This window comes from Acrocarpospora sp. B8E8 (assembly GCF_039871605.1).
Lineage (GTDB): Bacteria > Actinomycetota > Actinomycetes > Streptosporangiales > Streptosporangiaceae > Acrocarpospora > Acrocarpospora macrocephala.
This window is the reverse complement of sequence record NZ_JBDPLV010000007.1, coordinates 57,517-172,859: the sequence shown is the minus strand read 5'-3', so window position 1 is coordinate 172,859 and position 115,343 is coordinate 57,517. Positions and strand designations below refer to the sequence as shown.

97 protein-coding genes and 1 tRNA gene (1 of these 98 running past the window's edge) are annotated in these 115,343 nt (G+C 68.7%); 42 read left to right on the top strand and 56 right to left on the bottom strand.

Annotated features, from left to right (window positions below):
* Window positions 1-22, top strand: the 3' portion of a protein-coding gene (locus ABGB08_RS09275; protein WP_347588405.1) for a nucleotidyltransferase domain-containing protein. Its footprint begins 731 nt before the window's first position; only the last 22 of its 753 coding nucleotides appear in the window; the start codon falls outside the window, past its left edge; its stop codon occupies window positions 20-22.
* A 478-nt stretch (window positions 23-500) separates the two neighbouring features.
* Here ABGB08_RS09275 and ABGB08_RS09270 read toward each other — a convergent pair whose 3' ends face one another.
* Complete coding sequence (locus ABGB08_RS09270) at window positions 501-1,058, bottom strand: thioredoxin family protein (RefSeq protein ID WP_347588403.1); 558 nt, start codon at window positions 1,056-1,058, stop codon at window positions 501-503.
* Window positions 1,059-1,198: 140 nt separating this feature from the next.
* Between ABGB08_RS09270 and ABGB08_RS09265 the strand changes: the two genes are divergently transcribed.
* Complete coding sequence (locus ABGB08_RS09265; RefSeq protein WP_347588401.1) at window positions 1,199-1,564, top strand: VOC family protein; 366 nt, start codon at window positions 1,199-1,201, stop codon at window positions 1,562-1,564.
* Window positions 1,565-1,846: 282 nt separating this feature from the next.
* Here the strand turns inward: ABGB08_RS09265 and ABGB08_RS09260 are convergent, their stop codons facing one another.
* The 8 genes from ABGB08_RS09260 to ABGB08_RS09225 form a co-directional block, all read right to left on the bottom strand.
* Entirely contained in the window at window positions 1,847-3,187 is a 1,341-nt protein-coding gene (locus ABGB08_RS09260; protein ID WP_347588399.1) for a M14 family zinc carboxypeptidase, read from the bottom strand.
* A gap of 112 nt (window positions 3,188-3,299) precedes the next feature.
* Window positions 3,300-4,868, bottom strand: a complete 1,569-nt coding sequence (gene cimA / locus ABGB08_RS09255; RefSeq protein WP_347588397.1) for a citramalate synthase — start codon at window positions 4,866-4,868, stop codon at window positions 3,300-3,302.
* Between the two features lie 30 nt (window positions 4,869-4,898).
* Window positions 4,899-6,476: an MFS transporter gene (locus ABGB08_RS09250; RefSeq protein ID WP_347588395.1), complete on the bottom strand. Its 1,578-nt coding sequence runs from the start codon at window positions 6,474-6,476 to the stop codon at window positions 4,899-4,901.
* Between the two features lie 29 nt (window positions 6,477-6,505).
* A complete protein-coding gene (locus ABGB08_RS09245; RefSeq protein WP_347588393.1) occupies window positions 6,506-7,705 on the bottom strand; it encodes a cytochrome P450 in 1,200 nt (399 codons plus the stop codon).
* A 64-nt stretch (window positions 7,706-7,769) separates the two neighbouring features.
* Window positions 7,770-7,982: an MbtH family protein gene (locus ABGB08_RS09240; protein WP_347588391.1), complete on the bottom strand. Its 213-nt coding sequence runs from the start codon at window positions 7,980-7,982 to the stop codon at window positions 7,770-7,772.
* A 19-nt stretch (window positions 7,983-8,001) separates the two neighbouring features.
* Complete coding sequence (locus ABGB08_RS09235) at window positions 8,002-20,427, bottom strand: amino acid adenylation domain-containing protein (RefSeq protein WP_347588389.1); 12,426 nt, start codon at window positions 20,425-20,427, stop codon at window positions 8,002-8,004.
* Window positions 20,428-21,184: 757 nt separating this feature from the next.
* Window positions 21,185-24,031: a BTAD domain-containing putative transcriptional regulator gene (locus ABGB08_RS09230; protein WP_347588387.1), complete on the bottom strand. Its 2,847-nt coding sequence runs from the start codon at window positions 24,029-24,031 to the stop codon at window positions 21,185-21,187.
* Window positions 24,032-24,246: 215 nt separating this feature from the next.
* Window positions 24,247-26,733: a DNA topoisomerase IV subunit A gene (locus ABGB08_RS09225; protein ID WP_218041682.1), complete on the bottom strand. Its 2,487-nt coding sequence runs from the start codon at window positions 26,731-26,733 to the stop codon at window positions 24,247-24,249.
* A gap of 128 nt (window positions 26,734-26,861) precedes the next feature.
* Between ABGB08_RS09225 and ABGB08_RS09220 the strand changes: the two genes are divergently transcribed.
* Entirely contained in the window at window positions 26,862-29,231 is a 2,370-nt protein-coding gene (locus ABGB08_RS09220; protein WP_347588384.1) for an Hsp70 family protein, read from the top strand.
* Here the strand turns inward: ABGB08_RS09220 and ABGB08_RS09215 are convergent.
* Genes ABGB08_RS09215 through ABGB08_RS09200 form a run of 4 tightly spaced genes read right to left on the bottom strand, consistent with a single transcriptional unit; the run spans window position 29,228 to window position 33,890 of the window.
* Window positions 29,228-29,956, bottom strand: a complete 729-nt coding sequence (locus ABGB08_RS09215; RefSeq protein WP_347588382.1) for a dienelactone hydrolase family protein — start codon at window positions 29,954-29,956, stop codon at window positions 29,228-29,230. The two genes, ABGB08_RS09220 and ABGB08_RS09215, sit on opposite strands and share 4 nt — an antisense overlap.
* 40 nt (window positions 29,957-29,996) lie before the next feature.
* A complete protein-coding gene (locus ABGB08_RS09210) occupies window positions 29,997-31,865 on the bottom strand; it encodes a dynamin family protein (protein ID WP_347588380.1) in 1,869 nt (622 codons plus the stop codon).
* Window positions 31,855-33,645, bottom strand: coding sequence for a dynamin family protein (locus ABGB08_RS09205; RefSeq protein WP_347588378.1), 1,791 nt, complete (start codon window positions 33,643-33,645; stop codon window positions 31,855-31,857). Before ABGB08_RS09205 ends, ABGB08_RS09210 begins: the two co-directional genes overlap by 11 nt.
* Entirely contained in the window at window positions 33,642-33,890 is a 249-nt protein-coding gene (locus ABGB08_RS09200) for a hypothetical protein (RefSeq protein WP_347588376.1), read from the bottom strand. Before ABGB08_RS09200 ends, ABGB08_RS09205 begins: the two co-directional genes overlap by 4 nt.
* A gap of 108 nt (window positions 33,891-33,998) precedes the next feature.
* Here ABGB08_RS09200 and ABGB08_RS09195 point away from each other — a divergent pair, with 108 nt between their 5' ends.
* Window positions 33,999-34,553 carry an RNA polymerase sigma factor gene (locus ABGB08_RS09195; protein ID WP_347588374.1) on the top strand — a complete coding sequence of 185 codons (555 nt, stop codon included), beginning with the start codon at window positions 33,999-34,001 and terminating at the stop codon, window positions 34,551-34,553.
* A gap of 1 nt (window position 34,554) precedes the next feature.
* Here ABGB08_RS09195 and grpE read toward each other — a convergent pair whose 3' ends face one another.
* The 3 genes from grpE to ABGB08_RS09180 are packed head-to-tail and all read right to left on the bottom strand — an operon-like array spanning window position 34,555 to window position 35,875.
* Window positions 34,555-34,995 (bottom strand): nucleotide exchange factor GrpE, encoded by a 441-nt coding sequence (gene grpE / locus ABGB08_RS09190; protein WP_347588372.1) that lies wholly within the window; start codon window positions 34,993-34,995, stop codon window positions 34,555-34,557.
* A gap of 40 nt (window positions 34,996-35,035) precedes the next feature.
* Entirely contained in the window at window positions 35,036-35,434 is a 399-nt protein-coding gene (locus ABGB08_RS09185) for a hypothetical protein (protein ID WP_218041683.1), read from the bottom strand.
* 33 nt (window positions 35,435-35,467) lie between these two features.
* Window positions 35,468-35,875, bottom strand: coding sequence for a hypothetical protein (locus ABGB08_RS09180; RefSeq protein ID WP_347588369.1), 408 nt, complete (start codon window positions 35,873-35,875; stop codon window positions 35,468-35,470).
* A gap of 143 nt (window positions 35,876-36,018) precedes the next feature.
* Between ABGB08_RS09180 and ABGB08_RS09175 the strand changes: the two genes are divergently transcribed.
* Both ABGB08_RS09175 and ABGB08_RS09170 read left to right on the top strand, forming a co-directional pair.
* On the top strand, window positions 36,019-38,100 hold the full coding sequence (locus ABGB08_RS09175) for a RecQ family ATP-dependent DNA helicase (protein WP_347588367.1): 2,082 nt from the start codon (window positions 36,019-36,021) through the stop codon (window positions 38,098-38,100).
* A 106-nt stretch (window positions 38,101-38,206) separates the two neighbouring features.
* Complete coding sequence (locus tag ABGB08_RS09170) at window positions 38,207-40,231, top strand: cellulose binding domain-containing protein (protein WP_347588365.1); 2,025 nt, start codon at window positions 38,207-38,209, stop codon at window positions 40,229-40,231.
* Window positions 40,232-40,494: 263 nt separating this feature from the next.
* On the opposite strand, the gene ABGB08_RS09165 is transcribed toward ABGB08_RS09170, so the two are convergent.
* A complete protein-coding gene (locus ABGB08_RS09165) occupies window positions 40,495-41,388 on the bottom strand; it encodes a sugar kinase (RefSeq protein WP_347588363.1) in 894 nt (297 codons plus the stop codon).
* 204 nt (window positions 41,389-41,592) lie between these two features.
* Between ABGB08_RS09165 and ABGB08_RS09160 the strand changes: the two genes are divergently transcribed.
* The 4 genes from ABGB08_RS09160 (at window position 41,593) to ABGB08_RS09145 (ending at window position 46,691) form a co-directional block, all read left to right on the top strand.
* Window positions 41,593-43,992 (top strand): GNAT family N-acetyltransferase, encoded by a 2,400-nt coding sequence (locus ABGB08_RS09160; protein ID WP_347588359.1) that lies wholly within the window; start codon window positions 41,593-41,595, stop codon window positions 43,990-43,992.
* Between the two features lie 157 nt (window positions 43,993-44,149).
* Window positions 44,150-44,734 (top strand): DUF5998 family protein, encoded by a 585-nt coding sequence (locus tag ABGB08_RS09155; RefSeq protein WP_155360742.1) that lies wholly within the window; start codon window positions 44,150-44,152, stop codon window positions 44,732-44,734.
* A gap of 2 nt (window positions 44,735-44,736) precedes the next feature.
* Window positions 44,737-45,852 carry a nucleotide pyrophosphatase/phosphodiesterase family protein gene (locus tag ABGB08_RS09150; protein ID WP_347588353.1) on the top strand — a complete coding sequence of 372 codons (1,116 nt, stop codon included), beginning with the start codon at window positions 44,737-44,739 and terminating at the stop codon, window positions 45,850-45,852.
* Between the two features lie 29 nt (window positions 45,853-45,881).
* Window positions 45,882-46,691 (top strand): sulfurtransferase, encoded by an 810-nt coding sequence (locus tag ABGB08_RS09145; RefSeq protein ID WP_347588349.1) that lies wholly within the window; start codon window positions 45,882-45,884, stop codon window positions 46,689-46,691.
* Between the two features lie 796 nt (window positions 46,692-47,487).
* Here the strand turns inward: ABGB08_RS09145 and ABGB08_RS09140 are convergent.
* The 4 genes from ABGB08_RS09140 to ABGB08_RS09125 all read right to left on the bottom strand — a co-directional run bounded on the left by ABGB08_RS09140 (window position 47,488) and on the right by ABGB08_RS09125 (window position 54,110).
* The gene (locus ABGB08_RS09140) at window positions 47,488-50,073 is read right to left on the bottom strand and encodes a CHAT domain-containing protein (protein WP_347588347.1); all 2,586 of its coding nucleotides are present in this window, start codon (window positions 50,071-50,073) and stop codon (window positions 47,488-47,490) included.
* Window positions 50,074-50,747: 674 nt separating this feature from the next.
* Window positions 50,748-51,164: a hypothetical protein gene (locus ABGB08_RS09135; RefSeq protein WP_155360747.1), complete on the bottom strand. Its 417-nt coding sequence runs from the start codon at window positions 51,162-51,164 to the stop codon at window positions 50,748-50,750.
* Window positions 51,165-51,385: 221 nt separating this feature from the next.
* Window positions 51,386-51,892: a sigma-70 family RNA polymerase sigma factor gene (locus tag ABGB08_RS09130; protein ID WP_246269132.1), complete on the bottom strand. Its 507-nt coding sequence runs from the start codon at window positions 51,890-51,892 to the stop codon at window positions 51,386-51,388.
* 616 nt (window positions 51,893-52,508) lie between these two features.
* On the bottom strand, window positions 52,509-54,110 hold the full coding sequence (locus ABGB08_RS09125) for a DUF222 domain-containing protein (protein ID WP_347588345.1): 1,602 nt from the start codon (window positions 54,108-54,110) through the stop codon (window positions 52,509-52,511).
* A gap of 6 nt (window positions 54,111-54,116) precedes the next feature.
* Here ABGB08_RS09125 and ABGB08_RS09120 point away from each other — a divergent pair, with 6 nt between their 5' ends.
* The 4 genes from ABGB08_RS09120 (at window position 54,117) to rnhA (ending at window position 58,844) form a co-directional block, all read left to right on the top strand.
* The gene (locus tag ABGB08_RS09120) at window positions 54,117-54,887 is read left to right on the top strand and encodes a hypothetical protein (protein WP_347588343.1); all 771 of its coding nucleotides are present in this window, start codon (window positions 54,117-54,119) and stop codon (window positions 54,885-54,887) included.
* A 924-nt stretch (window positions 54,888-55,811) separates the two neighbouring features.
* Window positions 55,812-56,309, top strand: a complete 498-nt coding sequence (locus tag ABGB08_RS09115) for a DUF3145 domain-containing protein (RefSeq protein ID WP_174900330.1) — start codon at window positions 55,812-55,814, stop codon at window positions 56,307-56,309.
* Between the two features lie 533 nt (window positions 56,310-56,842).
* Window positions 56,843-58,330 (top strand): nitronate monooxygenase, encoded by a 1,488-nt coding sequence (locus tag ABGB08_RS09110; RefSeq protein WP_347588340.1) that lies wholly within the window; start codon window positions 56,843-56,845, stop codon window positions 58,328-58,330.
* Between the two features lie 52 nt (window positions 58,331-58,382).
* The gene (rnhA, locus tag ABGB08_RS09105; protein WP_347588338.1) at window positions 58,383-58,844 is read left to right on the top strand and encodes a ribonuclease HI; all 462 of its coding nucleotides are present in this window, start codon (window positions 58,383-58,385) and stop codon (window positions 58,842-58,844) included.
* A 76-nt stretch (window positions 58,845-58,920) separates the two neighbouring features.
* On the opposite strand, the gene ABGB08_RS09100 is transcribed toward rnhA, so the two are convergent.
* The 6 genes from ABGB08_RS09100 to ABGB08_RS09075 form a co-directional block, all read right to left on the bottom strand.
* Window positions 58,921-60,339, bottom strand: coding sequence for a carboxyl transferase domain-containing protein (locus ABGB08_RS09100; RefSeq protein WP_347588336.1), 1,419 nt, complete (start codon window positions 60,337-60,339; stop codon window positions 58,921-58,923).
* 11 nt (window positions 60,340-60,350) lie between these two features.
* Window positions 60,351-61,583 carry a beta-ketoacyl-ACP synthase II gene (gene fabF / locus ABGB08_RS09095; RefSeq protein WP_347588333.1) on the bottom strand — a complete coding sequence of 411 codons (1,233 nt, stop codon included), beginning with the start codon at window positions 61,581-61,583 and terminating at the stop codon, window positions 60,351-60,353.
* Between the two features lie 62 nt (window positions 61,584-61,645).
* Window positions 61,646-61,885: an acyl carrier protein gene (locus tag ABGB08_RS09090; protein ID WP_155343959.1), complete on the bottom strand. Its 240-nt coding sequence runs from the start codon at window positions 61,883-61,885 to the stop codon at window positions 61,646-61,648.
* Window positions 61,886-61,946: 61 nt separating this feature from the next.
* Window positions 61,947-62,903: a beta-ketoacyl-ACP synthase III gene (locus ABGB08_RS09085; RefSeq protein WP_347588331.1), complete on the bottom strand. Its 957-nt coding sequence runs from the start codon at window positions 62,901-62,903 to the stop codon at window positions 61,947-61,949.
* Window positions 62,900-63,802 (bottom strand): ACP S-malonyltransferase, encoded by a 903-nt coding sequence (locus ABGB08_RS09080; protein ID WP_347588329.1) that lies wholly within the window; start codon window positions 63,800-63,802, stop codon window positions 62,900-62,902. The genes ABGB08_RS09085 and ABGB08_RS09080 overlap by 4 nt, the downstream gene beginning before the upstream one ends.
* A 116-nt stretch (window positions 63,803-63,918) precedes the next feature.
* A complete protein-coding gene (locus ABGB08_RS09075; protein ID WP_155344139.1) occupies window positions 63,919-65,019 on the bottom strand; it encodes a helix-turn-helix domain-containing protein in 1,101 nt (366 codons plus the stop codon).
* A gap of 111 nt (window positions 65,020-65,130) precedes the next feature.
* Between ABGB08_RS09075 and ABGB08_RS09070 the strand changes: the two genes are divergently transcribed.
* A complete protein-coding gene (locus ABGB08_RS09070; protein WP_347588327.1) occupies window positions 65,131-65,805 on the top strand; it encodes a DUF6597 domain-containing transcriptional factor in 675 nt (224 codons plus the stop codon).
* A gap of 27 nt (window positions 65,806-65,832) precedes the next feature.
* Here ABGB08_RS09070 and ABGB08_RS09065 read toward each other — a convergent pair whose 3' ends face one another.
* The 5 genes from ABGB08_RS09065 to ABGB08_RS09045 form a co-directional block, all read right to left on the bottom strand.
* Entirely contained in the window at window positions 65,833-66,225 is a 393-nt protein-coding gene (locus tag ABGB08_RS09065; protein ID WP_347588325.1) for a VOC family protein, read from the bottom strand.
* A gap of 57 nt (window positions 66,226-66,282) precedes the next feature.
* Window positions 66,283-66,855 (bottom strand): ATP-dependent Clp protease proteolytic subunit, encoded by a 573-nt coding sequence (locus ABGB08_RS09060; protein WP_347588323.1) that lies wholly within the window; start codon window positions 66,853-66,855, stop codon window positions 66,283-66,285.
* Between the two features lie 111 nt (window positions 66,856-66,966).
* Window positions 66,967-67,413 (bottom strand): DUF350 domain-containing protein, encoded by a 447-nt coding sequence (locus tag ABGB08_RS09055; protein ID WP_155361739.1) that lies wholly within the window; start codon window positions 67,411-67,413, stop codon window positions 66,967-66,969.
* A gap of 21 nt (window positions 67,414-67,434) precedes the next feature.
* A complete protein-coding gene (locus ABGB08_RS09050) occupies window positions 67,435-68,595 on the bottom strand; it encodes a glutathionylspermidine synthase family protein (RefSeq protein ID WP_347588320.1) in 1,161 nt (386 codons plus the stop codon).
* Window positions 68,596-68,602: 7 nt separating this feature from the next.
* Complete coding sequence (locus ABGB08_RS09045; RefSeq protein ID WP_347588318.1) at window positions 68,603-69,070, bottom strand: hypothetical protein; 468 nt, start codon at window positions 69,068-69,070, stop codon at window positions 68,603-68,605.
* Window positions 69,071-69,199: 129 nt separating this feature from the next.
* On the opposite strand from ABGB08_RS09045, the gene ABGB08_RS09040 reads away from it, so the two are divergent.
* The 4 genes from ABGB08_RS09040 (at window position 69,200) to tnpB (ending at window position 73,304) form a co-directional block, all read left to right on the top strand.
* A complete protein-coding gene (locus tag ABGB08_RS09040; protein WP_347588316.1) occupies window positions 69,200-70,204 on the top strand; it encodes a PHP domain-containing protein in 1,005 nt (334 codons plus the stop codon).
* A 47-nt stretch (window positions 70,205-70,251) separates the two neighbouring features.
* Complete coding sequence (locus ABGB08_RS09035) at window positions 70,252-70,707, top strand: WYL domain-containing protein (protein ID WP_347588314.1); 456 nt, start codon at window positions 70,252-70,254, stop codon at window positions 70,705-70,707.
* 146 nt (window positions 70,708-70,853) lie between these two features.
* The gene (locus tag ABGB08_RS09030) at window positions 70,854-71,624 is read left to right on the top strand and encodes a WYL domain-containing protein (protein ID WP_347588312.1); all 771 of its coding nucleotides are present in this window, start codon (window positions 70,854-70,856) and stop codon (window positions 71,622-71,624) included.
* A gap of 297 nt (window positions 71,625-71,921) precedes the next feature.
* Window positions 71,922-73,304 (top strand): IS607 family element RNA-guided endonuclease TnpB, encoded by a 1,383-nt coding sequence (gene tnpB / locus ABGB08_RS09025; RefSeq protein WP_347588310.1) that lies wholly within the window; start codon window positions 71,922-71,924, stop codon window positions 73,302-73,304.
* On the opposite strand, the gene ABGB08_RS09020 is transcribed toward tnpB, so the two are convergent.
* The 7 genes from ABGB08_RS09020 to ABGB08_RS08990 form a co-directional block, all read right to left on the bottom strand.
* Entirely contained in the window at window positions 73,298-74,428 is a 1,131-nt protein-coding gene (locus ABGB08_RS09020) for a HAMP domain-containing sensor histidine kinase (protein ID WP_347588308.1), read from the bottom strand. The genes tnpB and ABGB08_RS09020 overlap by 7 nt on opposite strands.
* A complete protein-coding gene (locus ABGB08_RS09015; protein WP_347588306.1) occupies window positions 74,425-75,078 on the bottom strand; it encodes a response regulator transcription factor in 654 nt (217 codons plus the stop codon). Before ABGB08_RS09015 ends, ABGB08_RS09020 begins: the two co-directional genes overlap by 4 nt.
* Window positions 75,079-75,304: 226 nt before the next feature.
* Window positions 75,305-76,495, bottom strand: a complete 1,191-nt coding sequence (locus tag ABGB08_RS09010; RefSeq protein WP_347588304.1) for an ABC transporter permease — start codon at window positions 76,493-76,495, stop codon at window positions 75,305-75,307.
* A complete protein-coding gene (locus tag ABGB08_RS09005) occupies window positions 76,488-77,285 on the bottom strand; it encodes an ABC transporter ATP-binding protein (RefSeq protein ID WP_347588302.1) in 798 nt (265 codons plus the stop codon). The genes ABGB08_RS09010 and ABGB08_RS09005 overlap by 8 nt, the downstream gene beginning before the upstream one ends.
* The gene (locus ABGB08_RS09000; RefSeq protein ID WP_347588300.1) at window positions 77,282-78,316 is read right to left on the bottom strand and encodes a peptidoglycan-binding protein; all 1,035 of its coding nucleotides are present in this window, start codon (window positions 78,314-78,316) and stop codon (window positions 77,282-77,284) included. Before ABGB08_RS09000 ends, ABGB08_RS09005 begins: the two co-directional genes overlap by 4 nt.
* Window positions 78,313-78,852 (bottom strand): hypothetical protein, encoded by a 540-nt coding sequence (locus ABGB08_RS08995; protein ID WP_347588297.1) that lies wholly within the window; start codon window positions 78,850-78,852, stop codon window positions 78,313-78,315. Before ABGB08_RS08995 ends, ABGB08_RS09000 begins: the two co-directional genes overlap by 4 nt.
* Window positions 78,853-78,971: 119 nt before the next feature.
* Window positions 78,972-79,265 (bottom strand): hypothetical protein, encoded by a 294-nt coding sequence (locus ABGB08_RS08990; protein WP_347588295.1) that lies wholly within the window; start codon window positions 79,263-79,265, stop codon window positions 78,972-78,974.
* A gap of 180 nt (window positions 79,266-79,445) precedes the next feature.
* Between ABGB08_RS08990 and ABGB08_RS08985 the strand changes: the two genes are divergently transcribed.
* Together ABGB08_RS08985 and ABGB08_RS08980 are read left to right on the top strand one after the other, a co-directional pair.
* Complete coding sequence (locus ABGB08_RS08985) at window positions 79,446-79,973, top strand: RNA polymerase sigma factor (protein WP_347588293.1); 528 nt, start codon at window positions 79,446-79,448, stop codon at window positions 79,971-79,973.
* Window positions 79,973-81,061: a hypothetical protein gene (locus tag ABGB08_RS08980; protein ID WP_347588291.1), complete on the top strand. Its 1,089-nt coding sequence runs from the start codon at window positions 79,973-79,975 to the stop codon at window positions 81,059-81,061. Before ABGB08_RS08985 ends, ABGB08_RS08980 begins: the two co-directional genes overlap by 1 nt.
* Before the next feature lie 52 nt (window positions 81,062-81,113).
* On the opposite strand, the gene aceE is transcribed toward ABGB08_RS08980, so the two are convergent.
* Complete coding sequence (gene aceE / locus ABGB08_RS08975) at window positions 81,114-83,861, bottom strand: pyruvate dehydrogenase (acetyl-transferring), homodimeric type (RefSeq protein WP_347588289.1); 2,748 nt, start codon at window positions 83,859-83,861, stop codon at window positions 81,114-81,116.
* Window positions 83,862-84,286: 425 nt separating this feature from the next.
* On the opposite strand from aceE, the gene ABGB08_RS08970 reads away from it, so the two are divergent.
* From ABGB08_RS08970 to ABGB08_RS08950, 5 genes are all read left to right on the top strand, one after another.
* Window positions 84,287-84,697, top strand: a complete 411-nt coding sequence (locus tag ABGB08_RS08970; protein WP_347588287.1) for a YjbQ family protein — start codon at window positions 84,287-84,289, stop codon at window positions 84,695-84,697.
* Between the two features lie 121 nt (window positions 84,698-84,818).
* Window positions 84,819-85,244: a DUF3052 domain-containing protein gene (locus ABGB08_RS08965; protein ID WP_218041766.1), complete on the top strand. Its 426-nt coding sequence runs from the start codon at window positions 84,819-84,821 to the stop codon at window positions 85,242-85,244.
* A gap of 51 nt (window positions 85,245-85,295) precedes the next feature.
* Window positions 85,296-85,748, top strand: a complete 453-nt coding sequence (locus ABGB08_RS08960) for a peroxiredoxin (protein WP_347588282.1) — start codon at window positions 85,296-85,298, stop codon at window positions 85,746-85,748.
* A 108-nt stretch (window positions 85,749-85,856) separates the two neighbouring features.
* A complete protein-coding gene (locus ABGB08_RS08955; RefSeq protein WP_347588280.1) occupies window positions 85,857-86,162 on the top strand; it encodes a hypothetical protein in 306 nt (101 codons plus the stop codon).
* Window positions 86,163-86,180: 18 nt separating this feature from the next.
* On the top strand, window positions 86,181-87,113 hold the full coding sequence (locus ABGB08_RS08950; protein WP_347588278.1) for an ROK family protein: 933 nt from the start codon (window positions 86,181-86,183) through the stop codon (window positions 87,111-87,113).
* On the opposite strand, the gene ABGB08_RS08945 is transcribed toward ABGB08_RS08950, so the two are convergent.
* Complete coding sequence (locus tag ABGB08_RS08945; protein ID WP_347588274.1) at window positions 87,096-88,541, bottom strand: amidohydrolase family protein; 1,446 nt, start codon at window positions 88,539-88,541, stop codon at window positions 87,096-87,098. The two genes, ABGB08_RS08950 and ABGB08_RS08945, sit on opposite strands and share 18 nt — an antisense overlap.
* 108 nt (window positions 88,542-88,649) lie before the next feature.
* On the opposite strand from ABGB08_RS08945, the gene ABGB08_RS08940 reads away from it, so the two are divergent.
* From ABGB08_RS08940 to ABGB08_RS08905, 8 genes are all read left to right on the top strand, one after another.
* A complete protein-coding gene (locus tag ABGB08_RS08940; protein ID WP_347588271.1) occupies window positions 88,650-89,459 on the top strand; it encodes an IclR family transcriptional regulator C-terminal domain-containing protein in 810 nt (269 codons plus the stop codon).
* A 77-nt stretch (window positions 89,460-89,536) separates the two neighbouring features.
* Complete coding sequence (locus ABGB08_RS08935; protein ID WP_347588269.1) at window positions 89,537-90,676, top strand: CoA transferase; 1,140 nt, start codon at window positions 89,537-89,539, stop codon at window positions 90,674-90,676.
* Complete coding sequence (locus ABGB08_RS08930; protein WP_347588267.1) at window positions 90,673-91,461, top strand: citryl-CoA lyase; 789 nt, start codon at window positions 90,673-90,675, stop codon at window positions 91,459-91,461. Before ABGB08_RS08935 ends, ABGB08_RS08930 begins: the two co-directional genes overlap by 4 nt.
* A gap of 272 nt (window positions 91,462-91,733) precedes the next feature.
* Window positions 91,734-92,597: an extradiol ring-cleavage dioxygenase gene (locus tag ABGB08_RS08925; protein ID WP_347588265.1), complete on the top strand. Its 864-nt coding sequence runs from the start codon at window positions 91,734-91,736 to the stop codon at window positions 92,595-92,597.
* The gene (locus ABGB08_RS08920; protein WP_347588263.1) at window positions 92,594-92,956 is read left to right on the top strand and encodes a hypothetical protein; all 363 of its coding nucleotides are present in this window, start codon (window positions 92,594-92,596) and stop codon (window positions 92,954-92,956) included. Before ABGB08_RS08925 ends, ABGB08_RS08920 begins: the two co-directional genes overlap by 4 nt.
* A 408-nt stretch (window positions 92,957-93,364) precedes the next feature.
* On the top strand, window positions 93,365-94,354 hold the full coding sequence (locus ABGB08_RS08915) for a zinc-binding alcohol dehydrogenase family protein (protein ID WP_347588261.1): 990 nt from the start codon (window positions 93,365-93,367) through the stop codon (window positions 94,352-94,354).
* Window positions 94,355-94,370: 16 nt separating this feature from the next.
* Window positions 94,371-94,442 (top strand) — tRNA-Val (locus ABGB08_RS08910).
* A 222-nt stretch (window positions 94,443-94,664) separates the two neighbouring features.
* Window positions 94,665-95,129, top strand: coding sequence for a hypothetical protein (locus tag ABGB08_RS08905; RefSeq protein ID WP_347588259.1), 465 nt, complete (start codon window positions 94,665-94,667; stop codon window positions 95,127-95,129).
* A gap of 223 nt (window positions 95,130-95,352) precedes the next feature.
* On the opposite strand, the gene ABGB08_RS08900 is transcribed toward ABGB08_RS08905, so the two are convergent.
* The 4 genes from ABGB08_RS08900 to ABGB08_RS08885 all read right to left on the bottom strand — a co-directional run bounded on the left by ABGB08_RS08900 (window position 95,353) and on the right by ABGB08_RS08885 (window position 97,271).
* Window positions 95,353-95,598, bottom strand: coding sequence for a DUF4240 domain-containing protein (locus ABGB08_RS08900; protein ID WP_347588257.1), 246 nt, complete (start codon window positions 95,596-95,598; stop codon window positions 95,353-95,355).
* Window positions 95,599-95,720: 122 nt separating this feature from the next.
* On the bottom strand, window positions 95,721-96,122 hold the full coding sequence (locus ABGB08_RS08895) for a hypothetical protein (RefSeq protein WP_347588255.1): 402 nt from the start codon (window positions 96,120-96,122) through the stop codon (window positions 95,721-95,723).
* A complete protein-coding gene (locus ABGB08_RS08890; protein WP_347588253.1) occupies window positions 96,119-96,385 on the bottom strand; it encodes a hypothetical protein in 267 nt (88 codons plus the stop codon). Before ABGB08_RS08890 ends, ABGB08_RS08895 begins: the two co-directional genes overlap by 4 nt.
* 73 nt (window positions 96,386-96,458) lie before the next feature.
* Window positions 96,459-97,271 carry an SDR family NAD(P)-dependent oxidoreductase gene (locus ABGB08_RS08885; RefSeq protein WP_347588251.1) on the bottom strand — a complete coding sequence of 271 codons (813 nt, stop codon included), beginning with the start codon at window positions 97,269-97,271 and terminating at the stop codon, window positions 96,459-96,461.
* Between the two features lie 131 nt (window positions 97,272-97,402).
* Here ABGB08_RS08885 and ABGB08_RS08880 point away from each other — a divergent pair, with 131 nt between their 5' ends.
* Window positions 97,403-98,002 (top strand): TetR/AcrR family transcriptional regulator, encoded by a 600-nt coding sequence (locus tag ABGB08_RS08880; protein WP_347588249.1) that lies wholly within the window; start codon window positions 97,403-97,405, stop codon window positions 98,000-98,002.
* A 77-nt stretch (window positions 98,003-98,079) separates the two neighbouring features.
* Here ABGB08_RS08880 and ABGB08_RS08875 read toward each other — a convergent pair whose 3' ends face one another.
* Both ABGB08_RS08875 and ABGB08_RS08870 read right to left on the bottom strand, forming a co-directional pair.
* The gene (locus tag ABGB08_RS08875; protein ID WP_347588247.1) at window positions 98,080-98,715 is read right to left on the bottom strand and encodes a response regulator transcription factor; all 636 of its coding nucleotides are present in this window, start codon (window positions 98,713-98,715) and stop codon (window positions 98,080-98,082) included.
* Window positions 98,712-100,676, bottom strand: coding sequence for a sensor histidine kinase (locus tag ABGB08_RS08870; RefSeq protein WP_347588245.1), 1,965 nt, complete (start codon window positions 100,674-100,676; stop codon window positions 98,712-98,714). Before ABGB08_RS08870 ends, ABGB08_RS08875 begins: the two co-directional genes overlap by 4 nt.
* Window positions 100,677-100,877: 201 nt before the next feature.
* On the opposite strand from ABGB08_RS08870, the gene ABGB08_RS08865 reads away from it, so the two are divergent.
* Both ABGB08_RS08865 and ABGB08_RS08860 read left to right on the top strand, forming a co-directional pair.
* A complete protein-coding gene (locus ABGB08_RS08865; RefSeq protein ID WP_347588243.1) occupies window positions 100,878-101,324 on the top strand; it encodes a hypothetical protein in 447 nt (148 codons plus the stop codon).
* A 31-nt stretch (window positions 101,325-101,355) separates the two neighbouring features.
* The gene (locus tag ABGB08_RS08860) at window positions 101,356-103,386 is read left to right on the top strand and encodes a BTAD domain-containing putative transcriptional regulator (protein ID WP_347588241.1); all 2,031 of its coding nucleotides are present in this window, start codon (window positions 101,356-101,358) and stop codon (window positions 103,384-103,386) included.
* Window positions 103,387-103,815: 429 nt separating this feature from the next.
* Here ABGB08_RS08860 and ABGB08_RS08855 read toward each other — a convergent pair whose 3' ends face one another.
* Window positions 103,816-104,910: a glycoside hydrolase family 43 protein gene (locus tag ABGB08_RS08855; RefSeq protein WP_347588239.1), complete on the bottom strand. Its 1,095-nt coding sequence runs from the start codon at window positions 104,908-104,910 to the stop codon at window positions 103,816-103,818.
* A 1,250-nt stretch (window positions 104,911-106,160) separates the two neighbouring features.
* On the opposite strand from ABGB08_RS08855, the gene ABGB08_RS08850 reads away from it, so the two are divergent.
* From ABGB08_RS08850 to ABGB08_RS08840, 3 genes are all read left to right on the top strand, one after another.
* Window positions 106,161-106,352, top strand: a complete 192-nt coding sequence (locus tag ABGB08_RS08850) for a hypothetical protein (protein WP_347588237.1) — start codon at window positions 106,161-106,163, stop codon at window positions 106,350-106,352.
* 270 nt (window positions 106,353-106,622) lie between these two features.
* Complete coding sequence (locus tag ABGB08_RS08845) at window positions 106,623-107,093, top strand: hypothetical protein (protein ID WP_347588235.1); 471 nt, start codon at window positions 106,623-106,625, stop codon at window positions 107,091-107,093.
* Window positions 107,074-107,448: a hypothetical protein gene (locus tag ABGB08_RS08840; RefSeq protein WP_347588233.1), complete on the top strand. Its 375-nt coding sequence runs from the start codon at window positions 107,074-107,076 to the stop codon at window positions 107,446-107,448. The genes ABGB08_RS08845 and ABGB08_RS08840 overlap by 20 nt, the downstream gene beginning before the upstream one ends.
* Before the next feature lie 221 nt (window positions 107,449-107,669).
* On the opposite strand, the gene ABGB08_RS08835 is transcribed toward ABGB08_RS08840, so the two are convergent.
* From ABGB08_RS08835 to ABGB08_RS08805, 7 genes are all read right to left on the bottom strand, one after another.
* Window positions 107,670-108,581, bottom strand: a complete 912-nt coding sequence (locus tag ABGB08_RS08835; protein ID WP_347588231.1) for a hypothetical protein — start codon at window positions 108,579-108,581, stop codon at window positions 107,670-107,672.
* A gap of 75 nt (window positions 108,582-108,656) precedes the next feature.
* Window positions 108,657-111,206, bottom strand: coding sequence for a hypothetical protein (locus ABGB08_RS08830; RefSeq protein WP_347588229.1), 2,550 nt, complete (start codon window positions 111,204-111,206; stop codon window positions 108,657-108,659).
* A 79-nt stretch (window positions 111,207-111,285) separates the two neighbouring features.
* Entirely contained in the window at window positions 111,286-112,041 is a 756-nt protein-coding gene (locus tag ABGB08_RS08825; protein ID WP_347588227.1) for an alanyl-tRNA editing protein, read from the bottom strand.
* A 14-nt stretch (window positions 112,042-112,055) separates the two neighbouring features.
* Complete coding sequence (locus ABGB08_RS08820; RefSeq protein WP_347588224.1) at window positions 112,056-112,265, bottom strand: hypothetical protein; 210 nt, start codon at window positions 112,263-112,265, stop codon at window positions 112,056-112,058.
* Window positions 112,266-112,575: 310 nt separating this feature from the next.
* On the bottom strand, window positions 112,576-112,968 hold the full coding sequence (locus ABGB08_RS08815) for a hypothetical protein (RefSeq protein ID WP_347588221.1): 393 nt from the start codon (window positions 112,966-112,968) through the stop codon (window positions 112,576-112,578).
* A gap of 105 nt (window positions 112,969-113,073) precedes the next feature.
* The gene (locus ABGB08_RS08810) at window positions 113,074-113,655 is read right to left on the bottom strand and encodes a hypothetical protein (RefSeq protein ID WP_347588219.1); all 582 of its coding nucleotides are present in this window, start codon (window positions 113,653-113,655) and stop codon (window positions 113,074-113,076) included.
* 104 nt (window positions 113,656-113,759) lie between these two features.
* Window positions 113,760-113,954 carry a hypothetical protein gene (locus ABGB08_RS08805; RefSeq protein WP_155344011.1) on the bottom strand — a complete coding sequence of 65 codons (195 nt, stop codon included), beginning with the start codon at window positions 113,952-113,954 and terminating at the stop codon, window positions 113,760-113,762.
* Window positions 113,955-114,078: 124 nt separating this feature from the next.
* On the opposite strand from ABGB08_RS08805, the gene rpmG reads away from it, so the two are divergent.
* Together rpmG and ABGB08_RS08795 are read left to right on the top strand one after the other, a co-directional pair.
* A complete protein-coding gene (gene rpmG / locus ABGB08_RS08800; protein ID WP_155361794.1) occupies window positions 114,079-114,243 on the top strand; it encodes a 50S ribosomal protein L33 in 165 nt (54 codons plus the stop codon).
* Window positions 114,244-114,245: 2 nt separating this feature from the next.
* Window positions 114,246-114,488: a type B 50S ribosomal protein L31 gene (locus ABGB08_RS08795; RefSeq protein WP_347588215.1), complete on the top strand. Its 243-nt coding sequence runs from the start codon at window positions 114,246-114,248 to the stop codon at window positions 114,486-114,488.
* Window positions 114,489-114,551: 63 nt separating this feature from the next.
* Here ABGB08_RS08795 and ABGB08_RS08790 read toward each other — a convergent pair whose 3' ends face one another.
* The gene (locus ABGB08_RS08790; RefSeq protein WP_347588212.1) at window positions 114,552-115,301 is read right to left on the bottom strand and encodes a polysaccharide deacetylase family protein; all 750 of its coding nucleotides are present in this window, start codon (window positions 115,299-115,301) and stop codon (window positions 114,552-114,554) included.
* Window positions 115,302-115,343: the final 42 nt, after the last annotated feature.

Below are 115,343 nucleotides of genomic sequence, written 5' to 3'. Positions count from 1 at the left end.
GACGATAAAGAGACGGTTCTGAGGTGGTACCGATTACCGCTAGATGTGCGGGAAACGTGCGACTCGACCTGAAAGGAAATCATGCCGTGTGGTTGTAGAAGGGCAATCATCCATCGCTAGGTTTCGCCCACCAGGCGGAAGATAGTCGCTGAGCAGACCCATGTTCTCCGGAGTGTGGGTGGCTGCTCAACCGTCACTCTGGCGACCCAATCAGCCGTATCAGCATGGAACGCTGCCTCTCCCGGGTGGAACGTCCGCGGCGCCGTGGTTCTCCCACCCCTTTTCGTTCTGCCGAGGGTCCGTCCTCGCGTGGCCGTGGTGTAGGAGGCCGAGCGTGAGCGTCCCAAGAGGTGGGTGGGCGGGAGAACCCACGATGCCGTGGCTGTTTGTACGTCCGGGCAGCCACGGCGCTGGCGGGGGCGGGCGGAGCCCGCGGGAAACAAAGGGAGGGTGGGTGGGGGAACCCCCGGTTCGGGTTCATCCGCGAGCACGCCTGACTGTTACTCGGGCTCGTTGCCGGGCTTCCATTTGATGCCGCAGCCGAGGCTGGGGTTCTGGTTGGGGATGGTTTGGCCGGAGAGCATGGCGTCGGTGGCGGTGCGGAGGGAGGCGCCGGTGACGGGTTCGTCGTTGCGGGGGCGGGCGCTGTCGAATTCGCCTCGGTAGGCCAGGCGGTGGTCGGCGTCGTACAGGAAGAAGTCGGGGGTGCAGGCCGCTCGGTAGGCGCGGGCCACGTCCTGGGTTTCGTCGATCAGGTACGGGAAGCCGAAGCCGGCCCGCTTGGCCTGCTCGATCAGGTGTTCCGTGTCGTCGTCGGGGTAGTTGACGACGTCGTTGCTGGAGATCGCCACGGTGGTCACGCGGCCGAGGTAGTCGGTGGCGTACGGGCCGAGGCCGCTCTCGATGCGGCGGACGTAGGGGCAGTGGTTGGACAGGAACACCACCAGGACGGGGGAGCCCTTCAGGCTGCTGAGGGCGAGGCGGCCGCCGCTGATCGTGGGGAGGTCGAAATCGGGTGCGGCGGATCCGAGCGGAACCATGAACGAGTTGACGGCCACGTTTTCCCTATCTGTTTTAACGGGATCTGGGTCAGGAAAGAGTGCTTCCCGCTTCCGTCTAATTCAATACCGATGAGCACTGGCGGGCGTCAACGACACCGGTATACGCTCTTCGATGGTTACACACTGAGGAGGGAATCATGGCCATCGGAACACTCAGCGAGGTCGTGCTCGACTGTCCGGACCCGGTCGCGCTGGGCGACTTCTACGCCCAGATCCTGGGTTGGAAGGTCGTGCACGAGGCTGACGACTGGGTGGCGATCAACGGCGACGACGGAGAGATCAAGCTGGCCTTCCAGCTCGCCCCCGACTACAAGCCCCCGGTCTGGCCGGACGCCGAGCACCCGCAGCAGTTTCATCTCGACATCCGGGTCCCCGACCTGGCTAAGGGCACGGCCGACGTGCTCGCCCTGGGCGCGGTCAAGCACCACCACCAGCCAGGCCAGGAAGATGGTTTCATCGTCTTCCTCGACCCGGTCGGCCACCCGTTCTGCCTCGTCGACTAAAGAGCGACTGGAATTGCCGAGTTGCTCGCCGTTGTCCGGCGCCGTTTACGGCCCGTGTGGTTCTCGCCGCACCGGCGCCAAGGATCGGGGGGACCGGCTTGCCGACGGCGGAGACCGCGCGGGCGGGGTAGACGAAGCCGAACCAGATCACGCGGGCTCCGGTTCCGGCCTGGAGCCCGCCATTCCTCCACGGTGGGAAAATGGCCGCGAGTGCCGCGATCAAGCAGGTCCTTGGTCGCGGTCCCGTTCAGGCCGTACCGGCCGAGGCTCACGATTGTGAGGCTATGTGCCGCGAGCGGCGGTGAGTATGGCGCCGAGCTGGGCGCCGACCAATCGCGGGAGGGGGACCGGCGTGCCCTTCGCGTCGGCCTCGGCTTCGTCGGCCCAAGAATCGAACACGTCGTTGAGCGCCCGACAGGCCGTTCGGATGGCGGGGGAGTGGTTGCCGACGGCGAGTTCTCCTTCGACAAGCCGCAAGGCGGTGCCGCAGGTGCGCAGGCGCAATGTGTGGGCGGTCTGGCAGGCCGCGAATCGCTCAGCGACGGTTGCCCCTACCTCGCCAGCCCGTTCCGCCTGATTCCGGTAGGCGGCGCTCAACCCAGCCGTAGTCCGCCGAAGGTCGTTCAGGGAGCGGACGAATGGCGAATCGGGCACATAGAGCGTGTCCAGGGCCGGGTCGATGAATGCGCCGACGCGCGGGGAGATGTCGCCAAGCATCGTCGCCGTGTCGCGGAGCAGTTCGGCCTTGCGCTGACCGCAGTCGGTGTCCTCCCCGCTGCGGGGGTCGGACCACATCGGGACCTCGATGATGAGGGAATAGGTGCCATGGCGGCCGGCGTAGTGCACGCTTGACGCGCCGATCACGGCACCTTCTTCGCCTTCCTCGGCCACGGCCTGGGCGATGACGTCCGCCGGCGGCACAACGAACACTCCTGGCCCGCTCCGCCTCGCACCGGGGATGTCCGGATCACCGGTGTGCACAGGGATCCCGGTATGGTGGGACAGGTCAGCGAGCGCCTCCGCCATGCCGGCCCGTTCCTCGCTGACGTAGTAGTAAACGCCGCCGAACTCGGCGTTGTGCAGTGAGCACATCAGGGCTGGACGCACCGTGTCGATCACGTCCGCGAGAGCCCTCGTCTCGGGCATGCTCGGGTGAGACTCCCGCCAGTCGCCGTGGCGTGGAAAGGTCCACTCCACCTGCTCGCCGAACGGTGGCCGGTAGTGCCAGCGCGTGTAGTTCCGCCGCGTCAGCGGACCTGAGAACCAGCTTTCGTTGAGGCGCGCACCGTCCGGATCCACGCATCCGATGAAATGCCAGGTGTAGCCGAGTCGGTCGCGCAACTCGTCATCGTTGCTGAGCAATTCGGCCAAGTAGGACACCGTGAGGAAGCCAACGGGCTCATTGGGGTGCGGCCCAGCGAACACGAGCGCGTCCCTGTGACCGGAGCCGATGCTGACCAGGTGAATGGGCTCGCCCAGCCGGGAGGACCCGACGCGTTGGCGGCGCGCCAGACCTGGATTGCGGGCAACGAGCGCGGCCAGGCGTTTCTCCACCTCGTCGGGTCCTGGGAAGTAGTCCTCGCTCGGAATTCTGCGCAGTATCGTGGCGATCTCCGGCACCATGGACACGACCCTATTCGAGGAGTTCACCAGCTACTGCGCAATACCCTCCTTTTCCTGGAGTCACCATTGCCGCCCGGAAATGTAAGGCGGAATTGAGCTGGCCGATCAAAGGTTACTGATATTCGTAACACCCGCGTACAAGAGCATAGGAAACTGCCTGTTCCAGTGCATACCATGAGGCCTCAATAATGTTCTCGGCCACGCCGACCGTAGCCCATTCACCGGAATCGTCCCTGGACGTGATCAGGACCCGGGTGATCGCGTCCGTGCCGTGCTCACCTTCCAGAATGCGGACTCTGTAATCCATCAACTCCAGCTTCGCAAGCTCCGGGTAGAGCTTCTCCAGGCCGAGCCGTACCGCCTTGTCCAGGGCGTTGACCGGGCCGTTGCCTTCTCCGGTGGCGACGATGCGCTCGCCCTTGGCCTCCAGCTTGACGGTGGCCTCGCTGACCACCTCGCCGTAACGCGTTCGCTCGACGGTCACCCGCCAGGACTCGACGTCGAAGTGGCGGCGCTCACCGTGGATCGTGTCGCGCAGCAGCAGCTCGAAGGAGGCGTCGGCCGCCTCGAAGGTGAAGCCCTTGGCCTCCAGGTCCTTGACGCGGTCAACGAGCGTCCTGGCGTGCTCGGGGCCGAGGTCATAGCCCAGCTCGCGGCCCTTCAGTTCGACCGAGGCGCGGCCGGCCATGTCGGAGACCAGCATCCGCATGCCGTTGCCGACCTGGGCCGGGTCGATGTGCTGGTACAGGTTGGGATCCACCTTGATGGCCGAGGCGTGCAGGCCGGCCTTGTGCGCGAAGGCCGACATGCCGACGTACGGCGCGTGGGAGTCCGGGGTGACGCTGGTGACCTCGGTGATCGCGTGCGCGATCCGGGTCAGCTCCGCCAGCGACGGCACCAGGTCGAAGCCCCGCTTGAGCTGCAGGTTGGCCACCACGGTGAACAGGTTGGCGTTGCCGGACCGCTCGCCGTACCCATTGGCGCAGCCCTGCACGTGGGTGCTGCCGGCGCGGACGGCGGCGAGGGTGTTGGCGACGGCGCAGCCGGTGTCGTCGTGGCAGTGGATGCCGATCCGCGCGCCCAGCGACACCGCGTGGTGCACCACGTCGGCGAGTTCGTCGGGGAGCATGCCCCCGTTGGTGTCGCACAACGCGATCACCGAGGCGCCCGCCTCGGCGGCCACCCGGATGACCTCCAGCGCGTACGCCGGGTTGGATTTGTAGCCGTCGAAGAAGTGCTCGGCGTCCAGGAAGACGCGCTGGCCCTCCGCGCGCAGGTGCGAGACCGTGTCGCGGATCATCGCGAGGTTCTCCGCCAGGGTCGTGCGGAGGGCCAGTTCCACATGCCGGTCGTGACTCTTGGCGACCAGGGTCACGACGGGCGCCCCGGATTCGCGCAGCGCGGCCACCAACGGGTCGTCGGCCGCCTGCACACCCGCCCGGCGGGTCGCGCCGAACGCTGCGAGCTGCGCATGCTTCAGGTCGAGCTCTGTTCGAGCCCTTCTGAAGAATTCGGTGTCCTTGGGGATGGCTCCCGGCCAGCCGCCCTCGATGAAGCCGACGCCCAGTCCGTCCAGGTGCCGCGCGATGGCCAGCTTGTCGGCCACCGTCAGGTTGAGGCCCTCCTGCTGGGCTCCGTCGCGGAGCGTCGTGTCGTACACATGGAACCGGTCGCTGGCCATGCAAACTCCTCACCGTGTGTCCGGCACGTCCTAGACGAGTTCTTCGCCACGGGCGAGATTGCCTTTGGGGAGCGAGGTGAACACCACCGCCGCGCTCAGTACGGCCAGCACGCCACCGACGAGCATGGAGGTGTGCATCCCGTTCACGAACGCGTCACGGCCGATCTCCAGGAACCTGTCGGCCTGATCTCGATCCAGCAGCGCGGCGGCTTCGGTCAGTGAGTTCACCGATTCCGATGCCTTGTCGACCACGTCGGCGGGGAAGGCGGACAGCAGGGTGCCGGTCAGGTTGCCGGCATATACGGAGGCCAGCACGCTGCCCAGGACGGCCACGCCCAGCGCGCCGCCGATCTGCCTGGCCGAGTTGCCGACGGCGCTACCGACGCCGGCCAGGGCCGGGGGGACCTGGCTGAGGCTGGTGGCGATCGCCTGGCCCACGGTGAGCCCCGCCCCGAGCCCCGTGAAGCCCAGGCTCACGCCGACGAGCGAGTAGGTGGTGTCCGTGCCGGCGGCGACCAGGATGAACATGCCCACGCCGATCAGCAGCAGCCCGGTCGCGATGACGCCCCGGCTGCCGATCTTGGCCGCCATCGGCCCGGCGATGATGCTGGCCAGGGTGAAGAGCAGCGCGAGCGGCACCAGGCCGAGGCCCGCGTTGAGGGGTTCGTACCGCAGCACGCCCTGCAGGTACTGGGTGAGCACGAACATGATGCCGGTGAAGACGAAGAAGCTGAGCGACGCCGCCATGGATCCCACCACGAAGGTGCGCACGCGCAGGAGCCCGAGGTCCAGGACGGGCGCGGACGCCCTGCGCTGCCAGGCCAGGAACACGGTCAGGAGGATGACGCCGGCCAGCGCGGAGCCGATGGTGCCCGGCGTGGCCCAGCCCAGGCGGGGCCCTTCGATGATGGCGAAGAGCAAGGTTCCGGTGCCGAGCGCGGACAGCAGCACGCCCGGCACGTCCAGCCCCCGCCCGCCGGCGCCCGCAGGCGGCTTGATCAGTAGCTGCGCGCTGACCATCGTCACCAGGACCAGCGGAATGTTGATCAGGAAGACCGACCCCCACCAGAAGTGGTTGAGCAGCCAGCCGCCCAGCACCGGGCCGAGGGGGAGGCCCAGCACGGTCATGGCGCTCCAGATGCCGAACGCCTTGGGCCGCTCCTCCTTGGGAAAGCTGATCGTGACCAGGGCCAGCGAGGCCGGGAGGATCCCGGCCCCGCCCACGCCGAGGAGCGCTCGCCAGGCGAGCAGCTGCCCCGTCGAGGTGGCCAGCACACACAGGAGCGACGCGACCCCGAAGATCATCAAGCTGGCTTGGAGGAGCCGCTTGTGCCCGTACTGGTCACCGAGGCGGCCGCCGATGAGCATGAAGGCCGCGAAGGTGAGGATGTACGCGTCGCTGATCCAGGCGAGGTCGCTGCTGGAAGCCGAGAGGTCTGCCGCCATCGACGGCAGGGCGACATTGACGACGGTGGCGTCGACCTCCACCACGGTGACCACCAGGCACAGGACGGCCAGCACCCACCACCGTTGCGGATTCGGCGGTTCGGACGTTACCCGCTCGTCCGTGCCCAACTGCGTCGTCTCCTCGGACTTCTTTTCGGACACCGATTACTCCTGTTTTCTCGGGTGGAATCTCACCAGGTGACGGGCAGGTCCCAGACCCCGTAGAGACCGGCATCGTGTTTGAACGCGATCTCGTCGAAAGGTACGGCGGGCCGCAGGCTGGGCAGCCGATCGATCAGCGTCCCGAAAGCGACTTCGAGCTCAATCGTGACGAGGTGCTGCCCCAGGCACTGATGAATGCCATGGCCGAAGGTGAGATGGTTGCGGGGATTTCTTGTGACGTCGAACTTCGTGGCTTCGGGATAGGCGGAATCATCGTGGTTGGCCGCCGCGATGAGGGTCATCACGCCCTCTCCCGCCTTGATGAGCGCACCACCCAGCTCGACATCCTCGTCGGCCACTCTGGCGACGCCGATATCGGAAATGGACAGGTAGCGCAGCATCTCGGCGACCGCGCTGGGCACGAGCTTCGGGTTGGCCTGCAGTTCCGCCATCTGGTCGGGGTATTGGAACAACATGAGCACGCCGAGCGTGATCATGTTCGAGGTGGTCTCGTAGCCGTCCACGAGCAACACGACGACCGTGGCGACCAGCTCGTCGTGGGTCAGCGCCTGCGTTTCCGCGTTGTTGGCGACGAGCTTGCCCAGCAGGCCGTCGCCAGGGCTGCGCTCCTCCTCGAGCAGGCGCCTGTCGACGTAGTCGAACAACGCGTCAAGCGCGCCCTTCACCTCGTCGACCTGGGTGGTGCGGTTGGTGAGCACCTGGCTGAACTTCTGCAGGAAACCCTGGTCGTCGTACGGCACGCCCAGCATGTCGCAGATGACCCGCGCGGGCACCGGGAGCGAGAAATTCGTGACCAGGTCCAACGGCGGAGCCTGCTTCACCAAGTCGTCAAGAAGCGCGTCGACATGCCGCTGGATGGCGGGCCGCATGTTCTCGATCGACCGCGAGGTGAACGGCTTGACGAACAGCCGCCGGTAGGCGGTGTGCTCTGGCAGGTCGAGCCGGTTCATCATGCGCACCTTCTGCATCAGGTGCCGGTGCGGCATGAGAATGGGGAATCCGGGCTTCCTGCTGTCCGCGCTGAAACGCTTGTCGGTCAGTACGGTACGGGCGTCGTCGAAGCGGGTGACGATCCAGCAGGTGCTCCCGTCGGGCAGGCGTACCTTGGAGACCGGTTCGTTTTCGCGGAGCCGCGCATACTCGCTGGGGGGATCCAGCGGGTTCTCGCGCCGCAGCGGGAAATTCATTAAGGTCTGCTCAATCGACATGATTTGTCCTCTCCAGGGTTCTCTTGGTATTGACCGATAGCCCGTTCGAAGCTGATCCCGGCCATTAGTTCTGGCCCATTCGCCCGACCAGGGTTCGTGGCCTCAGGTCGGTCCAGTGCTCATTGATGTAGTCGACGCAGGCGGCGCGGCTGGCTCTTTCTTTGACTACCTCCCAGCCGTTCGGCACGTCCACGAAGATCGGCCACAGTGAGTGTTGCCCCTCGTTGTTGCGAAGAACCAAGAATTCAGCGGTCTCGTCGTCAAACGGATTCGCCATGGAAAGCCCCCTTTCCGGATTAGTTGCGCTCTCGGATCTTGTTGATTTCCTGGGACACGGCCCGGCCGATCTCGGCCGCTGGGCCGGGGCTCATCATTTCTCCGTGCGTGCAGGCGACCTGCACGTCTTTGATTTCCCCGGCTACATGTGGTGCCCAGCCGTCCAATGTCGGTGAATCGGCGGTTCGTCCTTCGGTGGCCACGAAGAAGAGCAGGTCACCGTCGAACCGAGCCGGGTCGAACGTCCGGACCAGCTCGATGTTGTTGATCCAGGTGTCGATGAGATTCGAGACCTGCTCGGGCGTGAGGAAGCGCAGGGAGTCCACTTTCTCGTCGACGATCCGCATGAATTCCTCGCGGTTCATCGTCGGCCGGTCTCCTTCGGCGACCGAGCAGCCGAGGTCGCCCAGGATCAGCGTGAGCGCTTCGTTCTCCGGCACCTGTTCTTCGTCTATGTGGTACTCGCTGCCCGGGTAGGAGTCGAGGATCGCGAGCAGCGCGATCTCCTCGTTCTGGCGACGCAACTCCGTCGCCATCGCGTAAGCGACAAGCCCACCGAAGGACCAGCCCAGCAGGTGGTACGGGCCGGTTGGCTGGACCGCCCGAATTCGCGCGACGTAGTCGCGGGCCATCGCGTCCACGCTCGGCGGGCACAGTTTGGGGTTGGTCAGGCTGCGCGCTTGCAAGGCGTACAGCGGTCGCCCGCTCTCGACGGAGCCGAGCAGATTCACATACGACCAGGCGAATCCCATGCCCGGGTGAATGCAGAACAGCGGCGGCAGCTCTCCGGAGGTGCGGAGGGGAAGCAGCACATCGAGGGGATTCCGGTCGCTTCCCGCAGTCGTGACGGCCTTGGCCAGAGCCGCCACTGTGGGGCTTTCGAACAGGTCGCGAACGGTCAGGTCCGCACGCAGCACGTCGCGGACGCGGCTGATCAGTCGGGTGGCCAGCAGTGAGTGTCCGCCCAGGTCGAAGAAGTTGTCATGCATCCCCACAGCGGAGAGTTGGAGCACTTCGGCGAACAGGCCGGCGAGGATTTCTTCGGTGGGGGTACGGCTGGCGGTGTGTTCGGGTGAGGTTTGGTAGGTGGGTGCGGGGAGGGCTGCCCGGTCGATCTTGCCGTTGCCGGTCAGCGGGAACGCATCGAGCGTCACGATCGCTGCGGGGATCATGAAGGCGGGTAGGTGAGCGGATAGTTCGGCGCGTAGTTGAGCGCCGTCTGTCTGATGTCCTGATGCCGGGATCACGTAGCCGACCAGTTGTTTGCCGGTGTGGTCCTCGCGGGTGACGACCACCGATTGGGCGATGTCTGGCAGCCGGTCCAGGGCTGCTTCGATTTCGCCGAGTTCGATTCGGAATCCGCGGATTTTGACTTGGTCGTCGGTGCGGCCGATGAATTCGAGTTCGCCGTTGGTGGTCCATCGCACGAGGTCGCCGGTGCGGTACATGCGTTCGCCGGGTCGGCCGAAGGTGTCGGCGACGAATCGTTCGGCGGTCAGGTCGGGGCGGGCGTAGTAGCCGCGTGCCAGCCCGGTCCCGGCCAGATACAGCTCGCCGGGCACGCCGGGCGGCAGGAGCCTCAGTCGCTGGTCTAGGACATAGGCACGCATGCCGTCCATAGGTCGGCCGATGGGGATCGTGGCCGCCTCAGCCGGGATGGGCCGAGACACGGGGGTGTAGGAGGCGAAGGTAGTGGTCTCGGTGGGGCCGTAAACGTGCACGATCTGGGTGTCTGGGAAGGCATTGGAGACGGTGCGCATGGCCGAGGGGGAGACGAATTCGCCTCCGGTCCAGATCTCCGCCAGGCCTTCCAGTCCGGGCGGGCGCTCGTCGGCCAGGTGGTTGAACAGGGCGGTGGTCAGGAATACCGCAGTGACGTCGTGCTGGGAGATGATCTCGGCCAGCCGGGTGGGCTCAAGTATTCCGGGGGGTGCGACGACGATGCGTCCGCCGTTGAGCAGGGGGACCCAGATTTCGTAGGTGGAGGCGTCGAAGGCGTGCGGGGAGTGCATGAGCACGCGGGTGTGCGCGTTGGTGTGCCAGGCGCGGTCGGTGGCCAGCGCGACTACGTCCGCGTGGGTTACCGCCACGCCTTTGGGTAGTCCGGTCGATCCGGAGGTGAACATCACATACGCGAGCCGATCCCCTCGGCCACCAACTGTGGCGTCGCCTTCTGCGGTCCGTGCGTCTGCCTGACCGGCTGTGGCGCCGCTTTGTGCGGTCCGTGCGTCTATCTGACCGGCTGTGGTCTGACCGTCCCGTCCGTCCGCATCCGAAGCGTCCCTGACCTGATCCTCACTGTCCTGGTCGTCGTCGACCACCAGGAGCGGGAGATCCAGCTCCGCGGCTCGTTCTCGCATCGCCGTGTCGGTTAGGAGGATGGGTGTGTTGGTGTGCTCGGCGACCCAGCGCATTCGTTCAGTCGGGAAGCTTGGATGCAACGGCACGTACGCGCCGCCGGCTTTCAGCACCGCGAGGGAGGCCGCGATCACCTGAGGTGAGCGTTCCAGCAGCATCGCCACCGGTGTCTCCGCGCTTACCCCGGCGGCCGTCAGCCGACCCGCCAGCGCCTCGGCTCGTGCGTTCAGTTCGGTGTAGGTCCAGGTCATCCCGTCGCCGCTGACCGCCACCGCGTCCGGCGACTCTCGTACCCACTCGTCGAACACCTCCACAACGGAGCGATCGGTGTGAATGTTGGATGGCTGTGCTATCGCTGCCTGGAGGATGTCTTGCTGTTCGCCGGGCGTGAGGATGTCGAGGTCGGCGATGAGCAGGTCGGGGTCGGCGATGACTGTTTCGACGATCTGGCACAGCCGCTGCGTCGTTGTGGTGGCGGTGTGCTGGGTGAACAGGTCGGTGTTGAACTCCAGGGATCCTTGGATGCCGTCGGCCTGGCGATCGGAGTTGAAATGCTCGACTACTTCGAAGGTGAGGTCGAACTTGGCCGTACCTGAATGGACTGGGCGAACCCGCGTCTCCAGCCCGTTCAACCGCATATCGGCTTCGAACGCGGTTCGGTAGGTCAGCATCACATGCGCCAGGGGATGTATGCCCAGGGCGCGGGCGGGGTTGAGGTCTTCGACCAGGCGGTCGAAGGGGAGGTCCTGATTGCTGTAGGCGGCCAGGTCGGTTCCCCGAACTCGACTGAGGATCTCGCGGAAGGAAGGGCTGCCGGAGACGTCCACGCGCAGGACGAGGGTGTTGACGAAGAAGCCGACGAGGTCGTCGAGCGACTCATCGACCCGGCCGGCGACCACGCTGCCCACGGGGATGTCGGTTCCGGCGCCGAGCCGGTGGAGCAGGGTGACCAGCGCGGCGTGGATGACCATGAAGACGCTCACGTCGTGCTGGCGGGCGAGTTGCTGGATGTGGGCGTGCGTCTTAGGGTCGATCCGGAACTCGACCGTGTCGCCCCGCCCGGTCGGATGTGCGGGTCGGGGGCGGTCGAAGGGCAGGTCGAGCTGTTCGGGGGCACCGCGCAGCGTCTCCCGCCAGAAGGTCAGCTGCTGATCCAGCAAAGCGCCTTTCAGCAGCTCACGCTGCCAAAGCACGTAGTCCCCATAAGAGACTGGCAACGGCTCCCACTTCGGTGCCTCTCCTCGGCACCGAGCCGTATAGGCCTCACCCAGGTCCCGCGCCAGAGGCCCCAGCGACCAACCGTCGGCGGCAATATGGTGGATCACCAGCAACAACGTCCACCGCTGCGAGCCCGAGGCGAACAACCACGCCCGCACCGGCAGATCCTGATCCAACACAAATGGCGTGGAGGCCGCCTCGATTAGCCTCTGTCGCAAATCTTCAGAAGCAGGATCGCTGAGCTGAAGAGCTATCCGCACTTGATCGACACCCAGTACTCGCTGGTAGGGGTGTCCCTGGCGAGACTCGAACACGGTGCGAAGCGGCTCGTGCCGGGCGACCACATCCCCGAGCGCCTGCTCCAAGGCGGTCACGTTCAGCGGGCCGGAGATGTCCACGGCAAGGGGGATGTTGTAGGCCGCGCCCGTTTCCTGCATCTGATCGAGGAACCAGAGCCGCTGCTGCGCGAACGACAGTGGCAGTTCCGGGGACTGGTGTTCGCGGGCGTGGACGGCTGGTCTTACTGGGCCGTCATCCAGTCGAGCTGCCAGCGTCTCCACCGTTGGTGCTTCGAACAGATCTCGTACCGACAACTCGGACCGCAATACGCTGCGCACCCGGCTGATCAGTCGGGTGGCCAGCAGTGAATGCCCGCCCAGATCGAAGAAGTTGTCATGCACCCCCACGGCGGGGAGTTGGAGCACTTCGGCGAACAGCCCGGCGAGGATCTCCTGCATGACGGTGCGAGCCAGGGTGTGGTCACCGTCGGAGTAGGTTGGGGCGGGAAGCGCACTGCGGTCGATCTTCCCATTTGGGGTTAGAGGCAACGTCTTAAGCGTCACGATCGCTGCGGGAACCATGAACGCGGGCAGGTGAGCGGACAGTTCGGCGCGTAGTTGAGCGCCGTCTATTCGATGTCCTGATGCCGGGATCACGTAGCCGACCAGTTGTTTGCCGGTGCGGTCTTCGCGGGCGACGACCGTCGACTGGGCTATGTGCGGCAGCCGATCGAGTGCTGCTTCGATTTCGCCGAGTTCGATTCGGAATCCGCGGATTTTGACTTGGTCGTCGGTGCGGCCGATGAATTCGAGTTCGCCGTTGGTGGTCCATCGCACGAGGTCGCCGGTGCGGTACATGCGTTCGCCGGGTCGGCCGAAGGTGTCGGCGATGAATCGTTCGGCGGTTTGGTCGGGGCGGGCGTAGTAGCCGCGTGCCAGTCCGGTCCCGGCCAGGTACAGCTCGCCGGGCACGCCGGGAGGCAGGAGCCGCAATCGTTGGTCCAGGACGTAGGCGCGCATGCCGTCCATGGGTCGGCCGATGGGGATGGTGGCCGCCTCAGCCGGGATCGGTCGAGGTATGGGGGTGTAGGTGGCGAAAGTGGTCGTCTCGGTGGGGCCGTAAACGTGCACGATCCGCGTGTGCGGGAGGGCGTCGGAGGCGGTGCGCATGGCCGAGGGGGAGACGAATTCGCCTCCGGTCCAGATCTCGGCCAGGTCTTCCAGTCCAGGTGGGTGTTCCTCGGCGAGGTGGTTGAACAGGGCGGTGGTCAGGAATACCGCAGTGACTTTCTGCTGGGAGACGATCTCAGCCAGCCGGGCGGGCTCGAGTATTCCGGGAGGTGCCACGATGACGCGTCCGCCGTTGAGCAGGGGGACCCAGATTTCGTAGGTGGAGGCGTCGAAGGCGTGGGGGGAGTGCATGAGCACGCGGGTGTGCGCGTTGGTGTCCCAGGCTCGATCAATGGCCAGCGCGACCACGTCGGCGTGGGTTACCGCCACGCCTTTGGGCAGTCCGGTCGATCCGGAGGTGAACATCACATACGCGAGCCGATCCCCCCGGCCACCAGCCGAGTTTTCTGCGGTCCGTGCGTCTACGCGAGCAGCTGTGGTGCCGCTTTCTGCGGTCCGTGCGTCTACGCGAGCAGCTGTGGTGCCGCTTTCTGCGGTCCGTGCGTCTACGCGAGCAGCTGTGGTGCCGCTTTCTGCGGTCCGTGCGTCTACCTGACCAGCTGTGGTCTGACCGTCCCGTCCGTGCGCATCCCAAGCGTCCCTGACCTGACCATCACGGACCTGATCCTCGCCGGGCTGGTCGTCATCGACCACCAGGAGCGGGAGATCCAGCTCCGCGGCTCGTTCTCGCATCGCCGTGTCGGTTAGGAGGATGGGCGTGTTGGTGTGCTCGGCGACCCAGCGCATTCGCTCGGTCGGGAAGCTTGGATGCAACGGCACGTACGCGCCGCCGGCTTTCAGCACCGCGAGGGAGGCCGCGATCACCTGAGGTGAGCGTTCCAGCAGCATCGCCACCGGCGTTTCCGCGCCCACCCCGGCGGCCGTCAGCCGACCCGCCAGCACTTCCGCCCGCGCGTCCAGCTCCGCGTACGTCCACGTCACTCCCGCACCGGACACCGCCACCGCATCCGGCGACACCCGCACCCACTCATCGAACACCTCGACCACCGAGGTGTCGGCCTTCGCGGCGCTCGGTTCTGCTGTCGCTGCCGCCACGAGCTGCTGCTTCTCGCTCGGCGTGAGAATGTCAAGGTCGTCGACCGGCAGGTCAGGATCGGCGACGACTGTTTCGACGATCTGGCACAGCCGCTGCGTCAGCGCGGTGGCGGTGTGCTGGGTGAACAGGTCGGTGTTGAACTCGAGGCTTCCCTGAATGCCGTCAGCCCGCTTGTCCTCGTCGAAGTGCTCGATGACCTCGAAGGTGAGGTCGAACTTAGCCGTACCTGAATGAACCGGCCGCACGCGTGTCTCTAGGCCGTTCAACCGCATATCCGCTTCGAACGCGGTTCGGTAGGCCAGCATCACATGCGCCAGCGGATGTATGCCCAGAGCGCGGGCGGGGTTGAGTTCTTCGACCAGGCGGTCGAAGGGGAGGTCCTGGTTGCTGTAGGCGGCGAGGTCGGTTTCGCGGACGCGGTGGAGGAGTTCGCGGAAGGAGGGGTTGCCGGAGATGTCCACGCGCAGGACGAGGGTGTTGACGAAGAAGCCGACGAGGTCGTCGAGTGCTTCATCGACGCGGCCGGCGACGACGCTGCCCAGGGGGATGTCGGTCCCGGCGCCGAGCCGGTGCAGGAGGGTGACCAATGCGGCGTGGATGACCATGAAGGTGCTCACGCCATGGTCACGTGCCACCTTTTGGATGTGGGTGTGCGTTTGCGGGTCGATCCGGAACTCAACCGTGTCGCCCCGTCCGCTCGGGTGCGCGGGTCGGGGGCGGTCGAAGGGCAGGTCGAGCTGTTCGGGGGCACCGCGCAGCGTCTCCCGCCAGAAGGCCAGTTGTTTGTCCAGCAGCTCACCTTCGAGCAGATCGTGCTGCCACCGCACGTAGTCCCGGAACGAGACCGGCAACGGCTCCCACTTCGGTGCCTCTCCTCGGCATCGGGCCGTGTACGCATCAGCCAGGTCTCGCGCTAGCGGTCCCAGCGACCACCCGTCGGCGGCGATGTGGTGGATCACCAGCAGCAACGTCCACTGCTGCGCACCGGTGGCGAACAGCCACGCTCGCACCGGCACTTCTCCGTCCAGCAGGAACGGTGCGCCGGCAGCGTCAGCGAGCGCTAACTCCAATCCATCGAAGCCTGGGTCGATCACCTGCATGAGCACTTGGTCGACTTCCAGCACTCGCTGGTAGGGCCGCCCCTCACGCGCCAGAAACACGGTGCGAAGCGGGTCATGCCGGGCGACCACGTCTCCGAGCGCTTGTTCCAGGGCGGTCACGTTGAGCGGGCCGGAGATGTCGACGGCAAGGGGGATGTTGTAGGCCGCGCCCGTTTCCTGCATCTGATCGAGGAACCAGAGCCGCTGCTGCGCGAACGACAGTGGCAATTCTGGGGGCGCGTGCTCGTGGGCGCGGATGGCGGGTCTTACTGGGCCGTCTCCCAGTCGCGCTGCCAGCGTCTCCACCGTTGGTGCTTCGAACAGATCTCGTACCGACAACTCAGATCGCAATACGCTGCGCACCCGGCTGATCAGTCGGGTGGCCAGCAGTGAGTGTCCGCCCAGATCGAAGAAGCTGTCGCGCATGCCGACAGCGGGGAGTTGCAGCACTTCCGCGAACAGCCCGGCGAGAATTTCCTGCATGACGGTGCGAGCCAGGGTGCGACCGCTGTCGGAGTACGTTGGGGCGGGAAGCGCACCGCGGTCGATCTTCCCGTTCGGGGTCAGCGGCAACGCCTCCAGTACAACGACCGCTGCGGGAACCATGAACGCGGGCAGGTGAGCGGACAGTTCGGCGCGCAGTTGAACGCCGTCCACCTGAAGTCCTGACGCCGGGACCACGTAGCCGACCAGCTGCTTGCCCGCATGGTCTTCGCGGGCGACCACCACCGACTGGGCCACGTGCGGCAGCCGGTCCAGCGCTGCTTCGACCTCGCCGAGTTCGATCCGGAATCCGCGGATCTTGACTTGGTCGTCGGAGCGGCCGACGAACTTCAGCTCGCCCTCGGCGGTCCACCGCACCACGTCACCGGTGCGATACATCCGCTCACCCGGTTCGCCGAACACATCAGCGACGAACCGCTCCGCGGTCAGGTCGGGGCGACCGGAATAGCCACGGGCCAGGCCCACACCCGCGATGTACAGTTCGCCGGGCACGCTGGGCGGTACAGGCTGAAGCCGTTCATCCAGCACGTAGGTCCGCATCCCATTGATGGGCCCGCCGATGCCCGGGCTAGCCGCCGAAGACAGCGGCGCGCTCATCGTGGCGCACACCGTTGTCTCCGTCGGGCCGTACGCGTTGATCATCTGGCGGCCGGTGGACCAGGCGGCGACCACCTCGGCGGGGCAGGATTCACCGGCGACCACGAGGGTCGTGACGCTGGGAAGGTCGTACTCCGTGAGCTGGGTCAGCGCCGATGGCGGCAGCGTGACGTGCGTAACCGCGTGCTTGGCGACCAGCCCGGCGAGCGTTTCGCCCGGCAGTAACTCCTCGGTCCGGGCGACCACGAGGGTGGCACCCGTCAGCAGGGACATGCAGAATTCCCAGAACATCGCGTCAAAGCTCGGCGAAGCGAACTGCAACACTCGGCATCCCGAGCCGAGGGCGAATGCCTTGGCCTGTGAACGCGTCAGGTTCGCGATGCCCGCGTGGGTCACCACCACGCCCTTGGGCTGGCCCGTTGAGCCGGAGGTGTAGATGACGTAGGCGGGGTTGGCCGGGTGCGGGGCCGCCCATCGGCTCTCGTCGGTCACCCTGGAGCAGATATCGGGGCTGTCGAGAAGCATCATCCGGTGTTGGCCAGGCAGTTCCGCGGCCGTTTCCGACGTGGTCAGCACGAGTGCGGGTTCGGCGTCGGCCAGCATGTACGAGATGCGCTCGGCAGGGTAGGCCAAGTCGATCGGGAGGTAAGCCCCACCCGCCTTGAGCGTCGCGACAATGGCGACCACCATCTCGACGGATCTGGGCAACGCCATGGCGACGACCTGCTCCGGCCCGATGCCGTTGGCGATGAGGTGGCGAGCGAGTTGGTCCGTACGAGCGTCGAGTTGGGCGTAGCTCAGCTGCTCATCCCCGCAGATGACGGCCGTATCGGTGGGGACACGAGCCACCTGCTGCTGGAAAAGCTCGACGAACGTGCTCTGCTCATCAACGGATTCGGTCTCGCCCCAGGATTCGAGGATCACCAGGCGCTCGTCCGCCGAGAGGACGTCGAGATTTCCCACCGGCGTGTCCACATCGCGGATCGCCGACTGGAGAACACGCAGCAGCCGATCGACCATCTCCTGAGCGGTCCGGCGCTCGAACAAGTCCACGTTGTATTCGAGACGACCGGTGAACTCGCCGGGGTGTCGATTCTCAGTCATCTCGAAGGTGAGATCGAACCGAGAAACCCCTACGTGAGGCTGTCTCAGCTCGGTCTTCAGACTCGGCAGTTCGAGCGAGGGCTGCCCTTGGCTGTGGTACACCAGCATGGTCTGGGTCAGCGGGTGTACGCCCATGGTGCGGGTGGGGTTGAGTTCTTGGACCAGGCGGTCGAAGGGGAGGTCCTGGTTGCTGTAGGCGGCGAGGTCGGTTTCGCGGACGCGGTGGAGGAGTTCGCGGAAGGAGGGGTTGCCGGAGATGTCCACACGTAGGACGAGGGTGTTGACGAAGAAGCCGACGAGGTCGTCGAGGGCTTCATCGACGCGGCCGGCGACGGCGCTGCCCAGGGGGATGTCGGTTCCGGCGCCGAGTCGGTGCAGGAGGGTGACCAGTGCGGCGTGGATGACCATGAAGGCACTGACGCCATGCTCACGTGCCACGCTTTGGATGCGGGTGTGCGTCTGGGGGTCGATCCGGAACTCGACCGTGCCGCCCTTTCCGCTCAGGTGCGCGGGTCGGGGGCGGTCGAAGGGCAGGTCGAGCTGTTCGGGGGTGCCGCGCAGCGTCTCCCGCCAGAAAGCCAGCTGCTGATCGAGCAACTCACCCTGCAGCAGCTCACGCTGCCACAGCAGATAGTCCCCATAGGAGACCGGCAACGGCTCCCATTCCGCAGCCTCTCCTCGGCATCGGGCCGTGTAAGCATCAGCCAGGTCTCGCGCCAGCGGCCCCAGCGACCACCCGTCGGCGGCGATGTGGTGGATCACCAGCAGCAACGTCCACCGCTGCGAGCCCGAGGCGAATAACCACGCCCGCACCGGGAGATCCGCACCCAGCACGAATGGCGCGGCGGCAGCGTCAGCAAGAGCCGACTCCAACCTATCGGGGCCTGTCTCGATCATCCGCAACGCCACCAGCGCCTGGCCCAGCACTCGCTGGTAGGGGTGTCCCTGGCGAGACCCGAACACGGTGCGGAGCGGCTCATGCCGGGCGATCACGTCCCCGAGCGCCTGCTCCAAGGCGGTCACGTTGAGCGGGCCGGAGATGTCCACGGCAAGGGGGATGTTGTAGGCCGCACTCGCTTCCTGCGCCTGATCGAGGAACCAGAGCCGCTGCTGCGCGAACGACAGTGGTAGCTCTGGGGATTTGTGTTCGCGGGCGTGGACGGCTGGTCTCACCGGGCTGTCACTCAGTCGAGCTGCCAGCGTCTCCACCGTTGGTGCTTCGAACAGATCTCGTACCGACAATTCAGATCGCAATACGCTGCGCACCCGGCTGATCAGTCGGGTGGCCAGCAGTGAATGCCCGCCCAGATCGAAGAAGCTGTCGCGCATGCCGACAGTGGGAAGTTGCAGCACTTCCGCGAACAGGCCGGCGAGGATCTCTTCAGTGGGGGTACGGCTGGCGGCATGCTCGGGCGAGGTCTCGTAAATGGGTGCGGGAAGCGCACTGCGGTCGATCTTCCCGTTGCCGGTCAGCGGCAACGTCTTCAGCGTCACGATCGCTGCGGGGATCATGAAGGCGGGCAGGTGAGCGGACAGTTCGGCGCGTAGTTGAACGCCGTCCACCTGAAGTCCTGACGCTGGGACCACGTAGCCGACCAGTTGCTTGCCCGCGTGGTCTTCGCGGGCGACGACCACCGACTGGGCTACCTGCGGCAGCCGGTCCAGCGCTGCTTCGACCTCACCGAGTTCGATTCGGAACCCGCGGATCTTGACCTGGTCGTCGGAGCGGCCGATGAATTCCAGTTCGCCGTCGCTGGTCCATCGCACCAGGTCGCCGGTGCGATACATACGTTCACCCGGAGGGCCGAAAGTGTCAGCGATGAATCGTTCGGCGGTCAGGTCGGGGCGGGCGTAGTAGCCGCGTGCCAGTCCGGCGCCGGCCAGATACAGCTCGCCGGGCACGCCGGGAGGCAGAAGCCGGAATTGCTGGTCCAGGACGTAAGCACGCATGCCGTCCATGGGCCGGCCGATGGAGATGGTGGCCGCCTCGGCAGGGACAGGTCGGGGTACGGGGGTATAGGTGGCGAAGGTCGTGGTCTCGGTCGGGCCGTAGACGTGCACGATTCGCGTGTGCGGGAAGGAGTCGGAGGCGGCGCGCATGGCCGAGGGGGAGACGAATTCGCCTCCGGTCCAGATCTCCGCCAAACCTTCCAGTCCGGGCGGGCGTTCCTCGACGAGATGATTGAACAGGGCGGTGGTCAGGAATACCGCGGTGACGTCGTGCTGGGAGACGACCTCGGCCAGCCGGGCGGGCTCCAGCGCTCCGGCGGGTGCCACGATGACGCGTCCGCCGTTGAGCAGGGGGACCCATATCTCGTAGGTGGAGGCGTCAAAGGCGTGCGGCGAGTGCATGAGCACACGGGTGTGTGCGTTGGAGTGCCAGGCGCGGTCGGTGGTCAGAGCGACCACGTCGGCATGGGTTACCGCCACGCCTTTGGGCTGTCCGGTCGATCCGGAGGTGAACATCACATACGCGAGCCGATCCCCCCGGCCACCAGCCGAGTTTTCTGCGATCCGCGCGATTACGCGACCAGCCGTGGCGTTGCCTTCTGCGGTTCGTGCGTCTGGCTGGCCAGCTGTGGCGCCGATTTCTGCGGCCCGCGTGTCTATCTGACCAGCTGTGGCCTGATCGTCCCGTCCGTCCGCATCCCAAGCGTCCCTGACCTGACCATCACGGATCTGATCCTCAGCGGGCTGGTCGTCGACCATCAGGAGCGGGAGACCCAGCTCTGCGGCTCGTTCTCGCATCGCCGTGTCGGTTAGGAGGATGGGTGTGTTGGTGTGCTCGGCGACCCAGCGCATTCGCTCGGTCGGGAAGCTTGGATGCAACGGCACGTACGCTCCACCGGCTTTCAGCACCGCCAGGGAGGCCACGATCACCTGAGGTGAGCGTTCCAGCAGCATCGCCACCGGCGTCTCTGAGCCCACCCCGGCGGCCGTCAGCCGACTAGCCAGCGCCTCGGCTTGTACGTTCAGTTCGGCGTATGTCCAGGTCACCCCGTCGCCGCAGACCGCCACCGCATCCGGCGACACCCGCACCCACTCACCGAACACCTCCACAACAGAGGCATTCAGCTCAAGTCCGGCTACCCGCGCGCCGCGCGTCAACCGCCGAACGAATTCGGGCAGATCACCGAGGTCAGCATCGGAATGAATGGAGATGCGTTGACTGTCCAACGCCTCGAAGGCATCGGTCCCCGTCGTGGCACGCCACGCGTCGGCCACGCGCTCTGCCAGAACGTCCAGGGTCTCCTCACCGTGAACCCGTACGCTGAACGGCAAGGACCTTTTCGCGTCCGCGGACTCCGCTCGGAAGAAGATCTCCGTCCTCGCCGTCGTACGGTGCAGATATGCGGCGATAATCGCAAGCGCTGCGCATCGACGCGAGGCAGGCGGATTCACAAAGATTTCCGCGATCCCCCGATCGGCTTCCAGGAACGCGACGTCAAGCTCGATTCCTTTTTCGAAGGCCATCCCCGTTTGCCCTCCTCATCAATGAAACCGAGATAAGGCTACGAGGATGGTCCTAACGCGGATGCTAGCGGCTACATAGCAGCGCAGGTAAAACGCAGGATTGGCCGAATTGTGGTCGCCTCTCGATGGCTGGATGGCGCATCTGGTCGGTTACTCTCCGTGATACGATGAGCCCGCAGTGGACCTGCTGAACAACAATCACGCTCCGCTACTTTTCAAAAATGCACCGCGACCGGGCCGTGAAGACTCCGTATTGTGGAACCAGATCGGGGGTTAACAGAAAAGAAAAAGCTGCCAAGACCGAATGGGGTCCGGGCAGCCGGAATTTCTCACCTGGTTGTCTTTATTGAACGGCGTGCGACCGTTTCTCGCTGGAAATCCGTATCAACAGCTCAGCGGCGACCGAGATGCCGGGCCGGCTGAGATCTCTCGCGAAGATCTTCTGTGCTCGCTCGGCCTCCGCCTCCGCCTCGTCGAGGTGCCCCTGATCGAGCCGTACTCGTGCGAGCTGGACGCGCATCCACGCCGACGCCTGCATCTCCCCGATGGTGTCCGCCAGCGCCAGCCCGCGTTCCGCCGCCCACAGCGCCCATTCCAGGTCACCGACATTCCGGGCGGCGCTCGAGAGCCCGTTGAGCGCGATCCACTGGTACGTGAGATCTCCGAACCGCTCGGCCTCCTCCCACGCCCGCTGGAACTTCGGCAGGAACTCGGGCCGGTGCCGATCGGTGGCCAGCGCCGAGATCAGATCCGGCATGGGCAGCGTCCGTGCCGCGTCCTTGCCGAGATCGTCGATGACGGCCAGCGCCCGGGCCGCGAACTGCCGGGCCTGCGACACCTGGCCGCGTACGGCATAGCAGATCGACAGCCACACCAGCGTGTGCCGCACGGCGTACGGCGCGCTGAGCCGCTGGAACGCCTCCAGGCACCTGGTCAGCCGATCCACGGCCTCCTCCGAGGGCTGGTGGATGAGCCGGCGGGTCAGCGCGAGCTCCGCCTGCCACCACACCAGCTCGTCCCCGGAGGCGCGGGCGGCGGTCTTCACGGCGTGGCAGATGCGCTCCAGATCGGCATCGGTTCCGATGCAGATCAGCCCCGAAAGATAGTCGGCGTCGCCGTGCCAGCCATATTCGCAGGCCCGCTCGATCAGCGGAACCACGAGCTGCCGTACGGACTCGTCCCAGGCGAGCGGTTCGGAGACCAGCCGGTTCAGGCGTTCGTCGGGCAGCGCGAGCGCGCCCGTGGGCGGTGGACCGACGGGCGCGCGCCCCCAGAGGATCCGCGGATGCCGGTGCCAGGCCGTCACGGCCACCTGCATGAGCGTGTCCAGGAGCCGCCGGAGCGCGACGCGTCTGACGTGCTCGGGTTCCTCGGCCGCCAGTTCCGCCGCGTAGACGAAGAGCAGGTCGTGCATCCGGTAACGGGGCTCCCCGGTACGATCCCGGCCCACCGGCGCGATGAGACTCGCCACCACGAACTCCTCCACCAGGTGATCGACATCCTCGCGGTCGAGCAGCGCGGCGAGCACCCACTCGGGGAAGTCCGAGCCGTCAAGCAGTCCAAGCATCCGGAACGCCGACCGGGCGCCGTCCGAGAGCGCGACATAGCTGAGCTCGATACTGGCGCGCAGCTCCATCGACCCGGTGTGAAGTTCGTCCAGCCGTCGACGCGTGTCCCCCAATCGCTGGGCGAAGTCGGCCAGGCGGATGCCCGGCCTGGTGGCCAGGCGGGCCCCGGCGATGCGCAGGGCGAGCGGCAGCCTCCCGCACAAGGATGCGATGTCACGCGCCGCGTCCGGCTCCTCCGCTACCCGGCCCCCGACCAGCTCTTCCAGCAGCTCCTCCGCCTGGGCGGACGGCAACGGCTCCAGACTGACCTGCACGGCCCCCGGCAGCCCGACCAGCAGTCGCGTGCTGGTGACGATCACCGCGCAGCCCGGGCTGCTGGGCAGCAGGGCCAGCACCTGGTCGAGGTTCTTGGCCTGGTCCAGGATCAGCAGGACCCGCCTGTCGGTCAGCCGCGCGCGCAAGGCGGCGCTCCGGGCGAGCTGCCCGCCGGGGACGCTGTGCGGATCGACGCCGGACAGCTGCAGCAGGTCGGTCAGCGTGGTGTCCTCGACCCCCTCGCCGGCCTTGGTCTCGGGGAAACGCGCGTACCACTGCCCGTCCGGGAACGCGTGTCGCATCCGATGCGCGACCCGGGCGGCGAGTGCGCTCTTCCCGACTCCCGGGGGGCCGGAGATCAGCACGATCGGAGCCGCGGCACCCGCCGTCAGGACGTCCTCGATGCGATCGATCTCTTCGTCCCGTCCGACGAAGTCCGGCGTGTCCGGGGGAAGCTGGCATTGCGAAACCCAGGCCGCGGGTGCCCGTGGCGGTTCGAGAGGTGCGATCGGTACTGCCTGGTCCAGGATCTGCTGATGCAGGCGCCGCAGCTCGTCGCCCGGCTCCAAGCCGAACTCGTCCATCAGCAGCTCGCGCGCCTGGCGGTAACACTCCAGCGCTTCCACCTGGCGATTGTCGCGATAGAGGGCGATCATGAGCTGCGCCCAGAAGCGCTCCCGCGAGGGATAGCGAGCGGTGAGCGTGCGCAGCTCGCCGATGAGCACGCCGGGGTGGCCCATGCCGAGTTCCAGGTCGATCCGGCGTTCCACCGCGCGACCCCACTCTTCGGTCAGGCGGGCGGCCTCGTCCCGCCTGAGCGCGTCGGATGGCACGTCGGCCAGGGCAGGGCCGCGCCACAACTCCTCGGCCTCGCGGAGAAGATCGATCGCGGCTTTCGGGTCGTCCCGCCGCTCGGCGACCAGCGCCTCCTCCACGAGCCGCTGGAACACCAGGACGTCAACCGCGTCCCTGTTCAGGCTCAGCCGGTAGCCCCCGCCGGCCGTGTGAATCCGGATCCCGCCGCCGACCCCCTTGGCGAGCTCTTTTCTCAGCCGCATCAGGTAGACGTACAACGTCTCCTTGGCGGTGGCGGGCGGGAGGTCGTCCCACAGCCATGTGATCAAATCGGTGACCGGGACAATAGTGTCGGCCCGTAACATGAGCCCGGCCAGCAACACCCGGTGCTTGCCCGCGTTGGGCTGCAGCGTGCCCAAAGGCCCGGAAAGTTCGAGTGGCCCGAGAATTCGGCCGCGCACCGAGTAGCCCTTATCCGCGTCCGTTGGTCGTAGGCGTGTGGTTGCACTCACGTGTACCAGCTCCTAGACACGAGCGGGGCTCGCCTCCTTCCTCAGCATGGATAATCGCTGGTTTTCAAGTAGGGCTTGCGAGATAGAGCCTACTCGGCGAAGGTTCGTCCAGACTTGGCCGATCGCGGGCGTCTCGGTCCAGGTGAGGTGACCGTTGCGTTACCTCGCGAAGACCCCTGGCCTTCTCCCGAAAACGGGGGAGAAGGCCAGGTCGATCAGACATCCTCGGGGGGAGCCTCCTGGAAGTCCGCGAAGAGGGAGCCGCCGACGGCGGCCACCGTGTGGGTGAGGCGCACCCCCGAACCGTCCCGGCGGCCGAGCTCGGTCGGCAGCGGGACCGGCTTCCCGACGGCCGAGACCGCCTTGGCGGGCGCGGGCCCCGCCCACGCCAGCAGCAGCATGTCCTCCCCCTTCAGGAACCGCTGCGCCCGGACTCCGCCGGTGGCCCGGCCCTTCGGCGGGAACTCGGCGTAGTCCGCCATCTTGCCGCCGCCGATCTGGGTGCCCGGCAGGGCGGTGGAAGAACCGGCGATCGTGATCACTCGGGACTCGCGGGCAGGATCGACGGAACCGAACCAGATCACCCGGGCCCCGGGCTCCAGCCTGATCCCGGCCATGCCTCCGGCCGGGCGGCCCTGCGGCCGTACGTTATTGGCCGGGAAGCGGAGCAGCTGCGCGTCCGAGGTGATGAAGACCAGGTCGTGCTCCTCGGAGGTCAGCTCGGCGACCCCCACCACGGTGTCACCGTCGCGCAGGCCGATGACCTCGAACTCGTCACGGTTGGCCGGATATTCGGGGACCACCCGTTTCACCACGCCCTGCGCGGTGCCGAGGGCGAGGCCGGGGCTGTTCGGGTCGAGCGAACCCAGGCCGACCACCACCTCGTCGGGATTGAGCGACACATACTCCGCCACCGGATGGCCGCCCGCCAGCGACGGCGGGTTGGCCGAGGGCGGCAGGGCGGGCAGGTCCACCACCGACACCCGGATCATGCGCCCGTGCGAGGTGACCACGCCGGTCTCGCCCCGGACCGTCGACCGCACCACCGACACCAGCACGTCGTGCACGGTCCGTTCCCCGTCCTCGGCCAGCGGCGACGCGTCGCTCGTCCGGGCCAGCAGCCCGGTCGAGGACAGCAGCACCAGGCACGGATCGTCGGCCACCTCCAGCGGCACCGCGGCCGTCCTGGACACCCCGGAGGACTCCAGCAGCACCGTACGGCGCGGCGTGCCGTAGGTCTTGGCCACCTCGGCCAGCTCGTCCGAGACGACCTTGTTCAGCTTGTCCTCGGAGGACAGGATGGCGGTCAGCTCGGCGATCTCCCGGGTCAGCGTCTCCTTCTCCTTGTCCAGCTCCAGCTTGTCGTAGCGGGTCAGCCGGCGCAGCGGCGTGTCCAGGATGTAGTTGGCCTGGATCTCGCTCAGCTCGAAGATCTCCATCAACCGGGCGCGGGCGGCGGCCGAGTCGTCGGAGGAGCGGATGACCTGGATGACCTCGTCGATGTTGAGCAGCGCGACGATCAGGCCGTCCACCAGGTGCAGGCGCTCTTCCCGCTTGCGCCGCCGGTGCTGCGAGCGCCGCCGCACCACGTCGATCCGGTGATCCACGTACACCCGGAGCAGCTCGCGCAGCCCGAGCGTGCGGGGCTGGCCGTCGACCAGAGCCACGTTGTTGATGCCGAAGGTCTCCTCCATCGGCGTCAGCCGGTAGAGCTCCTCCAGCACCGCCTCGGGGATGAAGCCGTTCTTGATCTCGATGACCAGGCGGAGGCCCTTGTGCCGGTCGGTGAGGTCCTTCAGGTCGGCGATCCCGGACAGCTTCTTGGCGTTCACCAGCTCCTTGATCTTGGTGATCACCCGCTCGGGCCCCACGTTGTACGGCAACTCGGTGACGATCAGCCCCTTGCGCCGCGGCGTCACGTTGTCGACGGTGGCCTTGGCCCGCATCCGGAACGTGCCACGCCCGGTCTCGTACGCATCCCTGACCCCCGCAAGCCCGATGATCGAGCCCCCGGTCGGCAGGTCGGGGCCGGGCACGAAGCGCATCAGGTCTTCCAGCGTCGCGTCCGGCTTCTTGATCAGGTGCCGGGCGGCGGCGATGACCTCGCCGAGATTGTGCGGGGCCATGTTGGTGGCCATCCCGACCGCGATCCCGGTCGAGCCGTTGACCAGCAGGTTCGGGAACGCCGACGGCAGGACCGTGGGCTCGGTCTCCTGGCCGTCGTAGTTGGGCTTGAAGTCGACGGTGTCCTCGTCGATGGACTGCGTCATCAGCATGGCGGCGGCGGACAGCCGGGCCTCGGTGTACCGCATGGCGGCCGGCAGGTCGTCCGTCGAGCCGAAGTTGCCGTGACCGTCCACCAGCGGCAGCCGCATCGAGAACGGCTGGGCCATCCGGACCAGCGCGTCGTAGATGGCGCTGTCGCCGTGCGGATGCAGCTTGCCCATCACGTCGCCGACGACCCGGGAGGACTTCACGTGCCCCCGGTCGGGCCGCAGCCCCATCTCGTTCATCGAGTAGAGGATGCGCCGCTGCACGGGTTTGAGCCCGTCCCTGGCATCTGGGAGGGCGCGCTGGTAGATCACCGAGTACGCGTATTCCAGGAAGCTGGTGCGCATCTCCGCGGACACGTCGATATCGACGATCCGCTCCTCGAAATCCTCGGGTGGGGGGCTGGTCGTTCGTCGGGCCATGTCGAACATTTTGCCGGTCCTCCGCGCATGCCGCGACACAGACGCGCCTTCGGCCCCCGACGGTGACACAGTCGCGCTCCGCGCGGACCACTATCGTGGTCGCCTGCGGGAGGCCGCAAAAGCGGGAGGAGGCCGAGATGGCGCAGTGGTGCCTCGGCGTGGACCTGGGGACGAGTTTCTCCGCCGGGGCGATCGCGACCGACCGGCGGGTGGACATCCTGGAGGTCGGCGGCGAACGCCGGGTGCCGTCCACGATCCTGCTGAACGACCAGGGCGTGCTGGTGGCCGGGCGGGTCGCGCAGCGTTCGATGGTCCGCTATCCCGAACGGGTGGAGCGCAACCCCAAACGTTACGTGGGCCGGGCCGCCATGCTCCTCGGCGGGGTCCCGGTGGACGTCAAGGACGCGATGGCGGCCATTCTCGCGCTGTTCGTGGCCGAGGGGCGCACCCGCTTCGACGGCGCCGACCCGGCCACCGTGGTGCTGACCTGCCCGGTCGCCTGGCGGCCTGACCGGCGGGAGATCCTCAAGGCGGCCGGGACCGCGGTGGTGCCGGGGGCGCGGATCGTCATCGTGGAGGAGCCGGTCGCCTCGGCGCTGCACTACACCTCGATCCACAGCGTCTCCGGCGGGCGGCAGGTGGCCGTTTACGACCTCGGCGGCGGCACCTTCGACACGGCGGTGCTGGCCGCCGACGGCGCCGACTTCAACGTGATCGGCGAGCCGGGCGGGGACGACATGATCGGCGGCGAGGTGTTCGACGAGCGCGTCTTCGCCTTCCTGGGGGCCCAGCTGGAGCGCTCCGCGGCCGACTGGTGGGCCGAGGTGAGCGCCAACCCCGACCGCCGCTACCGGGCCGCCGCCGCCGATCTGCTGGACGAGGCGCGGGCCGCCAAGGAGACCCTCTCGGCGTACGACACCGCCAGCCAGTATGTGGCGGGCGCGGACGTGGACGTGCAGATCTCCCGGGCCGACCTGCACGCGCTGGTGGGCGCGGACATCATCAGGACGGCCGACATCCTGGACGAGACGATCGCGGCCGCCCGGGTGGATCTGCGGCAGCTGTCCGGGATCTTTCTGACCGGGGGCGCCAGCCGGATGCCGCTGGTGCACGAGACGATCAAGGCCAGGCACGGCGACCTGGTCCGCACCTACGACGACCCGAAGATCGTCGTGGCGCTGGGCGCGGCCCGGCTGGCCTGGACGATCCTGGAGGCCGAGCGGGCCAAGACCGCGGCCAAGAACGCCGCCAAGAGCGCGGCCCTGGACACGATCGCGACCACGGCCAGACCGGCGGGCAGGCCCGCGGAGGGCGGGTCGCTCAAAACGGTGATGGAGGGCGTGTTCTCGGTCCGGGTGACCGCGAACGGGACCTACTGCCTGTGCGTGGACGGCGGGCGGCAGCTGCTGCGGCGGGTGGACGTGCCCTCGGGCCGTACCGACCGGGAACTGGCCTTCGGTCCCGTCCTCGACTGGGCGGCCACCGACGAGGGGATCCTGCTGGCCGAGCGCGGCCCGAACGGCGCGGTGCTCCGCACGCTCACGCCGGAGCTGGTGATCCAGTCCACCCAGGTGCTGCCCGGCGTGCCCGACGTGCGGACGCTGGCCAAGGGCGGGATCGGCTGGGCGTTCTTCCACCCGGGCCCGGTGCTGCCGGTCGACAACTCGCGCGGGCTGCCGTGGGGGGAGACCGGCGAGCTGACCATGCTGGAGTTCCGGCTGGGCGGGTTCTTCCAGGAGCCCGCCCGCATCCCGCTCGGCCCGTCAGCCCAGTGGTTCGTGAACGAGGACGGGACCCGGCGGCGGCTGCTCGATCAGGACAGCCCCACCGGCGTCGGACCGGCCCTGGCGATCGGCTCGCCGGGGTGCACGGTCGTGCTCGGGCAGTACGCGTTCCAGAACGGCTTCCTGCCCTGGCAGGTGTTCCTGATCATCGACCCGGGCGGCCGCGTGCGCCGGGTCGACCGCCGCCCGCCCAACTGGCTGCAGCAGGTCGTGCTGCACGAGTCGAAGTGGTTCGTCGCCACCAGCCACGGCCTGGAGATCGACGCCGCCCCCAACCCGCCCCGCGTGCTCGCCTCCCGCCCCCGCGCGGGCGCGCTGCGCTGGTTCCCGGCGGGCCGCGAGATGTACGCGATCGGCATGGACACCGTGCTCCCCTCCCAGGGCTGGTCGGTCCTGCACTGCGACCGCACCACCGGCAACCTGCGCACCCTCGCCCACGAGCCCGCCACCACCCTGCTCGGCCATCTCACGTCCCGCCTGACCAGCGAGCGGCCCCGCGTGGTCGCCGACGGCGAGACCCTCTGGCTGGGCGTCTCCGGCGCCCGCAACACCTCCCGGATCATGCACGTCACCCCTGCCGGGGCCCGCCAAGCCCTCAGCGCGCCCGGCTGGGCCGAACCTCTGGCCAAGGTCCCGTCGGGCCTGCTCTACCTGCGGCTCCCGGAGGCCGCCCCGGGTCCGGAGCAGTCGTTACCTGGCCGGCTCTGCTTCCTGCCGGACTAGCTCTGTGAGTGGCGTTCGGTGAACGACAGGATCTGCCGCCACGCGTCCGCGCACGCGTCGGCCCACTCGCTGTAGGAGCGGTCGAAGAACGAGTGCGGCGCGCCGGGGTAGATGACCGTCTCGTGCTCGGTTCCCGCGTGGTCGAGGGCGGCGGTGAAGGTGTCGAACTCCTCGTCGGTGGAGGCGGTGTCGGCGCCGCCGCGGAGCAGGAGCACGGGTGCGCCGGGCGTGTCCGGCAGCTCGCCGATGCGGCGGATCGCGCCGTAGAACCCGATCGCCCCGGCCAGGCCGTTCCCGTGCGCGCCCAGCCACCACGAGTTCGCGCCGCCGAAACAGAACCCGACCGTGAACACCGGCTGGGGGAGCTCGGCCAGAGCGGCGGCCATGTCGAGGCGCACGTGCTCCAGGGTCACCTCACCGATCTTCGACTGCCAGTCGAAGGAGTCGCCGCGGTCGGGGTCCGTGCCCGCCGTACGGCCGAAGTAGTCGATGGCGATGGTGTGGAACCCGGCCTCGGCGAAGCGCACCGCCAGGTCGCGGTAGTACGGGTGCAGCCCCCGGATGTCGGGCAGGATGACGACCGAGCGCCCGTTGGGCGTGGCGGGTTCGGTGCGGTAGGCCAGGAAGCGGGTGCCGTCCGCGGACGTCAGCTCGATCTGCTCCTGTGCGGCGACCTCGCCGATAACGGGCGGAGCGGGCGGCCGGCTGCTCGTGCTGTGACACATGAGGTGATCCCTTTCTCGTCCGGACGAGCGTCGCACATGATCACGACGCGGCTGCCGGGCGGGCACCCCCTAGCGCCGTCGCGATCTCGCCCCGGAGGCCGGCGGCCCGGTCGGTGAGGGTGGCGATGGTCTCCAGGCGTTTGGTGGCCGACTCGCGCGCGTCGCGTTTGTCGGCGACGTTGCTGGCGGCCAGCGTGCGCAGTTCGGCGCGCCGGGACTCCAGGTCCTTGCGCTGGGTGGCGAGCGCGGTGTCGGCGCTCTGCTCGACCGTGGCGCGCCAGTTCGCCACCTCCCGTTCCAGGGCCAGCGTGATCTCGCTGCCCGCCTGGGTGAACTGCTCGGCCAGCAGCCGGCGCAGGGCCTGCTGGTTGCGGTGGACCTCGTCCCATTCGCGGCGCCGTACCAGCACGGCCGCGGCCAGCGCGGGGCCGATGATGAAGCCGATCGGGTTGAGGTGGGCGATGATCAGGCCGAGGCTGGCGGCCATCGCGGCGGCGGGCACGCCTTCCCGGAACATGTCCATCTTGGCGCCCGCGGTGGGTTCGCTCTTGAGCTCGTGGGACCACACCCGGGGCATGGCCACCTTGGCCAGGTCCATGTCCATCGGATCCAGGCGCAGCGAGCGCAGGAACTCGTTCAGCGCGGTCCCGACCAGGGTGCTCACCTCGGCGACGATCTCGTCCCAGGCGGCCTGGATGGAGCGCTCGACGCTCTCCGGCAGCTGCTGCAGGTAACGTTCGAGATCGGCGCGCTTGGTCAGCTCGCCCACCGCCTGCTCGTACGGCTGCCGCACCCGGGCCAGATGCGCCCGCGCGATCGTCGCCACCTCCCGCCCCAGGAACTGGTTGCCCACCGCGTACCTGCGGCGCTCCTTGGCGATCTCGGCCAGCTCGGCCAGCGCGGTCTCCACCTCGGCGAGCCGCTTGGCGGGCTCCTTCGAGTCGTCGGAGGCCCCGGCGACATGGTCGGTCGCCACCGCCGCCACCGCGGACAGCACCGAGACGCACGCCGACACCACGGTGGCGCTGCGCGCCAGCTCGCGCCCCTCGGCGCAGGAGCGCAGGTATTCCTCCAGCCGGCAGAGCCCGCTCCGCTCGTGCAGCTGGTCGGCGCGCTCGGGCCGCCCCAGCCTGCGCTGCGCCACCGCCGCCTCGGCCAGCTTGGCGCTCACCGGCAGCCAGGCCGCGCCGCGCAGGATCGCCGCGTTCTCGGGCGCCACCAGCCCCGACTCGGCCACGAAGGTGTCCAGGCGGCGGCGGTTCTCGGCCAGCAGCGCCTGCCAGTTGGCCGAGTCCTCCACCTTGGTCAGCACGAACGTGACCGCCTGCACCCGCTGCACCGCCTCGGCCAGGAACTCCAGCTCGTGCCGGAGCACCGGCTGGTCCTGGGCGCTGAGCGCGAACAGCAGCGCGTCGGCCCGCTGCAGGATGGCCACCGTCGCCTGGCGGTGGCCGACCGTGAGGCTGTCCACGCCGGGCGTGTCCAGCAGCCGTACGCCGTCCAGCATCGGGTGGTCGACCGTCAGCTCGACGTTGACCACCTCGCGGCGTTTGGCCGGGTCGCCGGTCATCGAGGCGTAGTCGGTGATCTGGGCCGGGTCGATCGCGAAGGACTCGCTGGCCTTGTGCACCTTGGCGGTCAGCGCCGGGCCGCGCCGCAGCCCCAGGTAGCAGTTGGTGGCCACGTCGGCGTCCACCGGCAGCAGCCCGGGGTGCCCGATCAGCGCGTTCAGCAGGCGGCTCTTGCCGCGCTTCTGGGCGCCGGCCAGCACGACCGTGGTCTCGGTCTCCTTCCACCTGGCCGCGACCTGGACGAGCACCTCGGCCAGGTCGGCGCGGCCGGCCTGCTTGGCGAGCGTGTTGACCTCGTTGGCCAGGCGCAGCACGCGGGTGACTAGCTCAGCCGACATGCGGGGAACCTTTCTGGACCGCGGTCACGGCGAGGTGCGCGTAGCTGTCGCTGACGCTCTCGGCCGCGCGGCGGTCGGCGGTGAAGGGGAGGAAGTGGCTGAGCGAGCGGAACCGCGCGCTCAGGGCCGCCGCGTAGGCGGCGACGTCGGGGGGTCCGGCCGCGATGCCGACCTGGGCGGCGCCGTCGGCGCCCGCGATCAGATGGGCGAGCGCCTGCCGGTCCTCGGCGGGGACCAGCGGCGAGGCCAGCAGCCGCCGTACCGCGTCGCCGTCCACGGGGGCCGGGGCGACCGGCAGGAAGATGGGGGCCTGCGTCTGGAGGACCGGCGGGGCGGCCAGGTCCTCCAGGACGCCGAGCACGTCCCGGGCGCGCTGGCCGCCGACGCGGCCACGCTCGATCATCGCGCGGGCGCGCCACCGCTCGGTCGCCCGCCGCGCGGCCTCAGGGACCTCATGCGCGGGTACGCCGAGCTGTTCGGCCGGGTCGTCCGAGCGGGCCAGCTGGAACAGCTCGTTCTGCATGTCCTCGGCGAGCACCAGCTGGCCCCGGGCCACCGCCTCGACGGCGGCGAAGATGCGCAGGCCGTGCAGGCCGGCGGCGATCGGCTTGGTCTCGTCCAGTTCGGCCGCGAGGCCGTCCAGCACGGCCAGGTCGGAGCCGAACGCGGGGGCGCGGGAGACGCGCCGGAGCTGGGTGATCGCCGCCAGCGCCTTCAGCTGGTCGGCGCGGCGGGCGAAGTGGGCGATGCCGCCCGCGACCGTGCCCGTACGGGCCCCCACCCCGAATCCCGATTTATCGAGCAATGTCTGGCGGAGGGCTTCGGGGCCTTCGGCGCTGTGGGTGATCGCGGTGCGTAAGCCGTACCGGTGCAGGTGGCGGATCAGGCGGCGGGCCACCTCGGGGGAGAGCGGCGAGTCGGGGGAGTCGGCGAGGTCGTCCAGGTCCAGGAGGAGGAACTCCAGGTCGGCTTCGTCCAGGGCGGCGAGGGCGGCCAGGCCGTCCAGTTCGGCCGGGCCGAGCGCGCCGGTGCCCGCGGTCTCGGCGAGCAGGCCGATCACCGGGACCACGTCGAAGACCGAGGCGCGCAGATCCGCGTACGCCTTGACGGCCAGCCGCCGCGCGGTCGGCCAGGGGTCGTCCTCGTCGCCGCGCCGGTCGATCTGGCTCAGCACGGCCAGGGTGTTGACGCAGGTCATGCCGCACGCCTCGGTGAGGCCGCGGAACTCGGCGAGGGTGGTGTCGTCGAAGGCCTGGACGTAGCGGAGCACGTAGATCAGGGCTTGCGCGTGGTCGTCGTCCTGGTCGGTGCCGAACAGCATGCGGCGGGCCGCGCGCTCGTTCTCGACGGTCGTGGTGTTCATGCCGGGGGTGTCGACGACGGTGATGGCGCGGAGGGCTTCGGAGGCCAGGTGCACGCGTACCCGGCGGACCAGGTCGATCGGGACACCCAGCTCGGCGGGGAGGCGGTGGCCCGGGGCCAGGCGGGTGACGACGGTGCGGCCGTCCTCGCACTCGACCTCGACCCGGCCGTCGTCGGGGCCGTATTCGTACTGGGTGACGACCCGGGTGCACTCGCCCGCGTCCACGGGCGCGACCGGCAGCCCGAGCAGGGCGTTGACCAGAGTGGACTTCCCGCTGCTCACCGCGCCGGCGACGGCGATCTTCAGGGGCGCGTCGAGCCGGACCCGGACCTGGTGGACCCGGTCCCGCAACCCGGGATCGGCCAGCTTGGCGATCGTGGTGCCGCACAGGTCGCGCAGCCGGTCACTCGGATTCATCCCAGGTCCCCGATATCGCCAATATCAGAGAAGTCGTCACTAAAGTCCGTTTCGTTAACGGGTATGTCGAAATATCCCTCGAAGTCCTGATAAAGGTCTTCGGGTTCTGCCTCGGTGGTGCTCATTGTCTCCTCGAACATGGCCAGGCTCTCCGCCGTCGTGGGAGCCGGGACCGAGCCGTAGAGAAGGTCGTAGAACGCCCCCGCGTCATCCTCCTCCACGCCCTCATTACGGTCGAATATCATGCCGTGTCATCACATATCGGTTCAGCGAGGACCGTGGTCTGATCGTCGCAGATTTCCCGGTTGACGTTGGGTGCCGGGCGTTTAGGGATACGGGAGGAATCTCCGGCGATGCCTGCTCCTCTGGTCGGCGATGTCGGTGGCGATATCGGCGATGACGCCGAACTTCTCGCCGCCGCGCGCGCCGGTGACAGCGAGGCCTTCCGCCTGCTCTGGCAGCCGGTCGAGCGGCGCGCCTTCGGCGTCTGCTTCCACCTGACCGCCAACCGCCCGGACGCGCTCGACGCGCTGCAGGAGACGCAGCTGGCCGCCTGGAAGGGCATGCACCGGTATGAGGGCCGGGCGCCGTTCGCGGCCTGGGTGCTGGCCATCGCCCGCAACGCGGCCTTGTCCGTCGTCCGCCGCCGGAGTTCGCACGACGACCTGCTGTTTCCCGAGGCGGCGGAGCCACACGCGGCCGAGAGCGGGTTCGACGACACCGTGGCCGATCTGGTGGACCTGCGCCGCGCGCTCGCCACGCTGTCCCCGGCGCACCGGGAGGCGCTGCTGCTGTGGGCGGGCGGCCTGACGTATGAGCAGACCGCGGCCGCGCTGGAAGTGCCGCTGAACACGGTCAAAGTATGGATCTTCCGGGGCCGCCGGAGCTTGCGCGAGCTGCTCGGGTAGCTCATGACGGCGGCTCTCGCCGGTACACCACGACCTGGGGCACGCGCAGCACCTGGTCGCCGTCCAGGTATCCGGCCCGCACGGTCTCGGCGACCGTGTCGTGCGCGTCGGGGTCGTCGGTGGGCGTGGTGTCCACGGCTTCGTGCAGTTCGCCGTCGAAGGGCAGCCCGTCGGGGCGTACCTCCTGGATTCCGGCCTCCGCGAGCGCGGTCGCGAGCAGTTCGGCCAGCTCAGGGAAACGTTCGCCGAGCTGGTCGCGGAAGCGCGCGCAGGCCAGGGCCAGCGCCACGCGATCGCGGCCCTCGTCGAGCAGGCGCTCGATCTGCTGCGTGACAGCCGGGCTCGCGCCGCTGGCCGCCACGTCGGTCAGCGCGCGCGCCAGCCCTTCTCCCGCGCTCAGGGGGGGTTGAGCGGGGGAGGGGGCGGGACGGCCGGTGGGCATGCTGGCTCCTCAGCGGAAGGGGTTCGATCGGCCTTGGGGCCTACATGACGTTCACCATGTAGCTGAAGATCATGCCGAGCACCAGGCACACACCGGACGTGATCGCGGCGGCGGAGCCCAGCTTCTCGCCCCGCCGGTGGCCGATCACGCCCAGCGCGATGCCGATCGCGCCGAAGATGGGCGGCAGGATCAGCAGCGCGATGGCGGCCATCACGAAGGCGATGATCGACATCGTCTGGGTGCCGCTGACCGGTGGCTTCCCGTACTGCTGGCCGTAGTACGGCCCAGGCTGCTGCTGCCCGTACGGCGGGGGCGGCGGGTACTGGTAACCGGGCTGCTGCGGCGGGAGCGGCGCCCCGGGGTCGTACGGCGGGAGTTGCTGGCCGTACGAGCCGGGCTGGGGTTGGGGCGGCTGGGTCGGATCCTGGGGGTTACCCATGTCGGGTTTCCTTCCGCTGGTGGAACGTTCCTGCTACGCGGTGTACTCCGGACCGGGCAGCGCGCCCTCGACGATGTCGTGCGAGCTGAGCCCGGACTCCTCGACAGCCGGGTCGGTGGCCGTGGTGGCCTCGGGGAACAGCGGCGCGTCGTCGGCGGTGGGCGGGATGGTGACCGCCACCACGTCGGGCTGGCCGTCGCTGTCGGTGTCGAACAGCGCGGTGTCCGCGATGCCGTCATTGTCGGTGTCCAGGACTGCGGTGTCCACGCGGCCGTCGCCGTCGGTGTCGTAGGCCTCCATGTCGATGTCGCCGTCGCCGTCGAGGTCGGACACCGCCGCGTCCACCACGCCGTCGCTGTTGGTGTCCACCGCGGCGGTCTCGTAGTAACCGTCGCCGTCGACGTCGGCGAGGTCGGAGGTTCCGGCGTCGTACACGTCCATGTTCGTTCTCCAGAGTCTGATGGGTGGATCGTTCATGGGGGTAGATGCGGAGACTGCCGCCTTTGTTTCACTTGGTCTTTGTATCGCTGCCGATAAATCGGGCGGCGTGCGAAACCGTCACCAGGACCTGGTACTAAGGACCGGTGACCGAAGAAGAGGTGTTGCGGGAAGAGGCCGAGGAGCGGCTGCGCGCGCTCGCGGGGGAGGGCGCCCGGCTGCGCGAGGACCAGTGGGCGGCGATCAGGGCGCTGGTCATGGAGCGGCGGCGGGCGCTGGTCGTGCAGCGCACCGGCTGGGGCAAGTCGGCCGTCTACTTCATCGCCACCGCCCTTCTGCGTGACCTGGGCGAGGGCCCGACGGTCATCGTCTCGCCGCTGCTGGCGCTGATGCGCAACCAGATCGCCGCCGCCGAGCGGGCGGGCATCCACGCGGCCACCATCAACTCGGCCAACGCCGAGGAGTGGGAGAAGATCTACGCGCAGGTCGCCGAGGGCACGATCGACGTGCTCCTGGTCAGCCCGGAGCGGCTGAACAACCCCGAGTTCCGTGACCAGGTGCTGCCTGAGCTGGCCGAGAGCGCCGGTCTGGTGGTGGTCGACGAGGCGCACTGCATCTCCGACTGGGGGCATGACTTCCGGCCGGACTACCGGCGGCTGCGGACGATGCTGGCCGAGTTGCCGCCCGGCGTTCCGGTGCTGGCCACCACCGCGACAGCTAATGCGCGCGTCACCCGGGACGTGGCCGAGCAGCTGGCCGGGGACGAGGAGGAGACGCTCGTGCTGCGCGGGCCGCTGGAGCGGGAGAGCCTGCGGCTGAGCGTGGTCGATCTGCCCGGGGCCGGGCAGCGGCTGGCCTGGCTGGCGCAGACCCTGCGGGAGCTGCCGGGGTCCGGCATCGTCTACACGCTGACCGTGGCCGGGGCGCAGGAGATCGCCGCCTACCTGCGCGAGCAGGGGCACACGGTGGCCGCCTACTCGGGGCAGACCGAGCCCGCCGAGCGGCTGGCCGCCGAGGAGGACCTGCTCGGCAACCGGATCAAGGCGCTGGTCGCCACGTCGGCGCTCGGGATGGGCTTCGACAAGCCGGATCTCGGGTTCGTCGTGCATGTGGGGGCGCCGCAGTCGCCGGTGGCGTACTACCAGCAGGTGGGCCGGGCCGGGCGTGGGGTGGAGAAGGCGGAGGTCGTGCTGCTGCCCGGCGCCGAGGATCGGGAGATCTGGGCGTATTTCGCGTCGCTCGCGTTTCCGGCGGAGGCGGTCGTGCGGGCCACTCTGGCGGCGCTGGAGGAGGGCGGGGTGCTGTCCACGGCGGCGCTGGAGAACCGGGTGGATCTGAGCCGGAGCCGCCTGGAGATGATGCTCAAGGTCCTCGATGTGGACGGGGCGGTGCGCCGGGTCAAGGGCGGGTGGGAGGCCACCGGGGAGCCGTGGGCGTACGACGCGGAGCGGTATGCGCGGGTGGCGGCCGAACGGCGGGCCGAGCAGGACGCGATGCTGGCCTACCAGAGCACCCAGGAGTGCCGGGAGCTGTTCCTGCGCCGCCATCTCGACGACGACACGGCCGTGGCCTGCGGGCGGTGCGACAACTGCACCGGCGCGCGGCGTTCCGCCGAGATTCCGGCGGCGGCGGTGCAGGCCGCGGCCGAGCGGCTGGCGCGGCCCGGGGTCGATCTGGAGCCGCGGCGGCAGTGGCCGACCGGGCTGGCCGACCTCAAGGGGCGGATCAAGCCGGAGCTGGGGGCGGAGACCGGGCGGGCGCTCGGGCGGCTCACCGACATCGGGTGGGGGACCCGGCTGCGCGAGCTGCTGGCCCAGCCGGACGGTCCCGTGCCCGACGACGTGTTCGCGGCCGTGGTGACCGTGCTCAAGACGTGGAACTGGGAGCGGCGGCCGGTCGCGGTGGTCAGCGTGCCGTCCGCGTCCCGGCCGGTCCTGATCCGGTCGCTGACCGAGCGGCTGGCGCAGGTCGGGCGGCTGGCCGATCTCGGGCAGCTGGGCTATCGCAGCGGGTCACCGGGGCAGCAGTACAACTCGGCGCAGCGGGTTCAGGCCATCCGGGGCACGCTGGCGATGCCGCGGGAGCTGGCCGCGAAGATCGCCGAGGTGTCCGGGCCGGTGCTGCTGGTCGACGACCGTACCGATTCCGGCTGGACGGTGACGCTGGCCGCCGCGCTGCTCCGGCACGCGGGAGCGACGGCGGTGCTGCCCTTGACGCTGGCGACCTGAAACTTTCACGGCCATTTGACGGGGAGTGCCATCGGTCGCACGATCATGGTGCCTTCTGGTCAGGAGGGGGCGTCGAGAGAACCCGTTTTCGATGCGAGGTATGTCCATGCCGAAATCCCTCCTGCGGGCCGCGTCGGCCGTCTTACTGACGCTGACCGCCCTGAACGTTCCCCCCGCGTACGCCGAAGAGGCCGTCGCCGTCACCGTCAACGCGCGCGCGGCGCTGGCCACGGTCCCGGCCACCGGTATCGGCGCCAATCACGCGATCTGGGACTCCTACCTGGGCACCGACGACACGGCCGACCGGCTCAAGGACGCGGGCGTGCAAGTGCTGCGCTACCCCGGCGGCTCCTACTCCGACATCTACCACTGGGCCGACCACACCGCGCCCGGCGGCTACGTGGCGCCCGGCACCGACTTCGACACCTTCATGCGCGGCGCGCGCCGCACCGGGGCGCAGCCGATGGTGACCGCCAACTACGGCACCGCCACCGCCCAGGAGGCCGCCGACTGGGTCCGGTACGCCAACGTCACCAAGGGCTACGGCGTGAAGTACTGGGAGATCGGCAACGAGAACTACGGCAACGGCCACTACGGCGCGGCCTGGGAGGCCGACAACCACGCCGACAAGAGCCCCGCCGAGTACGCGCGCAACATCGTGGCCTACTCCGACGCGATGAAGGCCGTCGACCCGACCGTCAAGATCGGCGCGGTGCTGACCACGGCCGCCAACTGGCCCGACGGGATCGTGGCCGGCGGCGACGACGGCACCTGGAACAAGGTCGTCCTGTCGATGGCCGGAGCGAAGATCGACTTCGTGATCCTGCACTGGTATCCCGGCGCGTACGACAAGGCCTCCCACATCCCCGACATGATCCAGCTCACCCGGCGTCAGATCGCCGCCCACGCCGGGCCCGGCTCGGAGCGGATCGGCATCGCGATGACCGAGTTCAACACCGGGACCAGCGGCGCCGGGGAGAACACCCAGCCCGGCGCGCTGGCCGCCGCCGACGCCTACGCGACCCTGCTGGCCAGCGGCGTCTTCACCGTAAACTGGTGGAACACCCATAACGGCATCGGCACCGTCAGGCAGGTCGAGGGGCACACCGACTACGGCGACTTCGGCCTGCTGTCCAACGCCAGCTGCACCGCCGACGGCAGCGCGTGCGAACCGGCGGTGAACACGCCCTTCGCGCCGTACTACGCGCTGCAGATGATGAGCCGCTTCGCCCGCCCCGGCGACCAGTTCGTCAAGGCCGCCACCGGTCAGGCGAAGGTCGTCGCGCACGCGGCCCGCCGGCCCAACGGCGACCTGGCCGTCCTGCTGATCAACACCTCCGCCGACACCGCCTACCCCGTCGCCATCAGCTATGCCGGGTTCGGCCCCGCCGCCGGAGCGCCCACCGTGCTGACCCACGTCAACGGCGCCACCGGCATCACCAGCTCGACCGCGGGCAGCGCGACCAGCCAGACCCTGCCCCCGCTGTCGCTGACCACGGTCGTGGTGCGTCCCGCCTCGGCCCCGGCCGGATTGCCGGGCGCGCCGGGACAGCCGACCACCACCGCCGTCACCGACACGACCGCGACGATCTCCTGGCCCGCCGCCACCCCCGGCACCCGCCCGATCGTGAAGTACGAGGTGCACCGCCAGAACGGCGCCATCACCGAACAACTCGGCGAGACCGGCGGCACCTCACTCGCGGTCAGCAACCTCAGGCCCGGCACGCGCTACACCGTCAACGTGATCGCCCGCGACAGCGGCGGCGGCGTCTCGTGGTCCTCCTCGCCGCTGACCTTCACCACCGGCACGCCCGCCACTAGCTCCTGCACGGTACGGCTAACCGATCAAACCAACTGGGGCAGCGGCTACGTCGGCTCCATCGACATCACCAACAACGGCACCCCCATCAACGACTGGACCCTCGACTTCACCTGGCCGAGAACCTGGCAGAACCTGGACGGCGGCTGGAACGCCACCTGGACCCAGACCGGCTCCAATGTCAAGGTCGTCGCCAGCGGCCCGCTAGCCACCGGAGCCACCACCAACATCGGCTTCGTCGGCAGCTACAGCGGCCCGAACGTCCTCCCGTCCGTCTTCACCTTCAACGGAACCATCTGCAGAACCCAGTAGGCCCGCCTGAGAACGGGGTCGCCCATCACCACGTGTGGCGGGCGACCTCGTTCGTGTGGGACCCACAGCGACGACGGGTTCGGGCGGAGCCCGAGGGGATCAAACGGGCTGGGTGGGTGGGAGAACCACCGTGCCGTGGCTGTCGTTTATCCGGGCAACCACGGCGACCGACGGGGGCGGGCGGAAGCCCGCAAGCAATGAAGGGAGGGTGGGTGGGAGTTCCACGGCGATCGACAGGCGAGGAGATCGCCTGCCGAATCACCCTAGAGGCGGGGCCGGGCGCCCAGGTTGGCGATGCACTTGGCGGCCAGGGCGTTGCCTGCCGCCAGGGCGTCGGACGGGGGCTTGCCGTTCAGCCAGCTCGGCAGGAAGCCGGCCGCGAAGGCGTCGCCCGCGCCGGTGCCGTCCACCACGCGGTCGACGGTCTCGGCGGGCACCCGGACCGGCTCGGAGCGGCTGTTGGTGTACCAGAGCGCGCCCTCTTTGTTGAGCTTGATCACGACCTGGGGGAACCACGCGGTGAGTACCTTGGCCGCCGCGTCCGGCTCCTCGCGGCCGGTCAGCACCTTGGCCTGGTCGGCGTTGGCGAACAGCAGCTTGACCCCGTGCGTCCACTCCAGGAACGGCTCGGCCCCGGTGCGCTCCACCGGCGCGGACGAGGCACAGTCCACCGAGATCGACATGCCGGCCCTGCGGGCCAGGTCAAGCGCGGCCAAGCCGGCGTCCCTGGAGCCCTCGCAGATCAGCGTGTAGCCCGACATGTGCAGGTGGCCGCCCTGGGTGAACAGGTCACGCGGCAGGTCCTCGGGCGACAGCGCCGCGTTCGCGCCCGGGTCGGACAACATCGTGCGCTCGCCCTTGTGCGTCACCAGCACGACGCAGGTGCCGGTGGGACGTTCCGGGTCCATCACGAGACGGGCGTCCACCCCGTAGCCCATCAGCTCCATGTCCCGGTTACGACCCGTGATGTCAGCGCCCCGGCGGCCGATGAAGGCCACTTCGGAACCTTCCACGGCGAGCCAGGAGGCGATGTTCGCGCCGGAGCCACCCCCGTGCATGGTGACGATCGCCGGGGTGTCACTGGCGCGGGCGAGAGGGAACCTGGCGCGGGCGACCGCGTCGGTCATGAGATCGCCCACCACGACGACCCGGGTCATGATGTCACCACCTTGCCAACTGCTGAGGGAGGTGAGCCTGCCGCACCATTGGGGGGTCGGCGTCCTCTCCGTGCGATATGAGGCTGACGCCGAGAAACTTAACAGCTTCCGGTGACGCCGTGGGGGGTAGAGCGGACACTCGGGCACAGTCGATGCACAAGCGTTGCCCAACCATCCCAAGCCGGGCGTCGATACGCTCGACCTGTGGAACCACCGTACCCGGCGCACTGGGAGGCGGACGTCGTCCTCTCCGATGGCGGCACCGCTCACCTGCGGCCGATCCATCCCGGCGACGCCGGACTTCTCCGTGATTTTTACTCCCGTTTGTCCGATCAAACGATCTACTTTCGGTTTTTCGGCCCTCGGCCGCGATTGTCCGATCGGGAGATCGCCTGGTTCACCAACGTGGACCACAACGACCGGGTGGCGCTGATCGCCACCATCGGCACGGAGATGGTGGCCGTCGTCCGCTACGACCGGGTGCAGCCCCCCGACCACGCCGAGGTGGCCTTCCTCGTCGAGGACGCCCACCAGGGCCGGGGCGTCGCCGCCGTCCTGATGGAACACCTGCGCGCGGCCGCGCGCGAGCGCGGGATCCGTACCTTCATCGCCGACGTGCTGCCCGCCAACCATCGGATGAACATGCTGTTCCGCCAGGCCGGATACACCGCGCGCAGCACCTTCGCCGACGGCGTCGTACGGCTCACGCTCGACCTGGCCACCACCGAGACCGCCGTCGAGGTCACCTCGGCCCGCGAGCACCGCGCCGAGGCCCGCTCGATCCAGCGTCTGCTCACCCCGGAGTCGGTGGCCGTCATCGGCGCCAGCAGGGAACCCGGCGGCATCGGCCAGACCGTGCTGCGCAACCTGCTGGCCGCCGACTTCACCGGCCCGGTCTACCCCGTGCACCGCGAGGTCCGGGCCGTGGCCGGGGTGCGCGCCTACCGCAGCGTCTCCGCCATCGACGGCGACGTGGACCTCGCCATCGTCGCCGTCCCGGCCGAAAGCGTGCTCGGCGTGGTCGAGGAATGCGCCCGCAAGGGAGTCAAAGGCCTGGTCGTGCTCTCCAGCGGCTTCGGCGAGACGGGCGAGGAGGGCGCCATGAGGCAGCAGGAACTGGTCCGCATCTCCCGCCTGTACGGCATGCGCGTCGTCGGCCCCAACTGCCTCGGCATCGCCAACACCGCCCCCGGCATCCGCCTCAACGCCACCCTGGCGGCCACGCTGCCCGGCCGTGGCCGGGTGGGCTTCTTCAGCCAGTCGGGCGCCCTCGGGACCGCCCTGCTGCAGCGGGTGGCGCAGCGCGGCATGGGCATCTCCACGTTCGTCTCCGCCGGGAACCGGGCCGACGTGTCCGGCAACGACCTGCTCCAGTACTGGGAGGAGGATCCGGCGACCGAGGTGATCCTGCTCTACCTGGAATCGCTCGGCAATCCGCGCAAGTTCGCCCGGCTGGCGCGGCGCATCTCGCGTACCAAGCCGATCGTGGTGGTCAAGTCGCAGCGGGTGCCGAGCGGGCACGCGGCGTCGGCGCTCGGCCTGCCGGACACCGTGGTGAGCTCGCTGTTCGCCCAGGCCGGGGTGATCAGGGTGGACGATCTGACCCAGCTGTTCGATGTGGCCCAGTTGCTGGCCTACCAGCCGCTGCCGGAAGGGCCGCGGGTCGGGATCGTGAGCAACTCCGACGCGCTGGCGCTGCTGGCCGCCGACGCCTGCTTGGCCGCGGGTCTCGAACCTGGCACTCCGGTCAATCTGGGCGCACGCGCGGGGGCCGAGGAGTTCGGGAAGGCGCTCGCGGGCGTGCTGCTGGGGGTGGACGCCGCCGTCGCGATCTACATGCCGCCCATTCCCGGGCGGGCCGACCTCGTGGCCGCCGAGCTGATCAAGGTAGCCCAGGAGTCCGGGAAACCGGTGCTGGCCACTTTCCAGGGCGAGTGGGGGCTTCCCGCCGAGCTTCGCGTGCCGGGGGAGGGTCCGGAGCGTGGCTCGATCCCGTCCTATTCGGCGCCGGAGGAGGCCGTTCGCGCGTTGGCGCATGTGGTCAGGCATGCCCGGTGGCGTACCGCACCGGCTGGCACGATTCCGGAAATATCGTTAGATGGGGCGGAAGCGCGGCGCGTCATCGACGCCGCGCCCGCCGACACCGAGATCGACGTCACCGCCCTGCTCGCCTGCTACGGGATCGAGGTCGCGACCGAGTCCCCGCCGGGACCCGCGGTGCCGACCATGGTCGGGGTGGTCCAGGACCGCGACTTCGGGGCGGTCGTGTCGTTCGGGCTCGCCGACGTGGCGGCCCGGCTGCTGGGCGATCACGCGTACCGGCTCGCGCCGCTGACCGGTGCGGACGCGGCCGGTCTGGTCCGCGCCGTGCGCACCGCGCCGCTCCTGTTCGGCGAGTACGGCTACCCGCCCGTGGCCGTACCGGCCCTGGAGGATCTGCTGGTCCGGGTGGGGCTGCTGGCGGACGCGCTGCCCGAGGTGGCCCGCCTCGATCTCGACCAGGTTCTGGTGGGGGAGGGCGGCGTTACGGTGCTGGGCTCCCGCGCGGTGATCCGCCCGGTGGTCGGTCCCCGCCCTGACGGCGGACCCCGCCGCCTCGGCTAGTACGCCTCTAGCGATAACCCCGGCTGGGTAACGGGAAACGAAAGTGAAGGGAAAGGCCCGATACCCATTCCAAATACTGCTAAATCCGTATATCTGGGCTGGCGAGAAGGTGGCTTCGCATGTGAAAACCGCGCCCATGACAAGGCAGGATGGACCCATGAGGGATACCCGAGTCTCGGCTGCCGACCTGCGCGAGGCCATCGACCGCAGCGGCTACTACCCCGACCTGGTCGCCGACGCCGTCGACTCCGCTGTAGGGAAAGAACAGGTAACAGCGTTCGTCGTGCACCACGAGGCCACGTTCGACCCGGCCATGGAGGTGCGCAGGCACGTCACCGTGCTGGTGCTGTCGCCGTCCCGGCTGCTGGTCTGCCATACCGACGAGCATCCGCCGGCCGAGGGCAACCCCACCTCGCACGCCTCCACCACGACCGAGGCCGTCCGGCTGAGCCGGATCCAGTCGGTCGCGCTCACCCGGGTGGTCCCCGACCCCGCCTCCTACGTGCCCGGCGTGCCGCCCAGCGAGGTCACCCTGACCATCGGCTGGGGCGCGATCTCGCACGTCGATCTCGAACCGGCCACCTGCGGCGACGAGAACTGCGACGCCGACCACGGCTACACCGGCGCGGTCACCGCCGACGACCTGCAACTGCGGGTCAGCGAGGCCGCCGACGGGCCCGAGGCGGTCACCCACGTCCTCGCCTTCGCCCGTGCTCTGTCCGAAGCCACCGCCCGGAGCTGACCGTGGCCGGGCCCCACCTCCCCGCGTACGGCGCCGCCTCGCTGAGCGATTTTCCCGGCTCCCTGCTCGCCACCTTCGGGGGTGACGGCGACAACACGCTCGGGCTGGAGCCCGCCTCCCGGGTGTGCCTGTTCCTGGTGGACGGGATGGGGGCCGAACTCCTGCGCGCCCATCCCGGGACGGCCCCGTTCCTGTCCGGCGCGCTGGGCCGTACGATCACGGCCGGGTTCCCGTCCTCCACCCCCACCAGCCTGGCCACCCTCGGCACCGGCGGCACCCCCGGCGAGCACGGCATGATCGGCATCCAGATGGCGGTCCCCGGCGAGGGCCGCCTCTTCAACTGCCTGCGCTGGACCGCCCCCGGCCTCCCCATCGACCCCGAGGTCTGGCAGCCCGCCACCACCGTCTACCAGCGCCTCACCGCCCTCGACGTCGACGCCGTCTACGTCGCCACCGCCGCCTTCGACGGCTCCGGCCTCAACCGCGCCGTCTACCGCGGCGTCCACCACCTGCACGCCGAGTCCATCGACGAGCGCGTCGAGGGGGTACGGCACGCGCTCCAAGCCCCGCGCACGTTCGTGACCGTCTATTACGGCGATCTCGACGCCGCCGGGCACCTGTCGGGCTGGGGCTCACCCGCCTGGCTCGAGCAGCTCGCCATCGTCGACCGCATGGCCGAACGTCTCGCCGAGACCCTGCCGCCGGGCGCGGTCATGTACGTGACCGCCGACCATGGCATGGTCAACGCCACCGACAAGGTCGACGTCGACCAGCATCCCGAACTCATGGAGGGGGTCGCCCTGCTCGGGGGCGAACCCCGGGCTCGGCACCTCTACACGCTCGCGGGCGCCGCCTCGGCGGTCGAAGCCACCTGGCGCGAGATGCTCGACGGGCGGGCGTGGGTCGTGTCCCGGGAGGAAGCGGTGGATTCCGGGTGGTTCGGGGGGAGCGTGCGGCGGGAGTGGCTGCCGCGGATCGGGGATGTCGTAGCCGTGCCGTACGGTGGCTGCGTGGTCATCCCGGCGGAGACCGAGAAGTTGGAATGGGCATTCACGGGGTACCACGGGTCGTTGACAGTGGAGGAGCTGAACGTTCCGCTGCTGGAGATCCATCGGTGAAGTTCGTCTGATCTGCCTGGGGGTGCACGATGGGGCCGTTGATCGCCGCTGAGAGTCTGGCCGACGAGCGGGTCACCTTGCTCGACGTGCAATGGCGGCTGGGTGGTCCGCCGGGGATCGAGGCCTATCGCGAAGGGCACATTCCCGGCGCTGTCTTCTGTGACCTGGAGCGGGATCTGGCCGCGCCGCCCGGGCCCGGTGGGCGTCATCCGCTCCCGTCCGCCGAGGACTTCCAGGCCGCCATGCGCCGCCTCGGGGTGTCGGGCTCTCGGCCGGTCGTGGTCTACGACGAGGCCGAATCCCTGTCCGCCGCGCGAGCCTGGTGGACGTTGCGATATTTCGGGCATCCCAGCGTTCGCGTGCTCGACGGCGGGCTCCGCGCCTGGATCCGGGCCGGCCTGCCGGTCACCAAGGACGTGCCGGACATTCCCATCGGCGACTTCACCGCTACCCCCGGCGGAATGCCCACCCTGGACGCAGACCAGGCCGCCGACCTCGCCACCACCGGCGTCCTCCTCGACGCCCGCGCTCCCGAACGCTACCGAGGCGAAACCGAACCCATCGACCCCGTCGCCGGCCACATCCCCGGCGCCGTCAACGCTCCCACCACCCAGAACACCGAACCCGCCGGCCTCTTCCACACCCCCGACTTCCTCCGCGAACGCTTCAACACCCTAGGCGCCACCCCCGGCATCCCCATCGGCACCTACTGCGGCTCCGGCGTAACCGCCGCCCACCAACTCCTGGCCCTGGAAATAGCCAACCTCCCCGCCGCCCTCTACGTCGGCTCCTGGTCCCACTGGATCACCGACCCCACCCGCCCCATCGCCACGGGCTGATCCCCCCTCGCAGCCCAGGACGGGGTGAATATCAAGATCGTGAACCATCGGGGTTCGCATTGACGAGTTGGCGAAGGCAACGCTCGCTTGAGCGTCCTGCTGAAGATGGGAATGTCCCACTGGATGCCGGAGGTGTTGATTCTTGAATCTGCTCCACCATTAGGCACCTGATCTAGAGATCGGGGCCTCGGCATGCGATGATCACGGCTGTGACATGTACCAGAAAGGGCCATGCCGCGTAGGCGCCCTTCCGAGGTTCGCGCACGAGGATCTGTGTGCGTAACCCACAGAGCTTCGATCCATCAGGTTCCCGGTCTTGGCCGTCGGCCCATGGCCGCAGTGATCAGGCTGGAACATACCCGGATGCGGCCAGGCGAAGTGGCGGCGGCCTTGCTCACTTGGACGCAAGCGGTCGTTCCTGGCACCGCTGACCGGATCGGGCCTACCTGCATGTGCCCAGAGTGCTCCGGAGACACCGCACGCCGGCGACTCGAAGAGGCACTCGTGGGCTAAACCGTACCTCTATGGTCTGGTTCTCCCTGTCGACAGACGATTTCTCACCCGGACGTCGCCAAATCCGCACGCTTCACCGGAGTGGCCATGGTGGCGGCAACGGTGCTGATATCAGTACGAGCGGTTGGAGATCACCGCCAGCCGGTGCCTTGGCGCAAGCGATCCTGGCAGAAAATGGATCCCGGTCGCCCAAGCCTGCTCGTTCTACTCGGCGAGTGGCTGATTCTTTTGGGTCTCATGGCTTGGTCGCAGGACAAGTGGACCCTGGCGCATGGTGATCGGGTTAGTCGCCCGAGCCGAAGCATGCGAATCCTGGGACGTTGGTCTCGTGTGTTGCTTTTGCCAGTGCTTCGGCGGGTGGGTGACCGCTTGCGAGGAGTTCGTGGAAGCGGTCCATCAGGATCAGGGCTTCCTCGTCGCGCACTGGTACGACCCCGGCGATGACGCAGCGGGCGCCGCGCTCCAGGAATGCCCCTGCCAGGCCCCAGGCGACGCCGTCCATTGGCGCGTGTGCCATCCCGGCCTCGCAGGCCGACAGCACGACCACGGGTGGCACGCGGTTGGCGCGAAGGAGTTCGTAGGCCATTAGAGGGCCGTCATCAAGGGTGATGTTCGAGAGCATCGGGCTGCGGGGGGAGAACATGCCGTGGGCCGCGATATGGAGGACTCCCGCCGATTCCAGGGCCTCGATCACTGATTTCTTGGTGGCTGGGATGGTTGTGGCGTTCTTGTGGGATTTGACCACTCTTTGGACTTCGTCTTGGGCGTATTCCAGTTCGGGGCCGGCTACCGCGATAACGAGGGTGTCCGTTTTGTGAGCGGCTGGAGGTCCGCCCGCGTGTGAATGTATCGAGACTGGTCGGCCGCGGAGGGAGGGGAGCAGCGGCCACGGGAGGGTGTGGAGCGAGCCCGTGGGGACGATGGTGATTGGTCCTGGGTTCAGGTGGAAAGGGCGCATCAGCAGGGCGTCGAGCGCTGTCAGTTCCGCGTCGGGCATCGATTCCGCGCCGGGTCCAATGTCACGTCCGATGCCGGATTCGGTGTCACATCCGGTGTCGCGTCCGGTGCCGGGTTCAGTGCCAGGTTCGGTGTCGCGTCCGGTGCCGGGTTCAGTGCGAGGTTCGGTGTCGCGTCCGGTGCCGGGTTCAGTGCGAGGTTCGGTGTCGCGTCCGGTGCCGGGTTCAGTGCGAGGTTCGGTGTCGGGTTCGGTGTCGGGTCCGGTGCTGGGTTCGGTGTCGCGTAGGTTGCGTCGTCGGAGCTGGTAGCGGATCCGGATTGTCGCTTCGGTTACGTCCGAATATGAGCCGATCTTGTGTAGTTCGCAATTGTCATGTTGGGCGACAACTGCGAATAGGTCATCTTCGTGTCGGACGAATTCCACGAGGCAGGTGGGTCCGATGGTTGGAGCGTCGCCGTTGAAATCGCCGCGTACCACCGCGCGCCATCGTTCTGCCCAGGCGAGGACGCCCTGGCCGGTTCCGCGTGAGAGAGCGAGTTCGAGACCGAAGGCCGCCAACTGCTCGGCGCCTCGAATCGCGTGTGCACGGATCTCGGCCGCGCCCATGATCATGGGGTGGTCGATGCCCTGAGCCGACGTGGGGGAGATCGTTTCCAGGAAGGTGGCGATGCCCGCCTCCACTGACGTCATGGCGGCGGTGTCGTCGCCGTTCAGGTGGTGGAGGACGGCTTGCGCGTGGTGGCGGACGATCGGGCGGGTGCGGGGGGTCAGAAGCCGGGACAGCTGGGTCGTGGCCGCTGCTCGATCCTTCAGGTGCTTGGCGGTGCGTCCGGCTAGTAGGCGGAGGGAGTCGGCTTGAGTCAGCCAGCCTGTGGTGGCCAACTCGTCGGAGCATGCGTACAGGTCGGTGAGTAGATCCGCGGAGACGAGGTGCGGAGGGTCGGACTGTGCCAGTCGTGCCCGCAGGATGATTTCGGTGGCCAGGGGAGCCCAGCGGGCGCGGCCTTGGGTGAGTAGTTCGGTGTGGGCTGTCTGCGCGGTTTGTTGTGCTTGGTAGGGGTCGCCGGTGAGTAGTTCCACTTGAGCGAGGAGGAGGCGGGCGTCGCTCAACGCCACCTGGGCATTGGAAGCCGCCAATACCGGTACGGCTTGTTCCAGGAGGGCGCGTGCTTCGTTCGGGAGTCGTGCCTCGACGAGGGCTTGGGCGAAGTCGACACGCATGGCCGCCAGGCGTTCCGGGTAGCCGACGAGGGAATGTTCGGCGGTCTGGTAGCTCGCGAAAGCGGCGGGAATGTCGCCTCGGCGGGCGGCGGCGAAAGGCAGGTTGCCTTCGGCGAGCATGGCCAGATGGGTGAATCCTGAGCTCCTGGCGATTTCGGCGGAAAGCGTGAAGTCGGCCGCCGCTTCCCCGAATCGTTCAAGGAAGACGTAGGCGAGACCCCGGCTGAGGAGTCCGCCCGCATGACAACGTGGGTCATCGCCGAGAGCCGGAAAAGCCGTCGTACACCGCTCAACAGCCTCCATATGCCGGCCGAGCAGGACCAGCGGCACCGCGCGCTGAACATCCAGCCGATGCCGATCGAGCCCGTCCAGATCTGCTTCGACCTTGTCGGCAAGAGCGAGCGCCCCTTCGGGATCCCCCAGTAGCGCACGAAACGGAACCTGCGACATCGCCGCTTGCGCCGCCCGCACCGGCACATCGACAGCCCGGCGAACCGCCCGCGTAAGCAGCTCATCCGCCAACCCCAAATCACCAAGCTCCCACGCGGCCAACGCCATTCCCCGCAACGCGATCGACGCCGCCTCCGCATCCCCCACCCGCTCACTCTCCCGCAGCACCCCCTCCGCCTCTTCCCGCGCCCACCGCGGATCCCGCCCCGCCAACTCAACCGCCCTAATCGCCCGCCCCACCAACCCCCTCCCACCGACGCTCTCCCCAACCTCCTGATAGCGGATGTGAGGGTTGCGCCCAGTCGCTTCCTCCCACGCGCCTGGCTGTTCTCTGCCGCCAGTCGCGGCGGTTGTCCCGGCTTCTTGTTGCGAGCCGTTCCCAGTCGGTTTGGTTGCCGCTCGGGCGTTCGGTTGGTCGCCGTCGGCGGTGGAGATGGTTGTCTCGGCCTTCTGATGCGGGTTGTGGGGGTTGTGTCCGGTCGGTTCGGTTGCCGCTTGAGTGTTTGGCTGTTCTCTGTCGCCAGTCGGGGTGGTTGTCCCGGCTTCTTGTTGCGAGCCGTTCCCAGTCGGTTTGGTTGCCGCTCGGGCGTTCGGTTGGTCGCCGTCGGCGGTGGAGATGGTTGTCTCGGCCTTCTGATGCGGGTTGTGGGGGTTGTGTCCGGTCGGTTCGGTTGCCGCTTGAGTGTTTGGCTGCTCTCTGTCGCCAGCGGGAACGGCTGTCGCGGTTTCCTGATGGGAGAGGTGGGGGTTGTGTCCCGTCACTTCGACCGTCGCCTGGGTTGTCGGATGGTTTGTGCCGCTATTGGGAGCGGCCTTCTCGGCGTCTGGTTGGGGCACCTGGGGGTTGTGTCCGGTCAATTCGACGCTCTCGTGGGTGGGGGCTGCGTGCCGGGTTGATGGGACTCGTTGGCGGGTTATGGGCGGGCTCGGAGCCAGCGGGTGGCGATGGGGGGGTTTTCGGGGTGGTGGTAGACAAGGCTGAGCCAGCCGGGTGGGAGGCCGGTTGCCGCGAAGTGGCCGTCGGGGGAGGGGACGCGGATCTTGCTGACGTGGGGGGTGCGGATTTCGATCCAGGAGTCGGGGGTTGGGGTGGGGGTGAGGTGGCCGGCTACTTCGAGGCGGCCATTGGTGTGGGTTAGTTCGACGTCGATGGTCAGGGTTTCGGTGGTGAAGCGGTGGCGCTGGGGTTCTCCTCCGGAGCGGGCTCCGGAGGCGGCGGCCACGTCGGTGGGGGTGGCGATGATCGAGCCGGGCAGGCGGAGGGTGAACGCGGCCAGAGCGTCGGCGGTGACGCGGCTGGGGATCGGGTCGGCTCCGGAGGCGAGGCGCATGGCCGCCAAGACGTAGGTGGAACGGCCTTCTGCTGTTGAGTCGCCTTCCCGGGTTGGATTGCCTTCCGGGGTTGGGTGACCCTCGGAGGTTGCGTGGCCTTCCGGGGTTGAGCGATCCTCTGAAGTCGCGTGGCTTTTCGGGGTTGAGCGGTCCTCTGGGGTTGAGCGCCCTTCCAGGGTTGAGTGGGCCTCTGGGGTTGAGTGGTCCTCGGGTTCTTTGGTCACGGGGACTCCTCCAGGAGGGCGCGGAGGCGGGATTCGCAGCGGGTTCGGGTGGCGCCGACGCTGCCGAGCGGCATGTTCATCCGGGCGGCGATCTGGGCGTAGCGGGCGTCGGGGTTCAGGGCGAAGAGGCGTAACAGGGTGCGGCAGGGTTCGTCCAGGGTGGCGGCGCGGGCCCAGACGTGGCGGCCGTACTCGGCGTCGACGACGGCTGTGGACGGGTCGGGGACGCTGGGGTCGCCGAGGTCGGGCAGTTCGACCGGGTGTTCGTTGCGGGTTTTGCGGGAGAGGCGGAAGGCCTCGTGCCGGGTGGTGGTGATCAGCCACGCGCCGATCCGGCTGGGGTCGCGGATCCGGTCGTAGCTTTCGACGAGGCGCAGCCACGCGCCCTGAACCGCGTCGGCCGCATCGGTGGCGCTCAGGCCACAGGCCCTGGCCACCGCCCACATCCGGCCGTCGAACCGGGAGACCAGATCCTTCCAGGCGGTCTCATCGAGAGCGGGCAAAGACGTCTCTTGAGGCATGGCACCACTTTCCTGGCTACTGTCCGCAGTGACGGATAAGCGTTGCGTGAGCACTCTATCCAGTGGCTGCGACCACGATCCTCCGATCGGCGAATTGCCAGGCTCCCTGACGCTCGGAACGAGGCGGGGGCGACGATGTGGAATCCTGTGGCCGAACTCGCCCGGTTCCACGGACAATTGCTGGCGTTCCGCAACATCTTGAAACGCACCTCGAGCTGGTGTTCGCACGTCCGGCGAGGGCGCGGATCGCGCGATGGGCGCAAAAATCCCGAATCTGCTCATCAGTCGGCCCGCAGGTGACTGCCACTTCCTGTAGGTACCGGGACCTATCCCCCCCGCGAAGGCCGGAGCCGTGACGGTGTCCCGCCTCCGGGCTTCTTGTATGGCAGGCAGACCCCGGCGGGGCGTCCTCATGGCCGAGGTCCGAGACGGCCAAGGTCCGAGACCGCCGAGAGCGACCGGCCCTTCGTGGCGAACGCGTCCATAGGATCGAGGATTCCGTGCTCACAGCCTGCTCGAATGCGCGGCGACCCGATGACGATCAGCTCGTGATCTTCTGTGGGTCCTTGTGATCCTCTATTGGTCACTGTCTCCGCACTCATGGTGATGATCTAGCTGCGCTCGTGGGGGGTGAGGGTGTCCGGTCTGCCTGTGGGCGTGTGTCGTCCGCCCGGGGCGGGGCCGGGTGTGGAGTCGGGTACGCGGCTGGAGTCGGGTGCGACCTCCCAGGCGAGGCCGGGGTTGGGGTTGGGCGCGATGCTTCGGGCGATGCCGGGGTTGGGTGCGGCACCCCGGGCGATGCCGAGGTCGGGTGCGGCGCCCCGGACGCGGCCGGAGTCGGATGCGACGGCGGTGGTGGTGGCCATGCCGGGGTGGGATGGGATGCCCTGGGCGAGGCCGGGGTGGGATGCGGCGCTGGTGGAGGCGATGCCGGGGTTGGGTGCGACGCCCCAGGCGGGGCCGGGGTTGTGGTGGGGTTTGCGGTTGTTTGCTGCCGGGGCTGCCCGGGTTGTCGGCGGGGGTTTCGGGGGTGGAGTTTGGGGTGGCGGTGGAAGCGCATGGTGACGGTGCCGTTGCCGTTGTCGATGATGTCGACGCGGTCGGGGTGGCGGGATTTCCATTTGTTGTCGGGGGTGCAGAGGGGGGCGAGGTTGGTCAGGTCGGTGCGGCCGACCGGGTGCCACGGTTGGATGTGGTCGATTTCGCAGAGGTAGGCGGGGATGTGGCAGCCTTGGCGGGCGCAGGTGGTGTATTGGGCGAGGATGGCTTCGCGTTGGTCGGCAGAGGCCAGGCGGCGGGCGCGGCCCAGGTCCAGGAGGGCGCCGTCGGTGTCGCGCAGGACGCGGCGGAGGTCGGCGGTGTAGGCCATGCGGCGGGCGTCGGCGGCCGGGATCGCGGTCCCGTCCTGCAGGTAGGCCGGGTCCTCGGATTCGCCGGTGAGGGTCTGCTCGGTGACCGCCACATGCATCACCGTCCGCCGCCCACCCTCAGACAGGCGGACGGCCAGCGCGTCGGCCATCCGCCGCCCGTGATCACGCCCGTCCTCGGCGCCGTTCTTGACCGCCAGCGGCTCCAGCCAGGTTTGAAACTGCAGCGTCAGTTCCGGATCCAGCAGACCGGTCACCCGGCCCATCCCATTCAACGTGGCGGCGATGTTCAGGTGCTGGCGTTCGGTCAGCGCGGCGGCACGGGCCAGTCGTCCGCCCGGATCGATGGTCTCCAGGATCACCTGACCCGCCCGGGTCACATCCTCCACCGTGGCGGCCGGATCGGCGGCCAGGGTCAGCAGGATCGGCTCGGCCAGCCGGGCTTCCTCATCGTCCAGAGGACGGACCGCTGAGGCGACCGCGGCGGCGGCCCCGAACGGCAGGCTGCCCCCGGCCAGCCGGGCGGCCAGATCCGGCAGCCGGGACAGCTGCCGGGCCAGGGTGAGGCGTTCCCCGGCCCGGGCGATCCGCGAACCGGTCGCCGCCGCCAGCCACGCCCCCAGCGAACGCCGCCCGAACAGCTGGTGGCCTTTCCCGGCATCGGCCACCCCAAGCCGGACCGCGATCGCCGCCTCAGCCCGATCGATCATCCGCGCCAACGCCACGATCTCGGCCATCGCCGCCTCGACATCGCCCGGCACCAGCGACTGATCGGCGGCGATCACCTCGGCCTCGTGCAGCAACTTCCGTACCCTCGCCCCGACCAAACCCAAATCCGGATGGTCCGCGTGGTCCGCGTGGTCCGCGTGGTCCGGATGGTCCCCGCGCCCGGCATCACGACCAGCACCCTGATCGGTCCCCCGCCCGCGACCGGCACCCTGACCGGCACCACCGGCACCCTGACCGGCACCCTGACTGGCACCACCGGCACCCTGACCGGCACCACCGGCAGCGTGATCGGCCCTCTGGGCGTCGTGATCGGCCTCCCGGGCGTCGTGATCGGCCTCCCGGGCGTTGTGATCGGCCTCCCGGGCGTTGTGATCGGCCTCCCAAGCAGCGTGACCGGCCTCTCCGGCACCCCGATCGGCACCACGGGCAGCGTGGCCGGCCTCACGGGCATCCCGATCCGGCTGCCAGGTAGCGTGATCCTCCTCCCGAGCAGCCCGACCGGCCGCCTCCGTACGCCGACCGGTTTCGCGGGCACGCTGATCCGTCTCCCGGGCACCGTCAGCGGCCTGTTGGGCACGCTGGCCGGTCACCGGCCCACTGCCGGCGGATCCGGGCCCGGATCCGGGCGAGGGCCGGTGGCCGCCGAAGGGCCGGACACCGGGCTGCCGGGCCGGGCCGAACGGGGCCGGGCCGAACGGGGCAGAGCTGAACGGGGTGTTGGCGGGTTCAGCGGTGGCCCGGGCGGTGGTGGAAGGCGCCGTTGCGGGGTGTGCTGTGCCGGAAGGCGAGGTGCCGGAGTTCCTGCCGGAGTCGCTGCCGGAGTCGGCTGCGATGACTCGAGTTCGGGAAGGGTCGAACGGCTGGAAAGGATCCAACAGTAGGACCGCGCCACGGGAATCGCCGGGAATGCCGGGACTACGACCGGTTTCCTGCGCCCCGGCACCTCGCCGGGGTGAACGGAGAGGACGCGTTTGCGGACGGAGGACCGGCACGCCGCCAGAGCCGGCGTTGAGAGAACCTCCGGCGGCGCTGAGGGAACCTTCGGCGGCGCTGAGGGAACCCCCGGCGGCGGGGTCGCGGCCGTCAAGGCCGGCTGGAGCGCGGGAGTTCAGAGGCGAGAAGGGGAGGGCGGGGTCGGCGGGCGAACAAGCGGGCGAACAAGAGGGGCAACCAGCGGGGGAATCAGCGGCGAGAGAGGTGGCGGCACAGTGGTCGGGCAACAGCACCGCACCCGAGGTCATCATCCCGGACCACCTCCCGTCGTGGATCGACCGACCGACCTACATCCAGGATATCGCTCACACGTTCGATTGGCAACTCTGTGTAGTCGTTTATGTGCGAATTGTCAGTAATGTGGTGTTGCCTACGCGACGTGTTAGTGCTGTCCCCTGCTGCGGGAGCGCGGATATATGCGGAGCGCTGCGGGAGCGCTGTGTATGAGGGACGTGTACTTCGCGTGGGATCAGGGACGAGTGGGGCGAAGGGACGGGATCTGGGGTTGTCGTGAGAATTTCGGTCAGGCTGGGTGGTTGGGTGAAGAGGGTCGGATCTAGGGGTGGAGTGGGAAACTCGGTCGAGTGGATCGGGGTGGGGTGGGTGCTACCTGGGGCTTTTCCGTTTGGTGGGCCCGGGCTTGTGTTTACTCTCTGTGGTTTGATGAATTCACAGCGTTGTCAAGTGCGAATAGGTATGACTCTGGTCTGGTGCCTCGCCGCGACGGACGGTAGTCTCTCCTAGAGTCACTTGTGATCATCCCAGTATGAGGCCGTTGGGGAAGGCGCACCTCGTACGAAACGGGAGGTCCGGTGGCTGCTGCTCGTGGCGTGCTGTACGTCCACTCGGCTCAGCCTGCGCTGTGCCCGCATATTGAGTGGGCTGTCGCAGGCGTTCTTGGCGTTCCCGTCGACTTGACGTGGACCCCTCAGCCCGCTGCGCCCGGCGCTTTGCGCGCCCAGGCGGAATGGGAGGGTCGCGCGGGTACGGCGGCGGCGATCACTTCATCGCTCATGGGGTGGCAGCGCATCCGCTTCGAGATCACCGAGGACGCCTCGCCGGGCGTGGACGGCTCCCGACATGCGTACACCCCGACACTCGGGGCGTACACGGCGGTCATCGGCGCCAGCGGGGACATCCAGGTGCCCGAGGACCGCCTCCGCAACGTCATGCTGATGGCCGCCCAAGGCCGCGCCGTCCTCGAAGACGAACTCGACCGCCTGCTCGGCAAGCAGTGGGACGAGGAACTCGAATCCTTCCGCTACGCCGGCGAGGGCGCCCCCGTCCGCTGGCTCCACGCCGCCGTCTAGCCACCTAACAGATCGAGCAGGCCCCAGGCTGCTCCCCGTCACCCGGCGCCGTTCACGAAGTCGGTGATTCTCGCCGCGCCAGCACCAAGGGCGTTGAAGCCGTGGTGAAGCCATCGGCACGCCGGGAGGAGTCCCGGGAGCGTGAGTGGGTGCTCGGCATGGGGTGGGCAAGCCGGTGCCATGATCTTCGCGTCAGCGGTCCGACTCCCAGCCGCGGCGGGACGGGCGGGCGCCCGGCCGGTCCCCGCGGCTCGCCGTGCGGCTGGAGCAGGAAGACCGAGCGGAACCACGGGGAGATGGTGGACGGTAGCCGCCGCCGGCGATGGGAGCCGGAGTCGGGTTGATCATGACGGGCCTGGTGCTCGCCTTCCGCTCGTAGGCCCGTGCAGATGACCTCTGGTCCCTCGCTTCGGGACCTTGGTCACTGCATCGGGCGGCTGCCGGGCCGATGTAATGCGATCGAATCCCTAACAAGCAGGAGGTCGTAGCGTTGGCCATCGCCCAGCATTTCACCGACACCGTCCGCGTCCGGCATGTCTGAGGCGGCATCGCCCCACCAGGTGCTCCCCGCCATCGTCCAGGGCGGCATGGGGGTGGGCGTCTCCGGGTGGCGGCTGGCGCGAGCCGTCGCCCGGACCGGGCAGCTCGGCGTCGTCTCCGGCGTCGCCCTGGACATCACGCTCTCGCGGCGGCTGCAGCAGGGAGACCCGGACGGGCACATGCGTCGGGCGCTGTCGCACTTCCCGGTGCCTGAGATCGCCGAGCGGGTGCTCGCCCGCTATTTCGTCTCCGGCGGCATCGACGCGGACGCGCCGTACCGGCCGGTGCCGCGGCTCGGGGTCCGCCCGCATCAGGCCAGGGCCGAGCTCGCCGTCGCGGCGAACTTCGCCGAGGTGTTTCTCGCCAAGGAGGGGCACGGCGGCCAGGTCGGGGTCAACTACCTGGAGAAGATCCAGATGGCCACGCCCGCCGCGGTCTATGGCGCGATGCTCGCGGGCGTCGACTACGTGCTCATGGGCGCGGGCATCCCGACGAAGATCCCCTGGCTGCTCGACGCGCTCGCCGCGCACCGTCCGGTGGAGCTGCCGGTCACCGTGGCCGGCGCCGGCGCCGACGATCGCCACGTCGTGACCTTCGACCCGCCCGCGATGCTGGGCGCGACGCTCCCGCCGCTGCCCAGGCCCCGGTTCCTCGCCATCGTCTCCTCCGACGTCCTGGCCGCGTACCTCGCGCGTGCGCCGCTCACCCGGCCGGACGGGTTCGTCCTGGAGACCTCGGTGGCCGGCGGGCACAGCGCGCCACCGCGCGGCCGGATGCGGCTGGGCGAGACGGGCGAGCCGGTGTACGGGCCGCGCGACTGGGCTGACACCGGCAAGACCGCGGCGCTCGGGCTGCCCTTCTGGCTCGCCGGCGGCTACGGTACTCCGGCCGGGCTGGCCGCGGCTCTGTCCGCCGGGGCCGCCGGCATCCAGGCGGGGTCGGCCTTCGCGCTGTGCCGGGAGTCCGGCCTCGACGCCGAGCTCAGGCTGCGCCTGCTCCGGCAGGCCAGGAACGGCTCTCTCCTGGTCCGCAACGACCCGTACGCCTCCCCGACCGGCTTCCCCTTCAAAGTGGCCGCAGTGCCCGGCACCTTGTCCGATCCGGGTCTTCATGCCGACCGCCCCCGCCTGTGCGACCTCGGCCACCTGCGCACTCCGTACGTCAAGCCGGACGCCACGATCGGCTACCGGTGCCCGGCCGAGCCGATCGACATCTACCTCCGTAAGGGCGGGGCCGTCGAGGACACGGTGGGGCGAAGGTGCCTGTGTAACGGGCTGGCGGCCGCCATCGGGTTCGGGCAGCGCCGTCCGGACGGCTACCGGGAGCCGCCGCTGCTCACCCTCGGCCAGGACCTGGCCTTCCTCGACGACCTGCCAGATGACTACGCCGCCGCCGACGTCGTCGCGTACCTCCTCGGCACCCCGCCGGACGAGGCGGGGCGATCTCCCGCCCGCGAACATCGGGACGTTCGGCTGGGCTGATGGTGGGGTGCTCGCAGGGGCCGGCTCTCCCCGGCGGCGATAGTGTGGGCCGATGGGCGGTGTTCAGGTGGTGGAGGCGTACACCGATGGCGCGTGCCGTGGCAATCCCGGGCCAGGGGGCTGGGGGGTGATTCTCCAGTACGGCAAGCACGACCGGGAACTCCGCGGCGGCGAGGCGGACACGACCAACAACCGGATGGAGCTCATGGCCGCGATCATGGCGTTGGAGACGCTGACCAGGCCATCCGAAGTCCGTCTGCACACCGACAGCCAGTATGTGCGTAACGGTATTACCAGGTGGCTGGCGGGGTGGAAGCGCAACGGGTGGCTGACGGCCGGGAAGGAGCCGGTCAAGAACGCCGACCTGTGGCGGCGCCTGGAGTCCGCGGCCCAGCGGCACCAGGTCGAATGGCTCTGGGTCCGCGGGCACAGCGGACACCCGGAGAACGAACGCGCCGACGGCCTAGCCCGTCTCGGTTGCCAGGAGTCGGCGCATCCCAGCGGCCGAAGCTGACCGAGCCGTTTCGATGTGAGCTGAAGGACACGGAAAGGGCGCCCGAGGCGTGTGCCGGGCGCCCTGTCGGGAGCGGTTACAGCGGGATGTTGCCGTGGGCTCCCCGAGCCGGTGTCGCCTGGGCGAGGACCTTGGCGATGGCGCCCCGGGTCTCGCTGGGCTCGATCACCTCGTCCACGACGCCGAGGTCGACCGCGCGGGAGAGGCCGCCGGCGACCTTCTCGTGTTCCTCGGCGAGGCGGGCTTCCAGTTCGGCGCGCTCCTCCTCGGGAGCGGCGGCCAGGTCGCGGCGCTTGAGGATGCGGACGGCGGCGACCGCGCCCATCACGGCCACCACGGCGGTGGGCCAGGCGAAGACGCGGGTGGCGCCCAGGGAGCGGGAGTTCATCGCGATGTAGGCGCCGCCGTACGCCTTGCGGGTCACCAGGGTGACGCGCGGGACCGAGGCTTCGGCGAAGGCGTGCAGGAGCTTGGCGCCGCGGCGGACCACGCCGTCGTGTTCCTGGCCGACGCCGGGAAGGTAGCCGGGCACGTCGACGAGGACGATCAGGGGGACCCCGAAGGCATCGCACATCCGTACAAATCGGGCGGCTTTTTCGGCGGAGGCGGAGTCGAGGCAGCCGCCGAGGCGCATCGGGTTGTTGGCGACGACGCCGACCGTGCGGCCGCCGAGGCGGCCGAGGGTGGTGACGATGTTGGGAGCCCACTTGGGATGGAGTTCGACACCGGGGTCGTCCAGCAGACCGTTGATCAGCGGGTGCACGTCGTAGGCGCGGCGCGGGTTGTCGGGCAGCAGCGCGGAGAAGTCGACCTCCTCGACCGCGCGCACCCGGCCCTGGTGGCCGAGCAGGCTGGCCAGCTCGCGGGCCCGCAGCAGGGCTTCGGCCTCGGTCTTGGTGACCACGTGCACGACGCCGCTGCGCTTGCTGTGCGGCTCGGGGCCGCCGAGCGCGGCCATGTCGATCTGCTCGCCGGTGACGCTGCGGACCACGTCGGGGCCGGTGACGAAGATGCGGCCCTGGTCGGCCAGGACGACGATGTCGGTGAGCGCGGGGCCGTAGGCGGCGCCACCGGCGGCGGCGCCGACGACGACGGAGATCTGCGGGACGACGCCGGAGGCCTTGGTCATCGCGGCGAACACCCGGCCGACGGCGTGCAGCGACTCCACGCCTTCGGCCAGCCGGGCCCCGCCGGAGTGCCAGACCCCGATGACGGGGACGCGCTCGCGGACCGCCACGTCGTAGGCGTGCACGATGTGCTCGCAGCCTTCGCTGCCCATCGCGCCGCCCTGCACCCGGGCGTCACTGCAGAAGGCGACCACGGGGACGCCCTCGATGCGGCCGGTCACGGCGAACACGCCGCTCTTGTCCTCGGGCGAGATCGGCCGGATCGAGCCCTCGTCCAGGAGGTGGCCCAGCCGGACCTGGGGATCGCGGGGATCCTCGGCCTCCTGATCGGAGGACGGGGTCACCACCCTGTTGTCGACAACCGTCATCTGCGTGCCTCTCAAAGCGTGGTGAAGGCGACGGCGACGTTGTGCCCGCCGAACCCGAAGGAGTTGTTGACCGCGGCGATCTGCCCGTCGGGGAGCTTGCGCGGTTCGCCGCGCGCGATGTCCACTTCGACGCCGTCGTCGAGGTCGTCCACGTTGATGGTGGGCGGGACGATCCGGTCGTTGAGCGCCAGGATGGTGAAGATGGACTCGATGCCGCCCGCGCCGCCGAGCAGGTGGCCGGTCATCGACTTGGTCGCGGTGACGATCGGGTGCGCCCCGATGGACTCCTTGATCGCGATGGTCTCGACCACGTCACCCGCGGGGGTGGACGTCGCGTGCGCGTTGACGTGCCTGATGTCGGCGCCGGACAGCCCGGCGTCGGCGAGCACCCGGCTCATCGCCAGCTGGACGCCCGCGCCGCTCGGCTCCGGCTGCGCGATGTGGTGGGCGTCGGAGGAGTATCCGACCCCCGCGGCCACCGCGTAGACCTTCGCGCCGCGCGCCCTGGCGTGCTCCTCGGACTCCAGCACGACGATGCCGGCGCCCTCGCCGAGCACGAACCCGTCCCGGCCCTTGTCGAACGGCCGGGACGCGCGGTGCGGCTCGTCGTTGCGGGTGGACATGGCGCGCATCGCGGCGAACGACCCGATGTTCAGCGGGTGGATGGCCGCCTCGGCGCCGCCCGCCACGACCACGTCGCACCGGCCGGACCTGATCATGTCGATGCCGTACCCGATGGCTTCCGCGCCGGTGGCGCAGGCGCTGACGGTGGCGTGCACGCCACCCTTGGCGCCGATGTCGATGCCGATCCAGCCGGCCGAGCCGTTGGGCATGAGCATGGGCACGGTGAACGGCGACAGGCGGGTCCAGCCCTTCTCCTTGAACGTGTCGTACGCGTCGAGGATCGTGGTGATGCCACCGATCCCGCTGCCGACGACGACGCCCAGCCTGGTCGGCTCGACCTCGGGGGCGCCCGCGTCCCGCCAGGCCTCCCGCGAGGCGATCAGCGCGAACTGCTCGGCCCGGTCCAGCCGCCTGGCCTCCGGCCTGGGGAGGACCTCGCCCGGTTCGACGGCGACCCGCCCGGCGAACTTCACCGGAACGGAGTCGACCCAGTCCTCGGTGAGGGGCCGAACGCCCGACCGCCCGTCGAGGAGCGCCGACCAGGTCGAGGCGACGTCTCCACCGAGGGGCGTGGTCGCGCCGAGCCCGGTGACAACGACACGCACCCGGTCTGTACTCACTTGTCTGCACTCCTCATAACTCGCGCCGATCAGGGGGGAGCCTCAGCGGCTCCGGGGTCAGGTCAGCCCTGAATGAAGTTGACGACGTCCTTGACGGTCTTCAGGTGCTTGAGCTGGTCGTCGGGGATCTCCGCGCCGAACTCGTCCTGGGCCGCCACCGCGATCTCGACCATGGAGAGCGAGTCGATGTCGAGGTCGTCCACGAAGCTCTTCTCCGGGGTCACGTCCGAGGCCGGGATGCCGGTGATCTCATTGATGATCTTGCCGAGGCCCGCGAGGATCTCCTGCTCGGTCACTGCCATGTCGCCGTATCTCCTTCAGGGTGGTTTTCTGGGGTTCCGCACGGCCGGAGCCGTACAAGTCTCAGGGGATCTCGATGACCTGCGAGGCGTAGGTCAGTCCTGCGCCGAAGCCGAGCAGCAGGGCCAGGCCGCCCGAGGGCACCTCGCCGCGCTCGATCATGCGGGACAGCGCGAGCGGGATGGACGCGGCCGAGGTGTTGCCGGCCAGCACGATGTCCTTGGCGACGACCGCGTTGTCGGCGCCCAGTTTGCGGGCGATCGCCTCGATGATGCGCAGATTGGCCTGGTGGGGCACGAAGGCGGCGAGTTCGGCGGGGTCCACCCCCGCAGCCTCGCACGCCTGTTTGGCGATCGGGTGAAGGGCCGTGGTGGCCCAGCGGAACACGGTCTGGCCTTCCTGGTGCAGCGCCGAGTGCCGGTCCTTGATCGTGATCGCGTCGGCCTTGTCGCCCGCGCTGCCCCACACCACCGGACCGATGCCGGCCGTCTCGGACGGCACCACCACGGCCGCGCCCGCGCCGTCCGCGAAGATCACCGAAGTGGCCCGGTCCTGGATGTCCACCCACTGGGTGAACTTCTCGGTCCCGACGATCAGCACGTTCCTGGCCGAGCCGGCCCGGATGGCGTCGCTGGCCGAGGCCAGCGCGTAGCAGAAGCCGGCGCAGGCCGCGTTGACGTCGTAGGCTCCCGGCGCGTCGATGCCCAGCCGGTGCGCGACCCGCCCCGCGGCGTTGGGGATCTGGGTCTCCAGCGTGCAGCTGGCCACGATCACCAGGTCGATGTCGGCGGCGGCCAGGCCGCTGGCGGCCAGCGCCTTGCCGCCCGCCTGGACGGCCAGGTCGATCTCGGACTCCTCGGGCGCGGCGAACCGTCGTTCCTTGATCCCGACCCGGCTCTGGATCCACTCGTCGTTGGTTTCGATGATCTTGGAGAGGTCGTCGTTGGTGACCACGTTGGCGGGCTGGTAGTGCCCGAACGCCAGCACCTTCGCGCCTGGCGCGCCCGCGGGAAGCTTCACTGCAATGCCTCCTTGGCGGCGGTTCGTGCGGTTTCCAGGTCCTCGGGGGTCTTGAGCGCCACGGTCCGCACGCCGGTCAGGGCGCGTTTGGCCAGCCCCGCCAGCGTGCCGCCGGGCAGCAGCTCGATCATCGTGGTGACGCCCTGGGCCGCCATCGTCTCCATGCACAGGTCCCACCGGACCGGGCGGCTGACCTGGGCGATCAGGCGCTCCAGCAGGTCGGCGCCGGACTCGACCGACGCGCCGTCGGCGTTGGAGAGCAGCTTCACGACCGGGTCGGCCGGGGTCACCCCGGCGGCGGCCGCGCGCAGCTGGGCGACGGCGGGCTCCATGTGCTCGGTGTGGAAGGCGCCCGCCACCGAGAGCGGTCTCAGCCGGGCCCGCTGCGGCGGATCGGCCGTGAAGGCCTCCAGCTGGGCCAGCGTGCCGCCGGCCACGATCTGCCCGGCGCCGTTGATGTTGGCGGGGGTCAGGCCGTGCTTCTCGATGGATTCGAGCACGTCCACGCCGCCGAGCACGGCGGTCATCCCGGTCGCGGTGGCGGTGGCCGCCTCGGCCATCGCCTGCGCGCGCTCCCGGATCAGGGTCAGTGCCTGCTCGGCGGTGAGGGCCCCGGCGATGGTCGCGGCGGAGAACTCGCCCACGCTGTGCCCGGCCACCAGATCCGGGGTCACGCCAAGCGTCTCGTACGCGGCCAGCGCGGCGGCCACCAGCAGCGGCTGGGCCACCGCGGTGTCCCGGATCTCGTCGGCGGTCGCGGTGGTGCCGAACCCGGCCAGATCGAGATCGGCGATCTCCGACCACGCCGACAGGCGGTCGCGGAAGCCGGGGATCTCCAGCCACGGACTCAGGAAGCCTGGGGTTTGGGCGCCTTGTCCCGGCGCGACGATGACGAGCACACACTAACCCTGCCCTGTAGAAGTCCACCACACTGATGGGGATGTGCACGAAGTTGGTGTGGGCTATTTTGTTTGGTTCCTACAGTTCAGGTTTCTCCGGCATTTCTCAGATTCGGCTAGGTTACGGTCAGGCGACCCAATATCAGGCCAACCTGCAGGGTAAATGCGGACCTGCCCTCCGTCGGCTGGTAGCCGGTCAGCTCGGTGATCTTACGCAGCCGGTACCTGACGGTGTTCGGGTGCACGAACAGCAGGCGGGCGGTGGCCTCCAGCGAGGTGCCCTGTTCCAGATAGGTGGCCAGGGTGTCGAGCAGGGGCGTACCGGCCAGGGGTTTGAAGACGTTCTCGATCAGCTGGCCGCGGGCGTCCTCGTCGCCGTCGATGGCGCGTTCGGCCAGCAGGTCCTCGGCCAGGACCGGACGGGGGGCGTCCGGCCAGCCGGCGGCGGCGCGCAGCCCGGCGATGGCCGCGCGGGCGGAGCGGGCGGCGGCGTGCAGGTCGGAGACCTCGGGGCCGATCACGATGGGGCCCGCGGCGAACCGGGGGACCACGCTCCTGGCGGCGTCCTTGATGCTGTCCGCGCCGCCGACGATGACGATCAGGCGTTCGCCCTGCACCCCGGCGAGCAGGTCATGGCCGACGCGGCGGCCCTTGTCGCGCAGGCCGTCGATGACGCTCTGCGGGTCCTCGTCCGGGGCGTACCCGGCGAAGACGACGACCGGGGCGGAGGTCCAGCCGAGGGCGGCGGCCCAGGAGTGCAGGCCGTCGTCGACCTCGCCGCGGACCAGCGCGTCCACGATCAGCGCCTCCAGGCGGGCGTCCCAGGAGCCGCGGGCCTCGGCCTCGCGGGCATACACCTGGGCGGCGGCGAAGGCCACGTCGCGGGTGTAGCGCAGCATCGCGTTGCGCAGCTGCTCCTCGCCGCCGGGGGCGGCCAGCTCGTCGGCCTCGGCCTCCACCACCTCCACCACGATCCGTACCAGATCGACGGTCTGCTGCAGCGAGACGCTGCGTTTGAGCTCGCGCGGCGCGGTGCCGAAGAACTCGATGCTGGGCGTGGGCCGCCCCTCGCCCGCGTGGCCGAACCACTCCACGAACGCGGCGATGCCCGCCTGCGCCACAAGACCGACCCAGGATCTGTCCTCGGCCGACAGGGCTCGATACCAGGCGAGCTGCTCCTCCATGCGCGCCATCGCGGCCGTGCCGAGGCTGCCCATCGCCCGGTCCAGCCGCCGCGCTGTGTCCTCGCGGACCCTGTCATTCACGCTACAAGCGTGCCAGGTCACAAACGATGGTGCCGCCTCCGGGCGAAGTGAGACCCTGGAGGCGTGTATCGGGAACGCCCGTCGCTGGTCCCGGGGGCCGTGTTGTGGCGCTCTTCCGGCGTGTCGGAGGAGGCCGAACTCCGCGTGCTCCCGGACGGCTGCATGGATCTGCTCTGGACCGAGGGCACCCTGCTGGTGGCCGGTCCCGACGCCGAAGCGTTCGTGACGAAGGTCTCAGCGGGCACCTCGTTCACCGGTCTGCGGTTCGCGCCGGGCACCGCGCCGGCGATGCTCCGCGTCCCCGCCGCCGAGCTGCGCAACCAGCGGGTTCCGCTCGCCGACCTGTGGCCCGCCGCCGAGGTCCGGCGCCTCACCGATCGGGTACGGCAGGCGGACTCGGTCGCCGCGGGACTCGAGGAGATCGCGGGCGAACGGCTGGACGGCGTCGACCCCCTGGTCCGCGAGGTCGCCGCCCTGCTCGACGGCGGGGCCAGCGTGACCGCCACCGCCGCGACGCTGGGCCTGGGCGAGCGGCGGCTGCACCGCCTCAGCCTGACCGCGTTCGGGTACGGCCCGAAGACGCTGGCCCGCATCCTGCGCCTGGGCCGCGCCCTCGAACTGGCCAGAAGCGGCCGGACCTTCGCCGACGTGGCCGCCACCACCGGCTACGCCGACCAGGCGCACCTGGCGCGCGAGGTGCGCAGCCTGGCCGGGGTCCCGCTCGGCGATCTGGTCTGATCGGATCTGGTTGGCTTGGCGTGATTGTTAGGCGAGCGGGGCGAACAGGTCCACGGCGTTGCCGTCGGGATCGTGCACGACGGCGTAACGCTGCCCCCAGAAGGCGTCCCACGGCTTGAGATGTCCGTCGTATCCGGCGTCCACGAGCAGGGCGAATACCTCGTCGACCTCGGCGGGGGAGGCGCAGGCGAAGGCCAGGCCCACGCGCGACCCGCCGGACGGCGGGGTCCACGCGGGGTCGAAGGAGCGGATCGTGTCGATGGTGTCCCAGACCAGGCGCAGGCCGCCGGGCAGGGTCAGCTCGACGTGCGGTTCGGTGTCGGCCTCCGCGGGGAGGTCGAGCCCGAGCCGCCGGTAGAAGGCCAGCGCGCGGGCCATGTCGGCGACGACTATTCCGATGACATTGAATGTTGGAGCCATATCCCGAACGTTACGGGCGTCGTCGCACGCCGGTCTTGAACGAATCGGACAGCGCGCTCAGGCGGGCACGTGCGCGGTGGTGGCCACCACGTGGTCGATGAAGCCGTACTCCTTGGCCTCCTCGGCGGTGAACCAGTGGTCCCGGTCGGCGTCGGCCTCGATCCGTTCCAGCGGCTGGCCGGTGTGGAAGGCGGTGCGCTCGGCCAGGAGTTTCTTGGTGTAGCGCATCTGCTCGGCCTGGATGGCGATGTCCGCCGCCGTGCCGCCGATGCCGCCGTGCGGCTGGTGCATGATGATGCGCGCGTGCGGGAGCGCGTATCGTTTTCCGGTCGTCCCGGCCGTGAGCAGGAACTGGCCCATCGAGCCCGCCATTCCCATGGCCACCGTCACGATATCGTTGGGCACGTATTGCATGACGTCGTAGATGGCCATTCCGGAGTATACGGAACCGCCCGGTGAATTGATGTAAAGCTGAATGTCGCGTTTCGGGTCGTCGGCCGTCAGCAGCAGGAGTTCCGAGCAGATCCGGTTGGCGATCTCGTCGTCGACCTCCTGCCCGAGCACGATGATGCGTTCGTTGAGCAACCGCCGACTGATGTGCTCGCCCTCAGGGGATCCCGCTGTGGCCATGACCCGCTCCCATCGTGAATTCCGTTTCCCGATCGACGGTAATAAGGAACGGCGGGAAATGGGAGCGGGTTTCGCCGGGGGCGCATTTCACTGTCGGCATATTCCGCGCGGTCAGATCACGGCCACCGCGGTGATCAGGCCGATCGCGACGTGGGTGACCGACAGCAGGATGGTGGCCGGCTGCAGGGTCGGCTCCTGGGCCAGCGCCCGGACCGAGATGCCCGCGATCTTGTCGAAGACCATCATGCCGACCGTCTGCACCGCGATGCCGATCAGGCCGAAGACCAGCGTCGCGATCAGGCCCTCCCGCAGCGCGCCACCGGAGGAGAAGATCGACGCGGCCACGATGAGCGAGATCGCCGCCATCGCGGAGGCGGTCAGCGCGGTCGCGTTGGGGTTGCGCTCCTCTCGGATGATCTTGCTCAGCCGGCCCGGGGTGGCCAGGTCGATCACGTAGAACCCGGCGACGAGCAGCAGCACGCCGAGGATCGCGTACGCCGTGATGGCGAGCGCGCCGTTGCCGAGAATCTCGCCGAACGAGGTGGATTGGGTATCCATGTGGGGGGTGCTCCGTTTGTTCTAGCCGCTGATTCGGTGGGGGACGAAGGAGGAGGTGTCATCGGTGATCAGGCCGGAGGTCTCGCGGATGCCGAGCCCGGCGGCCTCGTCCTCGACGACCCAGGCGCCGAGGACCGGGCGCTGGCCGTCGAAGTCGGGCAACGCCTGGAACTCCTGGTAGACGAAGCCCTCGGCGCCGTACCCGCCGGAGGTCTGGACGGCGTGTTCCGGGGAGACCACCCGCATGGACGCGCCCTCCCGGCCGAGCAGCGGTTTCTGGATGTAGCGGGTGATGTCGCGCGGGCTGTCCAGATAGGCGGGCAGCAGGTTCTGATGCCCGGGATACATCTCCCACAGGATCGCCAGCAGCGCCTTGTTGGACAGCAGCATCTTCCAGAGCGGTTCGATCCAGGCCATCGACGGCTGCAGCCGCAGCGCGTGGCCGCCGAACGGCTCGGCGACGATCCACTCCCAGGGGTAGAGCTTGCAGAGCGAGCGGATCACCCGGTATTCGTCGTCCACGAAGCGGCGGTTGATCGCGTCCCAGCCGATGTCCTCCATGGCGATCGCGAGCGTGGCCAGCCCGGCCTGCTGGGCGGTCTCCTGCAGGTAGCCCAGCGTCATCGCTTCCTCGCCGGACTGGTCCATGTTCGTCCAGGCGAAATGGGTCGGCCCGGTGGGGAAGGTCGGGCCGATCGCCTTCCACCGGTCGATCAGCCGCTCGTGGATCGAGTTCCACTGGTCGTCGTCGGGGAACACGTCCTGCAGCCAGAACCACTGCACCACCGAGCTCTCCAGCAGGCTGGTGGGGGTGTCCGCGTTGTACTCCAGCAGCTTGGCCGGTCCGGCGCCGTCATAGCGGAGGTCGAAGCGGCCGAAGACGTGCGGATCGCGGCGCCGCCAGGAGTCGGCGACGGCTTCGCGCCACTCCGGCGGGATGGCGAACTCGGCGAACCGGTTCCCGATGATCACGTAGTCGACCGCGGCCAGGCACATCCGGTGCAGTTCCTCGACCTGCGCCTCCAGGCCGAGCACCTCGTCCATGCCGAACACGTAGTGCACGCTCTCGTCCCAGTACGGCCTGCTCAACCCCTCGGGATGAGCCGACCGATGGTAGGCCAGGCCCTGCGACTCGACCGTGGACACCCAGTTCTCGCGGGGCGCCGAGGTCTGACGTCTCATCGACCGGTCAGCTCCCGCTGCTGCCGTGCGACCCGAAGCCGCCGCGCTGGACCACCTTGCCGCTCCTGCTGGTGATCTGCGCGTCGGCCGGGCGGAGCGTGGTGCCGCCGCGGACGTGCCTGCCCACCAGGACGCCGCCGTAGTACCAGCCGTACGCGGCGTGCGAGCGCCGGTAGTCGTCGTCGCAGAAGTCGTCGTCGACCAGCGGGTACGAGCCGTCGGGGAGCGGGTTGGCCATGTCGACGCAGTCGGCGTCCACCTCGTCGGAGCTGCTCGTGGCGGCGCAGAAGCCGACCACCAGAGTGGAGAGCACGCCGATGGCGCCGAGCTTGATGGCCGTGGAGCGGAAGCTCTTCTTCGGCGGGGGTGGCGGCGGCATCATCATCGGGCCCGCCATGCCCGGTGGCATCCCCGGCGGCGGCGGTGGCGGGACGTAGGGAGGAGGGGTGGGACTTCCGTCCCCGGTCTCGGCCATAAGGCTCCATGTTCATCGAGGTCGGCACAGACTACCGTCGCGATATGAAACGGTACAGATCTAGATGCGGTTCCCATCCGTACCGTTACGGAACGGTCCATTGTGGTGTTAGCCGGTAGCGTGCGTCGCATGGATCCGGTTGAGGCGTTGAAGCGGATCGCGTTCCTGCTGGAGCGCGCGGGGGAGCCAACTTATCGTGTCCGGGCCTTTCGCGGGGCCGCGACCACGATCGCGGATCTGGCGCCGGAAGAACTTCAGCTGCTGGTGCGGGACGGCGGTCTGACCGGGCTCAAAGGGGTCGGCAAGGTGACCGCGCTGGCGGTGGCCGAGGCCCTCGACGGGCAGGTGCCGACCTACCTGCGCCGCCTGGAGGCCACCGCGGGCGAGGATCTGGACGAGGCGGCGACCTCTTTGCGGCAGGCGCTCAAGGGCGACCTGCACAGTCACTCGGACTGGTCCGACGGCGGTTCCCCGATCGAGGAGATGGCCGCCGCCGCGATCGCCCTCGGGCACGAGTACCTCGCGATCACCGACCATTCGCCTCGCCTCACTGTGGCCAACGGCTTGTCGGCCGACCGGCTCCACCGGCAGCTGGACGTGATCGCCGCGCTGGGTGAGAAGCTCGCGCCGTTCCGGCTGCTGTCGGGGATCGAGGTCGACATCCTGGCCGACGGCTCGCTGGATCAGGAGGCGGAGCTGCTGGAACGGGTGGACGTGGTGGTGGCGAGCGTGCACTCGCAGCTCAAGATGGACGCCGACGACATGACCCGGCGGATGGTCACCGCCATCGCCAATCCGCATGTGGACGTGCTCGGCCACTGCACGGGGAGGATTGTCAAGGCCGGGGGGAAACGTGGCGGGCTGCGGCCGGAGTCGCGGTTCGACGCCGAGATCGTCTTCGAGGCGTGCCGCCAGTTCGAGGTCGCTGTGGAGATCAATTCGCGTCCTGATCGGCTGGATCCGCCGAAGCGGTTGATGCGCTTGGCGTACGAGATGGGCTGCGTGTTCTCGATCGACTCGGACGCGCACGCGCCCGGTCAGCTCGACTGGCAGCGGTACGGCTGCGAGCGTGCCGTGCTCTGCGGAATCGAACCGGAGCGCATCGTGAACACGGGGATGTGGCCGAGGGGTTAGGTGTGTTGCGGCCGGAATTGTCGGTCACCCGGCGTAGCTTCGGGGTCATGGATCGTCGAGCGGCGCTGGTCGAGGAGTTACGCGTTGGCGGCACCCTGTCCGCCAAGGAGCTCGCTACCCGGCTCGGTGTCAGCAAGCGCACGATCATCCGCGATATCGCCCGCCTTCAGGACGAGGGCGTGCCGATCCGCCTGGATCCCGGTGGGTACACGATCGATCCCACCGAGGAGATCAAACGCGCCATCGATCGCGCGCTGACCGGGCGGCGTGTGCTGCGCATCGACTACGACGGGAAGGCCGGTCCCACTACCCGCGATGTGGAGCCCAGCATCTTCCTGGGCGGGCGGGGTGGTTACTGGTATTTGGTGGCGTGGTGCCGGTTGCGCGAGGATGTGCGGGTGTTCCGGCTGGATCGCATCACCAGTGCGACGCTTACCTCCGAGCGGTATCCGGAGCCCTCCAAGGCGCGGATGGACGAACTTACGGCGGCCCTGCCCACCTGAGGCACCTCACACAGGTTGCTCGCCGTTATCCGGCGCCGTTCACGCTTGTGGCCGTACCGGTGCCGAAGGGCATCCGGGTTCTCTGAGTGTCCGACAGGATGGCGTTGGGCAATCAGGGTGCTGGTCTCGGGTCACGCTGCGGAGCTGTGTCCGGGCCGAAATTGTCGGTCGTGTGTTCTAGTGTTCGGCGTGTGAACCGTACCGACCGGCTCTATGCGATTGTTGAACTTCTGCGGGCGGTGTCGCCGCGTCCGCGGTCCGCGCGTGAACTGGGGGAGCGGTTCGCTGTGACCGCGCGCACGATCGAGCGGGACATTCTGGCGTTGCAGCAGGCCCAGGTGCCGATCTACGCGGAGCGTGGGCGGCGCGGTGGTTATGTGCTGGATCGGTCGATGTCGTTGCCGCCGCTCAACTTCAGTCCGGAGGAGGCGGTGGCGATCGCGATCGCGCTCAATCGTTCCGGTGATCAGCCTTTCGCGGATCAGGCCAGGAGCGCGATGGGGAAGTTGATGGCGGCGATGCCGGTGGCCGATGGGGAGCGTGCGCGGGAGCTGGCCACTCGGGTGCAGTTGTTGTCCAGCATGTCGGAGCGTGAGGAGCTCGAACCGCGCACGGCCGGGCCGATCGCTCGCGTGATCGAGGGGGCGCTGCTGGCCGGGGTCGTGCTGGAGATCGAGTATGGCGATGTGCGGGGTGCGGTGAGCAGTCGGGCGGTGGAGCCGGGCGTGTTCGTCGGCGGGCGGGGCGGGGTCTGGTATCTGGTGGCTTGGTGCCGGTTACGGGATGACGTGCGGGTGTTCCGGCTTGACCGTATTCGCGCGGCCGAGGTCACCGCCGAACGGGTGCCGACGCGTCGGATGGCGGATTTCGCCTCGCACGTGCCCGACATGGTCACGCTCTATCCGGCACTGGACTGACCGGTCATGTTTTATCCAGGCGCTGGACTGGCTCGACGTTCCGGAAAGCACCGGGATGAACCGGCATGGAGGAGGGGATGGTAGAGCTCTACGTCGAAGGGTTAGCGACCCACGGCGGCCCCGAGTCAGGCGTCGACGTCCCGCGAGGGCGTGGCGAAGCGTTGGCAGGGGTATGCGCAGGCCGGGCTTTGAGCCGCGAAATGAGAGCTTCGGGGCTCAGATAACCCTTCTATGATGACGACCATAGTAAACTGTAGCCAATTGTTTACTTTGGGTTACGATGGTCCGGGAGGGTTGATGCGGGTCGTCCACGCCTATCGATACGCCCTGGATCCGACCCCGTGCCAGGGACGTATGCTCCGCTCCCATTGCGGCGCCGCCCGTTTGGCCTTCAACTGGGGCTTGGCGCGGGTGAAGGCCAATCTGGCCCAGCGGGAGGCCGAACGTTCCTACGGCGTCCCCGATGCCCAGCTGACCCCGCCGCTGTCGTGGTCGATGTATTCGCTGCGTAAAGCCTGGAACGGGGCCAAACAGCAGGTCGCGCCGTGGTGGGCGGTGAACTCCAAAGAGGCTTACGCCTGCGGCCTGGACCGGCTGGCCACCGCGTTGGCGAACTGGAGCGAGTCCAGGAAAGGCACCCGTAAGGGCCCGAAGGTGGGCTTCCCCCGATTCCGGTCCAAACGCAAGAAGGCCATGTCGGTGCGGTTCACCACCGGGACCATCCGCCTGGACGGCCGCACCCACGTGGTGCTGCCGGTACTCGGGCGGATCAAAACCCACGAGTCCACGCGTAAGCTGGCCCGCCGGATCGAGGCGGGCACCGCACAGATCCGCTCAGCGACCATCCGGCTGGAAGCCGGACGTTGGATCGTCTCGTTTTCCGTGCAGGTCGAACGTGCCACCACCACGCCCTCACGACCAGAGGCGGTGGTGGGGGTGGACTTGGGCGTCAAGACCCTGGCCGTCTACTCCGACGGCCGCCCGCCCGTCGCCAACCCCCGGCACCTGGCCGCCGCCTCCCGAAAACTGCGCCGCCTGTCCCGCGCGGTCTCCCGCAAACAAGGCCCCGACCGGCGCACCGGACAGAAACCGTCCGGCCGATGGCGAAAAGCCGACGCCGCCCGCAACCGGGTCCACCACCGGGTGGCCGCGCTGCGCCGCGATGCCATCCACAAGCTCACCACGACGCTGGCGGGCGAGTGCGGCACGGTCGTGGTCGAAGACCTGCACGTGGCCGGGATGGTGCGGAACCGTCGGCTGGCCCGCGCGATCTCCGACGCCGGGTTCGCCGAGATCCGCCGCCAGCTCGCCTACAAGACCGCGTGGGGCGGTGGCCGGTTGGTGGTGGCCGGCCGCTGGTTCGCCTCCAGTAAGACGTGTTCCGGGTGCGGCGCGGTGAAAGCCAAACTCGCCCTCTCCGAACGCACCTACACCTGCACCACCTGCGGCCTGATCGTCGACCGGGACGTGAACGCCGCGCTCAATCTCGCTTCCCTGGTGAAGCGCACCGTCGCCGGGAGTGGCCCGGAGACGCCAAACGGACGTGGAGCCGACCATAAGACCCCGCCTGCCGGGGCCGGTGGCTGCGAAACGTTTACCCCGCACCGGGCACCGCCCGGATCAGACGGGGACCTCCGCCCAGTAATGGACGGATCACTGAGAAACACGGAAACTCAGTGACGGAGGTTGACGGTTACCCGGAGGCCGCCCTTTTCGAGTGGGGTGGCGGTGACGGTGCCGCCGTGGGCGCGGGTGACGGCGCGGACGATGGAGAGGCCCAGGCCGGCGCCGGTGGCCGAGCCGGTGCGGTCGGCGTCGAGGCGGCGGAACGGTTCGAAGAGGGCGGGGATCTGGGCGGGGGCGATCTGGCGGCCGGTGTTCTCCACGGTGATGAAGGTGGTGGTCGCGTCCGCGCCGGTGCGGACGGTCACCTCGCCGCGCTCGTCGTTGTACTTGACGGCGTTGTCCACCAGGTTGGCGATCATGCGTTCCAGTAGGACGGCGTCGCCCGCGCAGGGTGCCGGGCGACAGCTCCGGGGGCGCGGCAGATGGTGGGCCAGTAGCGCGGGGTGGGCCAGGTCGCGCAGGTCGACCGGCTGGCGGGTGGTGAGCTCGCGTTCGCTGTGCGCCAGCGTGAGCAGGCCCTCGATGAGCTGCTCCTGGCGGGAGTTGGCGGCCAGCAGCTCGTCCCGGATCGGGCGCAGCGCCCGGGGGACGACCGGATCGGCGAAGCCGACCTGGAGCAGGGCGCGGTTGATCGCGAGCGGGGTCTTGAGCTCGTGCGAGGCGTTGGCCACGAACCGGCGCTGGGTGTCGAAGGCCTGGTCGAGGCGTTCCAGCATGGAGTCGAAGGTGTCGGCCAGGTCCTTGATCTCGTCGCGCGGGCCGTCCATCGAGATGCGCTGGTGGAGGGTGCTGTCGGACAGGCGGCGGGCCGTCTCGGTCATGGTCAGCAGGGGGGCCAGGGCGCGGCCCGCGAGCACCCAGCCGATCGCCAGGCCGACCAGGCCGATCAGCACCGTGGCCAGGATCGACCACTGGACCAGCGAGCTGGTCACCACGTCCACATAGCGGCCCACCTCGTCCTCGACGATGCTCTGGATGAACAAGACGTTCGGACGTGGTGGCCCCGCGGTTCCGATCAGTGCCTTGTGCGTGGGCGGCAACTTGATCAGGAACCGTTGGGTGAGGATCTGGCGCACCATCAGGTAGTTGATGACCATCAGCACGCCCGTGGTCAGGAAGAGCAGGCTGCCGTACACGAGGGTCAGCCGCCAGCGCACCGGCAGCTTGCGGCCGTTCACAGGCGGTATCCCGCGCCGGTGACCGTCTCGATTACGGCCGGGGTGCCGAGCTTCCTGCGCAGGGTCATGACGGTCACCCGGACCGAGTTGGTGAAGTAGCTGATGTTCTCATCCCACGCCTTCTCCAGCAGTTCCTCGGCGCTGACCACATTGCCGTCGGCGCGCAGCAGCACCTCCAGGACGGCGAACTCCTTCGGGCTGAGCGCGACATACCTGCCGTCCCTGAAGACCTCGCGCCTGGCCGGGTCGAGGGTGACCCCGGCCCGGGCCAGCACCGGCGGCACGGCCAGTTGGGTACGCCGCGCCAGCGCTCGCAGCCGGGCCACCAGCTCCGGGAAGTCGAAGGGTTTCGGCAGGTAGTCGTCCGCGCCGAGGGTCAGCCCTTCGACTTTGGAGCGCAGATCGCCGGAGGCGGTCAGCATGATGATCCGGGCGGCCACCCGGCCGGCGACGAGGCGGCGGCACACCTCGTCGCCGTGTATCGACGGCAGGTCCCGGTCCAGCACGATCACGTCGTAGGCGTGGGTCATCGCCCGTTCCAGCGCGGCGTCCCCGTCGTAGACGACGTCCACCGCCATGGTCTCCCGGCGCAGCCCCGCCGCCACGACATCGGCCAGCACCCGCTCGTCCTCGGCAATCAACACCCGCATGGGGCACATACTCCCGTCAGCCGGTTAAACAGGGCCTAAGTGGTTTTGTCCCACCCGCCCTCCCTTTTGTTTCCTCCGGGCTCCGCCCGGCCCCGCCATCGCCGTGGTTGCCGGACGAAACGACAGCCACGGCAGGGTGTCCCACCCAGTCCGTTGTTTCTCCTCGGGCTTCGCCCGCCTCGTCAACGCCGTGGCACTTGTTGCCCAACCGGGCAGGCCGTTGGCGCTAGGCCGTGCTCAGGGCGAGGGTGGGGGACATGCGGGCTGCTCGCATCGCCGGGTAGATTCCGGCCACCGTGCCGACCAGCAGGGTCGCGGCCAGACCGCCGCCGAGGGCCCACAGGGGGACCACGGCGGGCAGGTCGCGCCATGCCGCGTAGCCGACCGTCACCAGCGTGCCGAGCAGCGCTCCGGCCACTCCGCCGAGGACGGACAGTAAGAGCGACTCGGTCAGGAACTGGCCGCGCACCTGGCCTTTCGTCGCGCCGAGGGAGCGGCGCAGGCCGATCTCTCGGCGTCGTTCCAGCACTGAGATGACCATGGTGTTGGCCACCCCGACGCCGCCGACCAGCAGGGCCACCGCGCCGATGCCGAGCAGCAGGTTGGTGAACGCGCTGTCCGCCGCCGCCCGTGCGGACAGCGCGTCGGACGGCCTGCTGACCTCGACCTCCTCCGGATGTTCCGGGTTGGCCGTGCGCGGCAGCACCTCCCGTACGTCGGTGACGGCCGCCTCCTCGGAGCGGGTGTAGATCGTGGTCGGGTAGCCCTCGTACTGGAGGTAGGTTCCCGCGGCCGGGTAGCCGATCAGGGCCGACCTGTCGACCTCCGGGGCCAGCGGCGTGCTGTCCAGGACGCCGGTCACCGTCCACCACTGGCCTTTGATCCACACCTGGTGGCCGACCCGCAGGCCCAGCCGTTGCGCGGCGACCGAGCCGAGGACCACGGCGCGCTGGGCGGCCGTCGCCTCGTTGAGCCAGGCGCCGTGCCGTACCGCGGTCTGGAGGGAGTCGAGCAGATCCAGGGAGGCGGCGCGGACGGTGAGGCCGCTGGTCTGGGTGGCCGGGATGCGGTCGCTGCGGAACACCGGCTCGCCGGTGTCGCCGGTCGAACCCGCCGTCAGGATGGGGCCGATCCTGCGGACCATGGCCAGCGATTCGGCCGGCAGGTTGGCCGTTTCGCCGAACAGGGTCTGGCCGGGGGTCACCCGCAGCAGGTTGGTGCCGAGCTCGTCGAGTTCGGCCAGGAGGCGGGCCTTGCTGGAGGAGGAGATGCCGACCACGGCCACCATGGTGGCGATGCCGATCGCGATCCCCAGCGCCGACAGGATCACCCGGGCCGGGCGGGCGCGCAGCCCTGAGGCGCCCACCCGGACCTGGTCGCCCCAGGCCAGCCGCCCCGGTCGCAGCCGCTCAGCCATGCGCGCCCACCGCCTCGACGATCTGCCCGTCCCGCAGGCGGATCCGCCGCGGCGCGGCGGCGGCCACGTCGTTGTCGTGGGTGATGATCGCGACCGTGGTCCCGGCCGCGTGGAGTTCGCGCAGGATGTCCAGCACGTCCGCGCCGGACGCCGAGTCCAGGTTGCCGGTCGGCTCGTCGGCCAGCAGCAACGACGGCTCGCCGACCACCGCACGGGCCACCGCCACCCGCTGCCGCTCCCCACCGGACAACTGCGCCGGCCGATGATCGAGCCGGTGCCCGAGCCCGACCCGCTTCAGCGCCTCGGCCGCCCGTTCCCGCCGCTCCCGTCTCGGCACCCCGCTGTACAGCAGGCCGTCGGCCACGTTGTCGAGCGCGGGAAACCCGTCGGCCAGGTGGAACGACTGGAACACGAACCCGATATGCCGGGAACGCAACGCGGACAGCTCACGATCCGACAACTCGGCCACGTCGTACCCAGCGATCCGGACCGTCCCCGACGAAGGGCGATCGAGCGTGCCGATCAGATGCAGCATGGTGGACTTCCCGGACCCCGAAGGCCCCACGATCGCCACCAGTTCTCCGCTATCGACCCGCAAATCGACGCCACGCAACGCCTGCACACCGCCCGGATAGGTCTTGGTGGCACCGCTCAACTCGATAACGGCAACAGCCTCCTCGACCCCCTCCTGGCTTGGCCGCGCCTGTGTGTGGGCTGAGGAGCGCCGGAGAGCCGAGGGAAGGCGCAGGCTGAAGGCGGTCAAGTCCGCCGTGCCGATGTCACTGGTCATGTCGCGGGGACCTCGACTTTCATGCCCTCGGTCAGGCCTTCGCCGGTGATCTCGACCTGGCCGGAGGCGAACAGGCCGGTTTCGACGGCGACGATTCCGGTGCCGACGACCTGGATGCCGTAGCCGCCTTCGCGGAGGGCGAGGAGGGCTTCGACGGGGACCGAGAGGACGTTTTCGCGGCGTTCGCTCTGGAGGTCGACGGTGACGGGGGCCTGGTCGAGGCGGCCGAGTTTGCCCTCGGCGGTGACCTCGACGTCGATGGTGGCCTCGCCGCCCTCCTGGGCGGGGGGTTCGGCCACCGTGCCGATCGCGGTGATCGTGCCTTTCGCGGTGCCGCCGGACGGGGTCTCCAGGGTCACCTTGGCGCCGAGCCGGGCCAGCTGCTGGTCGGAGGCCGCCAGGTCGATGTGCACGACCCGCTTGGTGCTGGTCGTGGTCACCACCGACTGCCCGGCCCGGTCGCCCTTCTCGGCGGTGACGTCGGCGATCCTGACCGCCCCCGAGGCGATGATGATCTGGCTCGCGTCCACGCTGCCCGTCTCGGGCAGGTTGCGGTCGTCCTGCCATTCCCGTACGGCCCGGGCGGTCACCCACGAGAAATACTCGTCGACCGTCCCCGTCTCGTACCCGAGCGCCTCCAGGTTACGTTCGAGCTGCTCGACGTCCTTGCCCTCGGAACCTGAGGACAAAGTGCGATACATCGGGATCGATCCGTACAGCAACGAGACCGGCCGTCCGTCCACCGAATACAGCCAGCCGCCACGGCGGACCAGCGTGCCTTCCGCCCTGATCCTGGTCACGGTGCCAGTGGCCTGGTTGGGCAGCACGCGGCGGCCGGCGTAGCCGAGCGTGCCGTCCACGGTCTTGCTGTCGACCAGGTCGGAGCGGGTGATCTCGGCGGTCGCGGTCGGCGCCGCGCTCGCCGACTCCGACGGTGTCCCGGCCTCGCCGGTGAGGGAGAAGGTCGCCACCCCGCCGCCCGCCAGCGCGAGCACGGCGACGGCTCCGGCGAGCAGCCCGCCTCGTTTCATTTCCCGCCGCCAGAACCGCCGAGCATCTTGCCGCCGCCCGGCATGAGGTCTTGGCAAGCCTCCGAGGCCTTCTTGAAGACGGGCGAATCCGGGTCCATGCCAGGACCGCCCATCCGCACCCGGCCGCCGTCCACCTGCGGGTCCGGCATGTCGACGCCGTTGTCGCGCATGCACTGCGCGAATTTCAGCATCTCATCCTGCAGCTTGCCGTCGTCGACGTTCTTTCCGTCGACGATCGGCCGGTACTGCTCGCACGCCTTGAGCGCCTTTTCCGTGACCGCCTCCTGGCCCTTCTTCTGCCGGATCATCACCTGGTTGCCGCCCGGCTCCGGGTCCGGCATGTCGACGCCGTTCTCCCGCATGCACTGGGCGAACTTGAGCGGGTCGCCGCTGCTGGTGGGGGACGGCGCGGCCGTCGCGGCGGCGGAAGCCGTGGCCGCGGAGGCGATCCCGGTGTCGGGGGCCTGGTTCCCGCAGGAGGCCAGGAAGAGCGGGATCGCGACGAGCGCGGCGATTCTGAGTCCTTTTTCTGCCATGGGGACAGGTATAGAAGAACGCCGTTAAACATGCCTTAAGCGAATTTGCTTATGCGTTTCTTACAGAAGAATGCGAAAGGCCCGCCGCGAGGAAGTACGGCGGGCTTTTCGTGCTTTATTCAGGCCCCCGGGGGCCGCTGCCCGAGCTGGCGGCGCAGCTCCGCGAGCTCCCGCTCCAGATCGGCGACCTGCGCCTGCTGGTAAGGGCCAGGCCGGACATACTGCGTCGTATCGCTCACGGGCGCGGACGGCAACGCATAAGGCTGCTGCTGCGCCTGGTAGTACTGCGGCTGGTGACCGTACGGCACAGGGGCCTGCGGCCGCTTGCGGCGCTTGACCAGCACCATGAGCAGGACCAGGCCGATCACGACGGCGAGCAGCACGCCCCCGCCGACCAGCACCCAGAACATCACGGGCTGCGGCGACTCGTCCTTGCCGGAGGAGATGGCCTGCTGCGATTCGGTTCACAGGTACATATGGTGATTGAGTGGCCTTGTTCATCACTTGTGACTGACTTGGCAACTCACCCGGAAGGGTGCCGCTCGATCGGGCAACAAGGGGTGACCTGTCCTTCCGGCAAGGGAGACCTTGCGATGATTCCCCCCGCCGTCACGGTGGCCGACCCGCAGCGGTTCGGCACCGTCTTCGACACGCACTACCAGGAAATCCACCGGTATATCGGGCGGCGCCTGGACCTCTCCGTGGCCGAGGACCTCGCCGCCGAAACCTTCCTCATCGCGTTCCGCCAGCGCCACCGCTTCGACCCCGCGCAGGGTTCGGTCCGCCCCTGGCTGTACGGCATCGCCACCAAACTCATCGGCCGCCACCGCCGCTCCGAACTGCGGCGCTACCGCGCCCTGGCGCGCACCGGCCCGCCCCCGGACGACGACGCCCACGACCAGCGCGTGGTCGACCGGATCGCGGCCGCCGCCACCGTCAGCCGCCTCTCCGCCGCCCTGGCCGCCCTGTCGAAGGGCGAGCGCGACGTCATCCTGCTCGTCGCCTACGGAGGCCTCAGCTACGACGAGGTCGCGGCGGCCCTGGGCATCGCGAACGGCACGGTCGCCTCCCGCCTCAACCGGGCCAGGGCCAAGCTGCAGAAGTCACTGGGGGTGACCTGATGAACGAGATCAAGCTCATCGACGCGGTGATGCCGGACGTGCCGCCCGCGGACCCGGCCCGCACGGCCAGGGTCAGGGCGCGCGTGCTCGGCGCGCCCCCGCCGCGGCGGCGGCCGGTTTACCTGATCGCGGCCCTGGCCACCGTCGCTGTCCTGGCGATCTCCATGATCGTGCCGCGCCTGCTCGCGCACCCGGACCCGCCCGGGCCCCCGGACCTGACCCGGACCCTGGACCGGGTGGCGGCGCTGGCGGCGGTGGAGGCCGCGGCGGAGCGGGCCGCCCAGCGCGAACCCACCACCGGCCGGTACTGGCGAGTCGCGCTGGAGGACGTCCGGATCGAACGGGAACAGCACGGCATCCTGATGAAGGAGCTGTATGTCCACACGCGCTGGCAGGACAGCGACATCCTCGACGGACCGCCCGACGGCCGGCAGGCCCAGCAGACTCGCTTCATGGAGTCCGCTCCACTCGATCCCGCCGACCGGAAGGAATGGGAGAACATAGGCGCTCCCCAGTTCTGCCCCTATCTCGACCAGGTGTGCGGGCCGGGGCCGATCAAGAAGGGGGACGTCAAGACCGTTCCCTGGGGGCCGGCCAGCGGGTTCCTGAGCGGTCTCGGCCCTCGCCCGGCCGGCGCGCCGGAACCGCGTGTGACGCGGAGCATGGACCTGCCCGCCGATCCGGAGGCGCTCAGGGCCGAGCTGGTCGTGTACTGGTCCGGGAGAGGGCGGCATGTCCTTCTGGACCTCGACGAATGGCTCTGGGCGACCGGGCTGGACCTGCTTCAGAGGGCGCCGATCACCCCTCAGGTCCAGGGCGGCTTGTACCGCATGCTCGCCGGAGTGCCCGGCGTGCGGATCTCCGGCGCCGGCGGCGTGCTGACGCTGAGCCGGACCTCGCGCAACGACACCCTGGAGGAACGGCTCATCGTGGGGCCGGAGGTCGTCATCGAGAGCTACCTGGTGACACCGATGGACCACCAGCTCACGCGGCGCCTCACGATCGGCTCGGCGGGCTGGACCGACCAGGGCCCGCCCCCGGCTCCCCCCGGCTGTACCTCCCTCAACGACCGCGACTGCTTCAGCTGAGAAACAGCGAGGGCGCCACCCGGCAGCGGGTGGCGCCCTCGTGGGGTCTCGCTCAGACCCCCATCGTCTCGGTGTCGTTGGTCTCCGCCGGAGCGCCGACCTCGGTCACGCCGTTCTTCAGGTGGTAGCGGGAGATCGCGTCCCGCAGCACCTCGGTCTTGATCTCGCCACGCCGGGCCAGCTGGGTCAGCACCGCGAGCGTGATCGACGCCGCGTCCACGTGGAAGTGGCGGCGCAGCGCCGAGCGGGTGTCGGACAGGCCGAACCCGTCGGTGCCGAGCGAGGTCCAGTCGCCGGGGATCCACTGCGCGATCTGGTCCTGCACGGCCCGCATGTAGTCGCTGACGCCCACGAACGGCCCGGGCACGTTGGACAGCTTGCGCGTCACATACGGCACGCGCTGCTCGGCGTCCGGGTTGAGCAGGTTCTGCTCCTCCACCGCGAGCGCCTCACGCCGCAACTCCGACCACGAGGTGGCCGACCAGACCGAGGCCGCCACCCCCCACTCCTCGGCCAGCATGCGCTGCGCCTCCAGCGCCCACGGGCCCGCCACGCCGGAGACCAGGATGTTGGCCTTGGGGCCGTTCCCGGATGCCGGAGCGAACAGGTAGAGGCCCTTCAGCAGGCCGTCCACGTCCACGTTCGCCGGTTCCGCGGGCTGCTGGTAGGGCTCGTTGTAGATCGTCAGGTAGTAGAAGACGTTCTCCTGGCGCTCGCCGTACATCCGGCGCAGGCCGTCCCTGACGATGTGGGCCACCTCGAACCCCCAGGACGGGTCGTAGGAGACCGCGGCCGGGTTGGTGGAGGCGATCAGCGGGGTGTGGCCGTCCTCGTGCTGCAGGCCCTCGCCGTTCAGCGTGGTCCGGCCCGCCGTCGCGCCGAGCAGGAAGCCCCGGCCCATCTGGTCGGCCAGCTGCCACATCTGGTCGGCCGTACGCTGCCAGCCGAACATCGAGTAGAAGATGTAGATCGGGATCATGTGCTCGCCGTGCGTGGCATACGCCGAGCCCACCGCGATCGTGGAGGCCATCGACCCGGCCTCGCTGATGCCCTCGTGCAGGATCTGGCCCTCGGTGGACTCCTTGTACGACAGCAGCAGATCCCGGTCCACCGCCTCGTACGTCTGCCCCGACGGCGAGTAGATCTTGGCGGTCGGGAACATGGCGTCCAGACCGAACGTGCGCGCCTCGTCGGGGATGATCGGGACGAACCGGTGCCCGATCTCCTTGTCCCGCATCAGGTCCTTGAGCAGCCGCACGAACGCCATCGTGGTGGCCACGTTCTGCTTGCCCGAGCCCTTGGCCAGCTGCTTGTACGCCTCGTCGCCCGGAAGCTTGAGGGGCTTGGCCCGGAGGACCCGTTTGGGCAGGAAACCGCCCAGAGCGGCGCGCCGCTCCCTCATGTACGCGATCTCGTCGCTGTCCTCGCCCGGGTGGAAGTAGGGCGGCAGCTCGCCTTCCAGGTCCTTGTCCGGGATCGGCAGGTAGAGCCGGTCGCGGAACTCCTTCAGCTCGGCCTTGGTCATCTTCTTCATCTGGTGCGTCGCGTTGCGCGCCTCGAAGTCCTTGCCCAGGGTCCAGCCCTTGATCGTCTGGGCCAGGATGACCGTCGGCTGGCCGACGTGCTCGCGGGCGGCCTTGAACGCCGCGTAGACCTTGCGGTAGTCGTGGCCGCCGCGCGACAGCTTGCGGATGTCGTCGTCGGTCAGGTGCTCGACCATCTTGCGCAGCCGCGGGTCGCCGCCGAAGAAGTGGTTGCGGATGTATTCGCCGGATTCCACGGAGTAGGTCTGGAACTGCCCGTCCGGCGTGGTGTTCATCTGGTTGACCAGCGCGCCGTCCACGTCGGCCGCGAGCAGCGGATCCCAGTCCCGGCCCCAGACCACCTTGATCACATTCCAGCCGGCGCCCCGGAAGTAGGACTCCAGCTCCTGGATGATCTTCCCGTTGCCGCGCACCGGGCCGTCCAGGCGCTGCAGGTTGCAGTTGATGACGAAGGTGAGGTTGTCCAGCTCCTCGCGGGAGGCCAGGCCGATCGCGCCGAGCGACTCGGGCTCGTCCATCTCACCGTCGCCGAGGAAGCACCAGACGTGGCTGCGCGAGGTGTCCTTGATCTTGCGGTCGTTCAGGTAGCGGTTGAACCGGGCCTGGTAGATCGCCCCGATGGAGCCCAGGCCCATGGATACCGTGGGGAACTCCCAGAAGTCCGGCATCAGCCGCGGGTGCGGATAGGACGGCAGGCCCTTGAAGCCGTGCGACAGCTCCTGCCGGAACGCGTCCAGCTGGGCGTCGGTGAGGCGGCCCTCCAGGAAGGCGCGGGCGTAGATGCCCGGCGCGGCGTGCCCCTGGAAGAACACCTGGTCGCCGGACTCGCCGTGGTCCTTGCCGCGGAAGAAGTGGTTGAAGCCCACCTCGTACAGCGAGGCCGCCGAGGCATAGGTGGCGATGTGGCCGCCCACGTTGGTGCGGGCGTTGGCGCGCGTGACCATCACGGCCGCGTTCCACCGGATGTAGGCCCGGATCCGGCGCTCGACGTATTCGTCGCCGGGGAACCACGGCTCGCGCTCGGGCGGGATCGTGTTGATGTAGTCCGTGCTGCGCAGCCCCGGCACGCCCACCTGGTGTTCCCGGGCGCGTTCCAGCAGCCGGAGCATCAGGTAGCGGGCTCTGGTTCTGCCCTCCGCCTTGATGACGTTGTCGAGCGACTCAAGCCACTCCTGGGTCTCGCTGGGGTCGACATCAGGGACCTGGCTGGGTAGGCCGTCGCTGATGATCGAGAAACGCTGGCGTCCGGAAGCCACTGGGTTCTCGCCTTCCGAGGATGGACTGTTCAGGGATCGACTGTTCAGGGATCGACTTTTGTCGGGTCTAGGTTCGGCTTCCATCCTGGCTCGTCGCCCCGGAAAGTGCATCTCTACTCCCCGGTAAACCAAGATGTCCCTGCTGGCTGACAGGGGGCTGTGGCCTAGACCACCGATGGTAGGACGTTTTTCGCCAACCGTGCACACCGGGGGCCCCGAATTGTGAGCGTGGCTCCCGCAGGCGCGTGATTCTGGCGGTATCTCCTGATCTTCCGGCTCCGCAAAACTTCCTTTACGCAGCCGGTACGGCCTTACCCGCTCACACCCCCACGTACCCATTTATTGCGACTTCTGGCGAAATGTCGGCAATCTCGAAGTGGTGGCGTACTCGTCGTCGCAGCTCAGGGAGGGCATAGGATCCCGATGTGAGGTCTCAGGTAATAGACGTGCGAACCGGCTCACGCGAGCAGGTGCACGACATCACCGGCGAATGCCAGCGGTTCGCGGCGGACTGCGGCGGCGACGGACTGTTGCACGTCTTCGTGCCGCACGCCACGGCGGGGGTCGCGCTGATCGAGCTGGGCGCGGGCAGCGACCGGGATCTGCTGGCCGCCCTCGGCGACCTGCTTCCCGCGGACGACCGCTGGCGACACGCGCACGGATCGAAGGGTCACGGACGGTCACACGTCCTGCCCGCCCTGATCCCGCCGTACGCTTCTATTCCGGTGCTGGCTGGAAGGCTGGCGCTCGGAACCTGGCAGTCCATCGCGGTGGTGGACCTCAATATCGACAACCCGGATCGAAGTGTCCGTTTGTCGTTTTTGTCCAGCAAGTAGGTAACGGTGCGGGTCACTCGCCGTGGCGACCGTTGACGACGATGGGTCACAGCGTGTGGACTGTGCCGAACGATACCCGCTGAGGTTTCCGGCGGGGTCAAGCCAAGCAGGAGGGATGAACGTGAGCGCGACCGCGGGTCAGGCGCAGGGCGAGCGCGGCCTGGCCGAACGACTTGGCCTCAAGCCGGGTCAGGTGGTGCAGGAAGTCGGCTGGGATGAGGACAGCGACGACGCACTGCGCGAGTCCATCGAAGAGCTGACCGGCAACGAGATGGTGGACGAGGACTACGACGATGTCGTCGACGTGGTGCTGCTGTGGTGGCGCGACGACGACGGCGATCTGTTCGACGCCCTCACCGCCGCCATGACCGCCCTCGCGGACGGAGGCCAGATCTGGCTCCTGACGCCCAAGGCGGGCCGGCCCGGCCATGTTGAGCCGAGCGACATCGGCGAGGACGCCACGACAGCCGGGCTCTCCCAGACGAGCAGCATCAGTGCGGCTCAGGACTGGTCGGGCACGCGGCTCGTCTTCAAGGCCCGCCGCTAACGTCGCCTGGTCGTCCCTGCCGTACGGCGCTCGCCGTACGGCAGGTTCTCTATGACTTGTAGGAGGGTGTGGGCGGTGGAGATCGGGGGCATCGCGCCGGACTTCGCGTTGATGGATCAGCACGGCACACCCGTCCGTCTGTCCGGGCTCCGGGGGGAGTCCGTGGTGATCGTCTTCTTTCCCGCCGCGTTCACCGGCGTCTGCCAGGGCGAGCTGCACGAGCTCGCCACCCTGGAGGCCCGGGTGCTGGCGATCTCGGTGGATTCGATGTTCGCGCTGCGCGCCTGGGCGGATCGCGAGGGCTACTCATTTCCGCTGCTCTCGGATTTCTGGCCCCATGGTCAGGTCGCGCGGGCGTACGGTGTCCTGGACGAGGAGAAGGGGCGCGCTCGGCGTGGCACCTTCATCCTTGACGGTGAGGGCGTGCTCCGCTGGCAGATCGAGACCGCGATCGGCCAGCCGCGGGACGTCACCGAGTACCGCAAGGTGCTCACCCAACTGTGACCTCGGCGATCCCCGGCCAGCGAGCCGAGACCGCCGCTAACCCGATACGGCCGTTCCGTTCCGGATATTTCAACCCTTGCCCCGATTTGGCCAATGTGGGAGGCGACCATGCCCTGCTATCGATGCGGGGCCCGGCAGACCGATCCCGTCCGCGGCGCCAGTCCGTGGAAACGCGGCGTGCGCCACGAGGCGCAGGTCCTGGTCTGCCCGGACTGCCAGCGTGCCCAGGACCTGGACCTCGACACCTGCCCCACCTGCGCGTCGACCGCCCTGATCTGCCGCCTCGGCGAGGTCGAATGCCGCTCCTGCGGCCTGGTACGGCTCGCGCAGGCCCCCAGCCCCGGCTCCCCCGACCTGTCGGGCCTGGCCGCCGAGGTCGAAGCCGCGCTCAACCGGGTGCTGGGCCGCAAGTGATGCGGCGATAATGTGCCGGTGAGCTACGTGGTCGCCCTGGATGTGGGCGGAACATCGATGAAGGGCGGCCTCGTCACCTTTTCTGGTGAGGTGACGGTTTTCCCCGGGCGGCCCACGGGCCGTGAGCGGGGTCCTGAGGCGGCCGTCGCCAATATCCGCTCCTATGTGTCCGAACTCGCCGACGCGGGCTCCCGCTCGTTCGGGGGCGCCCCCGCCGGGGTCGGGCTGGCCGTGCCCGGCATCGTGTCCGCCACGGTCGCCCTCTACTCCGCCAACATCGGCTGGCGGGACGTGCCCGTGTCGGCTTTCGTCCCGGCCGGCCTGCCCGCCGCGCTCGGGCATGACGTACGCACCGGTGGCCTGGCCGAGAGCGTCTTCGGGGCCGGTCGGGACGTATCCGATTTCCTCTTCCTGCCACTCGGCACCGGCATCGCGGGTGCGGTGGTCCTGGCCGGGGAGCCGTACGGGGGAGCGAACGGCTGGGGCGGTGAGATCGGCCACACGACGGTCTGGCCCGACGGCGAGAAATGTGCCTGCGGCCAGCACGGCTGCCTCGAAACGTACGCCTCCGCCGGCGCTCTGACCCGCCGCTACGCGGCCCGCACCGGCGACGCCGCCACCGCCAAGGAGATCGTCGAACGCGCCCCTGACGACGCCCGCGCCGCCGAGGTCCTCGGCGACGCCGTCGAGGCGCTGGCGATCTCCCTCGCCTCCTACACCCTCCTGCTGGACCCCTCCATGATCGTCATCGGCGGCGGCCTGGGCGAAGCCGGTCCTGTCCTGCTGGATCCGCTGGCCGAACGGCTGGCGGCTCGCCTGGCCTTCCGCGAGCCGCCGCCGCTCCGCCCGTCCGCCCTCGGCGTGCGCGCGGGCATGCTGGGCGCGGCCATCCTCGGCTGGCGCGCCGCCGGGCAGCCGACCTGGAGCCCCGACCTAAGATCGGTCCTCTGAACCCTTCTGACCACGCCACTCGGTGTACATATACGGATTGTCCATGATCTTGGTCTCGGGAATGTCGGGGTTCATCCCCGTGGCCCAGGAATCGCCGAGTTGCTCCATGAGATAGCCGACCGTCGACTCGACGGCCTGCCGGGCGGCGGGCAGATCCACGCCCACCAGCCGGTGGTCGGCCTTCACCACCCGCCCGTTCACCACGACCGTGTGCACGTCGGCCCGCTGCGCCTGGAACGCCACGTGCCCGTACGGATTGAGGATCGGGAACATCACCGGCGAGTGGTCGTTCTTCAGCAGCACGACATCGGCCTTCTTGCCGGGCTCCAGGCTGCCGATCGAGGCGTCCAGGCCGAGCGCCCGGCTGCCGCCCCTGGTCGCCCAGTCCACGACCTCCTCGGCCCGCAGGTGGCAGTGGGTGATCGTCTCCTGGCGCCCGTGCGCCTCCAGGTGCTCGCGGGAGCGGTCGGCGCCTAACGTGGCGCGCATGGCGGAGAACAGGTCGCCGCTCCACCAGACGCTGGTGTCCATCGAGAGCGAGACCGGGATGCCGTGCTTGCGCAGCTGCCAGGTGGGCGGGTAACCCTGGCCGGCGCTCTGCTCGCTCTCGGTGGAGACCGAGACGGAACCCCCGGTCGCGGCGATCCGGTGGTAGGAGTCCTGGCTGAGCGTCGCCGCGTGCACATACACCGATTCCGGTGTCATGAAGCCGTTCTCGTGCATCAGCCGGATGCCGTCGTCGTTGGTCGCGCCCCACACCCCCGCGTGCGTGGTCACGGGAACGCCCAGCTCGCGGGCGGCCTCGAAGGCGGCGCGCTCGGGGAACGCCGGGTCGCCGGTGACGTCGAAGGCGAGCTGGAAGCCCAGCCGGCCCCGCACCCGCCGGGTGACGAAGTCCCGGAACTCCGGCGACGTGGCCCATTCCCACGGACCTTGCTGGATATTTCCGTACGCCAGGACGAAACGCCCGGGGACGGCTTCGAGGGCGTCGACCGCGGCCTCGGCGTGGTCGATGGTCTGCAGGCCGTGGGACCAGTCCACGGTGGTGGTGACGCCCGCGTCCAGGGCCTCGATGGCGCCGAGCAGGTTGCCGGCGTACACGTCCTGGGGGCGGAATCGTTTGCCCCATTCGAGGTAGTACCAGACGAAGTACTGGGTGAGGGTCCAGTCCGCGCCGTATCCGCGCATCGCGGTCTGCCAGAGGTGGCGGTGCGTGTCGATCATGCCGGGCATCACGATCCCGCCGGACGCGTCCACCTCCACGGTTCCGTCCGGCACCTCCAGGGCGGGCCCGACGGCCTCGATACGCTCCCCGATGATCAGGACGTCGGCGTCCCGCAGAATGGTATGGCTGTCGTCCATCGTCAGGACCAGGCCGTCGCGGAGAACGAGGGGTCGGCCGGGCTGGTGGGCGGCGGTCGCGCTCATGGGCGCCTCCCTGGCGGACTAGTGTCCGTATGGCGGTCAAGGGAACAGTGATGCCACAATGAGAGCAGCCTGTCCCGATGTCAAGACGCAGGAAACGGACGACCGCCCATGCCTCCGCCCACGCCCCGCAAGGGCACCAGCCCGGATTTCATCGAGGCGCTCGCCCGGGGCCTCGACGTGATCAGGGCGTTCCGGCCGCGCCAGCCCGCCATGACCCTGACCGAGGTGGCCACCGCCTCGGGCCTGGCCCGGCCGACGGCCCGGCGCATCCTGCTCACGCTGGAGGAACTGGGTTACGTCCGGGCCGAGCGAGCCGGCTTCTCGCTGACCCCCCGGGTGCTCGAGCTCGGCGTGTCGTACGTGCGCTCGATGGGGCTGTGGGAGATCGCCCGGCCGCATCTGGAAGCCCTGGTGGCGCAGACCAACGAGTCCTGCTCCATCGCCCAGCTGGACGGCTGCGACATCGTCTACGTGGCGCGGGTGGCGGTGCCGAAGATCGTCACCCTGTCGGTGACCATCGGGACCCGGTTCCCGGCGCTGCAGACCTCGCTCGGCAAGGTGTTGCTGGCCGCGCTGCCGCCGGAGCGGGTGGAGGCCGTGCTGGCGGAACCGAGCAGGTCGGGCATCGTGCCGTGCTGGCAGCCGGGCGCCGAGGAGCGCCGCGCGGCGTTGCGTGAGGTCAGGGCGAGCGGGTGGGCGATCACCGACGAGCAGCTCGCGCCCGGGATCCGGTCGGTGGCGGCGCCGCTGCGGGACGGGCACGGCCAGGTCATCGCGGCCGTCAACGTCAACGCGCACGCGGCGGAGACGTCCATGGAGAAGCTGGTCGAGGCGTACCTGCCGGCGTTGCTGCGTACGGCGGGGGCGATCGGGGCCGACTTCGCGCTGTATGAGGCCGTTCCGCAGGCCAGCGCTTGACAACGTGACCGCGGGGGCAAGATGCTCGATGGGGCGGACAATTGTCCGTTCAGCGGACGGAAGGTTATTCTAGGCTCATGGGGACGCCGGGTTCAGGGCCGCTCGCGGGGGTTCTCGTCGCAGACTTCTCGCGGGTGCTGGCAGGGCCGTACGCGACGATGCTGCTGGGGGATCTCGGGGCGGAGGTCGTGAAGGTGGAGAGCCCCGGCGGGGACGACACCAGGAACTGGATGCCTCCGGTTCGCGGGGACGTGTCGACGTATTACCTCGGGATCAACCGGAACAAGCGGTCGGTGGTGCTGGATCTCAAGGATGAATCCGATCTTGTGCTGGCCCGGGAGCTGGCCGCGCGCGCGGATGTGATGATCGAGAATTTCAAGCCGGGTGGGCTTGCGCGGTATGGGCTGGATTATGCGGCGGTGAGTGCGCGGAACCGTGGGGTGGTTTATGCCTCGATCAGTGGGTTCGGGACCGCTGGGGGTGCGGGGCTGCCGGGGTATGACCTGATTGTGCAGGCTGTGTCCGGGTTGATGAGTTTGACGGGGGATCCGGGTGGGCCGCCGTATCGGGCGGGGATTTCGGTTTTCGATGTGATGACCGGATTGCATGCGGTTTCTGGGGTGCTGGCCGCGTTGTATGAGCGGGCTGGGTCAGGGGTTGGGCAGCATGTTGAGGTCAATCTGCTTTCGTCGGCTTTGTCGGGGATGGTGAACCATTCCAGTGCGGTGGTGGCGGGTGGGGTGGTGCCGTACCGGATGGGGAACGCGCATCCGAGTTTGTTCCCCTATGAGCCGCTTCCGGCGAAGGATGGGGAGCTGGTGATCGCGGCGGGGAACGATGGGCAGTTCCGGAAATTGTGTGATGTTCTCGGGGCGCCGGAGTTGGCCGACGATCCGCGGTTCGCGCGGACGGCTGACCGGACGGCGAACCGGGAGGAGTTGCGGCCGTTGCTCGTGGCTCGGCTCGAATCGCGGGATCGGGCGGAGTGGTTCCGCGAGCTGAGCGCGGTGGGGGTTTCGTGCGGGCCGATCAACACGGTGGGGGAGGGCGTGGAGCTCGCCACCGACCTGGGGTTGGAACCGGTGGTCTCGCCGGGTGGGGTGCCGTCTGTGCGCAATCCCATTGGCTTGTCGCGTACGGCGGCTAGTTACCGGTTGCCGCCGCCGGGGTTGGATGAGCACGGTGACGAGATCCGGGCCTGGCTGGGGGAAGCGTGAGCGGAAATTTCAGGACATCGATAGGTACGTCGGATGAGACGAGCATCCGCGTGCTCGGGCAGGATCTCGCTCATGATCTGATGGGCAAGGTCGGCTTCGGGGAACTCGCCTTCTGGCTGGTCGCCGGGCGGCGGCCCACTCCCTCGGAGACGCGGGTTTTCGAGGCGGTCCTGGTCGCGCTGGCCGATCACGGGTTCACGCCGACCGCGATCGCGGCCCGGCTGACCTACCTGAGCGCGCCGGAGTCCGTGCAAGGTGCGCTGGCGGCGGGGTTGCTCGGTGGTGGCTCCCGCTTTCTCGGCGTGACGGAGGACGCGGGGCGGTTCCTCGCCGGGACGCTCGCGGGTAGCACATGGACCGACGACATGCCGGACGCCGAGTGGGACGCGATCGCCCTGGCCGCCGTGAAGGACGCCCGGGCGGAGCGGCGGCTGGTGCCCGGTCTGGGGCATCCCGTACACAAGCAAGAGGATCCGCGAACGCCGGTGCTGTACAAGATCGCGTCCGAGGAGGGGCTGTATGGCCCCCATCTGCGGCTTTTCGCGGCGATCGGCCGCGTCCACCCGCAGGTCCTCGGTCGCACGCTCCCGCTCAACGGAGCCGGAGTCTGCGGCGCGGCCCTGGCCGACCTCGGCCTTCCCATCGACATGCTCCGCGGTTTCGCCCTACTCGCCCGCGCCGCCGGCCTCCTCGGCCACCTCGCCGAGGAACGCCGCGACCCTATCGGCATGGACATTTATCACGCGGTAGACCGAAATACGGCCTATATCCCAGACGAGGCGTAGGGGGTCCTGTGGCGATGGTCGTGTTTGGGTCCATTTACGAAGCCGTCGACCGGCACGCTCCCGCCGAAGCGTGGGAGGTCCTGTCGTGCTCGTGTATATCGGACGAGGCGTAGGGGGTCCTGTGGCGATGGTCGTGTTTGGATCTATTTACGAAGCCGTCGGCCGCCACGTTCCCGCCGAAGCGTGGGAGGTCCCGTCGCGTTCGGGGTGGTCGGGTTGATTTACGAAGTCGTTGACCGGTACATCCTGGATGCAGCGCAGGGAGGTCTTTCATGGCGACAATAGCCGCCGTCATCGCGTCCACCCATCATCCGTTCTATTACCGTGCGAGCACGGCTCCGCCGGAGGAACGGCCGCCTTTCGCCGACGCGTGGGTCGCGAAGATCCTGGTCTTCCGGGAGACCCTGACCCGGGCTCGGCCGGATGTTCTGGTGATGGTGGGTTCCGATCATTTCCACCAGCTGTGGCTGGACAACATGCCGCAGTTCCTCGTCGGTAAGGCGCCTTTCTACGACGCCAACTGGGCCAACGAGGAACGCGAGTTCGGGCTGCCCCGCATGCTGCTGCGCGGTCAGGAGGACCTTTCCGCGCACATCCTGCGCGGGGGACTCGACGAGGGTTTCGACCTGGCCTTCAGCAACGAGCTCCGCATCGACCACAGCATCACCTGCCCGATCATCACGCTCCGCCCGGAAGCCGACCTTCCCATCGTCCCCATCTACACCAACATCTTCGCCCCGCCCCTCCCGCAGCCGAAACGTTTCGTCGCCCTCGGGCGCGCGATCCGCGAACTGGTCGAGTCCTGGCCGAGCGAGCTCCGCGTGGCCATCATCGGAACCGGCCACCTGTCCCTCGAACTCGGCGGCCCTCGCCAGTTCGGCCCGCACGGCCCCGATCCCGAGTTCGACCGCAAAGCCGTCGAATGGATCGCCAACGGAGATATCGAGCGGTCACTGGCCGAAGTCTCCCTCGACAGCCTCTGGACCCCCGGCAACGCGACGCACGGCTTCATGGACTTCATGCTGATGATGGGCGTCGCCGGTGAAGGCGCGAAAGCCGACCATGTCGACTCCCTCGACCTGTTCCACACGATGGAGGCGTACTTCACCTGGTATCCGGAAGGAGTGCCCGCATGAGCAAGTACCTGCTCAACAAGTTCCTATACACGATCGACCGCGACGCTGACCTGGTCGAACGTTACCGGGAAGACCCAGCCGGCACAGTGACCTGGTGGGAATCCGAGCTCGCCAACAGGATCCTCAACTGCCCCGCCGGCGAGTCAAGCACCTGGCTCGCCCTCGAACCGGCCGAACGCGAAGCCCTCTCCACCCACGACCACGTCCGCCTCTTCGAACTCGGCGCCCACCCCTTCCTCACCCTGACCCTCTTCATCGCAATGTTCGAACGCGACAACACCGAACCCCTGGAATACCAAAAAGCTTTCGGCCAACGCCTCACCCGCTTCACCCTCCCTTATCCCGATATATCGACATAGATCCACCCGCACGGCGGGCGGCAGCGCCCGACATTCGAGGGGACAGGCAGGAACTGCGACGGCCGTGAGGACCGGGGGTCATGAGGGTTAGGAGCCCGTGCTTGGTTTGGCGATCGGCGTACATCGACAAGGGCTTGGAAGGCCGTGGCAGACGGCGGATGGGAGCCACGAACAGGAGCTGGGAGTCTGTGGCGGGCCGAAGATCGGAGCACACGAACAAGTTTGGGAACCCAGTAGTGCGTCAGGAGATCGAAGCGCACGAACAGGAGCTGGGAGCCTGTGCTGGGCTGGGAGATCAAAGCACATGAGGACCTGTGTGGCCGAAAGATCGGCACATATGAACGAGCCCTGGGAGCCTGTGGTGGTCCGGAGGATCGGCGTAAACGAACACGTGGGTTGGAGGATGCGATGAGAGCCGCTGTCGTCTTGTCCTGCGGTAATCCTCCCGACCTGAGGACCGTGCCCGCACCGGAGGTCGCGGAAGGCGAGAGCCTGGTCCAGGTCACGGCTGCGCCGATCACGCCGCTGGACGTTCTGTGCGCGAGCGGCACGTCCTATTTCGGGCAACCCGCCCTCCCGTACATCCCAGGAGTTCAGGGCGTAGGCAAGCTGACCGACGGCACCCGCGTCTGGTTCCCCACCCAGGCCGGGATGCGCCCCGGCGACGGTAGCTTCGCCGACCTGTGCGCCGTACCCACCACCGACCTGGTCCCCATCCCCGACGGCACCCGGGACGAGACCGCCGCGGCGCTCGGACTGTCCGCCGTCGCCGCCTGGATGGCCCTCACCTGGCGCGCCGCCCTCCGCCCCGGCGAACAGGTCCTCATCCTCGGCGCGGGAGGCACGGTCGGCCAGGTAGCGGTCCAAGCCGCCCGCCTCCTCGGCGCGCGCCGGGTCGTGGCCGTCTGCCGCTCCCCCCGATCCCAGGCCCTCGCCACCAAGAACGGCGCCGACGCCGTGGTCCCCCTCCACCCCGACGACACACCCGAAACTCTCACCCCACGCCTGCGCCGAGCCCTCGACGGCCTCGCCGACGTCGTCATCGATCCCGTCTTCGGCATCCCCGCCACCGCCGCCGCCCAGGTCCTGGCCCCCGGCGCCCGAATCGTGAATCTCGGCAGCGCCGCCGCCGAATCAGCCACCTTCACCTCCGCCACCCTCCGCGGCAACACCGCCTCCCTCCTCGGCTACACCAACAACGCCCTAACCCCCACCCAACGCCACACCGCCCTAACCGAGATCTTCAACCACGCCGCCACCGGCGCCCTCTCCGTCGACCACGCCCTCACCCCACTGGCGGACATCGCCCCCGCCTGGACCAGCCAGGCCACCGGCAGCACGCCACGCCGAATCGTCGTACAACTATCTGATGTGCCGACACCACCCTCGGTGCCGTAGGGTGTAACCCGGCTCAGGGCGGTTAGCTCAGCGGTAGAGCACTCGCCTTACAAGCGAGGGGTCACTGGTTCGAACCCAGTACCGCCCACCTGCGAAAAAGCCCCGTCTCCCACCTGGGAAAACGGGGCTCGTACCGTTAACGTGCCACTAGCAGGCGCTAATGATCTAGCTCAATGACCAATCGCCTCGGGCGGAAGCGCGAGCGCCACGCGGGGGCATCGCGGTACGGCCGCCGCGCCGTACCAAGCCAATGCGCCGACCACCGGCACCCCGCCGCCAAGTCGCACCGACCACCGCCATAATTCGACCCGTGAAACTGGAAATCGACCCGGAGCGCGACGTCCAGACAGGCGTCTGCGAGTGCTGCAATACCTCCTTCGACCGCGTGACGGGGTTCATCAACGACGACAACGGGGCCTACGCGATCTACTTCGCCTCCTGCTATCACCACAACGGCATCCACGAAGCGTGGATCGACGTGATCATTGACGACGCTTGGACCCCCGACGAGCCCGTCAGTCGTCCCGGTCCCAACCGCGTCACGTTCGGATGCCGAATCGGCCCGGTCGAAAACGCGCCAGGTCCCGCCTGCACCCTGGTTACAGGCGGAGCAGTCGCACCAGATGAACCCTTCTACGGGCGGAAACTGACCCGCGAGGAGGCGCTTCAACACCCCTGGCTCTCGGACTACTGGGCGACCATGGACCACATCTTGGAGCACGACCTCACGGTCAACCAGCATCTTTACGGGCCAGCTGTAGTCGAGGGCGATTAAACCCCAGCCTCCGGCGGGGGTACTCGGCTCCGGGATGATCGGGATTGCAAAACCTGAGAGCCGTAGGTAGTTGAGGTAGGGGCGTGATCGTCCCGTCTGCCACATCCCAGGCATAGCCCAGCAGACCGGTTCCTCCGGATCAAGCCCGTCTGTGACCATCGGCACCGGTGATCGCGGAACGGCGACTGGCTGAGGTACGCGCGAAGACGGGCTTGCACCTCCGTCACCGGCCCGCTGCCCCTCCGGGGGTGTCATCGTCGAATGGGCCAAACAGCAGGGTCGCCGCGTCTCGGATTGGCCAGGAATACAACTCGTCTTGGGCGCGCAACCATAGCTCTTCGAACTCAAGTATCTCGTTCTCGTCCAGCGCGCGAAGGCGGCGTAGGAGCAGGCGAGCGACATGCTCAGTGTCAGCTCCCGCCTCACTGCGGCAAATCTCAACGATCTGCCAAAAGGTCTCCTCCTGCACGACGAGAACCTACCAAGCTCGGGTGACAGTTCCTTGGCGGCGTGCCCCTTACGTGCCCGTAAGGTCGGCGAACCGCAGGGAATCACGGGGACTCACGGTCACTCGACGCGCATACGCCCAGGTCACCGTTTTCGCAGCTCAGACCGCATGATGTTGAAAGACTTCCCAAGCTGACAGTGCGGTTCATGGCGAGCGGAACAAACGGCGTGGATCGGGCGGCCGAGGTGACGCATGAGTCGGGGGCCTCGGGGGATGTGGGGCAGGCTCGGGCAGTAGTGGAGAAAGGTATAGCCCAGCCTGCAGGCCAGGAGGCCATCGGTGGCGACCTGGTCCCCTACGACCACGCCGGGCCGGGGAAGATCCCGGTAAGGGGTGATGCGGAGCGGCTTACGGGCCGAGGCGAGGTATCCCAGGTGGATTCTCGCGACAGCGGGGATTTCGGGCAAGGCCCGGGCGGAGTTGGTGGCGAAGACGATGGCCTGCACGGCGGTGGCGCTGGTGATCTGATCGAGGATCGTGTTCACGCCGTGCTGGAGAGTGTGCTGGTCGGTGTCCCAGAAGGCGACCAGCGGCTCAATGTCGAGGTGAAGGCACCTCGAGACGCCATCGCCTGGCGCTCTTGCTCCCAGGCCTGGTCCTGGTGTTCGGCGTAGACGAGGTGGTCGAGCAGCAGCCGCAGAGCTGTCTCTCCGCCGAACATCCCGGGACGGCGAAGAGCCGAGTTGAGCTGGCCAATCAGGTAGTCGCGAATCTCGGTGGCAGAGCGTGGCCCGGAGGGAACCGTCATAACGTCATCTTCGCCTCAAGCGATGTGGGGCTGGGGAGACTCCTGCAGCCGGGGACCGCTTCGCCTTCGATGGTCAGCCTGGGGCCTTGCGGCTGAGGTGTTCCCAGGCGCGGTACTCCTCGGTGCGGGCCTGGTCCATCTGCTGGACGAGGTCGTAGGAGTGGCTGCCGACGATCAGCCGCAGCGGCGGCTTCGGCAGGTCGACCAAGTCCATGATGACGGGAGCGGCCGTACTCGGGTCGGGGCCGGCGTCTTCGCCCCACATCTCGGCCAGCTTGACCCGCAAGGGCTCGTAGGCCGGATGAGGCTGCGTCGTCGTGGTGCCCGCCGTGAACAGCCCGGTGTTGTAGCCGCCCATCTGCACAATGGTGACCTTGATGCCGAAGGGCTCAACCTCCATCGCCAGCGCCTGGCTGGCCGAGTCGAGCGCTGACTTGCCCGCCCCGTAGAACCCGACGGAGGCGAAACCGCCCCCGGAGCCCATCGAGGTGACCTGGAGGATGTGCCCGGAACCCTGCGCCCGCAGGTACGGGACGACAGCCTGGGCGACCCAGATCGCGCCGAAGAGGTTGACGTCGAAGTGGGCCCGGATCTGCTCCTCAGTGGCCTCCTCCAGCATGCCGAACAGCAGTCCGCCGGCGTTGTTGACCACGATGTCGAGCCTGCCGAAGGCCGCCGCCGCCCGGTCCACCCCCTCCCGTACGGCCTGGCGGTCCGAGACGTCCAGCGGTAGCCGTACGAGGCTGCCCGGATACTCCTCGGCCAGATCCGCGAGCGGATCGATATTGCGGGCGGCGGCCACGACACGGTCTCCGGCAGCCAGCGCGGCCTCGGCGAATGCCCTGCCCAGGCCCCGGGACGCGCCGGTGATGAACCACACTCGCACAGGACTTCATCTCCTTGATGATCAAGGCGAGACGTTACGTCTCGTCTCGCTGTGGCCCCAATCTTGCAAGCACGCTCTCCGCCATGTCAAGACGGACCGTCTCGTCTCGGCATTCTGCTATCCTCACGGGCATGTCCATCGCCAAGAAGCCGAACCCCGCCCGCCGCAGCGAACGGTCCCGGCAGGCGATCTTCGAGGCCACCCGCGAGCTGATCTCCGAGGTGGGGTACGCCAACGTCTCGATCGAGGCCATCGCCGCACGGGCGGGCGCGGGCAAGCAGACCATCTACCGGTGGTGGCGGTCCAAGGCAGCCGTGGTCTTCGACTCCTTCCTGGCGCTCAGCGAGTCGGGCCAGGGGGAAGGGATAGCGCTCCCCGACACGGGCGACATCGAGGCCGATCTCAAAGTCGTCATGCGGGCCACCGTCACCGAGTTCGCCGATCCGGACTTCGAGGCGCCGATCCGGGCGCTCAACGCGGAGATCATCAACGATCCCGACCTCGCCGTCCAGTACCGCGACAAGCTGGCCGGTCCTGTTGACGAGGCCAAGAAGGTACGGCTGCGCAGCGCGCAGCGGGCGGGCCAGATCGCGGCGGACGCCGACCTCGACCTGGTGCTCGAACTGCTCTACGCTCCCCTTTACCAGCGCTGGCTGAACCGCTCCGGACCGCTCACGCCCGAGTACGCCGACGCCCTCGTGGACCTCACGCTCAAGGCGTTCCGCCCCTGAGACCCGGCTCCACAAGAAGCGAAGCCTGCGAAAACGTCCCGTGCGCCCAGCACGGAGAATCGGCCACCAGCGAGGGCTCAGACGCCGAGGTCGGCGTCGCGGGCGCGGGCGACGGCCTCCGCGCGGCCGGAGACGCCGAGTTTGGCGAAGATGTTCGACACGTGGTTGCGGATCGTCTTCTCGCTGAGGAACAGGCGCTGTGCGATGGCGTGATTGGTGAGTCCGGCGGCGACCAGGTCGAGCACCTCCCGTTCGCGGTCGGTCAACTCGGGCAGGGGGCGGGGACGTACGGTCTCGGTGGCCAGGGCGGCCAGCACCCGGCTGCCGGCGGAGGAGCCGAAGACGACCTGGCCGGCCGCCACCGCCTGGAGCGATCGGATGATCTCGGCCGGTGGCGCCTCCTTGAGGAGGTAGCCGCGGGCACCGGCCCGGACGGCCGCGACGATGGTCTCGTCGTCCGACAGCATGGTCAGGGCGAGCACGGCCACGGCGGGATGGCGGGCCCTGATGCGGGCGGTCGCCTCCACGCCGCTCATCCCGGGCAAGTGCAGGTCCATCAGGACCACATCCGGGGCATTCTGCTCGACCAGTTCGATGGCGGTCTCGGCGGTGCCGGCGACGCCGACGACCTCCACCTCGGGCAGGTCGCGGAACAGCCCCAGGAGTCCGTCGGCGAAGATCGGGTGGTCCTCGACCACGATGATGCGGATCATGAGGACGCCAGGGGAAGCCGGACGATCAGGTGAGTGCCCGTCCCATCGCCGCTGCGTAGTTCGAAGGTGCCGCCCAGTTCCTCGGACCTGCGGCGCATGGACGTCAGGCCGATCCCCTGCCCCGGGGCGGATCCGAGGGAGGAGAGTCCCACTCCGTCGTCGTCGATGTGCAGCTCCAGGGTGTCGCGGGCACGCACGTGGACGGTGCAGCGGGAGGCCTTGGCGTGGCGTGCGGCGTTGGTCAGGGCTTCGGCGGCGATCCGGTAGGTGGCCAGCTCGATCGGCGCGGGCAGGGCCGGAAGGTCGGCCTCCACCTCGACGGCCAGGTGGCCGGCGAACCCCTTGCCCAACTCGGCGAGCGCGCCCGCGAGCCCGAGGTCATCCAGAGGGGGCGGTCGCAGGTCATTGACGATGGCCCGGACGTTGCCGACAGTGGCCCGGATCCGGGCTGACAGGTCGTCCATGATCTCCTTGGCCTTTCCGGGGTCGGTGTCCACCAGGCGCCGCCCGCGATCCATCTGCAGGGCGACGGCGGCGAGGGTGGGGCCCACCCCGTCGTGCAACTCGTACCGCAGCCGGTCGCGCTCCTCCTGCCGGGCGGCCAGCAGCCGGGCGTGTGAGCGTTCCAAGTCGGCACCGAGGCGGTGGGCGTGGACAGCCACCGCTAGATGCGGGGCCAGTTCCGCCAGCAACGCCCGGTCCTTGGGGCGCAGCCGCTCGCCGACCACCAGCGTGCCGACGTCGTGGCTCTGGTGGTGCAGCGGGACGCGCTCAGCGACCTCGCCGCGGGCGCCCCAGGAGGCCACGACCGCTCCGTGCTCCTCGACCGCCACGTACGGCATCCGCAGGACGCGGCCGATCTCGGCGGCCATCCGCTCCAGCGGGTCTTCAGGGGCGCCGGCATCCGACAGCCGCGCCGCCAGCCGGCGCAGCGCCCTGGCCGGGTCGTCCCGGTCGCCGTAGACCAGGCGGTTGGCGGCCGCGCCGGCCCGCAGGTACAGCGGATGCACCGCGAGCGCCACCAGGACCGCCGCCGCCCCGGCTCCCAGGACGCCGCCCAGCGTGAAGGCGATCAGCGCGTAGCCCGCCAGCAGCAGCACGCTCACGGCGCCGAAGGCCAGCGCGCGCGACAGCAGCAGGTCGAGATCCCACAGGCGGTAGGCCACCACGGCCACGGCCACCCCGGCCGACAGCGGCACACAGGCCAGGGCGACGATCGGCGCCCCCCAGGGGACCATCAGGGCCAGGCCGAGCATGCTCACCGTCAGCAGGGCCCCGGCCACGATCCACTGCAACCGGCGGCGCATCTGCTCATCGGCTCGCCGGTAGCGCACCACCAGCGAGGCGAGGGCCGCCACCGCGGCGATGAGCGAGCACACGGTCCCGGCCGTACGGACCGCCTGGGGGACTCCGGTCAAGTCCGCGAAGACTCCCTGGTAGTCCGGGGGATACATCCGGCCGACCTCGCCCATCAGGGTCACCGGCTGGAAAATCCAGTCGAGCTCGTTCACCGCGATCCCGGCGATGGCGGCCGCCAACGCCGGCCGCCATCGAGGCGAGGGCAGCCGCCCATCAGGAAAGATGAGCAACAGGACGGTCGGCACCGCGAGATAGGCCGGCACCCAGATCCAGTTCGACACCCACATCGCCCAGTCGTCGCCGGGCAGCCCGCCGTCGTTGATACCCAGCAGGCCGTACGCTCCGAGGGCGACGCCCCCCGCCTGGGCTGCACCGATGACGACCATGAGCCACCCGACCCGGCTCGCCGGCCGCTGCGCCACCACGAGCACGCCGGGCACGCCGAACGCCAGCCCCGCCACGCATCGGAAGGCGTCGAAACGCTCCACTATCCCCGTCACGCCGATATGGCTCAGCCGGGGCTCGACGGCGAGCGTCATCGCCACCAAGAGCACCAGCACGCTCACCGGGACGACCACGCGCCAGGTCGTTCTGTCCGTCACGAAGACGATGGTGCCATCCGGCGAGTCCCGACGTCACGGGACGAAATGTCCCGTTGACGTCGGGACCGGCGCCTCACGACGCCCGATCGTCCCGCCTTGGAAGATCGAGGAGCCCACCGCCGAGACGGCCCGCGCATTGAACCGTCGTGTCCGCACACGGCCGTCCTGCGCCGGAATCCGACCACACTTCGAGGAGAACCCATGTCGTCGATACCCTCCCCTTCCCTGACACCGTCGGCCACCCCCGTGTCCGCCGCGCGTCCCTTCGCCCGCGCCGTTGTCGTCACCATCGGCATCCTGCTCGTCATGGACGTGACGGGCGCGCTGATATCGCTGTCGGCCGGGCTCAGCCCCACCTTCCTGGACGCCCTCGGACCGCAGGCGCGGCTGTCGGCGCCGATCCCGATGATGATCGCTCAGGTGATCCTCGCCTTCGCCGTGAGCCGGCGGCGCCGCGCCTTCGCCGCTCCGGCCGCCGTCCTGCTGATGATCGCCGGAATCCTGGCTTTCGTGTCCGGCTTCTTCGACGGCGGCTACGCCGCCGACCTCACCGCCGCCCAGAGAGTGTTCCAGGTCGCGCTCGTCGCGGGCCATCTGGTCATGGGCGTGCTCGCCGGGTTCCGCCTGGTCAAGCTCCTGCGCAGGTGAGATTCGCGGATTCGTGGAACTGGAGGTCCTCGTGACTGATCTCGTGCCGGCGGCCGCGACGGCCGCGGCCCTTCCCGCTCCAGCCGGCCCGAACCGCGTGAGCGGACGGGAGGGCGGGGCCGTGGACATCCGCGTGCTGGGCCCGCTGGAGGTCGTCGGTGACGACGGCCCTCCCCGCGCGCTCGGTACGCACAAGCAGCGGATGCTGCTGAGCATCCTGGTGCTCGCCGAGGGGTGGCCGGTACCAGCGGAAATCTTGATCGACAGGATCTGGGGCGACGCCCCGCCCGCCGAAGCGCTCGCAGCGCTTCAGGTGTATGTGTCCAACCTGCGCCGGGCGCTGGAGCCCGGACGCCGCCCACGCGCCCGGAGCCGCTTGCTGACGTTCGGCCCGGCCGGGTATCGGCTCGCCGTCGACCCGCAACACCTGGACGTCACGCAGTTCCTCGACCTGGTCGCCGAGGCCGAGCAGGCCGCTGACCCCGCCGCGGTGGAACGGGCCGCGACCCGGGCCCTGCGGCTCTGGCGGGGCGAGCCGTACGCCGACCTGGCCGGACAGGAGTACCTCACTGCGGCCCTGGCTCACCTCACGGAGGCCAGGGAGCGGGTCCGCGAGCTGCGGGTGTCGGCCGTCATCGGCCAGAACCGCCATCACGAGGTGGTGGGGGAACTGGAGGCGTTGACGCACGAGCATCCGCTACGAGAGCGGCTCTGGGCGCTGCGGGCGCTGGCGCTGTACCGGTGCGGGCGGCAGAGCGAGGCCCTGGACGCGCTGCGCACGGCACGCCGGATCCTGACCGATGAGCTCGGCATCGACCCCTGCGACGAGCTACGCGACCTGGAACGCGACATCCTCCGCCAGGCGCCCCATCTGCGACCGGACCGCACTCGCCCCGCCCCCACGCGGGAGGGCGCGAGCGGACGCGTGATGGCGGGCCGCCGTGCGGAACTCGCCGCGCTGGATCACCTGTTGGACGAGGTGTCGGCGGGGCAGCCGGGGTTCGCCCTGATCACCGGGGAGCCGGGGATCGGCAAGACCCGTCTCGCCGAGGAGATGGCGGCCCGGGCGCGTAAGCGCGGCCACGAGGTGGCGATCGCGCGCTGCCCGGCGACCGCGAGGACGCCCGACTTCTGGGCCTGGACGCACCTGCTGCGCCAGCTCATCCGCGCCACGCCGCCCCTGCCCGCGCAGGCCGATCCGGAGGAGACGGAATTCCGCATGTACGAGAGCACCGCGCGGCTGCTCACCGCCACCGCGAGCGAGCGTCCCGTGCTGGTGGTCCTGGACGACCTGCACTGGGCCGACCCCTCCTCACTGCGCCTGCTGAGCCACTTGGCGCAGACCTTCACCGACGGCCGCGTGGCGATCGTCGGCACGGCACGCGACTGTACGACACCCGCCCGAGCGCTCACCGACACCTTCGAGGCATTGGCACGGCGCCGGGCCCTGCGGCTCCCACTGACCGGCCTCACCCTCCCCGAACTGGCCCAACTGGTCCCCGCCGACACACCAAAAGACGATCTACGATCTCTGCACGACCGCACCGGCGGCAACCCCTTCTTCGCCACGGAACTCATCGACCACCGGGCCATCGGCTCCGCCCGCGCGGTCCCGCCAGGCGTCCGCGACGTGGTGCTCAGCCGGATCAGCCGCCTGCCCCGGCCCACGGCCGACCTGCTGCGCCTCGCCGCGACGACCGGCGGGGAGTTCGACCTGGCACTGGTCGCCCGGGTCGCGGGCCTGTCCCTCGGCACGGCACTCGACCGCCTGGAACCCGCCATGACCGCCGCCCTCATCGCCGAACGATCCCCTGGGCACTTCGCCTTCGCCCACACCGTAGTCCAGGAAACTCTGACGGAAGGCATGTCGTCCCTACGTCGGGCCCGCCTGAACGCCGAAATCGCCCAGGCGATCAGCACACGGAAGAACACAATCACCTCAAACGGGACCACCTTGGCTCACCACCCGGCCGTACCTACCATGAACATCCCACGCGCCGCGACCCGCCGCCCCGACCTGGCATCGCGATACCACTGCCGACGCCCCGGGGGACGGGGCTGACATTTGCCAGCAGGGGTCTGTCCAGCCAAACCGGGAGATCGACCTGCCGTTACGCTGGCCACCGTGGAGATCGTCAAGGGTGGGGGAGTGGGTGCAGCCCGCCGCAGGGGCCGCCAACGACTGGGTCAAGCAACTCAAGGTGCCAGGCCTGTCCGTTGGGAATGGTTTCTTCGGCATTCCACACCCGACGCCCAGGTTGAGTAGCTCGGGTCTGCGGTCTGGTTGACCACATGCGGCGTGTCGGCGTGAGGGTCGATGGTGAGCGGTCTATGTCGAGAGCATGAGGTACGCCGATAGTGGTGGTCTGTCTGCGACTTGCCCCGTATCCAGCGTCCGGCATACCACTGCCAGGTCGAGGTCCCGCCACATCATCGAACCGAGCGCGGCACTGCCCACGCCAAGGACGGCGGATCAGGTGTCGCGGGTGCGTTATTCGAAGAACTTGAGGCTGTACCCGATGTCGGTGTTGGCGCCGGGCACGTTCGCTCGCCGGTAGGTGGTCTTGCTCCACCAGACGGCTGTGCCGGTGTACCAGTACCGGTTGGACCACGCGTACGGCGTGCCCTTGGCAACAGCGTGGTACATGGTCGGGAACCGGTTGCCGGACGGCGGGCTGGTGGCGATGTCCCCGCGCTCCAGCACGAACGTGTGGTGGCCCGGGCCGTCCACGTGCAGCGTCGGGGTCCAGCCCGCCATCATGTGCTCCGCGTACGAGCCGAACAGGCAACCGTTGCTCTTGTACCAGTCCCACACGTTCGTCGGGTCGCCACCGGAGCGCAGCCGCAGATCGGCGAGGCAGTACTTGCTGCTCCAACTGCCGTTTGCGGAGTACACGATGTGCAACTGCCCGTTCGGGTCGAGGATCGGCTCGGGGGCCTCGTTGATGAACGGGTTGCCGACGACCCGCTCCCACGGCTCCCGCGGCTGGGAGATGATGTAACGGCCGCCGGTGGTCGTGGTCGGGCTGCTCATCCGGGCGATGTAGAGGTTCTGCTCGACGTTGGTGTCGCCCGACCAGCCGGACCACACGAACCAGCGCTGGCCGTTGAAGGTGAACGGCACGCCGTCGATGGCCCACTTGTCGCCGGGCAGGGCGACCTCCGTCGCAGCGGAATAGCCGGAGTCGGCGGTGGCGGAGCTGATGTGGTACATCCGGTGGGCGGCGCTGCGGCCCGCCGCGAAGTAGATGCGGTAGCGGCCGTTGTGGTGCACGATCTCGGGCGCCCACACCTCACCGAGGTTGCCGGTGTCCGTCCACACCTGGCGCCGGGGCGCGCCGGCGATGCCCTCGAGAGTGGTCGCCGTCCGTACGGCGATGCCGCCGTTCACCGACTTGGCCGCGACGTAGAGGTTGCCGACCCGGATGACGCTGGGGTCGGCGCCACCCAGGGTGGTGCGGCCGAGGGCCACGGACTGCGCGGCGGCCGGTACGGCGGTGCCAGCGTTGCCGGGGGAGGCGGCGATGCCGCCGATGGCGGTCAGGGCGAGGGCGATGACCACCGGTCGAAGAGCATGTCTTCTCATGAGGCTCCTTCTACCTGCGGGTCCGCGAGAAATTTAAAGTAAAGTTTACTAATAGATTCGCACTCATTCAAGGCTTCGCCGGAACGGTGCGACGACAAGGCACAAACCGACAGCCACCACAGCAGCCCCACGCCACCCGCTGGGAGCATGGGGGAGTCCGCGATCTACGTCTGGCGCTCGGTTCGGGCGAAGGGCGACACCAAGACCGTGAAGTCGCGGCGCTCGCTCAAGCTCCCCGCCTGTGCGTGGAGGCCGCCGACCTGATGGGCGTGCTGCTGGATGCGCCCGTTTCCAGACTCCGGCGAGGGTCGCTGCGACCGCAACGCGATCGACATCGAGATCCAACAGCCGTTCCACCCGGTCAATCTGGTCGACACGATCCACGAGATCCATCCTTCACAGGTCATCCAACCCATGACAACGGCCCGAGCCAGAACGGGCCCCCTCGACGCGCTAGCCGGAGAACCCTGGATGCCACCCCGAACCGCCTGATCAATCACAGGCCCGAATGGATACCTCACGCCTTGCGCTACGACTGACCCTTTTCCCAAGTAGATAAGCCAATAATCACGGCGTCAAACGAGGTTGATTTGTTCCAACTGCTCGACGATATCGGTCCACGTCATCCAGGGCGTGAGTGAATGAGGCGCGCTTCTCACAATATTGACATCTCGGATTTGGTTTCAGCGCGTCCCTGTGGCCGAGTCATTCACCGACGGCTGGCTCCCAGACGGAGATTGCATGATCGCGTCCAGCGTATCCGGGTGGGCATTCCGCATCGCGGAGAGCGACTCCTCCAGTTTTTCCTCGGCAGCTCCCCGGTGGTGCTTCAGCATCGCGGAGATCACGTTCTCCACTCCCTCGGGAGCTTCCCGGAGGTACATCGGCGGCACCAGTTTTCGCCCGCCTTTCGGGCCTGCCGGTCAAGTTCCATGAATGCGCGCTGTACGGCGACCAGGCCGGACGGAGGGATCACCGGGATGCGCAGTGTCCAATGTCCCTCCCCGTCCACGGTCTCCCCGGTTGGCCGACCACACGGACACTCCCACGGGCTGGGCTCGTCGCCCGGCAGGGGCGGCCAGAAGCGCAGAACGAGCGACTTCGTCTCTGGCAGCTGGCCTCTGGTCGCGTCCTGGACGTAGAAGCTCAACTCTGCGGGGCCACCCTCGTAGAGGCCGATACCCAGCCTCACGGTCGACCCGTTCCGCAGGACCGCATCCCCGACCACCCGATAGCCGCGCGGGGTGGGCATGCTTGCGGCGAGAAACTCGCGCTGGCTCGTGGCCACGGAACTCGTCTTCACCTTCAGGGTGATCTCGCCCGGGTGGACCGGCCCCATGTCCTGGTGCCAGCGGGCCACCTCAAGCCGGGCTAGCTTGGCCGCCTCCGCGGCGGAGTCCTCGGCCGCCTTCGCCGAGCGTTCCGCCGCGACTGCGGATTGACGCGCCGCTTCCGCTGACTCCTTACCGGCCTTGGCGGAGATCTCGCCCGCATCGGCGGAGCTCAGGCAGGCTGCGGCTTCCTTCGTCAGGGAAGAGTCTTAGTCACTCAGTTTGTCGCTCACGCCCCGCACCGGAGATGGGGTGTTTTCGCAGGTGGGCGGTACTGTTCGAACCAGTGGCCCCTCGGCTTGTAAGGCGAGTGGATTCCGGGGACGATGAGCCCCGGCAAGATGACTGAACTACTTTCGAACTCTCGTGTAGTCTGGATGCATGACGACACAGTCCTTTCCGTTCTCCACGCTGATCAACAAGCAGACCAGTGTGTTTCCCGCCCTCGATGACGCGGATGTCATCCTCGAGCGCCGTGACGCCGAGAACCTGGTGCTGATGCGTTCGGAACGCTTTCAGGCGATGACCGACGGTTTGCGCTTGGCGGCGCGGTCTCTGGCGATCGTCGCCCGGACTAATCGTGGGTTGGCCGAGGAGGTCTTCTCCGAGGAGCTGCCGTGGCTAAAGTGGCTGCCCGCTGAGGCCCGTCTCGAATGTGTCAGCGAGCTGCTCGACCACTTGCTAGCGGGTGCCGAAACCGGGTTGTTGGTTCCCTTCGCTCGGGCTCTGCGGGAGTGGATATCCACTGCGGAGATCTACTCCGACCCGGAACTGGCCCGCCGCCTGCGTGGTCCGTTCGAGACCAGCATGGCTCTTGAGCTGCCTCGGCCGGGTGGCGCTGGTGACGAGTAATCAGCTTGGACGCGGTGATGAGGTCCGGCGGCCTACCGGTTGGATCGTGCGCTTGGTTGATCGGCAAGCGGCTCAGGGCTGGGCCACGTTGTTGGCCCAGGTGCCTGAGAATCTGGACCGCGCCTGGTTGGCTATTACAGGGGACCCGCGCGGCCGTGATGATCTGTCACGCCAGCATCGCCTCAAATTCGATCTGCGTACCGTCAAGATTGACGGGAGTGAACTCGAACATTGGCAGTACGAGGTCACCGGCGGTGGGCGAATCTGGTACGCGATCGATGATGAGCGACGGACGCTTTGGATCACCCAGGCCGGCACGGGTCACCCTCGAAAAACCGACAAACGCCACCGTTGATGGTGAGATTGACGTCATGATCACGGTGAAATGGTCGCTGGGTTGATGGTGAACTGGCCGCTATGCCTATGGTGAAATCGTCGCGCGAGTGCTCGCTGGGCTAACCGCCTTCGGCCGGGCTACTGAGGGGTCCTGGACGGCGGCCATGGGCTGACTGGCCAGGATGGGTCAGGGTCCTTCATGGCTTTGGCATCCTGTGGTTTTCGCCCGGAGGATGGAGCTCACCGGACTGGGTGGACCTGCTTTGCGAGGGTCTCGGCTGAGGTTGGTCGGATTGTTTCGGCGGCTGTCAGGAGGGCTGGCTCCTCGACGCCGTGGCTTTCGAGTTGGACCAACGCGCCACCGCTGTGGGTGAACACCGCGATCCGTCCCTCCCATCCGTAGCGGGCCCACCGATCCCGGGTGGCCGCGCGGCAGGGCGGCCCGTTCTCGTACTCCCACGACTCGGCGTAGTACGGCGTCGCGCACGCCTCCGCGGTGGTCGCGGTCGAGGCCCGGCGCACGATCACCTGGATGCCCAGGCGGCTCCCGCTTACAGTCTCCGCACCGACGCGCCGGTACTCCAGCAGGATCACCGGTTCATTCGCCCCGCCGACGACCGGCGCTTCGGCAGCGTACAGCCCATGCCCCGCGATGTCGGGTGCCACCAGCGGGACTCCGAGCAGCTCGAAGGCGCGCGCCAGATGCCAGTGCCGGGCGGGCTCTTCCAAGGGAACGGCCAGCACGCAGACGGCGGCGAGCGCGCCGAGTGAGGCGATCCTGGACTGCCACCGTCTCGTGGTGGCCAGTGCCCAGGCGGCGACGGTGAATCCGGCCAGCGCCGACAGCAGGTGTACGCCGCCGAGCAGTGCGCGGTCGAAGCCGTAGAAGGTGGTCTCGGGCGCGATCATCCATAGGGCTTTGCCCAGGGCGAGCGTGGCGATTGCGCCGGTGAACGCGACGAGAGGCCAGCGGCGCAACCGGAGCAGGGCCGCCACGCCCGAGCCGATCAGGAAGGCTGCCAGCGTCATTCCGAGGGAATGCGGACCGCGCACGCCCGAGTGCCCGTCCCACGGCGCGCTTGCCGCCCACAGGACGGCCTGTACGGCCCCGACCGCCAGCCCGACCAGCGCACCCCTGCCCGTCTCCCTCATACGGCCATGATTGCGACCTCGTTCCGACATGGACCCCGATCTCCATCAAATCCGTACGATTCGGCCACCAAATGGTTAGCCGCCGGTTGTCGGGGGGCCGGGGGCTATCAGGTCGATTTCCCGCCACATCGCCGGGTCCTTCCAGTAACCAGTGTGGCTGCCGATCTGAGGTGGCGCGTCGCCGTACGTGAACTGGCAGGTTGGCGGGTCGGGGAGCTTCTTGTCGACGGAGTTCTCCCCGTCGTCGACGATCCAGCCGCCGATGTAGTCGGTGAGGTAGTAGAAGTTCCGCCAGGTGGAGGTGGTCCCGCTCTGCGGAAGGAGGGATTGCGTGATTTCCTCGGTGAAATACGCCGGGAAGCCCCAGCTGTAGAGCTTGCGCATCGGTGAGCCGAAGGTGGCCAGGACGACCTTCATGCCCGTGGGCCGGACCTGGTCCGGGCCGTCCTGGCTGAGCGCGGCGGCGGCCAGGATCGCGCCCTGGCTGTGGGCGGCGAGCAGGATCTGGGCGCCGCTGTCGTGCAGGAACCACATCCTGCGCTGAAGTTCGGGGACGGCACGTTCCGCGTACGAGGGCGGGGCGAGCGGGTGGTAGCCGCGCGGCCAGAATGTGCCGACGTCCCAGAGGACGCCGATGACCCGTCTGGTCTTGTGGTTCTGCCAGCCCGCGCGGGCGAGGAGGAGCGCGGCCAGTGGCAGCAGGGTCGCGATGGCGGTGCCGAGGCTGGCCGCCCAGGGGGAGGGGCGGCGGATGTCGTCCGCCCAGATGTGCATCTCCAGCCAGGCGAACAGGAGGATGCCGATCACGACGATCGAGGTGAACAGCAGGTCGAGGTCGCGTGGCAGCTCCGCCAGCTTGCGCGCCCTGCTGACCCGCCCCGGCCAGGCCCGCATCTCCGGGGTCGCCCAATCCGGATTGAACGCGCCACCGTCGAGCTTGACCGTGCTCGCCACCCACCCCCGGTCATCCGGCAGGGGCCGCTCCTTCTCGTAGTATTCGTCGGCGATCGCCTGGGCCGGTTTCGACCGGCCCGCCCGCCACCAGCGGATGACCTGCCACCCCGCGAAGATCAGGATCAGGATCACCGGCTCGAAGATGAGGTACGCGGCCACGTCACTGATCACCGGAAATACCGCGATAATTCGGCCGTTGTCCGGGACGGGTTCGGTGGCGGCGAACGTGTACTTGATCTCGCCGAGCGTGTCGGCCACCCGGACGATCAGACCCACCAGCACGGTGTTGGCCAGGCCGAACGCGATGGTGAGCACGATGAAGGGCGCGCCCCAGCGGAACGCCGTCAACTGTCCCGAGTTGACGACCCCGACCACGATGATCCCAATGGCCACGATCAGCGCCACGATGACCCAGCCGTACGGGCGGTCGATCACATCGAGCATGAAGTACATGCCCACGAGCGCCGCGGCCACGACGATCAGCTGGACCGTACGCAGGGGCTTCTTCCGGTCCAGAGCCGCGGCGATCAAACAGACGGGCACGAGCAGCAGCGCGACGATGATCCCGCCGTACACCCAGTTCATGACCGGCCGCAAACCCGGCAGCTCATGCGGAGTCACGGCATTCGGCACCACCGCCGTCATGGCGGGCTCCAGCAGAGCCATCGCCCCAGCGAGCAGCAGAGCCCCGATCGCCAGCACGGTCAGGATCAAGCCGAGCCACCGGAGCGGTCCAATCACCTTCTCCGGGATGACGGCGAGCACGGCGACGATGAGCACGGCCACGGCAATCCAGACAGAACCCGACCACAGCCACTCCGGAGCCAGGCTCCGCCCCGCCCCGATCCGCATTCCGGGCGCCGACTCGAGCGTGCCGTGCACGGTGGTCGCGACCATCAGCGCCAGCAAGGCCAGACCCGCGGCTATGTGGATCTCGCCGAGATAGCGGGTGTAACGGCCGGTGTTCCAGAAGTCCGGGTTCCGCAGCCCGCCCTCAAGGCAGGCCGCGTTCTGTACGCACGGCCGGCGCGGACCTGGGCTGCCCGGCGGCCTGACCGACTCGTACCGGCGCTGCGTCCGGTACGTGAGAACCGCCAGCAGCACGAGCAGCAGCAGCGGAACCACCGCTCCCAGCAGGATGCGCCGACCGGGGAACGAGGCCACCGAAGCCATCCGGAACGGGCTCATCCACCACGAGTCCGCGCATTTGATGTTGCCACCGCACTGGTAGCCGACGTAGTCCATGGCGACCGCGCTCACCAGGAGCACCACGTTCACGGTGAGGGCGAGCGCCGCCAACCGGGCGACCACCCGGAATATCGCGAAGCGTCTGGCCGTCCGCGTCACGGTGAACGGCCACATCCACCCCGCCAGGTTGGCCAGGGCGAACGGGAGCAGCAGCAGCCACAGCACGCGTACGCCGCTGCGGGAGGTCAGGCCGCCCCACGAGTACCCTTCGACGTGCCGGCCACTCGCGTCCGCCGTCCGGTAGAAACCGGAGATATGGTCACCGCCGACCTGCTGGGGAGCCGCGTCGGCGAGCAGATGCTGCGGCGTCGACCCGCCGACGCCGTGCACCCGTAACTCGATCGGTCCTTCCAGGGCAACCGGCGGCGGCACCATGCCGGACCCTCGGTCTCCCGTCTTCATCCCGAAGATCGGCAAAGGCATGACGGCCACCCGGGGTCGGCGCGGATACGTTGCTGTAGGGGATCGCGGCGCCAGGGACGAGGGTTACAGGGTGCTGGTGTCAGTCTCCGACTTCCAGGCGTACGCGGCGGAAGCCCTTGCCCTTGCTTTCGATTTTGGCGACGCGGATGCGGCCGATTTGGCGGGTGGAGGCGACGTGCGTGCCGCCGTCGGCCTGGCAGTCGAGGCCGACGATGTCGACGATGCGGACTTCCTTGACGTCGTCGGGGATCAGGTTGGTGGTGGTGCGGATGATGTCGGGGATGGCGAAGGCCTCGTCGCGGGGGAGGACGCGGATGTCGACGCGGCGGTCTGCGGTGATTTCGGCGTTGCAGGCCGCTTCGACGGCCTCCTTGAAGCCGGGCGGGACTTCGGGGAGGTTGAAGTCCATACGGGCGGTTCCGACGACGCCTGTTCCGGGGGTTTTGGCGGGTTCCATGTTGCCGCCGGTGACGAGGGCGCCGTAGTCGCGGAAGACGACGCCGCACAGGACGTGGAGGCCCGAATGGGTGCGCATCAGGGCTGAACGGCGTTCGTCGGCGAGGGCCGCGCGCACAATGGTGCCAGGTGTGGGGAGAGGTTCGCCTTCGACGGGAATCAGGTAGAGGTCGTCACCTTTGCGTACCCCGGCGATCCGGGTTTCGACGCCCTGCCACAGCAGGGTGCCCTCATCGGCGGGCTGCCCTCCGCCGCCGGGATAGAAGGCGGACCGGCTGAGCACGATCCCTTCAGGCGTGGCGTCGAGAACCGTCGCCTCCCATTCCCTCAACTCCTGATCAGCGAGTTCAAGCCGTTCCGTACGACCATGAGCGTCCATCCCCGCAGCTTAGTTCAGCCGCTGAAAAGGTCCTCAAGGATGGCGCGGGCCCGATCCGGAATGGGCTCGTCGGGGAAGATCTCCGCGCAGAGCGCCAAAACTTGTTCGGCGGTGTCGAGAGCGAGGCGTTCGACGAGGGCTCGAATGTCAGGGCTGTCCCGCCTTCGTGCCGCCAGGACCTTCATAGCGAGTAGATGCTCGGGCGAAGCGGCGGATACCCGCAAGCCGGGATGGTCGAATACTCGGCGAGCCGAGCTATCGCCGCCGGGAGCCACGTAAGCGCTGGCTTGCTCATTCAGCCACCACGACGGGAGTCCGAGTTCGGACGCGACGGCATGTGCCTCGTCGAGGACGATTCCGTGAGGTTCGAAGATGGCGTCTATATCGCGAGTGGATCTTCGGGAATCGTAGGCAAGGCCATCGCTGCCCCGCCGAAGACGTACAGGTCGGCTACGACGCCCTTGCGTGCGAGGCGATCGCCGAGACGTCGGAACGCATCTTCTATCGCGGTTCGATCGAGGAGAGGAGAGTCACTCATGCGACTTCCAGTTCCTGAGGGTGGATGAAGACGCCGCGGCGGCGGAATGAAGCTGGGGCGTGGACGAAGGCGTCGACGCGGGCTGCGGGGGTGTTGAACGGGAACCAGAACTGGTGGAGTCGGCGGGACTCGCTCCAGGGTGGACCTGCGTGGCCTTCCTTGGCGGCGAGGTGTTCGGCCAAGGCGGCGAGGAAGACATCCCAGTGGGGGTCTCCGACGCTGGAGGGTTCGGGTGTCAGCAGCGCGAGCCGAACAGCAGGCGGTTCATGCCTGTACTCCTCCAGGAACTCGGAGATCAAGCGCCAGCGTGTCTCGTCATCGGAGTGGTCTGTCAGCCAGCTGGCGAGCCGCGCGATGGAGGCCGCTTGATACTGCTGGACACTCTTCATGGCTATCACGTTAGCTTAGCGGCCCCGGGTGTCCGATTAGCAGCCAGGCCCTCGTCGCGAGCGGATGGTCTGCTCTGACGTATTTAGATTCCTGATTGATGGGATTTAGGGGGTGTCGATTGCTTCGATTGTCCAGGTGCAGCCGATGGAGGTGATTTCTAGGGTGAAGGTGCCTGGGGTGGTTTGGGGGGTGGTCTTGTCGGTTTTTGTGCCTATTTCGGAGACGGGGTTGGCGATGGTTTGGGTGCCGGACTTGATGGTGACGGAGACGTGGCCGGTGCCGATGGGGTTGGTGGAGCAGTCGTAGGTGTAGTGGATTTGCCAGGATGCGTCCGCGGTGAACTGGGCGGTGGTCTTGTTGCCGGTGCCGTTGTCGGACATGAGGACGTCGCCGCCGGTGGCGGGGGGCTGGGACGCGGGGTCTGCGGCCGGGGTGGTGGGCGGGTTCGTTGGGGTGTTGGGTGGTACGGCGGCTTCCTGGGTTCGTGAGGTTGGCAGGGGCTCGCGGGCGGGCGGGTCGTTGGCGAGGACGACGTACAGGGAGAAACCGCCGCCGACGAGCATGAGGAAGGCGAGCGTGAAGAGGGTCGCCATCGCGGGGATGGGGTTGGCGCGGGGCGGGGGGACCTGACCGGGCTGCGGACCGTAGAGGGGTTGCTGGCCTTCGTACCCGTACGGGTTTGACATCGCTCGCTCCGGAGTCGGGGACCCCCTGAAGATCGCACGATTGTGGGGGATGTCGCTAGATCACACCGGTTGCGGGCGGTGTCGTAAGGTGGGAGGAAAGCCTCTCACCTGGGGATCGTCCAGCCGGTGCGTTCGCAGAGCTGGGCGAGGGTGATCTCGGCGCGCTTCCATTGGAAGCAGTTGTTCAGGTGATCGGCGCATTGGCCGGGGTCGGCGTCGGGGATGCCCAGGACTCGTAGTTCGTTCGCGAAGTCGGTGGCTTGGTCCTGCTGCTTGGCGCTGAGGTTGTGCCAGATCATGGCGTTCCTCTCCCGGGGGTTGGGCAGTCGTTTCCACGCTAGTCAATCCCGGCGTCCTGTGGGCGTTTGACGGTGGGAATGAAAACGGTTCCCGATGCATTACACGGCGCAGAGAGGAGTGCCGATGGCCAGAAGCGAGCTCCGACCTGTGATCAAGCTCCGTTCGACGGCGGGGACCGGGTTCACGTACGTGAGCCGGAAGAACCGCCGTGAACACCCCGATCGGCTGACTTTGAAGAAGTACGACCCGATCGTCCGCAAGCACGTGGTCTTCCGAGAGGAGCGATGACCATGAAGAAGAACCTGCACCCCGAGTATCACCCGGTGGTCTTCCGCGATCCGACCACAGGCTTCGCGTTCCTCACCCGATCGACCGTCACCAGCTCCAAGACGATCGAATGGGAAGACGGCAATACATATCCCCTGGTCGACGTGGACGTGTCCTCGGAAAGCCACCCCTTCTACACGGGCCGCGGCCGCATCGTCGACAGCGCGGGCCGCGTCGAGCGGTTCAAGCGCCGGTACGGCCGGTAACGACCCATCTCCGGCCAAGGGCGCCCGGATCTCCGTCCAGGGCGCCCAGCGGCCGGACGTGTGTCAGGGAGCTACGGCGACGGCGTGGAAGAAGATGTCGCTGTAAGGGATCTTGCGAGGCGTGAAGGCGATCTTGCCCGGGCATAGGCCGCGTTTGCGGAGATTGCTCACGATCTGGGGGACGGCGTCGACGGACGGCTGAGCCCAGTCGTGCATCAGGATGATTCCGCCGGGCTGGAGGGTGTCCGCGGCGGCCACGATCTCCGCGGTGGTGGCGCCAGCCCAGTCCCGGGAGTCGACCGTCCACAGGACTTCGAGGAGCTTCAGGCGCGCCGCGTCGGCTCGCACCTGGTCGTTGGTCTCGCCGAATGGGGGGCGGAACAGGGTGGGCCGGTCGCCCGTGATCCGGCGCAGGACGCGTTGGGTGTCGGCTATCTCGTTGAAGGCCGCGGGTTCGCCGATCTGGGTGAGATGCGGGTGGGTCATGGTGTGGTTGGCGATCCACATGCCGGCGCGCTGCTGGGCGCGTACGAGTTCGGGGTGGGCTTGCGCGGCGGTGCCGGTGTTGAAGAAGGTGGCTTTCGCGTTGGCGGCGCGCAGGGCGTGGAGCAGGCTGGACGTGGTCTCCGGGGTGGGGCCGTCGTCGTAGGTCAGGCCGACGTACCCGTTTCTGCAGTGGAATGAGGGGGTTCCGGCCTGCGCGGGGAGCGGGGCCGCGACCACGAGCGCGGCCGCGGTCAGCGCGGCGAGTCTGGACGGATGGGACGGTACGGCGCTGAGGCGATCGGTCAGGCGGCGCAGGTGTCTGATCATCTTTGCTCCTGGGGGATCTCGGCGCTGTCGACTGGGGTTTGG

Excerpts from the sequence above, each read along its gene's own strand:
- ABGB08_RS09155 (WP_155360742.1), top strand. The coding sequence starts at position 44,150 with ATGAGGGATACCCGAGTCTCGGCTGCCGACCTGCGCGAGGCCATCGAC.
- ABGB08_RS09145 (WP_347588349.1), top strand. The coding sequence starts at position 45,882 with ATGGGGCCGTTGATCGCCGCTGAGAGTCTGGCCGACGAGCGGGTCACC.
- ABGB08_RS09050 (WP_347588320.1), bottom strand. The coding sequence starts at position 68,595 with ATGAGACGTCAGACCTCGGCGCCCCGCGAGAACTGGGTGTCCACGGTC.
- ABGB08_RS08920 (WP_347588263.1), top strand. The coding sequence starts at position 92,594 with ATGAGCAAGTACCTGCTCAACAAGTTCCTATACACGATCGACCGCGAC.
- ABGB08_RS09265 (WP_347588401.1), top strand. The coding sequence starts at position 1,199 with ATGGCCATCGGAACACTCAGCGAGGTCGTGCTCGACTGTCCGGACCCG.
- rnhA (WP_347588338.1), top strand. The coding sequence starts at position 58,383 with ATGGGCGGTGTTCAGGTGGTGGAGGCGTACACCGATGGCGCGTGCCGT.
- ABGB08_RS08880 (WP_347588249.1), top strand. The coding sequence starts at position 97,403 with ATGTCCATCGCCAAGAAGCCGAACCCCGCCCGCCGCAGCGAACGGTCC.
- ABGB08_RS09165 (WP_347588363.1), bottom strand. The coding sequence starts at position 41,388 with ATGACCCGGGTCGTCGTGGTGGGCGATCTCATGACCGACGCGGTCGCC.
- ABGB08_RS09000 (WP_347588300.1), bottom strand. The coding sequence starts at position 78,316 with ATGAAACGAGGCGGGCTGCTCGCCGGAGCCGTCGCCGTGCTCGCGCTG.
- ABGB08_RS08925 (WP_347588265.1), top strand. The coding sequence starts at position 91,734 with ATGGCGACAATAGCCGCCGTCATCGCGTCCACCCATCATCCGTTCTAT.
- ABGB08_RS09035 (WP_347588314.1), top strand. The coding sequence starts at position 70,252 with ATGGATCGTCGAGCGGCGCTGGTCGAGGAGTTACGCGTTGGCGGCACC.
- ABGB08_RS09185 (WP_218041683.1), bottom strand. The coding sequence starts at position 35,434 with ATGGGTAACCCCCAGGATCCGACCCAGCCGCCCCAACCCCAGCCCGGC.
- ABGB08_RS08850 (WP_347588237.1), top strand. The coding sequence starts at position 106,161 with ATGCTTGCGGCGAGAAACTCGCGCTGGCTCGTGGCCACGGAACTCGTC.
- ABGB08_RS09055 (WP_155361739.1), bottom strand. The coding sequence starts at position 67,413 with ATGGATACCCAATCCACCTCGTTCGGCGAGATTCTCGGCAACGGCGCG.
- ABGB08_RS09045 (WP_347588318.1), bottom strand. The coding sequence starts at position 69,070 with ATGGCCGAGACCGGGGACGGAAGTCCCACCCCTCCTCCCTACGTCCCG.
- ABGB08_RS08795 (WP_347588215.1), top strand. The coding sequence starts at position 114,246 with ATGAAGAAGAACCTGCACCCCGAGTATCACCCGGTGGTCTTCCGCGAT.
- ABGB08_RS09180 (WP_347588369.1), bottom strand. The coding sequence starts at position 35,875 with ATGGACGTGTACGACGCCGGAACCTCCGACCTCGCCGACGTCGACGGC.
- ABGB08_RS08825 (WP_347588227.1), bottom strand. The coding sequence starts at position 112,041 with ATGGACGCTCATGGTCGTACGGAACGGCTTGAACTCGCTGATCAGGAG.
- ABGB08_RS08955 (WP_347588280.1), top strand. The coding sequence starts at position 85,857 with ATGCCCTGCTATCGATGCGGGGCCCGGCAGACCGATCCCGTCCGCGGC.
- ABGB08_RS08865 (WP_347588243.1), top strand. The coding sequence starts at position 100,878 with ATGTCGTCGATACCCTCCCCTTCCCTGACACCGTCGGCCACCCCCGTG.
- ABGB08_RS09065 (WP_347588325.1), bottom strand. The coding sequence starts at position 66,225 with ATGGCTCCAACATTCAATGTCATCGGAATAGTCGTCGCCGACATGGCC.
- ABGB08_RS08960 (WP_347588282.1), top strand. The coding sequence starts at position 85,296 with ATGACTTGTAGGAGGGTGTGGGCGGTGGAGATCGGGGGCATCGCGCCG.
- ABGB08_RS08995 (WP_347588297.1), bottom strand. The coding sequence starts at position 78,852 with ATGGCAGAAAAAGGACTCAGAATCGCCGCGCTCGTCGCGATCCCGCTC.
- ABGB08_RS09015 (WP_347588306.1), bottom strand. The coding sequence starts at position 75,078 with ATGCGGGTGTTGATTGCCGAGGACGAGCGGGTGCTGGCCGATGTCGTG.
- ABGB08_RS09205 (WP_347588378.1), bottom strand. The coding sequence starts at position 33,645 with ATGAATCCGAGTGACCGGCTGCGCGACCTGTGCGGCACCACGATCGCC.
- ABGB08_RS08805 (WP_155344011.1), bottom strand. The coding sequence starts at position 113,954 with ATGATCTGGCACAACCTCAGCGCCAAGCAGCAGGACCAAGCCACCGAC.
- ABGB08_RS09260 (WP_347588399.1), bottom strand. The coding sequence starts at position 3,187 with ATGGTGCCGGAGATCGCCACGATACTGCGCAGAATTCCGAGCGAGGAC.
- ABGB08_RS09075 (WP_155344139.1), bottom strand. The coding sequence starts at position 65,019 with ATGGGCAGCCTCGGCACGGCCGCGATGGCGCGCATGGAGGAGCAGCTC.
- ABGB08_RS08980 (WP_347588291.1), top strand. The coding sequence starts at position 79,973 with ATGAACGAGATCAAGCTCATCGACGCGGTGATGCCGGACGTGCCGCCC.
- ABGB08_RS09120 (WP_347588343.1), top strand. The coding sequence starts at position 54,117 with ATGGTCCGCGTGGTCCGCGTGGTCCGCGTGGTCCGGATGGTCCCCGCG.
- grpE (WP_347588372.1), bottom strand. The coding sequence starts at position 34,995 with ATGCCCACCGGCCGTCCCGCCCCCTCCCCCGCTCAACCCCCCCTGAGC.
- ABGB08_RS09240 (WP_347588391.1), bottom strand. The coding sequence starts at position 7,982 with ATGGCGAATCCGTTTGACGACGAGACCGCTGAATTCTTGGTTCTTCGC.
- ABGB08_RS08985 (WP_347588293.1), top strand. The coding sequence starts at position 79,446 with ATGATTCCCCCCGCCGTCACGGTGGCCGACCCGCAGCGGTTCGGCACC.
- ABGB08_RS09040 (WP_347588316.1), top strand. The coding sequence starts at position 69,200 with ATGGATCCGGTTGAGGCGTTGAAGCGGATCGCGTTCCTGCTGGAGCGC.
- ABGB08_RS08935 (WP_347588269.1), top strand. The coding sequence starts at position 89,537 with ATGGGGACGCCGGGTTCAGGGCCGCTCGCGGGGGTTCTCGTCGCAGAC.
- ABGB08_RS09215 (WP_347588382.1), bottom strand. The coding sequence starts at position 29,956 with ATGTGTCACAGCACGAGCAGCCGGCCGCCCGCTCCGCCCGTTATCGGC.
- ABGB08_RS09090 (WP_155343959.1), bottom strand. The coding sequence starts at position 61,885 with ATGGCAGTGACCGAGCAGGAGATCCTCGCGGGCCTCGGCAAGATCATC.
- ABGB08_RS09245 (WP_347588393.1), bottom strand. The coding sequence starts at position 7,705 with ATGTCGATTGAGCAGACCTTAATGAATTTCCCGCTGCGGCGCGAGAAC.
- ABGB08_RS08830 (WP_347588229.1), bottom strand. The coding sequence starts at position 111,206 with ATGCCTTTGCCGATCTTCGGGATGAAGACGGGAGACCGAGGGTCCGGC.
- ABGB08_RS08815 (WP_347588221.1), bottom strand. The coding sequence starts at position 112,968 with ATGAAGAGTGTCCAGCAGTATCAAGCGGCCTCCATCGCGCGGCTCGCC.
- ABGB08_RS08810 (WP_347588219.1), bottom strand. The coding sequence starts at position 113,655 with ATGTCAAACCCGTACGGGTACGAAGGCCAGCAACCCCTCTACGGTCCG.
- ABGB08_RS09200 (WP_347588376.1), bottom strand. The coding sequence starts at position 33,890 with ATGATATTCGACCGTAATGAGGGCGTGGAGGAGGATGACGCGGGGGCG.
- ABGB08_RS08915 (WP_347588261.1), top strand. The coding sequence starts at position 93,365 with ATGAGAGCCGCTGTCGTCTTGTCCTGCGGTAATCCTCCCGACCTGAGG.
- ABGB08_RS08835 (WP_347588231.1), bottom strand. The coding sequence starts at position 108,581 with ATGAGGGAGACGGGCAGGGGTGCGCTGGTCGGGCTGGCGGTCGGGGCC.
- rpmG (WP_155361794.1), top strand. The coding sequence starts at position 114,079 with ATGGCCAGAAGCGAGCTCCGACCTGTGATCAAGCTCCGTTCGACGGCG.
- ABGB08_RS09100 (WP_347588336.1), bottom strand. The coding sequence starts at position 60,339 with ATGACGGTTGTCGACAACAGGGTGGTGACCCCGTCCTCCGATCAGGAG.
- ABGB08_RS09135 (WP_155360747.1), bottom strand. The coding sequence starts at position 51,164 with ATGCGCCTCGCCTCCGGAGCCGACCCGATCCCCAGCCGCGTCACCGCC.
- ABGB08_RS08940 (WP_347588271.1), top strand. The coding sequence starts at position 88,650 with ATGCCTCCGCCCACGCCCCGCAAGGGCACCAGCCCGGATTTCATCGAG.
- ABGB08_RS08790 (WP_347588212.1), bottom strand. The coding sequence starts at position 115,301 with ATGATCAGACACCTGCGCCGCCTGACCGATCGCCTCAGCGCCGTACCG.
- ABGB08_RS09010 (WP_347588304.1), bottom strand. The coding sequence starts at position 76,495 with ATGGCTGAGCGGCTGCGACCGGGGCGGCTGGCCTGGGGCGACCAGGTC.
- ABGB08_RS08945 (WP_347588274.1), bottom strand. The coding sequence starts at position 88,541 with ATGAGCGCGACCGCCGCCCACCAGCCCGGCCGACCCCTCGTTCTCCGC.
- ABGB08_RS09210 (WP_347588380.1), bottom strand. The coding sequence starts at position 31,865 with ATGTCGGCTGAGCTAGTCACCCGCGTGCTGCGCCTGGCCAACGAGGTC.
- tnpB (WP_347588310.1), top strand. The coding sequence starts at position 71,922 with ATGCGGGTCGTCCACGCCTATCGATACGCCCTGGATCCGACCCCGTGC.
- cimA (WP_347588397.1), bottom strand. The coding sequence starts at position 4,868 with ATGGCCAGCGACCGGTTCCATGTGTACGACACGACGCTCCGCGACGGA.
- ABGB08_RS08855 (WP_347588239.1), bottom strand. The coding sequence starts at position 104,910 with ATGAGAAGACATGCTCTTCGACCGGTGGTCATCGCCCTCGCCCTGACC.
- ABGB08_RS08875 (WP_347588247.1), bottom strand. The coding sequence starts at position 98,715 with ATGATCCGCATCATCGTGGTCGAGGACCACCCGATCTTCGCCGACGGA.
- ABGB08_RS09060 (WP_347588323.1), bottom strand. The coding sequence starts at position 66,855 with ATGGCCACAGCGGGATCCCCTGAGGGCGAGCACATCAGTCGGCGGTTG.
- ABGB08_RS09225 (WP_218041682.1), bottom strand. The coding sequence starts at position 26,733 with ATGTTCGACATGGCCCGACGAACGACCAGCCCCCCACCCGAGGATTTC.
- ABGB08_RS08890 (WP_347588253.1), bottom strand. The coding sequence starts at position 96,385 with ATGACGGTTCCCTCCGGGCCACGCTCTGCCACCGAGATTCGCGACTAC.
- ABGB08_RS09005 (WP_347588302.1), bottom strand. The coding sequence starts at position 77,285 with ATGACCAGTGACATCGGCACGGCGGACTTGACCGCCTTCAGCCTGCGC.
- ABGB08_RS09110 (WP_347588340.1), top strand. The coding sequence starts at position 56,843 with ATGTCTGAGGCGGCATCGCCCCACCAGGTGCTCCCCGCCATCGTCCAG.
- ABGB08_RS09220 (WP_347588384.1), top strand. The coding sequence starts at position 26,862 with ATGGCGCAGTGGTGCCTCGGCGTGGACCTGGGGACGAGTTTCTCCGCC.
- ABGB08_RS09195 (WP_347588374.1), top strand. The coding sequence starts at position 33,999 with ATGCCTGCTCCTCTGGTCGGCGATGTCGGTGGCGATATCGGCGATGAC.
- ABGB08_RS09170 (WP_347588365.1), top strand. The coding sequence starts at position 38,207 with ATGCCGAAATCCCTCCTGCGGGCCGCGTCGGCCGTCTTACTGACGCTG.
- ABGB08_RS08845 (WP_347588235.1), top strand. The coding sequence starts at position 106,623 with ATGACGACACAGTCCTTTCCGTTCTCCACGCTGATCAACAAGCAGACC.